The 115343-nt window shown below is 48.3% G+C and carries 106 protein-coding genes, 5 tRNA genes, 2 riboswitches and 1 other annotated feature (2 of these 114 cut by a window edge); of the genes, 76 read left to right on the top strand and 35 right to left on the bottom strand.

The features are described from left to right. From ACI3EW_RS15170 to ACI3EW_RS15125, 10 genes are all read left to right on the top strand, one after another. Positions 1-844: the 3' portion of a Bug family tripartite tricarboxylate transporter substrate binding protein gene (locus tag ACI3EW_RS15170; protein ID WP_118297316.1), read on the top strand. The gene continues 293 nt to the left of window position 1, outside the view; the window shows 844 of its 1137 coding nt (coding positions 294-1137); its start codon lies beyond the left edge, outside the window; its stop codon occupies positions 842-844. 3 nt (positions 845-847) lie between these two features. After that, positions 848-1375: a tripartite tricarboxylate transporter TctB family protein gene (locus ACI3EW_RS15165; protein ID WP_405578142.1), complete on the top strand. Its 528-nt coding sequence runs from the start codon at positions 848-850 to the stop codon at positions 1373-1375. 16 nt (positions 1376-1391) lie between these two features. Then, complete coding sequence (locus ACI3EW_RS15160; RefSeq protein ID WP_405578144.1) at positions 1392-2894, top strand: tripartite tricarboxylate transporter permease; 1503 nt, start codon at positions 1392-1394, stop codon at positions 2892-2894. A 240-nt stretch (positions 2895-3134) separates the two neighbouring features. Then, positions 3135-3422 (top strand): 30S ribosomal protein S6, encoded by a 288-nt coding sequence (rpsF, locus tag ACI3EW_RS15155; protein WP_015552973.1) that lies wholly within the window; start codon positions 3135-3137, stop codon positions 3420-3422. A gap of 18 nt (positions 3423-3440) precedes the next feature. Continuing rightward, complete coding sequence (locus ACI3EW_RS15150; RefSeq protein ID WP_142410617.1) at positions 3441-3935, top strand: single-stranded DNA-binding protein; 495 nt, start codon at positions 3441-3443, stop codon at positions 3933-3935. Positions 3936-4022: 87 nt separating this feature from the next. Further along, on the top strand, positions 4023-4289 hold the full coding sequence (gene rpsR / locus ACI3EW_RS15145) for a 30S ribosomal protein S18 (RefSeq protein ID WP_015552975.1): 267 nt from the start codon (positions 4023-4025) through the stop codon (positions 4287-4289). A 465-nt stretch (positions 4290-4754) separates the two neighbouring features. Beyond that, positions 4755-5054, top strand: coding sequence for a hypothetical protein (locus ACI3EW_RS15140; protein ID WP_485663208.1), 300 nt, complete (start codon positions 4755-4757; stop codon positions 5052-5054). A gap of 225 nt (positions 5055-5279) precedes the next feature. Then, entirely contained in the window at positions 5280-5720 is a 441-nt protein-coding gene (gene tnpA / locus ACI3EW_RS15135; RefSeq protein WP_485663206.1) for an IS200/IS605 family transposase, read from the top strand. Continuing rightward, a complete protein-coding gene (locus ACI3EW_RS15130) occupies positions 5683-6801 on the top strand; it encodes an RNA-guided endonuclease TnpB family protein (protein ID WP_485663204.1) in 1119 nt (372 codons plus the stop codon). The genes tnpA (ACI3EW_RS15135) and ACI3EW_RS15130 overlap by 38 nt, the downstream gene beginning before the upstream one ends. Before the next feature lie 116 nt (positions 6802-6917). Continuing rightward, positions 6918-7163: a hypothetical protein gene (locus ACI3EW_RS15125; protein WP_147352751.1), complete on the top strand. Its 246-nt coding sequence runs from the start codon at positions 6918-6920 to the stop codon at positions 7161-7163. Positions 7164-7386: 223 nt separating this feature from the next. On the opposite strand, the gene ACI3EW_RS15120 is transcribed toward ACI3EW_RS15125, so the two are convergent. Further along, the gene (locus tag ACI3EW_RS15120) at positions 7387-8199 is read right to left on the bottom strand and encodes an MBL fold metallo-hydrolase (RefSeq protein WP_118533389.1); all 813 of its coding nucleotides are present in this window, start codon (positions 8197-8199) and stop codon (positions 7387-7389) included. A gap of 421 nt (positions 8200-8620) precedes the next feature. Between ACI3EW_RS15120 and ACI3EW_RS15115 the strand changes: the two genes are divergently transcribed. The 4 genes from ACI3EW_RS15115 (at position 8621) to ACI3EW_RS15100 (ending at position 13377) form a co-directional block, all read left to right on the top strand. Then, on the top strand, positions 8621-10660 hold the full coding sequence (locus ACI3EW_RS15115; protein ID WP_118533391.1) for a DHH family phosphoesterase: 2040 nt from the start codon (positions 8621-8623) through the stop codon (positions 10658-10660). Between the two features lies 1 nt (position 10661). Continuing rightward, positions 10662-11108, top strand: coding sequence for a 50S ribosomal protein L9 (rplI, locus tag ACI3EW_RS15110; protein WP_015552983.1), 447 nt, complete (start codon positions 10662-10664; stop codon positions 11106-11108). Between the two features lie 6 nt (positions 11109-11114). Next, complete coding sequence (gene dnaB, locus ACI3EW_RS15105) at positions 11115-12455, top strand: replicative DNA helicase (RefSeq protein WP_118297308.1); 1341 nt, start codon at positions 11115-11117, stop codon at positions 12453-12455. A gap of 256 nt (positions 12456-12711) precedes the next feature. Beyond that, entirely contained in the window at positions 12712-13377 is a 666-nt protein-coding gene (locus ACI3EW_RS15100; protein ID WP_118297307.1) for a helix-turn-helix domain-containing protein, read from the top strand. A gap of 79 nt (positions 13378-13456) precedes the next feature. Here the strand turns inward: ACI3EW_RS15100 and ACI3EW_RS15095 are convergent, their stop codons facing one another. Then, entirely contained in the window at positions 13457-13627 is a 171-nt protein-coding gene (locus ACI3EW_RS15095; RefSeq protein WP_021905155.1) for a DUF362 domain-containing protein, read from the bottom strand. A 283-nt stretch (positions 13628-13910) separates the two neighbouring features. On the opposite strand from ACI3EW_RS15095, the gene ACI3EW_RS15090 reads away from it, so the two are divergent. Then, a complete protein-coding gene (locus tag ACI3EW_RS15090) occupies positions 13911-14117 on the top strand; it encodes a DUF1858 domain-containing protein (RefSeq protein ID WP_015552988.1) in 207 nt (68 codons plus the stop codon). Positions 14118-14326: 209 nt separating this feature from the next. Here the strand turns inward: ACI3EW_RS15090 and ACI3EW_RS15085 are convergent, their stop codons facing one another. After that, positions 14327-15091 carry an adaptor protein MecA gene (locus tag ACI3EW_RS15085; protein WP_118533393.1) on the bottom strand — a complete coding sequence of 255 codons (765 nt, stop codon included), beginning with the start codon at positions 15089-15091 and terminating at the stop codon, positions 14327-14329. 273 nt (positions 15092-15364) lie between these two features. On the opposite strand from ACI3EW_RS15085, the gene ACI3EW_RS15080 reads away from it, so the two are divergent. From ACI3EW_RS15080 to ACI3EW_RS15065, 4 genes are all read left to right on the top strand, one after another. Further along, positions 15365-16717, top strand: coding sequence for a protein kinase domain-containing protein (locus ACI3EW_RS15080; RefSeq protein ID WP_346011281.1), 1353 nt, complete (start codon positions 15365-15367; stop codon positions 16715-16717). Next, the gene (locus ACI3EW_RS15075; RefSeq protein ID WP_485663201.1) at positions 16666-17268 is read left to right on the top strand and encodes a hypothetical protein; all 603 of its coding nucleotides are present in this window, start codon (positions 16666-16668) and stop codon (positions 17266-17268) included. Before ACI3EW_RS15080 ends, ACI3EW_RS15075 begins: the two co-directional genes overlap by 52 nt. A gap of 349 nt (positions 17269-17617) precedes the next feature. Further along, the gene (locus ACI3EW_RS15070; protein ID WP_346011282.1) at positions 17618-17929 is read left to right on the top strand and encodes a hypothetical protein; all 312 of its coding nucleotides are present in this window, start codon (positions 17618-17620) and stop codon (positions 17927-17929) included. 330 nt (positions 17930-18259) lie between these two features. Continuing rightward, positions 18260-19909, top strand: coding sequence for a glycosyl hydrolase family 18 protein (locus ACI3EW_RS15065; RefSeq protein ID WP_485663199.1), 1650 nt, complete (start codon positions 18260-18262; stop codon positions 19907-19909). Positions 19910-19935: 26 nt separating this feature from the next. Here the strand turns inward: ACI3EW_RS15065 and ACI3EW_RS15060 are convergent, their stop codons facing one another. The 4 genes from ACI3EW_RS15060 to ACI3EW_RS15045 all read right to left on the bottom strand — a co-directional run bounded on the left by ACI3EW_RS15060 (position 19936) and on the right by ACI3EW_RS15045 (position 24613). After that, positions 19936-20727: a tyrosine-type recombinase/integrase gene (locus tag ACI3EW_RS15060; RefSeq protein WP_485663198.1), complete on the bottom strand. Its 792-nt coding sequence runs from the start codon at positions 20725-20727 to the stop codon at positions 19936-19938. 97 nt (positions 20728-20824) lie between these two features. Continuing rightward, positions 20825-21679 carry a tyrosine-type recombinase/integrase gene (locus ACI3EW_RS15055; protein WP_118533403.1) on the bottom strand — a complete coding sequence of 285 codons (855 nt, stop codon included), beginning with the start codon at positions 21677-21679 and terminating at the stop codon, positions 20825-20827. A gap of 346 nt (positions 21680-22025) precedes the next feature. Beyond that, positions 22026-23411: an amidohydrolase gene (locus ACI3EW_RS15050; RefSeq protein WP_118606282.1), complete on the bottom strand. Its 1386-nt coding sequence runs from the start codon at positions 23409-23411 to the stop codon at positions 22026-22028. A gap of 149 nt (positions 23412-23560) precedes the next feature. Next, complete coding sequence (locus tag ACI3EW_RS15045) at positions 23561-24613, bottom strand: threonine aldolase family protein (RefSeq protein ID WP_485663197.1); 1053 nt, start codon at positions 24611-24613, stop codon at positions 23561-23563. A gap of 143 nt (positions 24614-24756) precedes the next feature. Between ACI3EW_RS15045 and ACI3EW_RS15040 the strand changes: the two genes are divergently transcribed. Next, positions 24757-25485, top strand: a complete 729-nt coding sequence (locus ACI3EW_RS15040) for an N-acetylmuramoyl-L-alanine amidase (RefSeq protein WP_485663195.1) — start codon at positions 24757-24759, stop codon at positions 25483-25485. 138 nt (positions 25486-25623) lie between these two features. Here ACI3EW_RS15040 and ACI3EW_RS15035 read toward each other — a convergent pair whose 3' ends face one another. Then, positions 25624-26934 (bottom strand): M18 family aminopeptidase, encoded by a 1311-nt coding sequence (locus ACI3EW_RS15035; RefSeq protein ID WP_118297297.1) that lies wholly within the window; start codon positions 26932-26934, stop codon positions 25624-25626. Between the two features lie 332 nt (positions 26935-27266). On the opposite strand from ACI3EW_RS15035, the gene ACI3EW_RS15030 reads away from it, so the two are divergent. The 13 genes from ACI3EW_RS15030 to ACI3EW_RS14970 all read left to right on the top strand — a co-directional run bounded on the left by ACI3EW_RS15030 (position 27267) and on the right by ACI3EW_RS14970 (position 41310). Further along, the gene (locus ACI3EW_RS15030; RefSeq protein ID WP_215703451.1) at positions 27267-28430 is read left to right on the top strand and encodes a polysaccharide deacetylase family protein; all 1164 of its coding nucleotides are present in this window, start codon (positions 27267-27269) and stop codon (positions 28428-28430) included. A gap of 74 nt (positions 28431-28504) precedes the next feature. After that, a riboswitch (FMN riboswitch) is annotated at positions 28505-28623 on the top strand. Positions 28624-28808: 185 nt separating this feature from the next. Further along, the gene (locus ACI3EW_RS15025; RefSeq protein ID WP_118533411.1) at positions 28809-29444 is read left to right on the top strand and encodes an ECF transporter S component; all 636 of its coding nucleotides are present in this window, start codon (positions 28809-28811) and stop codon (positions 29442-29444) included. Positions 29445-29511: 67 nt separating this feature from the next. Continuing rightward, a complete protein-coding gene (locus ACI3EW_RS15020) occupies positions 29512-30306 on the top strand; it encodes a creatininase family protein (protein ID WP_118514197.1) in 795 nt (264 codons plus the stop codon). Between the two features lie 234 nt (positions 30307-30540). Next, positions 30541-31611 carry an L-threonylcarbamoyladenylate synthase gene (locus ACI3EW_RS15015; protein WP_118533413.1) on the top strand — a complete coding sequence of 357 codons (1071 nt, stop codon included), beginning with the start codon at positions 30541-30543 and terminating at the stop codon, positions 31609-31611. Positions 31612-31674: 63 nt separating this feature from the next. After that, positions 31675-32163: a deoxycytidylate deaminase gene (locus ACI3EW_RS15010; RefSeq protein ID WP_118297292.1), complete on the top strand. Its 489-nt coding sequence runs from the start codon at positions 31675-31677 to the stop codon at positions 32161-32163. Between the two features lie 11 nt (positions 32164-32174). Next, complete coding sequence (locus ACI3EW_RS15005; protein WP_118533415.1) at positions 32175-34088, top strand: B12-binding domain-containing radical SAM protein; 1914 nt, start codon at positions 32175-32177, stop codon at positions 34086-34088. Beyond that, a complete protein-coding gene (locus tag ACI3EW_RS15000) occupies positions 34073-34816 on the top strand; it encodes an exonuclease domain-containing protein (RefSeq protein ID WP_346011284.1) in 744 nt (247 codons plus the stop codon). Before ACI3EW_RS15005 ends, ACI3EW_RS15000 begins: the two co-directional genes overlap by 16 nt. 276 nt (positions 34817-35092) lie before the next feature. Beyond that, positions 35093-36613, top strand: coding sequence for a VanW family protein (locus tag ACI3EW_RS14995; protein WP_118533433.1), 1521 nt, complete (start codon positions 35093-35095; stop codon positions 36611-36613). 25 nt (positions 36614-36638) lie between these two features. Continuing rightward, positions 36639-37220, top strand: coding sequence for an AIR synthase-related protein (locus ACI3EW_RS14990; RefSeq protein WP_118297290.1), 582 nt, complete (start codon positions 36639-36641; stop codon positions 37218-37220). Between the two features lie 169 nt (positions 37221-37389). Continuing rightward, positions 37390-37872, top strand: coding sequence for an Lrp/AsnC family transcriptional regulator (locus ACI3EW_RS14985; protein ID WP_118533419.1), 483 nt, complete (start codon positions 37390-37392; stop codon positions 37870-37872). Further along, positions 37869-39041, top strand: coding sequence for an aminotransferase class I/II-fold pyridoxal phosphate-dependent enzyme (locus ACI3EW_RS14980; protein WP_118533421.1), 1173 nt, complete (start codon positions 37869-37871; stop codon positions 39039-39041). The genes ACI3EW_RS14985 and ACI3EW_RS14980 overlap by 4 nt, the downstream gene beginning before the upstream one ends. Positions 39042-39190: 149 nt before the next feature. Further along, positions 39191-39685, top strand: coding sequence for a tRNA (uridine(34)/cytosine(34)/5-carboxymethylaminomethyluridine(34)-2'-O)-methyltransferase TrmL (trmL, locus tag ACI3EW_RS14975; protein ID WP_118297287.1), 495 nt, complete (start codon positions 39191-39193; stop codon positions 39683-39685). Between the two features lie 86 nt (positions 39686-39771). Beyond that, positions 39772-41310, top strand: coding sequence for a nitrite/sulfite reductase (locus ACI3EW_RS14970; protein ID WP_118533423.1), 1539 nt, complete (start codon positions 39772-39774; stop codon positions 41308-41310). Positions 41311-41459: 149 nt separating this feature from the next. Here the strand turns inward: ACI3EW_RS14970 and ACI3EW_RS14965 are convergent, their stop codons facing one another. From ACI3EW_RS14965 to asnS, 3 genes are all read right to left on the bottom strand, one after another. Next, the gene (locus ACI3EW_RS14965) at positions 41460-43304 is read right to left on the bottom strand and encodes an ATP-binding protein (protein WP_485663193.1); all 1845 of its coding nucleotides are present in this window, start codon (positions 43302-43304) and stop codon (positions 41460-41462) included. Further along, positions 43301-44377, bottom strand: a complete 1077-nt coding sequence (locus ACI3EW_RS14960; RefSeq protein ID WP_118533427.1) for a metallophosphoesterase family protein — start codon at positions 44375-44377, stop codon at positions 43301-43303. Before ACI3EW_RS14960 ends, ACI3EW_RS14965 begins: the two co-directional genes overlap by 4 nt. Before the next feature lie 216 nt (positions 44378-44593). After that, a complete protein-coding gene (asnS, locus tag ACI3EW_RS14955; RefSeq protein ID WP_118533429.1) occupies positions 44594-45985 on the bottom strand; it encodes an asparagine--tRNA ligase in 1392 nt (463 codons plus the stop codon). 293 nt (positions 45986-46278) lie between these two features. Between asnS and ACI3EW_RS14950 the strand changes: the two genes are divergently transcribed. Beyond that, positions 46279-47589, top strand: coding sequence for an amidohydrolase (locus ACI3EW_RS14950; RefSeq protein ID WP_021905182.1), 1311 nt, complete (start codon positions 46279-46281; stop codon positions 47587-47589). Between the two features lie 90 nt (positions 47590-47679). On the opposite strand, the gene fucO is transcribed toward ACI3EW_RS14950, so the two are convergent. Continuing rightward, positions 47680-48813 carry a lactaldehyde reductase gene (gene fucO / locus ACI3EW_RS14945; protein WP_485663189.1) on the bottom strand — a complete coding sequence of 378 codons (1134 nt, stop codon included), beginning with the start codon at positions 48811-48813 and terminating at the stop codon, positions 47680-47682. A 304-nt stretch (positions 48814-49117) separates the two neighbouring features. Here fucO and tnpA (ACI3EW_RS14940) point away from each other — a divergent pair, with 304 nt between their 5' ends. After that, positions 49118-49558, top strand: coding sequence for an IS200/IS605 family transposase (gene tnpA, locus ACI3EW_RS14940; RefSeq protein ID WP_485663188.1), 441 nt, complete (start codon positions 49118-49120; stop codon positions 49556-49558). Beyond that, on the top strand, positions 49521-50639 hold the full coding sequence (locus tag ACI3EW_RS14935) for an RNA-guided endonuclease TnpB family protein (protein ID WP_405579534.1): 1119 nt from the start codon (positions 49521-49523) through the stop codon (positions 50637-50639). Before tnpA (ACI3EW_RS14940) ends, ACI3EW_RS14935 begins: the two co-directional genes overlap by 38 nt. A 318-nt stretch (positions 50640-50957) precedes the next feature. On the opposite strand, the gene ACI3EW_RS14930 is transcribed toward ACI3EW_RS14935, so the two are convergent. Then, positions 50958-51539 carry a TetR/AcrR family transcriptional regulator gene (locus ACI3EW_RS14930; protein WP_118531148.1) on the bottom strand — a complete coding sequence of 194 codons (582 nt, stop codon included), beginning with the start codon at positions 51537-51539 and terminating at the stop codon, positions 50958-50960. A gap of 274 nt (positions 51540-51813) precedes the next feature. Continuing rightward, positions 51814-53325 (bottom strand): putative basic amino acid antiporter YfcC, encoded by a 1512-nt coding sequence (yfcC, locus tag ACI3EW_RS14925; protein ID WP_118531146.1) that lies wholly within the window; start codon positions 53323-53325, stop codon positions 51814-51816. A gap of 348 nt (positions 53326-53673) precedes the next feature. Between yfcC and ACI3EW_RS14920 the strand changes: the two genes are divergently transcribed. From ACI3EW_RS14920 to spoVG, 3 genes are all read left to right on the top strand, one after another. Beyond that, complete coding sequence (locus ACI3EW_RS14920) at positions 53674-54948, top strand: glucose-1-phosphate adenylyltransferase (protein ID WP_118531144.1); 1275 nt, start codon at positions 53674-53676, stop codon at positions 54946-54948. Further along, positions 54945-56066, top strand: a complete 1122-nt coding sequence (glgD, locus tag ACI3EW_RS14915; protein ID WP_118531142.1) for a glucose-1-phosphate adenylyltransferase subunit GlgD — start codon at positions 54945-54947, stop codon at positions 56064-56066. Before ACI3EW_RS14920 ends, glgD begins: the two co-directional genes overlap by 4 nt. Positions 56067-56195: 129 nt before the next feature. Further along, positions 56196-56471, top strand: a complete 276-nt coding sequence (gene spoVG, locus ACI3EW_RS14910) for a septation regulator SpoVG (protein WP_015553023.1) — start codon at positions 56196-56198, stop codon at positions 56469-56471. A gap of 266 nt (positions 56472-56737) precedes the next feature. Here spoVG and ACI3EW_RS14905 read toward each other — a convergent pair whose 3' ends face one another. From ACI3EW_RS14905 to ACI3EW_RS14895, 3 genes are all read right to left on the bottom strand, one after another. Continuing rightward, positions 56738-57997, bottom strand: a complete 1260-nt coding sequence (locus ACI3EW_RS14905; RefSeq protein WP_405579382.1) for a TRAP transporter large permease — start codon at positions 57995-57997, stop codon at positions 56738-56740. 1 nt (position 57998) lies between these two features. Next, positions 57999-58487, bottom strand: coding sequence for a TRAP transporter small permease (locus tag ACI3EW_RS14900; RefSeq protein WP_405579385.1), 489 nt, complete (start codon positions 58485-58487; stop codon positions 57999-58001). Positions 58488-58752: 265 nt separating this feature from the next. Then, positions 58753-59832: a TRAP transporter substrate-binding protein gene (locus ACI3EW_RS14895; RefSeq protein ID WP_405579388.1), complete on the bottom strand. Its 1080-nt coding sequence runs from the start codon at positions 59830-59832 to the stop codon at positions 58753-58755. 295 nt (positions 59833-60127) lie between these two features. Then, positions 60128-60382: a binding site (T-box leader), on the bottom strand. 163 nt (positions 60383-60545) lie between these two features. Between ACI3EW_RS14895 and ACI3EW_RS14890 the strand changes: the two genes are divergently transcribed. Together ACI3EW_RS14890 and ACI3EW_RS14885 are read left to right on the top strand one after the other, a co-directional pair. Next, entirely contained in the window at positions 60546-61871 is a 1326-nt protein-coding gene (locus ACI3EW_RS14890; RefSeq protein ID WP_015553026.1) for a glycosyltransferase, read from the top strand. A gap of 94 nt (positions 61872-61965) precedes the next feature. Beyond that, positions 61966-62781, top strand: a complete 816-nt coding sequence (locus tag ACI3EW_RS14885) for a Cof-type HAD-IIB family hydrolase (RefSeq protein WP_405579391.1) — start codon at positions 61966-61968, stop codon at positions 62779-62781. Between the two features lie 279 nt (positions 62782-63060). On the opposite strand, the gene ACI3EW_RS14880 is transcribed toward ACI3EW_RS14885, so the two are convergent. The 5 genes from ACI3EW_RS14880 to ACI3EW_RS14860 all read right to left on the bottom strand — a co-directional run bounded on the left by ACI3EW_RS14880 (position 63061) and on the right by ACI3EW_RS14860 (position 69377). Beyond that, a complete protein-coding gene (locus tag ACI3EW_RS14880; RefSeq protein ID WP_405579394.1) occupies positions 63061-64461 on the bottom strand; it encodes an ADP-ribosylglycohydrolase family protein in 1401 nt (466 codons plus the stop codon). A 61-nt stretch (positions 64462-64522) separates the two neighbouring features. Next, entirely contained in the window at positions 64523-65437 is a 915-nt protein-coding gene (locus ACI3EW_RS14875; RefSeq protein ID WP_405579396.1) for an ABC transporter permease, read from the bottom strand. After that, a complete protein-coding gene (locus ACI3EW_RS14870) occupies positions 65434-66522 on the bottom strand; it encodes an ABC transporter permease (RefSeq protein WP_405579399.1) in 1089 nt (362 codons plus the stop codon). The genes ACI3EW_RS14875 and ACI3EW_RS14870 overlap by 4 nt, the downstream gene beginning before the upstream one ends. Next, complete coding sequence (locus tag ACI3EW_RS14865) at positions 66519-68054, bottom strand: ABC transporter ATP-binding protein (RefSeq protein WP_405579402.1); 1536 nt, start codon at positions 68052-68054, stop codon at positions 66519-66521. Before ACI3EW_RS14865 ends, ACI3EW_RS14870 begins: the two co-directional genes overlap by 4 nt. 153 nt (positions 68055-68207) lie before the next feature. Further along, a complete protein-coding gene (locus tag ACI3EW_RS14860) occupies positions 68208-69377 on the bottom strand; it encodes a BMP family ABC transporter substrate-binding protein (protein ID WP_178592376.1) in 1170 nt (389 codons plus the stop codon). A 248-nt stretch (positions 69378-69625) separates the two neighbouring features. Between ACI3EW_RS14860 and ACI3EW_RS14855 the strand changes: the two genes are divergently transcribed. Continuing rightward, positions 69626-70234, top strand: coding sequence for a sortase (locus ACI3EW_RS14855; RefSeq protein WP_405579405.1), 609 nt, complete (start codon positions 69626-69628; stop codon positions 70232-70234). Between the two features lie 150 nt (positions 70235-70384). Here ACI3EW_RS14855 and ACI3EW_RS14850 read toward each other — a convergent pair whose 3' ends face one another. Beyond that, a complete protein-coding gene (locus ACI3EW_RS14850; protein WP_405579408.1) occupies positions 70385-71386 on the bottom strand; it encodes an SH3 domain-containing protein in 1002 nt (333 codons plus the stop codon). A 230-nt stretch (positions 71387-71616) separates the two neighbouring features. Further along, positions 71617-72534, bottom strand: a complete 918-nt coding sequence (locus ACI3EW_RS14845) for a LysR family transcriptional regulator (protein WP_405579411.1) — start codon at positions 72532-72534, stop codon at positions 71617-71619. Positions 72535-72691: 157 nt separating this feature from the next. On the opposite strand from ACI3EW_RS14845, the gene ACI3EW_RS14840 reads away from it, so the two are divergent. Together ACI3EW_RS14840 and ACI3EW_RS14835 are read left to right on the top strand one after the other, a co-directional pair. Next, complete coding sequence (locus ACI3EW_RS14840) at positions 72692-73642, top strand: serine hydrolase domain-containing protein (RefSeq protein WP_118650393.1); 951 nt, start codon at positions 72692-72694, stop codon at positions 73640-73642. Positions 73643-73697: 55 nt separating this feature from the next. Continuing rightward, positions 73698-75092, top strand: a complete 1395-nt coding sequence (locus ACI3EW_RS14835; protein WP_118321904.1) for a YfcC family protein — start codon at positions 73698-73700, stop codon at positions 75090-75092. Positions 75093-75255: 163 nt separating this feature from the next. On the opposite strand, the gene ACI3EW_RS14830 is transcribed toward ACI3EW_RS14835, so the two are convergent. The 4 genes from ACI3EW_RS14830 to ACI3EW_RS14815 form a co-directional block, all read right to left on the bottom strand. Next, positions 75256-75570, bottom strand: a complete 315-nt coding sequence (locus ACI3EW_RS14830; RefSeq protein ID WP_118650392.1) for an MGMT family protein — start codon at positions 75568-75570, stop codon at positions 75256-75258. A gap of 1 nt (position 75571) precedes the next feature. Further along, a complete protein-coding gene (locus ACI3EW_RS14825; RefSeq protein WP_405579415.1) occupies positions 75572-76717 on the bottom strand; it encodes a DUF4317 domain-containing protein in 1146 nt (381 codons plus the stop codon). 194 nt (positions 76718-76911) lie between these two features. Continuing rightward, positions 76912-77460, bottom strand: a complete 549-nt coding sequence (locus ACI3EW_RS14820) for an NUDIX hydrolase (protein ID WP_118321907.1) — start codon at positions 77458-77460, stop codon at positions 76912-76914. A 148-nt stretch (positions 77461-77608) separates the two neighbouring features. After that, positions 77609-78418, bottom strand: a complete 810-nt coding sequence (locus ACI3EW_RS14815; RefSeq protein ID WP_118297270.1) for an MBL fold metallo-hydrolase — start codon at positions 78416-78418, stop codon at positions 77609-77611. A 398-nt stretch (positions 78419-78816) separates the two neighbouring features. Here ACI3EW_RS14815 and ACI3EW_RS14810 point away from each other — a divergent pair, with 398 nt between their 5' ends. The 3 genes from ACI3EW_RS14810 to ACI3EW_RS14800 all read left to right on the top strand — a co-directional run bounded on the left by ACI3EW_RS14810 (position 78817) and on the right by ACI3EW_RS14800 (position 82327). Further along, complete coding sequence (locus ACI3EW_RS14810) at positions 78817-80754, top strand: fructose-1,6-bisphosphatase (RefSeq protein ID WP_118531114.1); 1938 nt, start codon at positions 78817-78819, stop codon at positions 80752-80754. 6 nt (positions 80755-80760) lie between these two features. Continuing rightward, positions 80761-81255: a DUF1700 domain-containing protein gene (locus tag ACI3EW_RS14805; protein WP_405579420.1), complete on the top strand. Its 495-nt coding sequence runs from the start codon at positions 80761-80763 to the stop codon at positions 81253-81255. Positions 81256-81622: 367 nt separating this feature from the next. Beyond that, entirely contained in the window at positions 81623-82327 is a 705-nt protein-coding gene (locus tag ACI3EW_RS14800) for a C40 family peptidase (protein WP_118531110.1), read from the top strand. 103 nt (positions 82328-82430) lie between these two features. Here the strand turns inward: ACI3EW_RS14800 and ACI3EW_RS14795 are convergent, their stop codons facing one another. Next, complete coding sequence (locus ACI3EW_RS14795; protein WP_118531108.1) at positions 82431-83012, bottom strand: folate family ECF transporter S component; 582 nt, start codon at positions 83010-83012, stop codon at positions 82431-82433. Positions 83013-83103: 91 nt separating this feature from the next. Next, positions 83104-83201: riboswitch (THF riboswitch) on the bottom strand. Positions 83202-83401: 200 nt separating this feature from the next. Next, on the bottom strand, positions 83402-84655 hold the full coding sequence (locus ACI3EW_RS14790) for an enolase C-terminal domain-like protein (protein WP_405579424.1): 1254 nt from the start codon (positions 84653-84655) through the stop codon (positions 83402-83404). Positions 84656-84905: 250 nt separating this feature from the next. Between ACI3EW_RS14790 and ACI3EW_RS14785 the strand changes: the two genes are divergently transcribed. The 15 genes from ACI3EW_RS14785 (at position 84906) to ACI3EW_RS14715 (ending at position 96515) form a co-directional block, all read left to right on the top strand. Continuing rightward, positions 84906-86012 (top strand): TRAP transporter substrate-binding protein, encoded by a 1107-nt coding sequence (locus ACI3EW_RS14785; RefSeq protein ID WP_182432919.1) that lies wholly within the window; start codon positions 84906-84908, stop codon positions 86010-86012. Between the two features lie 112 nt (positions 86013-86124). Then, a complete protein-coding gene (locus tag ACI3EW_RS14780) occupies positions 86125-86631 on the top strand; it encodes a TRAP transporter small permease (protein WP_118735686.1) in 507 nt (168 codons plus the stop codon). 2 nt (positions 86632-86633) lie between these two features. Beyond that, positions 86634-87914, top strand: coding sequence for a TRAP transporter large permease (locus ACI3EW_RS14775; protein ID WP_118735687.1), 1281 nt, complete (start codon positions 86634-86636; stop codon positions 87912-87914). An 88-nt stretch (positions 87915-88002) separates the two neighbouring features. Next, the gene (locus ACI3EW_RS14770; RefSeq protein ID WP_118735688.1) at positions 88003-88695 is read left to right on the top strand and encodes a FadR/GntR family transcriptional regulator; all 693 of its coding nucleotides are present in this window, start codon (positions 88003-88005) and stop codon (positions 88693-88695) included. 212 nt (positions 88696-88907) lie between these two features. After that, positions 88908-90266, top strand: coding sequence for an MATE family efflux transporter (locus ACI3EW_RS14765; RefSeq protein ID WP_405579429.1), 1359 nt, complete (start codon positions 88908-88910; stop codon positions 90264-90266). A gap of 160 nt (positions 90267-90426) precedes the next feature. Continuing rightward, positions 90427-90603 (top strand): hypothetical protein, encoded by a 177-nt coding sequence (locus ACI3EW_RS14760; RefSeq protein WP_182426430.1) that lies wholly within the window; start codon positions 90427-90429, stop codon positions 90601-90603. Positions 90604-90879: 276 nt separating this feature from the next. Next, entirely contained in the window at positions 90880-91194 is a 315-nt protein-coding gene (locus ACI3EW_RS14755; RefSeq protein ID WP_118531104.1) for a rhodanese-like domain-containing protein, read from the top strand. A 401-nt stretch (positions 91195-91595) separates the two neighbouring features. Next, positions 91596-92765 carry a THUMP domain-containing class I SAM-dependent RNA methyltransferase gene (locus tag ACI3EW_RS14750; RefSeq protein WP_118297262.1) on the top strand — a complete coding sequence of 390 codons (1170 nt, stop codon included), beginning with the start codon at positions 91596-91598 and terminating at the stop codon, positions 92763-92765. Between the two features lie 169 nt (positions 92766-92934). Further along, positions 92935-94443, top strand: a complete 1509-nt coding sequence (locus ACI3EW_RS14745) for a lectin like domain-containing protein (protein ID WP_405579434.1) — start codon at positions 92935-92937, stop codon at positions 94441-94443. A gap of 7 nt (positions 94444-94450) precedes the next feature. Further along, positions 94451-95053: an XTP/dITP diphosphatase gene (locus ACI3EW_RS14740; RefSeq protein ID WP_118297378.1), complete on the top strand. Its 603-nt coding sequence runs from the start codon at positions 94451-94453 to the stop codon at positions 95051-95053. 3 nt (positions 95054-95056) lie between these two features. Then, positions 95057-95581 (top strand): metallophosphoesterase family protein, encoded by a 525-nt coding sequence (locus tag ACI3EW_RS14735; protein ID WP_405579437.1) that lies wholly within the window; start codon positions 95057-95059, stop codon positions 95579-95581. Positions 95582-96070: 489 nt separating this feature from the next. Further along, positions 96071-96145, top strand: a tRNA-Pro gene (locus tag ACI3EW_RS14730). A 92-nt stretch (positions 96146-96237) separates the two neighbouring features. Next, positions 96238-96308, top strand: a tRNA-Gly gene (locus ACI3EW_RS14725). 23 nt (positions 96309-96331) lie between these two features. After that, a tRNA-Arg gene (locus ACI3EW_RS14720) sits at positions 96332-96405 on the top strand. Between the two features lie 36 nt (positions 96406-96441). Continuing rightward, positions 96442-96515, top strand: a tRNA-His gene (locus ACI3EW_RS14715). Between the two features lie 254 nt (positions 96516-96769). Here the strand turns inward: ACI3EW_RS14715 and ACI3EW_RS14710 are convergent. Beyond that, positions 96770-96842 (bottom strand) — tRNA-Gln (locus tag ACI3EW_RS14710). Positions 96843-97122: 280 nt separating this feature from the next. Here ACI3EW_RS14710 and ACI3EW_RS14705 point away from each other — a divergent pair. Then, entirely contained in the window at positions 97123-97647 is a 525-nt protein-coding gene (locus ACI3EW_RS14705) for a C-GCAxxG-C-C family protein (RefSeq protein ID WP_483880000.1), read from the top strand. A 214-nt stretch (positions 97648-97861) separates the two neighbouring features. Here ACI3EW_RS14705 and ACI3EW_RS14700 read toward each other — a convergent pair whose 3' ends face one another. Further along, positions 97862-99400: an AbgT family transporter gene (locus tag ACI3EW_RS14700; RefSeq protein WP_405579439.1), complete on the bottom strand. Its 1539-nt coding sequence runs from the start codon at positions 99398-99400 to the stop codon at positions 97862-97864. 382 nt (positions 99401-99782) lie between these two features. Between ACI3EW_RS14700 and ACI3EW_RS14695 the strand changes: the two genes are divergently transcribed. Then, a complete protein-coding gene (locus ACI3EW_RS14695; protein WP_329751309.1) occupies positions 99783-100409 on the top strand; it encodes a nuclease-related domain-containing protein in 627 nt (208 codons plus the stop codon). A 325-nt stretch (positions 100410-100734) separates the two neighbouring features. Here the strand turns inward: ACI3EW_RS14695 and ACI3EW_RS14690 are convergent, their stop codons facing one another. Beyond that, a complete protein-coding gene (locus ACI3EW_RS14690) occupies positions 100735-102279 on the bottom strand; it encodes an AbgT family transporter (protein ID WP_405579442.1) in 1545 nt (514 codons plus the stop codon). Between the two features lie 464 nt (positions 102280-102743). Between ACI3EW_RS14690 and ACI3EW_RS14685 the strand changes: the two genes are divergently transcribed. The 12 genes from ACI3EW_RS14685 (at position 102744) to atpC (ending at position 113059) form a co-directional block, all read left to right on the top strand. Next, positions 102744-103850, top strand: coding sequence for a M20/M25/M40 family metallo-hydrolase (locus ACI3EW_RS14685; protein WP_118531094.1), 1107 nt, complete (start codon positions 102744-102746; stop codon positions 103848-103850). Between the two features lie 725 nt (positions 103851-104575). Beyond that, positions 104576-105184 (top strand): hypothetical protein, encoded by a 609-nt coding sequence (locus ACI3EW_RS14680; protein WP_405579445.1) that lies wholly within the window; start codon positions 104576-104578, stop codon positions 105182-105184. A 330-nt stretch (positions 105185-105514) separates the two neighbouring features. Continuing rightward, on the top strand, positions 105515-105823 hold the full coding sequence (locus ACI3EW_RS14675; protein ID WP_021904588.1) for an AtpZ/AtpI family protein: 309 nt from the start codon (positions 105515-105517) through the stop codon (positions 105821-105823). A gap of 116 nt (positions 105824-105939) precedes the next feature. Further along, positions 105940-106326, top strand: coding sequence for a hypothetical protein (locus ACI3EW_RS14670; RefSeq protein ID WP_021904589.1), 387 nt, complete (start codon positions 105940-105942; stop codon positions 106324-106326). Between the two features lie 89 nt (positions 106327-106415). Further along, the gene (atpB, locus tag ACI3EW_RS14665; protein WP_015553053.1) at positions 106416-107108 is read left to right on the top strand and encodes a F0F1 ATP synthase subunit A; all 693 of its coding nucleotides are present in this window, start codon (positions 106416-106418) and stop codon (positions 107106-107108) included. A gap of 113 nt (positions 107109-107221) precedes the next feature. After that, positions 107222-107476, top strand: a complete 255-nt coding sequence (gene atpE / locus ACI3EW_RS14660; RefSeq protein ID WP_015553054.1) for an ATP synthase F0 subunit C — start codon at positions 107222-107224, stop codon at positions 107474-107476. A gap of 69 nt (positions 107477-107545) precedes the next feature. Further along, entirely contained in the window at positions 107546-108061 is a 516-nt protein-coding gene (atpF, locus tag ACI3EW_RS14655) for a F0F1 ATP synthase subunit B (RefSeq protein ID WP_021904590.1), read from the top strand. Next, positions 108049-108597: an ATP synthase F1 subunit delta gene (gene atpH, locus ACI3EW_RS14650; protein WP_405579450.1), complete on the top strand. Its 549-nt coding sequence runs from the start codon at positions 108049-108051 to the stop codon at positions 108595-108597. The genes atpF and atpH overlap by 13 nt, the downstream gene beginning before the upstream one ends. A gap of 98 nt (positions 108598-108695) precedes the next feature. Then, positions 108696-110198, top strand: a complete 1503-nt coding sequence (gene atpA, locus ACI3EW_RS14645) for a F0F1 ATP synthase subunit alpha (protein ID WP_021904592.1) — start codon at positions 108696-108698, stop codon at positions 110196-110198. Between the two features lie 15 nt (positions 110199-110213). Beyond that, a complete protein-coding gene (atpG, locus tag ACI3EW_RS14640; protein WP_329751307.1) occupies positions 110214-111089 on the top strand; it encodes an ATP synthase F1 subunit gamma in 876 nt (291 codons plus the stop codon). A 162-nt stretch (positions 111090-111251) separates the two neighbouring features. Further along, on the top strand, positions 111252-112643 hold the full coding sequence (gene atpD, locus ACI3EW_RS14635) for a F0F1 ATP synthase subunit beta (RefSeq protein WP_021904594.1): 1392 nt from the start codon (positions 111252-111254) through the stop codon (positions 112641-112643). An 11-nt stretch (positions 112644-112654) separates the two neighbouring features. Next, positions 112655-113059, top strand: a complete 405-nt coding sequence (gene atpC / locus ACI3EW_RS14630; RefSeq protein WP_015553059.1) for an ATP synthase F1 subunit epsilon — start codon at positions 112655-112657, stop codon at positions 113057-113059. Between the two features lie 136 nt (positions 113060-113195). Here atpC and ACI3EW_RS14625 read toward each other — a convergent pair whose 3' ends face one another. After that, positions 113196-114458: a M20/M25/M40 family metallo-hydrolase gene (locus ACI3EW_RS14625; protein ID WP_405579457.1), complete on the bottom strand. Its 1263-nt coding sequence runs from the start codon at positions 114456-114458 to the stop codon at positions 113196-113198. Positions 114459-114785: 327 nt separating this feature from the next. Then, positions 114786-115343, bottom strand: partial view of a uracil permease gene (gene uraA, locus ACI3EW_RS14620; protein ID WP_405579459.1) — the end only. 696 nt of this gene lie beyond the right edge of the window; only the last 558 of its 1254 coding nucleotides appear in the window; the start codon falls outside the window, past its right edge; its stop codon occupies positions 114786-114788.

The raw sequence follows: 115343 nt of genomic DNA, 5'->3' as shown, positions 1-115343 counted from the left end.
AGGACAGCCGATCACGGTTACCAACCAGGGCGGTGCATCCGGATCCATCGGCAGCCAGTTCGTAAAAGAGCAGCCGTCCGACGGTTACACACTTCTTGTTTGTGCAGAGACAATGGGAACCTACAGAACCATGAACATCTGCGACCTTGGATATGATGACTTCACCGTTATCTCCCCGTTAGTCGGCGATCCGAAGGTTCTCGTAGTTGGCAAAGATTCCAAGTACAACACACTGGAAGAGCTTCTTGACGATATCAAGGCAAACCCGGGCAAGATCACAATGTCCCACTCCGGTCCTGGAGGAAGCGGACACAACCAGGGTCTCGTATTAAAGGAGCTCGGCTATGAAGTAGCAATGACAAGCTTTGATTCCGGTAATGACGCACTTCTCGGAGTTATCGGCGGACAGGTTGACTTTACAAACCCGAACATCTCCACACTTGGCGGCTATATCGAGAGCGGCGACGTAAAACCGTTAGCAGTATTCTCTGACAAGAGAATGGACGCTTACCCGGATATCCCGGCATTCACAGAGACAGTTCCGGAAGCTGAGAAGTACTTAAATATCCCGTACACACTTCTTTCCTTCGTTGTAAACAACGATACTCCGCAGGAGGTTGTCGACGTATTAAAGGCAGCATCCCAGAAAGTATTTGCTGATCCGGAGTGGACAGAGTTCGTAGAGCAGAATGCAGCTGATCCGGTATATAAAGAGTATACAGATGACGCTTCCATCCAGGCATTCTACGACAACTGGAAATCTGTTATCTGCTGGTTACAGTATGACAACGGTGTTGCTGAAAAGAGTCCGGAAGAGTTCGGCATCAAGAGAATTGGAGAATAATCAATGAAGAATAAAATTCATTCGCTGATCGTCGAAGGAATTGTATTTTGCGGGAGCGGCCTTGTGCTGCTCTCGTATTCTCTTTCATCCTACGCAAAGGGATTTAACAAGAGCTGGGCGCAGTCCCCGTATCTGTTTCCGCTCATCGTGGCGCTTGCCATGATCGGTCTGTCCTTATGGATCGTCGGAGAGGGAGTTACGGCAATGAAAAAAGAAGCCGCGGTTCCGAATGACAAGAAGGTGTCAAAAGCAGAAAAAACAGAAAAGCGGCGCTGGGTCGTGATCGCGCTGATCCTCTGTGTGCTCTACTATGCAGCACTTGCTTTTATAAAAGTTCCGTATGTGACCATCGGAATTTTATCTTTTGCGTACACATTTTCAACATTTGAAGTTGTGACCATCGTGTTCCTGATCGCCATGATGATCTTCATGGGCGTCAGAAAGATCCCGGTCCTCGTATTTGTACCGATCGGAACTACATTATTTTTAAGCCTTGCATTCCGCACATTCTTACATGTGCTTCTGCCATAGAAAGGAGAAAGGGAAAATGTTACAAATGTTATCCGTGGTCGATCCGCGGTTTATCCTCATGGTTCTCCTTGGTTCTGTGGCTGGTCTGTTCGTAGGCGCGATCCCGGGACTTTCCGTGTCCATGGCGACAGCGCTTCTTGTATCCATTACTTATACCTGGGAACATTCAGACGCCCTTGCGATGATCATGGGCGTATATGTAGTCGGAGTATTCTCCGGCGCGGTATCGGCGATCCTGATCAACATTCCGGGCGCTCCGTCCTCTGTTGTAACAACGCTTGACGGATATCCGATGTCGAAAAAGGGACAGTCCTACAAAGCGCTGTTTACCGCAACGATCTATTCCTTCATCGGAAGCTTATTTGGACTTCTGGCACTCGGACTTCTCGCAGAGCCGGTCTCTAGAGTTGCGATCAAATTTACAAAAATGGACTATTTCCTGTTAGCTCTGTTCGGACTTGCGACGGTCGGATCCGTCAGCACGAAGAACTATGCGAAGGGCCTGATCAGTGTTATGATCGGTCTCGTGATCAGCATGATCGGACTTGACCCGTTAATGGGAACAAAGCGCCTGACCTTCGGAATCCAGAACCTCGCGGGCGGTGTCAGCACAGTTCCGGCACTTGTCGGCTTCTTCGGTTTCGCAGAAGTGCTCTCTGTTGTATACAACATGAAGCAGGAGCAGAATGTCCTTGCGATGGAAAAGGCGAAGGTCAGCCTGAAAGAGATCTTAAAAAGCTGGAAGCTTTCCTTATATACATCCACAATCGGTCTTTTAGTCGGCGCTCTTCCGGGAGCAGGCGGACCGGTGGCATCCTTTATCGCATATAATGAGGCGAAGCGTCTCGTAAAGAAGCCGGAGATTCCCTTCGGTGAGGGCGCAGTGGAAGGAATCGTGGCCAGTGAGTCCTCCAACAACGCATGTATCGGCGGTGCACTGATCCCGATGCTGACGTTGGCGGTTCCGGGCGACGCAGTTACCGCGATCATCCTTTCCGTATTCTATGTCCATGGCTTACAGCCGGGTCCGTTATTTATCACCCAGAACAAAGAATCTTTCTACTCGATCGTAGTAGCGGGAATCATCGCGTGCTTTGCGCTTTTACTGTTAGGACTGATTGTTGCCCCGAGGATCTGTAAGGTCATTACGATCCCGAAGAACATCATGATCCCGGTGGTAACGAGTCTCTGTGTGATCGGTTCCTTCGCGTGCAACAACCGTCTGTTTGATGTGGGACTCATGTTCTTCTTCGGACTGATGGGATTCATGATGCGCCGGTTCGATTATCCGGTTGCCCCGCTGATCCTTGCGATGGTACTCGGAAAGATGATGGATTCCAACTTCCGTCAGGCAGTGTCCCTGGCATCGTCCTCCGACAACCCGTTTATGGCGATGTTCGGACATCCGATCACGATCGTTCTTTCGATCTGTACATTATTCGTCCTTCTTGGAAATATTCCGTGGACGAAGCCGTATATCGATAAAGTAAAAGGGATCTTTTCGAGAAAAACGGCGTAATTTCAGATAAAACTTCTGAAAAACAGGCTGGATCACCAAATTTCGACCGGCGCAGGATCTCTCACCGGTGTGAAAGACGGTAAGGAATGAAAAAAGTATAAAAAGTGCAGGAAATCAGGCAAAAAGTGCTTGCATTTCCTGCTCTTTTTTGCTAAGATTATTACCTGTGACATGTAAAAAATCCTTGCTCCTGATACTGAAAATCGGGGGCCGGAAGACCAGAAGGAGGTTTATGAAACTATGAACAAATACGAGTTAGCAGTTGTTCTTAGCGCAAAACTTGAAGATGACGAGAGAGCAGCCGCACTTGAGAAAGTGAAAGGCTATATCACACGTTTCGGCGGCAATATCGTTGATGTGGACGAATGGGGCAAGAAGAGACTTGCATACGAGATCCAGAAGAGCAAAGAGGGATTCTACTACTTCATCCACTTCGAGGGTGAGGCAAACTGCCCGAACGAGGTAGAGGCTCATATCCGTATTATGGAGCCGGTTGTCCGTTATCTTTGCGTAAGACAGGACGCTTAATAAAGAAAGAGTGAGAATATGAACAGAGTTATCCTTATGGGTAGATTAACCAGAGATCCGGAAGTACGCTATTCCCAGGGCGAGCGCTCCATGGCAATCGCAAGATATACGCTTGCAGTTGACAGAAGAGGCAGAAGAAGCCAGGACGGCGATCAGGGTCAGACGGCCGATTTTATCAACATCGTAGCTTTTGATCGTGCCGGTGAATTTGCGGAGAAATATTTCCGTCAGGGCATGCGTGTACTGGTTTCCGGAAGAATCCAGACCGGAAGCTATGTAAATAAGGATGGCCAGAAGGTCTATACAACAGATATTATTGTAGATGACCAGGAATTCGCTGACAGCAAGGGTCAGGGCGGCGATAACAGCGGCTTTGGTGGCGGCAACAGCTACGGCGGCGGAAACCGCGGCGGCTACCAGCAGGCAACAAGACCTGCTCCGTCCAGTGCGATCGGCGATGGATTTATGAATATTCCGGATGGAGTCGAGGACGAAGGACTTCCATTCAACTAAACGAATCAGTCTTCGGAAAAGCGGTGCCTTACTCCTAAGGTGTTGTGAGTGGACTGGTATAACGAAACTAACAGGAGGTAATTTAAAATGGCATTCAATAAAGGTGACAAGTCCGATTCTTCCAGAGTAAGAAGAGGCGGCATGCATAGAAGAAAAAAAGTTTGCGTATTCTGCGGCGATAAGAACGGCGAGATCGATTACAAGGACGTAAACAAGTTAAAGAGATACGTATCTGAGAGAGGAAAAATCCTTCCGAGAAGAATCACTGGCAACTGCGCAAAGCACCAGAGAGCTTTAACAGTAGCTATCAAGAGAGCACGTCATATCGCTCTTATGCCGTACACATGTGAATAATTCCTTAGAATAAGGATTTTCACTGATAAAGTAAGGTTTTATCTAATTAATTTGAAGCATCATTCGAGGATTCCATATGAGAGATCATGTGGGATCCTTTTTTGCGCAGCAGGGAATTTTCTGTTACACAAAAAGGCGCTAAATGCCAATGATGCACGTTCGCGTGAAGATCAGGTTCACCAGATGGAGCTATGATTGATATTGACATTAAATCGAAACAAGAAAAAGAAATTTGTTTTTTCTGAAAGCAGGGAAAATATAAGGAACTGCATGAAACTTGCTTTTAAGGATAATTAAGGATATTTATGTCTGAAAATTGACTTTTTTGCTGACGCTATTTCTACTACGTAGAGGAAAAGCCAAAAAAAGAAACAGCAATGTGGAAGGGCAGTACACTATTCGAGAAGTCATTGAAAGGTCCAGGACATTATTCTGGACCCTTTTTTAGCTTTCTGAGGAAGTCTTATGGAGAAACAGTACACGGCTATGCTGTTCCCACATTGGTTTGCGGTTCATGAAAAGGTATCGAAAGGGGTGACTATAAACTCTCTTGACTTAAGCCACAATTTGAAGCTGAAGAACTTATCAATTACTTCAACACCGAATTTAAAGCATCTTGATGTGAGTATGCTTACTGAATTGAACGCGGGTGGGATGTCGATTAATCTTTTTGAGTATTTAACAAGAATCAGCAAGAATTCTCCCACCTCTATAGGTGGTGAGATGAATTGCCATCTCTTGCATAGTGCCATAGTTGGCATGTAAATATCAGATTATTGCACATAGCTGTGCTGTGTATTGTAAACTTCTCATATATTGATTTTTGCAGTCGTGCTATATCATCAATTCTGCATACAATGAATAAGCCTGAAGCCTGAAGGGAAAATAGATTGCAGATTGAACAGAACAAATGTTCTGAAATGTAATAGACAAATAATCTCATTTGTGATATAATTAAATCAGTCGAAATAAAAAGAAGGGCTGATAAATATGAGAGAACTTGACAATAATGCACATTCAGTATTTTTACTCTATTATCATCTGATCCTGGTCGTAAAGTACCGGAAAAAGGTCCTGAATGATCCGATCTCGGGTCGCGCACGAGAAATCTTTGAATACATTGCGCCCAAATATCATATCACCCTGGAAGAGTGGAATCACGATGAGGACCATGTCCATATCATGTTCCGTGCCCATCCGAAGTCGGAACTCAGTAAATTTATCAATGCCTATAAAAGTGCCAGCAGCCGTCTGATCAAAAAAGAGTATCCGGAGATCCGGCAGAAGCTCTGGAAGGAAATGTTCTGGAGTCAGAGCTTCTGCCTCCTGAGTGCCGGCGGAGCTCCGATCGAAGTGATCCGTCAGTACATCGAGACACGGGGGGAGAAAAAACATGAACGTAGTATACCGGTTTCGGATCTATCCCAATAAAATACAACAGGAACTGTTTGCAAAAACATTTGGATGTGTCAGGTTTGTATATAACCGGATGCTGTCAGAAAAGAAGGAATGCTATGAAAAGACCGGAAAAAATCTAAAGGTCACTCCGGCAAAATATAAGGAAGAATTTCCATGGCTAAAAGAAGTGGACAGCCTTGCTCTGTGCAATGCCCAGCTGCACCTACAGACTGCTTATAAAAACTTTTTCAGGGATCCATCGTTTGGTTTTCCGAGATTCAAGTCAAAAAAGAATCCTGTTAAAAGCTATACCACAAACAGCGTCAATGGAAATATCCTGTTAAAAGATGGGAAGCTGAAGCTCCCAAAGGCAGGCTGGATCCGGATCCGGCAGCATCGTAAGATCCGGAAAGATGCCTGCCTGAAAGGTGCATCCGTCTGTCTGGAAGCTGATGGGCGGTATTATGTTTCTCTTCTGTATTTTTGTGAAGAAAAGCCAGTGGAAATAAGGAACATAAGGCAGGTCGTCGGACTCGATTTTTCCATGAAAGAACTATATGTAGATTCCAATGGAAAACATGCAGGTTATCCGCACTATTTCAGAAACAGCGAGGAAAAACTGGCGAAAGCGCAGAGAAAACTGAGTCATTGCCGGAAGGGGAGCAATCGTTACAAAAAACAACAGAAAAAAGTGGCGCGGATCCATACACATATCGCTCACCAGAGAAAAGATTACTTGCATAAAGAATCAAGAAAGATAACCAATTTCTATGATATCGTATGTATCGAAGATCTGGATCTGAAGACGATGAGCGGGGAACATCATTTTGGAAAAAGTGTCCATGATAACGGCTGGAGAATGTTCACAGATTTTTTGCAGTATAAACTGGAACGGGAAGGGAAGAAACTTGTCCGCATCGACCGCTGGTATCCCAGTTCCAGAACATGCAGCTGTTGTGGAAAAATAAAACATGATCTGAAACTGGAAGATCGGGTATATCTTTGCAGCGGCGGAAACCGGATGGACCGTGATGAAAATGCGGCAGTCAACATCTGCAGGGAAGGTCTGAGAATGTCCGGGATCATATTAGAAAAGAGCGAAAAAGCATCATAAAAAGATATCAGTCCAAAAGAACCGTGGGACACACGGGGATCGCTCGTGAATGCTTTGCCCAACGGGGCAATCGAACGAGAAGCCCCCACTTCAAGCGTGAGCTAAGTGGTGGGAGTATGTCACCAACATTTGTAGGTAATGGACTCGTATTTCCAAGCGGTATTTGGTATGAGGATCCGGAGAAAAGAATAGAAGTTAGTGAATGTAAAAAAGGTCAGACGATATATAGTTACCATTATAAAGCTGAGACCGATGGTGCAAAAAAAGTGATGCGCAGAGCACCGGTGAATCCGGAAACCGCATCCAATGCGTTGAGAAAAACGGATGTTGTTTCAGAAACCGAGGAGCAATGTTTGTCGTAGGCCGGATAAAAATGTGGGCAGAGTCTTTCCTCGCAGTGTAAATAGGCGAGAAATCAAACCACACGAAAGTTTGGCTGAAAACGTCTGGCTTATAACAAAATAAGCAAAAACGGCACTGGTTAGAACGGTGCCGTTTTTGTTTGCAAATTCTTCAGTTAGATTTTCTTGTTCAATTCGCGATCACAAGGTTAGCGCTTGCATTGCGTTTGCAGACCGGTACATACTAAAACTCCATCACAAGCCCCGCATGTAGCTTGTGAACGGATTCTCCTAACGTCTCTTTCAGGAGATCAAAGGCATGATCTCCGGTACAGTGGCCGGTGTAGATTTCAGAAATACCGGTGGAGCGAATCCCTTCGGCGAGGGCAAGGATCTCTGCGTCGGTCTTATTGTAGAGGTGGAAGCCGCCGATCAGGGCTTTTACTTTTTTATCCGGGAAAGTCGCGGTGACCTCACGGATAATGGTATCGGCGCCGCCGTGGGAACAGCTGTTGAAGATCACAAGGCCGTCCGGTGTGTCGAAGACGAGACTCTGTTCGTGGGAGAAGGAATCCGGCTTCCAACGCCGTTTTTCCTTCAGGTACATGTGCTCCCGGATGCCTTTTTTCTCCAGTCCCGGAGTTTTATGCGGGATCAGATAAACCCCGTCACATGGGGAAAAGTCCCCGGAGACGAGTTTGATCCGGTCCGGATACTTTTTTAACATGCCCTTTGGAATACCGATGTATTTCTTGTAATTCCAGACACCTTTGCAGCAGTTTTCTCCGGTAGTTTCCTTAAAATAGAACGGTGCGGACGAATTTACCCTGAAAAATTCCGGAATTCCGTCTGCATGGTCGTAGTGCGCGTGGGAGAGAACTCCGAAATCTACGTCTTTCATGTTCAGTCCAAGCACATCAGCATTCTTCAGAAAAAGTCCGGATGCCCCGGCATCTAGAAGGATATGTTTCCCATGATATTCAATAAAAATTGATAATCCCCATTCACAGCCGAGATTTTCGGCGGGGATGTTGTCGCTGAGTACGGTTGCTTTCATAAACATATGTCCTTTCATACACAAAATTTTGGAATTGGTGACTTGTGCTCATACGATCTATCTGTATTTAAGCCATTATATCATACTTTTTAATTTCTCAGTAAACAAAAGCGAAAAGACACAGGATATTTTGTATACAGTATAAATATGATAAACACTCAGCAGCCAGCCATGTCCGCCCCAAGCGGATCATGGACAAATGCCTGTATCTATGGTATACTATCCCCAAAGTCGGTTCTGATACATGGAGAAATTCTGCCTGAATTTCTCCATGCATAAAAAGGCACTAACGTGCCAAATGCACACTCGCGCAAGAGGAGTCTATCGCAAGCGACTGCGCTCGGCGCGAGAATGTGCCAAGGCACATTCTTTTTATGGTCTTGCTATGCCCATTTTACCGGGCGGCGGATAGGAGATAAGAATGAAAGATGATAAAAAGGTCAGCCATATTCTGCAGCTTTACCTTCAGTGGCCGGTATTTTTAACGGCACTGGTAATTCTTGCGGGAGCTGCGGTCAACCTGATCTCACGCAAGGCGGGACTCGTGATGCTTGCATTTACGGTGATCTACGCGGCGTGTGCCGGAACCCTGTATATGTACGGAAAGAAGCGGGCTCTCGGCAGTCTGGTGTCCTTTGCGTCGGCGTACAGCTGGAGTCAGAAACAGCTTATGGCGTCCCTGGAGCTGCCCTACGCGATCGCGGACACGGATGGTAAGATCCTTTGGATGAACCGCGCCTTTGAGGCGGTGACCAAAGAAGAGAAGAGCGCAGGGAAAAGCCTGACAATGCTCTTCAAGGAGATCACAGTGGAATCCCTCGAGAAGATGGAAAATGCGATGGAAGTCCATGTGATCTATGGGGAATCGAAATACCGCGTGAGTATGAAACGCGTGACGATCCGCCCGGATGAGCTTGCCTCCGGAATCCCGGAGAAGCAGACGGAGCAGCAGATTCTTGCGGTGTATCTCTATGATGAGACAGAGCTCTATAACTACAAGCAGGCGATCACAGACCAGAAGATGGTCGCGGGCCTGATCTATCTGGACAACTATGATGAGGCGTTAGAGAGTGTCGAGGAAGTCCGCAGATCGCTCTTAACGGCCCTGATCGACCGAAAGATCAACAAGTACATTTCAGCGGTCAATGGTATCGTAAAGAAACTGGAGAAGGACAAATATTTCTTTGCGATCAAGCAGTGCTATATGCCGCGCCTGGAAAAAGAGCGGTTTGGACTGCTTGAGGAGGTAAAGACCGTCAATATCGGAAACGAGATGGCGGTGACCTTAAGTATCGGTATCGGAATGAACGGCGATACCTACAGCCAGAACTATGATTATGCCCGTACAGCAATCGATATGGCCCTCGGCCGTGGCGGTGATCAGGCGGTAGTAAAATGCGGCCAGAAGATCCAGTATTACGGCGGAAAGGCCCAGCAGTTAGAGAAGACGACCCGTGTCAAGGCCCGCGTCAAAGCCCATGCCCTCAGGGAGCTTCTTGAGACAAAGGACTGCCTTCTGATTATGGGACATAAGATCGGAGATATCGACTGCTTCGGTGCGGCGATCGGTATGTACCGGATCGCATCGGCGCTGAATAAAAAAGCCCACATCGTGATCAATGAGGTGACATCTTCGGTGCGCCCGATGATGGAACGCTTTGAGACGGGTGACTATCCGAAAGATCTGTTCCTGACCGGAAGTGAAGCCGCAGATATCGTGGATAACAACACAGCGCTTGTCGTTGTGGACGTCAACCGCCCGAGTATCACGGAAGAGCCGGATCTCTTAAAACTTGTGAAAACGATCGTCGTCATCGACCATCACCGTCAGTCCAGCGAGATCATCACGAACGCGACGCTGTCCTATGTGGAGCCGTATGCATCGTCTGCCTGTGAGCTGGTTGCGGAGATCTTACAGTACGTCGCGGACAGCATCCGGATCAAATCCCCGGAGGCGGACGCTATGTACGCGGGAATCGTGATCGATACGAACAACTTTACAAATCAGGCGGGCGTCCGCACCTTTGAGGCGGCGGCGTTCCTTAGAAGAAACGGAGCGGACGTGACGAGAGTCCGGAAGCTGTTCCGTGACAGTATGGAGGACTACAAGGCGAGAGCCGAGGCAGTCCGTCAGGCAGAGGTCTATAAGAAATACTTTGCCATCAGCGTGTGCCCGGCAGAGGGCGTAGAGAGCCCGACAGTAGTAGGCGCACAGGCTGCAAACGAGCTTCTTGACATTGTGGGAATGAAGGCATCTGTCGTTCTTACCCCATATGAAGGCAAGATTTATATCAGTGCGAGATCGATCGACGAAGTCAATGTCCAGGTCATGATGGAAAAGCTGGGCGGCGGCGGACACAGAACGATCGCAGGCGCGCAGCTCCCGGGCGCTACCGTTGAGGAGGCCAAGGAGAAGGTAAAAGGCGTCATCGATATGATGCTGGAGAAAGGAGAAATTTAAGATGGAAGTTGTATTATTAGAGGATGTGAAGGCACTTGGCAAAAAAGGCCAGGTTGTAAAGGTAAATGACGGATATGCGAGAAACTTTATCCTTCCGAAAAAACTTGGTGTTGAGGCTACATCCAAGAATTTAAATGACTTAAAACTCCAGAAAGCAAACGCGGAAAAGGTTGCGGCAGAGCAGCTTGCGGAGGCTAAGAAGCTTGCGGAGGAGATCGACAAGATGTCCGTTACCGTATCGATCAAAGCCGGTGAAGGCGGACGTGCGTTTGGCTCTGTTTCCACGAAAGAAATCGCTAAAGCGGCGAAAGATCAGTTAAAGCTCGATATCGACAAGAAGAAGATGGTACTTCCGGAGCCGATCAAGAGCATCGGAAGCTTTGAGGTCCCGATCAAACTTCACAAAGAAGTAACAGCGAGACTCAGCGTGAAAGTCGTTGAAGCGTAAAAAAAGATGGAAGAAGCGTTAGTAAAGAGAGTCCTGCCGCACAGTATTGAGGCGGAACAGTCGGTGATCGGTTCAATGTTAATGGACCGGGATGCGATCATCGCGGCGTCGGAGATCGTGGTTGCGGATGATTTTTATCAGAAACAGTACGGGATCATGTTCGATACCATGGTGGAGCTGTTCAATGAAGGAAAACCGGTAGACCTGGTCACACTTCAGGACAGACTGAAGGAGAAGGATGTTCCGCCGGAGGTATGCAGTCTGGACTTTGTCCGCGATATTCTTGCGACTGTTCCGACCTCGGTAAATGTCCGGTCCTATGCGACGATCGTTCATGAAAAAGCAGTTCTCCGCCGTCTGATCAGGATCAACGAGGAGATTGCGAACAACTGCTATGCAGGAAAGGACAGCCTGGAGACGATCCTGGCCGACACGGAAAAACAGATCTTTAATCTTCTGGAGAGCCGTGCGTCCGGAGATTTTGTGCCGATCCGCCAGGTTGCGTTAAATGTTCTCGACAAGATCGAGCAGGCAACCCGGTCAAAATCCACGGTAACGGGTCTTCCGACCGGATTTATCGATCTGGATTACCGGATGTCCGGACTTCAGCCGTCGGATCTGATCCTGATTGCGGCCCGACCGTCTATGGGTAAGACTGCATTCGTGTTAAACATTACGGATTATATCGCGGTCCGCAGACAGAAGACCTGCCTGATCTTCAGCCTGGAGATGTCGAAGGAACAGCTGGTAAACCGTATGCTTTCCATGGAGTCCAATGTGGATTCCCAGAAACTCCGTACCGGTACTCTGACGGATGCTGACTGGGATGCTGTCGTGGAGGGAATCGGGACGATCGGAAGTTCCAAACTTGTCATTGATGATACACCTGGTATCTCCATCATGGAGCTGCGTTCCAAATGCCGGAAGGTCAAACTGGAACATGGTCTCGATCTTGTCATGATCGACTATCTGCAGTTAATGTCGGGAAGCGGAAAGAACGGTGACAACCGCCAGCAGGAGATCTCCGAGATTTCCAGATCCCTGAAGGCGATCGCCAGGGAGCTGAGTGTTCCGGTCATCGCCCTGTCCCAGCTGTCGCGTGCCTGTGAGACGAGAACAGACCATCGTCCGATGCTTTCGGACCTTCGAGAGTCCGGAGCTATTGAGCAGGATGCCGATGTAGTCATGTTCCTGTACCGTGATGATTACTATAATAAAGATACGGATAATCCGAATACGGCGGAAGTCATTATCGCTAAACAGCGTAACGGCCCGATCGGAACGGTATATCTTGGATGGAAACCGGAGCTGACCCGGTTTGTGAATATTGCAAAAGAGCAGCAGTAACAGATTGCTGTTTGAGCGCCCGTTTTCAACTGATCTTCAGATGAAAACGGGCGCTTTTGTCATATTGGGACATGCCTTCACATATATTATTAACGATCTGGTAACTGGTTTGCGTGCAGAGGGCGGTCTGAGATATGCTGCAGAATCAGAAGGAACAGAGTTGAGAAATCGTTACAGTTTGCGGACAGAAATCTGATCAGCAGAAAATTCTGTATGATGCTGTAATGGGAAATCATGTGAAAGGAAGAGAACAGCCATGTCAGAAACACATTATCTGATCTCTGATGCCTCGAAAAAGGTTGACGTGGAATCTCATGTACTTCGCTACTGGGAGGAAGAACTGGAGATGAATATCCCGCGCAACGAGATGGGACATCGGTATTATACGGATTTTCATATTCGTCTTTTTAAGCAGATCAAGGAATTGAAGGAAAAAGGGTATCAGCTCAAGGCGATCAAGGCGGCACTTGCGAAAACCCTGGATGCGGAGGGAGAATCGGTGGCACCTACAGATATTTTAGAGGAGGATGTTGCGTCGGCATTGAGAGAATGTGCGGAACAGGAGAAGAAGAATCTGGAGAAGATGGATCCCGGGGAGATCACGGAGCTCATGAACCGGGAGAAGGCGGAACAGTTTAAGGATTTCCTCACCCAGATGATTGGACAGGCCATCGAAGAGAACAATGAAAAGCTGAGTCAGGATATCAGCAGGATGGTGAATGATAAGGTGCTGAAGGAGATCGATTATCTGATGAGGGTAGCGGATGAGCGGGACGAAGAGCGGTTTCGCCAGCTGGACGAGACGATAAGACTCTACCAGAAGGAGAGCAGGGGGCGGGCGGAAGCTGCGGCGGCAAAGGCGCCGTTTCTGCCATCACTCTTCAGAAAGAAAAAGTTTGGACGCAATGCAAATAAATTGTGATGAGGAAGATCTGCATAGATCAAAAAAGCCGCTGCTCCTTTGGGAACAACGGCTTTTATGTATTGGTTTGCGTTTGTGATCAACCCTCGTTGATTGCGCCTGTCGGACAGACACCAGCACAAGTACCGCAGCTGATGCAAGTATCAGCGTCGATTACGTACTGTCCATCTCCCTGAGAAATAGCGTTTACCGGACATTCACCAGCACAAGTACCGCAGCTAACGCAGCTATCGCTAATTACATATGCCATGACAAAATACCTCCTTTGTTTATTTCTTTCATTCTATAATAAACAGTCAAATTATTCAAGGGGTAAATCATGAAAAAAATGTACCTAATGAGGAACAAAAAACCAGTAAATATGCGGTTAGACAGAGATAACTGCGGTTAGTTTTGCAAAACCTCCTTGCCAAGAAACGAAAAAAGTATTATACTCTCGATATGCTGGCATATATGGCGGTACGCTTGTTATGCCGGAAACAATCGTAGAAAATTGCCCTCGGCAGATTTCGAAGGTGAAAGGAGGATTTATCATGCAGATTTCAAAAGAAATGCTCATCGGTGAGCTTCTTCAGGTTGATGAAAATATGGCTCAGATCTTAATGGGCGCTGGAATGCACTGCATCGGATGCCCGTCTTCTCAGATGGAGTCTCTGGAAGAGGCTTGCATGGTTCACGGAATTCCGGTAGAGAAACTTGTAAGTGTGATCAACGAATATCTGGCTCAGAAGCAGCAGTAATGTGTAACTGATCGAAAACGATCGGTCTGCTGACTTTGGAAAATATCAGAGAAATGAAAAAAGACTGTGACACCGGGGAGATCTTCCCGGTGTCACAGCCTTTTTTTGATCAACAGGAAATTCCGATGGAACTTCCTGTTAATCAAAAAGGCATTGAGTGCCTAAGATGCGCACTCGCGCGGAGATATACATAAAATATTTCACGGAGATCATAAGTTCTGAAGTACCTTCAGTGCATCTTTTTTTACGATCACATCGTAATGCTCCGCATAGTAGGCGCCGGATGCTGCCGCATCGCCTTTTAATCTTGTTCCGTATTCGGAGAGGGTATTGCAGACCCGGCTGAAGGACAGCTCATCGTCATCTTCCTTCCTGAGGATCAGATAAAAAACGCCATTTTCCGGATTCTTGTAGAGAACACTGCTTCCGTTAAAAACAGCACCGGTCTGTCTTGCTGCCTCGCAGACTAGGTCAAGGGAAGAGAACTGGTAGATCCTCGTAAACTGTGCCGGATTTGCCGGTTCCGGGTTTTTCTGCGGATCAGTTGCAGATGCAGAGGATGGTGCCGGAGTGTTCGCGTCTTTCGGTTTCAGGATCCCGCTCTGGGTCAGGATATTGATCAGACCGTCAGCGCCTTCCAGTACCTCCGCAGTGAGATTTCCCCATCCATTCTCATCCTCATCGTCTGCCGGTGAGAACTTGGAAAAACGGGTGTCGAGTTCTTCGGGATCTTCCATTTTCGTGATGATCAGCATAACACTTTCGTTCGCCATAGGGATCGCTTCGACCATAAGTGGGATATCTTCCGCTTCAAAGCCGACCTCGTTTGCTGCGCGCTGGATCATTTCGCGGAAAAGGCTGCGCGCCTTTTCGCTTCCATAAGCCAGTTCACCGAGGTTCATATTGCGGACGCTCAGATCAAAGTTGCTGAGTGTGCAGCGGATCTGGTTTTCGTTGATACGTTCTATTTTCATAGGATCACTTCCTGTCTTATTACTAATCAAAGATCATTGCGGTCGATCGGTTTCTGGTAAAAGGGCAAAAGACCGCATTTTTACATCTATAATATACTATATCCTATTCGGCTTTTGCAATCATATGAGGAGAATTTATTAAAATTTAATCAGTTTTGACATCTACAAGATGATTTAAAATGGGAGTATCTATATTAGAATAGTCACAAGAGGTTGTATTGCCGAAAGGAGGTGTGAAGATTTATCGAACGCGTTCTGTTTGGCAAATATCGGTTGTGCGGAGAATTGGGAAATGGACGGTCCGGTACCGTGTATCTGGCGTACCACGTAGAGCTGGAAGAGTATCGGGCAGTAAAAGTCGTTCCCAAGTCCATAGCGGATTATGATACTTTTAGAAAAGAAGCACTTTTTCTGAAAACATTGAGACATCCGGGAATCCCAATCGTCTATGATGTGGAAGAAGATACCGGATACAGTTATCTGATCGAAGAATATCTGGAAGGCGAATCTTTATATGCTCTGGTGAAACGCCTGGGCAGCTTGTCGGTTAAGACGGCAGTGAATCTTGGAATACAGATCTGCCGTATCATTCAGTTCATGAATTCAGCAGAAAACCCTATTTTATATTTAGACTTGCAGCCAAAAAATCTGCTGGTATGCAACGGAATTCTTCGGCTAACGGATTTTGATCACGCACAATACGCGTCAGATGCCGCCGCATTTGGAGAACGGTATGGGACAATTGGTTTTGCTGCACCGGAACAGTATAAAGGAGAACCTTTAGACTGCAGAACGGATGTATACGCGATCGGTGCGCTGCTTTACTTTATGAGTCATGGAGACGTTCCCGGGAGTACTTTGGAAGTTATAAACGAACCGGAATACAGAAAACTTGACCGGATCATCCGCGGGTGCATGAAAGCGGAGAAAGAGGAGCGGTACCAGAGCGCGGAAGAACTGCAGAGGACGCTGCAGGAACTGCAAAACCAGATAAAAGAGCAGGCAATAGAATCTCGAATCGTTGTTTTTACCGGAGCTGGGGCGGGGATCGGAACGACCCATGCAGCTCTCGGAATGTCTTACTTTCTGACCCGAAACGGGTGTCCGGCTTTATATCAGGAAGAATACGATACGGATACGGTCCGCACCCTTGCGAAAAATATGGGGCTCAAGGCGGACCGGAACGGCGTATATCAAATCGGATGCGGAAACATCCGGCCTTATTATGGCGAAGCTGTGAAGCTGCCATATCTTTATTTTCCAGTAATCATAAAGGACGCGGGAGTGATCCGGTCAGGACGGGAACTTCCGGGAGCAGATTTTTATGTTCTTGTATGCGGGGGAAAATGGTGGGAGATCGACAGGGCTGTAAATGCGGCAAAAATGCTGAAAAGCCGTGGAAAGGTGATCCTGCTCTTCAACCATATGGAGAAAAAAGCACGTCTGAAACTTCCAAAAGTTTTATCTGATATTCATTATTTCTTTCTTCCGTTCTTTTCGAATCCATTTAAAGAAGATAAAGCTGCCAACACCTGTTACCGGGAATTGTGGAATGATGGTACAGGGGGGACCAGATGGAAAAGAAAAAAATTATTGGCGGGATACAGGAGAAACGATGCAGGATGATTGGGATCGCGGGCAGCAATGTCGGAGTGGGATGCACACATTTTTCAATCATGCTGGCAAACTATCTCACGGGTTATCTCAGGAGAAAAGCAATATTGCTGGAATTTAATGAGTCAGGAGACTTTGAAAGACTCGAGCAGGTCTGTACGGGACAGACGGGACGGAAAAATCCATACAGGATCCTGGATGCGGATTATTATAAACATGCAGGGCCGGAGAATATAAAGGAGGTGCTGTTGGAAGGATATGACGATATCCTGATCGATTTTGGATCGGTCAAAGACGGTGAACATGAATCATACTGGAGATGTGATAAGAAATTTCTGGTGGGTTCCCTTACAGAGTGGCAGCAGAAAAGTTTCCGGGAATTCGAGATGGAGAAAAGAGCGAAGCAGAAAAAGAGCTGGCAGAGTCTCGCGGTATTTGGGAGCGAGGAGACCAGAAGAGAATTCTCAAGAAGATATCGGATCAATGCAGAACGGATTCCGTTTTCAGCGGATGCTTTCTCGGTCACGGAGGAATGCGGAGAATTTTTTAAACGGATCCTGTGATGGGAAGATGGAAATAAACAGGCTTGCTGAATGCTTACAAAGCAACATGATAAATGAGATCTGATCAGTCAATGACGCAGTATTGGGGAGAAACATGTCACAGAAAATACCTTCTTCTGCCGGGCGCAGATCTGACCTGAATTCAGATGCATTTAACGTAATTATTTAGTAGGTCTGCGCATCTACTGCGCTGACCGTAAGAAAACATTGGCTTGAAAGCAAAAATGGCAGAAATTTACTGACAGTGGATTGAACAGACGAAGAGCGACAACAGGGGGAAGATCGATGCGGGATGACGGAAAGACCATGCGCAGGATCAATGCGCGATATGAAAAAGGGAAAGGTATATATGAGTATGGAAACAGTAAATGGAACGTATGGATCAGAAGAGCAGAAGACCGAGGAGATGACTCGCTACCTGAACGGACTTAAGAGGTACACGGAAAAAGGGATCCCGATCTACATGGATGGAAAGCTTTCCGGTCAGAGAGAGTGGGAAAAGCTGTTTGAAGTGCGTGAGGACGGAATGTTCTACATGGGGGATTATGTGCAGGCAGAAGGAGGTGGATTAAAGGAGATCCGGTTTGATAAAGTATATCTGAGCGAAGCAGATATTTCAGAGACGAGAAATTCCGGACGGAGAAGAAGAACGAGAAGATAGAAAAAGTGTTGCCGCTCGCAGATGGAAAAACTGCCGGTTCCGGGTGAGGATCCTGGACAGACGCGAATAACGGAATACAGATTCAAAAAACAGGGGATCGTTCTGCCGGATGGTCCGTAAGATTGCTGACGGTAATTCGTTACAAAAAGTTAACAGACAGACATTTCGCGTTGTGGTATACTAAAACTATCCTTAAGATCCGGCAAAGTATACGTCCGTGTGTATTTTGCCGGATCATCCGTAATAAAATAACGATTCAGCATGTATACGTAGAGAGGCAGAAACAGATGCGGATCTTTGAAGAATAGCATGCGGAAAGAGTGATGACAAATGAAAAAAATAGTTCCTGTATTGACCGCTGTCAGTCTGATCATCCTGATCGCAGCCGGCTTTGTCGGATTCCGGGTACTGGAGCGGTATATGCCGACGAAAGAGCGGGCAGATCTTGCGGAAGTTTATCATGTATCCGGGGATGAGACGGCGATCATTTATAATTATGAACAGCAGGAGCAGACAGGAATCTATGAAAACGGTCAGACTTACCTGCCTATCTCGTGGGTAAATGACCATATCAATGAGCGTTTTTACTGGGACAGTATAGAAGATCTTCTTGTATATGCATTGCCGGATCAGATTGTCTATGCCGATGCGGAGACAAAGGGCTCCAATGGTGCGCCGCTGCTTCTTGTGAAGGATGAAGAAGTCTACCTGACTCTCGGTCTGATCGCGAACTACACGGATGTGCAGATCCAGGCCTTTGATTCCGGTGATGGAAAACGAGTCCTGATCAATGACTGGGGGGCGAGAAACGTAGCCCGCGTGAAGAAAAATACCAGTCTGAGGATAAAAGGCGGGGTCAAGAGCAAGATCGTAACGGATCTTGGCAGGGATGATACAGTGACGGTCATCGATACGATGGAAAAATGGTCGCGGGTCGCATCCACGGACGGAAATGTCGGGTATGTAGAGAATAAGAGACTGTCTGATGTGGAAAGTCAGAAATTTTCCGGGAATTTTGAAGCACCTGTATACAAGAGTACCAGTATGAGTGGGAAGATCGTTCTCGGATGGCATCAGGTGACGACCCAGGATGGAAATAATAGCTTTGACAGCGTTGTGACAAAGACAAAAGGAATGAACGTGATCTCCCCGACATGGTTTTCCCTGACGGATAATAATGGAAATTACAAGTCGCTTGCGAGCAAAGATTATGTGGCGAAAGCCCATGCAAAAGGACTTCAGGTGTGGGCACTGATTGATAATTTCAGCGCAGATGTTCAGACAGAGACGCTGCTGGCGTCGACTTCCACACGGCGAAAACTGATCGACAGCCTGATCGCGGATGTAGAAAAATATGATCTGGACGGTCTGAATCTTGACTTCGAAAGCCTGAAAAAAGAAGCAGGTGTCCATTATATTGAATTTATCCGTGAATTGTCGATCCCGTGCAGACAGAAAGGGATCATCCTGTCGGTGGATAACTATGTTCCGGCCGGATATAACAGTTTTTATGATCTGAAAGAACAGGGGATCGTGGCAGATTATGTGATCATGATGGGATATGATGAGCACTTTGCAGGAGGTGAGGCGGGTTCTGTATCTTCTATCAATTATGTGAGGAACGGGATTGCCGGAATGCTGGAGAATGTTCCGAGAGAAAAACTGATAGGCGGAGTTCCGTTTTATACGAGACTTTGGACGGAAGCCGGAGATGGAACGATCACGTCCAAAGCGATGGGGATCGCAGAGGAAAAAAGATGGGTGGATAATAATCAGGTGGAGCTCACCTGGCAGGCAGATACTGCCCAGTATTATGGCGAGGTGCAGACAAGTGATGGCGCTCAGTTCCTCTGGATGGAAGAGGAGCGGTCTCTGAAAGAGAAGATGAACGTGATCCGACAGAATGATCTGGCAGGAGTCGCATGCTGGAAACTTGGATTTGAAGATTCCGCTGCATGGGATTCAATCCAGTGGAACTGAGAAACTTTCGGAGGATCACACGGATCCTACCAGGTTACCATCTCATCCAGTAGAAGTTTTTGTTCTTTACTGGAACGTGTGAGGTAGATACGGGTGGTCTCAATGCTTTCATGTCCGAGAAGATCTGCCAACAGAGAAATATCGCCGCTTCTGGATAAAAAGTTTTTCGCGAAGCGATGGCGGAAAGAATGTGGGTACATGGTAGTGGGATCGATCCCGTACCGGATTGCATAATGTTTTAACTGGGAATGGATGCCTCTGGTCGTCACGGGGCGTCCATTTTTTCCAACAAAAAGAAAGCCGGAGGCAATGCCGCGGCGTTCGCACCATGTTTTTGCTTCCTGGCAGAGCAAATCTGGAATGTAGATGCGGCGGATTTTTCCGCCCTTGGAATAAAGATCAAGATACCCGCAGGCCAGATGCTCCACTTTGATCTGTACCAGTTCACTGACTCGGGCGCCGGTGGTTACCAGAAAACGGACAACAAAGTACCAGAAGTCATGATGCTTTGCCTTCAGCTTCGTCTGGAGAGCTTCACAGTCCTCGTTTGTGATGATAGAGTCCTGAAAGGTATCTCTGGGGGCTTTCACTGAATGAAGACGAAATCCGGCAAGTGCCGGATCAAGTGCAGGACACTCCTTTTCCAGAAACAGAAGAAACTGATTGATGGCAAAGATCCTTTGATTGATCGTGGCGGGACTATAATTGGAAATTAAAAAACTCCGGTATTTCCGGAGCTGGTCTTCGGATATGTACGATTCGATAGAGAAAAACTGACGGATCGCCCGCCCATACGCATTTTCGGTATTTTCCGACATGTTCTTTTTTCTTAAATATGATCTGAACGATTCTGCCAGGGTTTCCTGGTCTTTAGAAAGTTTTTTCATGCTTTTATCCTTTGAATTTGATGGTGGATTACCAGGTTACGATCTGATTGAAGAGATTTTGCTGTTCAATGCTGCTTTTGTGAAGATAGATGCGGGTGGTCTCGATACTTTCGTGACCCAGAATATCGGAGAGAAGTGCAATATCATTGCATCGTTCCACAAAATTTTTTGCGAACAGATGGCGGAAGGAATGCGGGTGAACAACGGATGGATCAAGATGATAGCGCAGAGCGAAAACTTTCAGCTGATCACGGATCCCGTTAGTACTGATAGGACGGCCAAAGCGGTTCAGGAACAGACTGCCTTTGGACCTGTTTTCGTTTTGCAGCCACATCAGACAGGTCTCCCGTACACTGTGGGGGAAATAAATACGTCGGATCTTGTTGCCTTTTGAATAAAGGTCGAGCTGACCACGCCGGATATCCTCTATCTGGATCTGAACAAGTTCACTGATCCGGACCCCGGTGGCAGCCATGATCCGCACTGCAAGGTAATAATTGGTCTTTCCGTCGCGGATCAGGCATTTTTTCAGATATTCATAATCAGCCTGACTGATCACATTCTCGAGAAATGGTCGCTGTTGGAGCCGTACCATGAGGAGTTTTGAAGCGGGGATCCCGAGAAATTCCATAAAACAGTTGATCGCCCGGATCCTCAGATTTACGGTGCGCGGTTTGTAACGCTCGATCAGATAACACTTATAGAGAAGCAGATTATCGTGGGTAACATCAGGATACAAAGAGAGAAACTGGCGAGCAGCATAGAGATAGGATCGGATCGTCTGATAAGCTTTTCCGCTTCGAAGAAGCCAGGGCTCAAAATCGGAGATTTTCTGACGGGATCCTTCTGAAAGAAGATTTACGGGAAGTGCGATCGTTCTCATAATATTATCATGCCTTTCTGTGAAAAATGATTTAGTTGTTATATAGTGTGCTGGCGGGAAAAGTTGTGTATTGCAGAGAAAAAAAGGATAAGAGAGAAAATGAGCAGGGAGTGGAAAGTGTTAATGAAAAAATCCGCCGGAGTCATCGAAAAATGCCTCCGACGGATTTTTATTTACGCGAACAACGAACCAAAGTCTGCGCTTGTGCGAGACCCTGGCGACTGCCACGATAACAAGGGAAAACCCGCGAAGTGTGTTTTCTCTTGTTTCATTTGCGGAAAGAAGATTATCGCAAGTGATCGTACACGGTGCAGGAATGTGCACTGGCACTGAGGTCAGGAATGATCTAATTCTGGAAATCTATGGTCACGTTCCCTTTTTCATCATATTTGACTGCGTCCTTATCAAGAGTCAGTGCGTCGATCGCATCGAGGTATGCCTTGATGGATGGATACTGCGGTTTATAGTTTGCGATGATTTCCTTTGCTGCCTTTGCGTCATCGGAGAGCAGGGCATCTGCGAGGAAGAGTTCAACTTTTGCGGCATTCACGCACATCCGGTTCGGATCTGCGATCTGGAAATCGATGCCGTGAAGAGTACCGGTTCCTCCGCCTGCGGAAATCTGAACACCCGGCATTACACATGTGATATCGCCGAAATCGGAGGAGCCTGTGCTCCAGCCGTCATAGTCGAAGACAACCTTCTTTCTTCCGCAGAGTGCCACGCAGCAGTCTTCAGCCAGTTTCATAAATGCCGGATCATGATACTCCGGTGCATATCCCGGGCGGTCACTCAGCTCGACGCCTGCGCCCATAGCTAATGCGGCACCTGTCAGTGCACGGTTCATCTTGATATTTTCACGTTTGATCGCTTCCAGGGATTTTCCGCGAACATAGCTTTCGATCTTCATCTCATCCGGGATGATGTTTACAGCACAGTTTGCACCCATTAAGATCGGATGAAAACGGATGGTATCTTTTTCCTGGAAGGTTTCGCGCAGGTCATTGCAGGCCTGCAGACCGAGCATAGCGGCATATTCTGCATTGACTCCCATATGAGGAGCTCCGCCGGCATGAGCGGATTTTCCCTTGTAACGGATATTTTTCGCCATGCAGCCGTTCATTCCGAGCTGTGCGTGGAAGTCGAGATCCGTGTCTCCGTCCTCATTGACACCGGTTCCCTTTGTCATTCCGTGGACCATCATTGCCATATCGACACCGTCCAGGAGACCGCGGTACATGAACTCGGTCTTGCCGCCGTTGTATTTTATGATCCCTTTCTGGCGGAGCTCCTCGCGGAAGGCCAGCTGGATCATTTCCTCGGCCGGTACAGCGACGAGACGGATCGATCCGCATAAACCGTCCAGCGCGTGCGGCTGCTTTAATGCGGCAGCGATACCTAAAAGGGCAGCAGACTGTGCATTGTGTCCGCAGCAGTGTGTCATGCCGTTTACGGACTCCGGATGATTGGCGATGTCGAGTGCATCAAGTTCGCCAAAGATCGCAACCTTCGGACCAGGTTTCCCGGTCTCCACATCGGTGTAGAATCCCGGAATATTCCCGGCTTTTACAAGTGTGTATCCAAGTGCCTCATATTTTTCTACAAGATAGTCATGGGCCTGCCATTCGGTGTAACCGGTCTGCGGATGTGCCCAGATCCAGCGCTCTGCGTCGAGAATGAGCTGTCTTACAGTGTCTACGTTGTTTACGATCAGTTGTTGTCTGTCTGTCATGGGAAATACCTCCTGAGTATGTAATATTGAAGGAAAACGGTCACAGATCGGGATGCGAAACCGTTCCTGAATGTAAAATATCGGAAAAACCCGGTCATAGTGCGCGGTGGGAAATATCCGGGTATTGGAACGCCGGAAGATGCCTCCTGCTAAGCACGTGTCTGTTTTAAAAGTGTGATCAGTGCATCGGTGTGTTCCTTTGTGGTTGCCCAGCTTGTGGCGATCCGGATCACTGTGTGCGTATCATCGTATTTTTCCCAGAAACTGAATTCTGCGGATCCTTCAAGGTCGTGGAGGATTTTGTCCTCCAGAATGATAAAGATCTGGTTTGTCGGAGTCTCAAGGAAAAACTGATAACCATTTTCTTTTAATACGTTTTTGATTGAGTCTGCATAGTTGAGAGCAGATTCACCGATATGAAGATAGAGATCATCGGTAAACAGGACATCAAACTGGATCCCCAGGATACGGCCTTTTGCGAACAGGGCACCGTGCTGTTTAACGATCGTAAAAAAATGCGGGATCAGTGCCGGATCGGGGATCACGACAGCTTCGCCAAAGAGAGCACCGCATTTTGTCCCACCGATGTAGAAGACATCGCAGAGTCTTGCGAGATCTTTTAATGAAACGGTATTTTCCGGAGCAGCCAGTGCATATGCCAGTCTTGCACCGTCCACATAAAGCGGAAGATGGTATCTGCGGCAGGCCTCGCTGAGAGCAGTCAGTTCTTCCAGGGAATACAGCGTCCCGTATTCAGTCGGCTGTGAGATATAGACCATGCCGGGCATGACCATGTGCTCATGGTTTTCATCGGATAAGAAGGTATCCATATAAGAGGAGATCTGTGTGGCTGAGATCTTTCCGTATGTATGGGGCAGCGGGAGAACCTTATGTCCGCCAAACTCGATAGCGCCGGCCTCATGGACCGCAATATGTCCGGTCTCCGCACAAAGGACTCCCTGATAGGAACGTAGAAGTGCATCGATTACCGTGGCATTTGTCTGGGTACCGCCGACGAGAAAGTAGACACCTGCATCCGGCGCATCGCAGGCTTTGCGGATCTTATCTCTCGCGGAGGCGGAAAACTCATCGAGACCGTATCCGGAGGTCTGCATCATATTTGTGGAGAGAAGTGCATCCATGATCAAAGGATGAGCCCCCTCCATGTAGTCACAGGTAAATTTTAGTTTTTCATTTGCCATGTCATAAACCTGACCTTTCGTGTTGTCTGACTCTATTATACAGATGACATATTGATGTGTCAATGCAGGAAAGTAAGGGAAAGAATCTGAAAACAGGGACCTCTGGATCACACATAATTCGATGAGGGAGAAAATAGAGTGTTATGAAAAACAAAACTTTGGGAGAACAGTGCATGAAGCGGAATCTGATAGAGCCGGTTCTTGGTTTCTGCCTGCTTGGAATAGTGATCCTGGCAGTAAAATATGGGAGCATTCATGTGACAGGGAGCACCGATGCCTACATAAAAGAGATGCCGGTGGTAGTGATTGATGCCGGACATGGAGGAACAGATCCGGGGAAAGTCGGTGTTGACGGAAGCCTGGAGAAGGACATCAACCTGGCTGTTGCAAAACGGTTAAAAACATATCTGGAGCAGGATGATATCAGGGTTATCATGACAAGGGAAACGGATACAGGACTTTATTCAGATACGGATAGCCGGAAAAAAATGGCAGATATGAAAAAAAGGTGCGAGATCATTGAAGAGAGCGGCGCGGATCTTGTGGTCAGCATCCATCAGAACAGTTATCATGAAGAATCCGTGTCCGGCGGCCAGGTATTTTATTACCGGGATTCAGCAAAAGGCAAAGCGCTGGCGGAAATCCTGCAGAAAAGGTTCAGCTATGTCCTTGGAGAACAGAACAGGAGACTTCCGAAGGCAAATGGCAATTATTATCTTCTTCTGCATGTGAAATGTCCGATCGTGATCGTGGAGTGCGGGTTTCTGAGCAACCGAAAGGAAGCAGGACTTTTGAACAGCGGGGAATATCAGGATAAGCTGGCATATACGATCCATATGGGAGTGGCGGAGTATCTGAATTGCAGAAAATGATCATGGGAAACTGCACAAATAGTGAAATACTGATCAGGACGAAAATATGAAAAGGAACATTTCCGGCGTGCCTCTGCATTGGAAGGATAAAAAACCGCCGGAAATGCGAGAATTTCCGGCGGAGCATTTTTATAAAAATTATTCGAGTACGAGTGTACCGTCACCCTCGGCGCGGATCGCAGATTTGAAGAACTCTTCAAATGCCTTTTCCATGTAAGCCATATCCTTGGAACCGGCAGTCTCATACGGAGAGTGCATCGCTAACTGCGGAAGTCCGATATCCACTGTGTTTAAGGAAACCTGTGCATTGGAGATGTTTCCGAGAGTGGAACCGCCGAGAATATCGGAACGATTTAAGAACTCCTGATACGGAACACCTGCGCGCTCGCAGAGGCAGCGCATAACTGCAGCGGAAACAGCGTCTGTTGTGTATTTCTGGTTTGCACTGTGTTTGATCACAAGACCGCCGTTTAAGTATGTGCGGTTTGTCGGGTCTGTCTTATCCGCGTAGTTCGGATGTACAGCATGTCCGTTATCCGCAGATACCATGAAGCTGGAAGCAAGGGAAGTGAGATACTCTTCTTCTGTTCTTCCAAGGCTGCGGTTAATGCGGCGAAGGATGTCATAAAGGAATGTGGAGCCGGCGCCCTGTTTTGTGCCGCTTCCAACTTCCTCATTATCAAATACGGCAACGACCGGAATGCAGCGGTCGCTCTCACTGTTTAACAGAGCCATCGTGGATGTGAATGCACACTGAAGGTCGTCAAGACGCGGAGCGGAGATGAACTCGCCGTCGCAGCCCCAGATCGTACCTTCCATGCGGTTGTAGAGGAAAAGATCCATTCCCTTGATCTGATCAACGGAAACACCGGCTTCCTCGGCGATCATTTCTTTAAATGCCTTGCCGGAATTGCTCATACGGTATAACGGGAGCATGTCCTTCTGGATGTTGTATTTATAACCGTCGTTTACTTCCCTGTTCATGTGGATCGCGAGGTTCGGGATCATGAGAAGATCGCGGTCAACATTGATCAGCTTTGTTGTGAGACGATTACCATCTTTTACGATGATACGGCCTGCAACGGAGAGTGGTCTGTCAAACCACGGAGCGCAGAGCATTCCGCCGTATTTTTCAACATTTAATTTTACATACTGGTTTTCAACATTCATCTCGGAGGACTCTTTGATCTTTAAAGTCGGGGAGTCGCTGTGGCTTGCCGCGATATGGAAGCCTGAATAATCTTTGCGGGATACCTTGAATGCGATGATCGCGGACTGGTTGCGGGTTACAAAATATTTGCCGCCCTCAGCAAGGTTCCAGGTATTTCCCTCAGCGAGGCACTCAAAGCCTGCTTCAGTCAGGTAGTTTGCCAGCTCATGAACAGCATGGAAACCAGTCGGACTCTTTTTGATAAAAGAAAATAATTCTTCGTTCAGATTCTGAATCATGTTTTTGTTACTCCTTTCGATAATAACCCCTGTAAGTCATACTATCTTATTATACAGGAAAAATACGGGATAGGCAAGTTTGCGCTATGCTGTGCGCAAGTGATGAAACAGGCGGGTACCGTTTTACAGCAGCTGACAGCCGTGTTCGCTATATCGAAAAACCAATTCGAAATAGCCCCGTTCCTGTAACTGTGACGGTGTGAATAGTTAAATTCTGACGATTTTATGAAGATTGAGAAAAAACGCGGAAAAGATACCTTTATTTGTATTTTCATGTTAGAATATGGAAACAGGAAATATGGTGAAAAGCACCAGAGAAAAGAGGGGAACAAATGGATTGGAAAAAAATCAGACGGGCAATCTGTGGGGCAGCTGCGGCCGTCGCTGTATGCTTTACGGCAGCAGGAATGAACACAAAACCGGTATATGCGGCAGATATGGGAGCTGTGTACGGAATATTTGAGCATGGAGTCGGCTGGAGCGCATACCACGGAGACCAGACGGCGGAACGTGCCGGAAACGGGACTTATGTGACGGCGATCCGGGCGAGTCTTTCCGGACAGCCGGAGGGAATGAGCGGAACACTTTCTTATCAGGTAAATTTAAGCGGTTCCGGCTGGCTTTCCTGGCAGGAAAATATGGCGGAGACCGGAACGATCGAGACGGGGATGCCGCTCGAGGCGATCCGGATGGAGCTCACAGGGCAGTTAAAAGATCATTATGATGTTTATTACTCAGTATTCCAGAATGGGTCATGGACAGCTCCGGTAAAAAATGGTGAGACGGCCGGAACAGAAGGACAGGGACTTCGCGTGGACGGAATCTGGGTTACTGTGACAGAAAAAGATGCAGCAGCTCCGGAGGGACCGAAGAATGGAGGAATTGATCCAACAAGACCGATGGTGGCGCTGACTTTCGATGACGGACCATCCAAATATACAGAGCGTATTCTGAATTCGCTGGAGGCGAATGGCGGAAGAGCAACGTTCTTTATGGTTGGAAATCGTGTGGCTTCTTATGCATCCACGGTAAAGCGCATGGCGGATCTCGGATGTGAGACGAACAGCCATACCTGGGCGCATACATATCTCACAAATATGTCCGAAGGTCAGATCTTGCAGAGCTTAAACCAGACCCGTGATGCGATCGTTGCAGCAGGCGGAAATGCACCGAAAGGAGTTCGCCCGCCGGGAGGAAAGATCAATGATGCGAGCAAAGCAGTTCTTGCGAAGGCAGGAATGCCGTCGATCGTATGGTCGGTAGATACTCTGGACTGGAAGACGAGAAATGCCCAGAAGACGATCGATACCGTTTTAAGCCAGGTCAAAGACGGGGATATCGTTTTGATGCATGATCTCTATGAGCAGAGCGCGATCGCAGCAGAGACGCTGATCCCGGAGCTTACAAAGAGAGGTTACCAGCTTGTGACTGTCAGCGAGATGGCGGAGCTTCGCGGCGGAATGGCAGCAGGACATTCCTATGGACATTTCCGCTAAGGGGGAACTTGCACGGATAAAAAATGATTGCATAGCAAATAAAAATGTGATATTCTGTTATCGAACAAATAAATATCGTTCTTCGGGGCGGGGTGAAATTCCCCACCGGCGGTATAGTCCGCGACCTGCGCTGAGCAGCTGATTTGGTGAAATTCCAAAACCGACAGTATAGTCTGGATGAGAGAAGAAATTGTATGACAGGAATAGTAGATACAGGTCCCGGACTTTTTTAATTGTCCGGGATCTTTTTTGTATAACAACGAGAACGTGCCGGGGCACATTCCGATGAATTTTTTCCTGCACAGCAATTCCTTGTTACGATACCGTGTCCCTATCCGGTATTTCTGCAGAAGAACAACACGTACAAGGAGGATCATTATGAACCAGAACAAAGTATTAAGTGTCAGAAACATCGTGCTGATCGCCATGTTCAGCGCACTCGCAGCCGTATTGGAGACGATCCAGGTGGCAGTTCCGTTTGCACCGCCGTTTTATAAACTGGATTTCGCAGAGCTCCCGGTACTGATCGGTGGTTTCGCCATGGGACCGGCACAGGCGGCACTCATTGCGATCGTGAAGAATCTTTTAAAACTGCTCTTAAACGGAACAAGCACTTACTATGTCGGTGAGCTTGGAAACATCATCGGAAGCTGTATGTTCTCCGTGCCGGCAGCTCTGATCTACCGCAGACATAAGACGAAAAAGACAGCGATGATCGCTCTTGTTGTCGGTGTATTCTGTGCAGTTATCGGTGCAGTATTTGTAAACTGTGCGATCACTCTTCCGTTCTACGCAAAAGTTGCTTTCGGCGGAATCGAGAATATCATCGCGATGGGAACAAAGATCAACCCGGCGATCACAAACCTTTACACATTCGCTCTTTTCGCAATCATCCCGTTTAACATTGTAAAATGCGGACTGAATGCGATCGTGACGGCGCTTGTATACAAGCATGTCAGTGCGATCATTCATTCCGGGATCCACAGAGAGAAGAAAACTGAAACGATTCAGTAGGTCTGCGCATTTACTGCGCTGACTGTAAGAAAACATTGGTTTGAAGGCACTGAATGGAGAAAAAACAATGGTAAGGTACTATAATGAACTGACAAGACTGGAAATGGAACAGGTCGATAAAGATGAGACGGTAGTCATGATCCCGGTAGGGGCATTGGAGCAGCATGGAAACCAGTGTCCGCTTGGCACGGACGAGATCATTGCAGAGGGAACAGCGAGACGGATCAAGGAAGCGCTGGACCGGGAGATCCCGGACTATCCGATGCTCATTTTCCCGCTGATTCCGGTGGGACTCAGCACGGAACACATCAATTTCTGCGGCTCCGTGACATTGAAACCGGACACATTCTACCACGTTTTGTATGACATCTGCAAAGGGCTGGCTCATCATGGTTTTAAAAAGATCGCGATCTTAAACTGCCACGGCGGAAATTCTCCGATCATCCAGGTGCTGAGCAGAGAACTTCGAAGTGAGCTTGGAATTGCCGTATTTATCATCAACTGCGGTGCATTTTTTGGCAATCAGGCGGTGAAAGATACTGTGACACCTGGAAATGTCTGGGATTTCCATGGAGGAGAGATGGAGACATCGATGGTCCTCGCGGAACGGCCGGAGACGGTAAAACTGGAGACCTCTGAGGCGGGGATCCCGAAGAAATTTATGGGAAACAAGACGTTCACTGTTTACGGACCGATCACACTCGGCTGGGTATCGGAAGAGTGGGAAACCGAGGATGGAAAGCCGATCGGGATCGGCGGAGACCCGAGCGGGGCAACGGCAGAGAAAGGCAATCAGATCTACGACAGTTTTGTGGAGTCGATCCTTTCCGGACTGAAAGAGATAAGAAGATGGAAGGATTGACGGAGAGCCAGTAAATCCGCCGGAAATCTGTTGCAACCATAACATCCATGTGCTAAACTGAATACGCAATTAAACAAAGTAAGGTGCTGCGTTTTGTGCAGCACCTTTATCATTAGAAAAAACTGGGATCATGCAGAAATACTGCGAATTTCAAGGCGCAGGGCAGTTCTGAGAGCGTGGGGAAAGAGACTCCGGCTCCAAACATTATTGATAAGAGAATCGAGAGTGCATAATATGAATACAAAAGTAGTTCGCATCAGAGAAGAAGAAAAGACAAGAGAAGCACTGGAAAAAAATCCGGGGCTTCTGGAGGCGGCAGAGATCTTAAGAAACGGCGGCCTTGTGGCATTTCCGACCGAGACTGTTTACGGTCTCGGCGCGAATGCGTTAAATGAGGAAGCGGCAAAGAAAATCTATGCGGCAAAAGGACGTCCATCCGACAATCCGCTGATCGCCCATATTTCCTGTATGGAGGAACTCCCGGCGATCGTAAAGGAAATTCCGGAAGCCGGGCGGAAATTGGCGGAAAAATACTGGCCGGGCCCGCTGACCATGATCTTTCCGAAAAAAGACATTGTGCCTTACGGAACGACCGGTGGTCTTGACACCGTTGCGGTCCGCATGCCGTCTGACCCGGTGGCAAACTGCCTGATCCATCTGGCGGGAGTTCCGGTCGCGGCGCCGAGTGCCAATACATCCGGAAGACCGAGCCCGACAAAGGCGGAACATGTCATCGAAGATATGGACGGAAAGATCGAGATGGTGATCGACGGCGGTGCCGTTGGGATCGGCGTGGAGTCCACGATCGTGGATGTGTCGAGTGAGGTTCCGACACTTTTAAGACCGGGGGCGATCACGATCGAGATGCTCCGTGAGACACTGGGGCAGGTTGATATCGATCCGGTGATCCTGGGACCGGTGAGCGGAGATATTAAGCCGAAAGCGCCGGGAATGAAGTATCGCCATTATGCCCCGAAGGCGGACATGACGCTGGTTGAGGGCGATATGGACAAGGTCGTGGCTTATATCAATGAGCAGACAAAGAAGGCGGAGGCCGAGGGAAAGAAAGTCGGCATCATCTGCACCGAGGAGAGCCGGGATCTGTATCCGGATGGAAATCTTGAGGTGATCGGAAGCAGAGAACATGAGGAGACAGTTGCCCACAACCTGTTTGCGGTGCTGCGTGACTTTGATGCGCGCAAGGTAGACTGCATCTTCTCAGAGAGCTTTTCCAAGGACCAGCTTGGCCAGGCGATCATGAACCGCCTGTGCAAGGCAGCGGGATATCATATTATAAATGTGTAAAAATCCATGGAACAGTTACATCGTGATACAATAACAGATCATCACAGAGATGGAGGAGAAACCATGTCAGAGAAGAGAGACGGATATATTACCTGGGACGAATATTTCATGGGAGTTGCGAAGCTTTCCGCAATGCGATCCAAAGATCCGAATACGCAGGTAGGTGCCTGCATCGTGAGTCAGGACAATAAGATCCTGTCCATGGGCTACAACGGATTTCCGAAAGGCTGTTCCGATGATGAATTCCCGTGGGATAAGATGGATGAGGACCCGTACAATAGAAAGTATTTCTATGTGACACACAGTGAGCTGAACGCGATCTTAAATTACCGCGGCGGCAGTCTGGAAGGAAGCAAACTCTATGTGACCCTGTTCCCGTGCAATGAGTGTGCGAAAGCGATCATCCAGGCCGGTATCCAGACGATCGTTTACGAGAGCGACAAGTACGCGAACGATGCGTCCACACGGGCGTCCAAGAGAATGTTAAATGCGGCTGGCGTGCGGTATTATCAGTATAACCCGACAGGACGCAAGATTGAGTACCGGGTATAACGGAGGAATCAATGAAATTTTTGCTGGCGGCGATCAACGCCAAATATATCCACTCAAATCCTGGTGTATACAGTCTGCGCGCGTTTGCGCGGACAAAGATCCCGGGAGCGGATATCGAGATCGGAGAATATACCATCAACCATCAGATGGATTTAATTTTACAGGATATCTACAGGAGAAAGCCGGATTTTATCGGCTTTTCCTGCTATATATGGAACATTTCCTATATCATGGAGATCGTCCGGGACGTAAAGAAAGTGCTGCCGGAGGCGGAGATCTGGCTTGGCGGTCCGGAGGTGTCCTATGATGCGAAAAAAGTGCTGACGCGTGAGCCGGATGTTCGCGGTATTATGCGCGGGGAAGGCGAGCTGACGTTCACAGAGCTTGTGCGTGCTTATCTTCAGAGAGAAAAAACGTCCGTACCGGACGGATATACAGGTGAAAGCTTTAGGGGACAGGCAAAGGAGGAAACTTCCGGCTGTGCGAAAAATACCCGGATGCCGGAGAATGCAGAAGGAGAAAATGCGCATTCAGATCGTCTGGACTTAAGTCAGATTCCGGGAATTACTTATCGCGCAGCAAACGGCGAGATCGAGGAACATGGTCCGCAGCGTCTTCTCAGTCTCGATGAGATCCCATTTTACTATGATGATATGGCAGGATTCGAGAACAGGATCGTCTACTATGAGAGCAGCCGCGGGTGTCCGTTTTCCTGCAGTTACTGCCTTTCTTCCATCGATAAGACGGTGCGCTTCCGGAGTCTCGATCTGGTACTCCCGGAACTGCAGTTTTTCCTGGACCACAAGGTCCCACAGGTCAAATTTGTGGACCGCACCTTCAACTGCAAAAGAGAACACACACTGGGGATCTGGCGGTACCTTGTGGAGCATGATAACGGGATCACGAACTTCCACTTCGAGGTTTCCGCGGATATCTTTGACGAGGAGGAGCTGGAACTGATCGGAAAGATGCGCCCGGGTCTGATCCAGCTGGAGATCGGTGTCCAGTCTACAAATCCGGACACGATCCGGGAGATCCACAGGCACATGGATCTGGTAAAACTGAAACGGGCGGTGGACCGTGTTTACGATTACCGGAATACCCACCAGCACCTTGATCTGATCGCGGGACTTCCCTATGAGAACTATGAATCATTTATGCGTTCGTTGGATGACGTTTACCGGATGCGTCCGGATCAGCTCCAGATGGGGTTCTTAAAGGTGTTAAAAGGATCCTACATGGAGGAGCAGGTTGCGGCATATGATCTGAAATACCGGGGAATCCCGCCATATGAAGTGCTTTCCACAAAGTGGCTTCCTTACAGCGATGTGATCCGTCTGAAAGGCGTGGAGGACATGGTCGAGGTCTACTATAACAGCGGCCAGTTCCCGACGACGATGAAGCTGCTGGAGAAAAGATTCCAGAGACCATCGGAGATTTTTGTGAATCTGGCGGAATACTATGAGAAGAACGGCCTTACCGGGATCAGCCACAGCAGACTGGCCAGGTATGAGATCCTGTACCGGTTCCTGGAAGAGGATATGAGGGAAGAAGAGCGGGATCATGTTACGGCTGCAAAGGTCCCGGAAACCGGACAGCCGTCCTTAGCGGACTTCCGTGACAGTTTAATGTATGACCTCTATGTCCGCGAAAACATCAAGAGCCGTCCGTCCTTTGCCAGCGACCAGTCTCCGTACAAAAAGGAAGTCCGCGAATTCTTCATGGCGGAGGAAGAAAATCCAAAATGGCTCACGGATTACGCTGGCTTTGATTCGAGGCAGATGGCGAAAATGGCTCATCTGGAACATATGGAAGATGGGACGTTTGTACTGTTTGATTATAAAAAGCGGGATCCGCTGTCTGGGAATGCGGGAGCGGTGCGTTTTGTATACAAGGATGGAGAAGAGACATGGCAGATGAAATGATAAATTCTTATGTCGCACTGGATCTTGAGACGACAGGGATCGGTGCACGCCATGAAAAGATCACGGAGATCGGTATGGTGAAGGTGATAGATGGCGAGGCAGTGGACACCTATCATACGATGGTAAACCCGCACCGGGAGATCCCGGAGAGGATCGTGGAGCTGACGGGGATCACGGATGATATGGTGAAGGATGCACCGGGGATCGATGAGATCCTGGATGAGGTCTTAAACTTCACGGAAGATCTCCCGCTCCTTGGACATCAGATCATTTTCGACTACGGTTTCCTTGTTCAGGCTGCGGTAAACCAGAAGCGGAAATTCGAGAAATATGGGGTTGATACGCTGAAGCTCTGCCGCTATCTGATGCCGGGAGCGGAAAAGAAAAATCTGGGTGCTGCCTGCGCATATTTTGGCGTTCATCAGGACACGGCACACCGTGCGCTTTCCGACGCTTATGCCGCCCATGATCTCTACCAGGAATTAAAAAGAAGGTTCGGAAAAGAGCGCCCGGAACTCTTCACCGCAAAAATGCTGCAATATAAGGCAAAAAAGGAACGGACGGCGTCTAAAAGGCAAAAAGAACACTTGCAGGATTTACTAAAATATCATAGAATAGACATAACTGTCGAGATCGATCACATGTCCGGAAATGAAATCTCCCGGATGATCGACAAGATCATTTTCCAGTATGGAAGAATACCGGAAAATGCGAAAAAACAGGGATAGATTTCGGGAACGCTGGAAGAATGACTATTAAACGGCATGACAGCTGATGAGAGCTGTGAGATGCGGACCGGAATGGAAAGCAAGAAGAGGTGAATGGTTTGTTTAACATGAATAATAAAAAAACAAGAAAGATTTTCTCTACCATCGTGATCGTGCTGGTCGTACTTGCAATGGTAGTGCCTATGATTCTCGGTTCCCTTCTTTCTATCTTTTAATATGATGAGAGAAGACCTGGGATATATCAGGCAGCAGAAAGATATCAGCGAGGAAAAAAGAATGAAAAAAAATGTGTGGATCGCAGGTGTGACGGCGTTACTGAGCGCCGGACTTGTCTGGATCGCCCCGGTTTCCACACTGGCAGATGAGCGGATCCCGGATGGGGTCTCCGTTGGAGCCGTCAGCCTTTCCGGACTTACGGAAGCGGAAGCCGAAAAGCAGATCGAAAGCTATGTAAATGAAAAACTAAATCAGGATATCACACTTGTGGTAAATGGCGCGGAGGCGAAATCCGATGCGAAGACGCTTGGCGTTGCCTGGGATAATCAGGATGAGGTGGCGAAAGCGATCCAGGGGACAGAGCTGAAGGGAAATCTTGTAAAAAGGTATATGAAAAAGAAAGATCTTGAGGTAAATCCGCTGAAGATCGAGCTGGATCTCTCTGTGGATCAGGATAAGATCTCTTCTTTCGTATCCGCGAACTGTGATTCTGCGGTGGCGGATGCTGTCGACGCAGCGATCACGAGAAAGAACGGAAAGTTTGAGATCACACCTTCAAAAGAAGGTGTGACAGTAGATATGGACGCAACGAAAGCGGCCCTTAATGAGGCGCTGAACAGTGAGGACACAGGCGCGATCCGTGTGGAGGCGTCCGTTACTGTGGATAAGCCGAAGGTGACGGAGGAAGATCTTGCAACGATCAAGGATGTTCTCGGAACTTTTTCCACGAGCTTTGCGACCAGCGGTGCTTCCCGATCCACAAACCTTGCAGTAGGTTCGGGAAAGATCAACGGACATGTGCTGATGCCGGGAGAGGTTCTTTCCGGGTATGAGTGTATGCATCCGTTCACACTGGAAAACGGATATAAGACGGCGACTGCTTATGAGAATGGCCGGTCTGTTGACAGTATCGGCGGCGGTGTCTGCCAGATCTCTACAACTCTCTACAACGCGGCTTTATACGCGGAGCTGGAGATCATTCAGCGCCAGAATCATTCCATGTCGGTCAGCTATGTAAAACCGTCTATGGATGCGGCGATTGCCGGAACTTACAAAGACCTGAAGGTGAAGAATCCTTATGATACCCCGATCTATATCGAGGGATACACACAGGGAAAGACACTGACGTTCACGATCTACGGAAAAGAGACGAGACCGTCGAACCGCACTCTGGCATTTGAGTCAGAGACACTTCAGACTGTGCCGTCACCAACCCAGGAGATCCAGGATCCGAGCCTTCCGGCCGGAAAGCGCGTGAAAGTGGAATCCGGGCATACGGGATTAAAGTCGAAATTATATAAGTGCGTATATGTGGATGGACAGCTGCAGGAACGTACCCTGTTGAACTCTGACACATACAATGCGTCAAAAACAGTTTACCGTGTAGGAACGGGAGCTGCTGAGACAGCAGCACCGGCACCGACCGAGACGGCAGCGCCAACTGAGACGGCAGCGCCGACCGAGACAGAGGCGCCGACACCGGTTGAGACAGAGGCGCCGGAAACACAGGCACCTGCTGAAACTGCCGGACTGCAGCCGGGCGAAAATTATGGCCCTGGAATGGGTGAGAACGCGGCTTAGGCCGCATAGAAGAGAGACCGGAATCATGAGAAAAATTGAGCGCGAACCCAACGGAGCGGGGATCTTCAGACCGGGACAGGATCTGGTAGTCGCAGGGACGATCGGAAAAAACGGTGTGAAGGCGGCTCTGTCGGCAAAAGAAAAAGAGATATCGGCCCGATTCCCGGAATGGTTTGTCAAGCGGATCCGGGAGCAGGCAGATAAAAAGTTAGAACTGACTCCGGAGATGTTCGATGCCTGCGGCGCAGGAGAATGGGAAGAAATTTCGGAGGGCGGCATACTGGCCGCCCTTTGGACTATCTCAGGAGCGTATGAGCAGGGAATTTCCTTTGAACTGAGGAAAATCCCGGTCGCACAGGAAACAATCGAGATCTGTGAACTTTTTGACCTGAATCCATACCGGCTCGCATCGGGAGAATGCCTTCTGATGGCGGTGGAAAACGGTGGGGATGCCGTGAGGATCTTAAGCGAGGCGGGGATCCCGTCCGCAGTGATCGGAAAAGTGGAAAAAGGTATCGCGAGAAAGATGACCGGGATCGGAACAACAGGATTTCTGGAACGCCCGGCACAGGATGAAATCTATAAGATCACAGGAGAATGTGTATGACAGTGATCTGACTGGGAGAAAGCTTTCCTGCCTGGACAGCCGGTCGGAATATGGATTTACCTGTAATCGCTGCTATGACTTTGTAAGAAACTGCTGCCCATAAGAGAATGCCGGCGGCAGATTTCTCAGGTGAAAGTACTGAACAGATATGTAACAAGGAGGATTTATCATGCGTGAAAAAATTTTGGCGATCATTGAAAAGAACAGCCGAATTGATCTGAAAGATCTGGCCGCCCTTTTGGGCGAGAGTGAAGCAGCCGTCGCGAATGAGATCGCGGACATGGAAAAAGAAAATATTATCTGTGGATATCACACCATGATCAACTGGGATAACACCGGAAACGAGAAAGTGATCGCATTGATCGAAGTGAAAGTAACTCCGCAGAGAGGAATGGGATTTGACAAGATCGCGGAGCGTATTTACCAGTACAGCGAAGTGAATTCCGTATATCTGATGTCCGGTGCGTTTGATTTCACCGTGATCATCGAAGGAAAGACCATGCGTGAGGTCGCTCAGTTTGTATCTGAAAAACTGTCCCCGATGGATTCCGTCCTCAGCACAGCGACCCATTTTGTACTCAAGAAATATAAGGACCACGGCACGATCATGTATGAGAAGCCGGGGGATGAAAGGATGATGATTACACCGTGAGAAACCCGTTATCTGATAAAATCGTAACGATCCCGCCGTCCGGGATCCGTAAATTCTTTGATATTGTAAGTGAGATGAAAGATGCAATCTCTTTAGGCGTCGGCGAGCCGGATTTTGATACTCCGTGGCATATCCGTGAAGAGGGCATTTATTCTCTGGAAAAAGGACGTACCTTCTATACATCCAACGCAGGCTTAAAAGATCTGAAGATCGAGATCTGCAACTATTTAAAGAGACGTTTTGACGTGGAATATGACTATAACAAAGAGGTCATGGTAACCGTCGGCGGAAGTGAAGCAATCGATATCGCGCTTCGCGCGATGTTAAATCCGGGAGATGAAGTTCTGATCCCGCAGCCGAGCTATGTGTCCTACACTCCGTGTACGATCCTGGCGGACGGTGTTCCGGTTACGATCCAGCTTGAGGAGAAGGACAAGTTCCGCCTGACAAAAGAAAAACTCCTGGAAAAGATCACACCGAAGACGAAAGTCCTGGTGCTTCCGTTCCCGAACAACCCGACCGGTTCCATTATGGAGGCGGAAGATCTGGCGGAGATCGCGAAGGTCTGCGTGGAGAAAGACCTGTTTGTTATCTCCGATGAGATCTACTCCGAGCTTACCTACAAGGGACAGCACTGCACGATCGCCGCATTCCCGGGAATGAAGGAGCGTACCGTTCTGATCAACGGTTTCTCGAAATCCTTCGCGATGACCGGATGGCGTCTCGGCTATGCATGTGCGCCGGAGATCATCCTGAAACAGATGTTAAAGATCCACCAGTTTGCGATCATGTGTGCGCCGACAACAAGCCAGTATGCTGCGGTTGAGGCGCTGAGAAACGGTGACCATGATGTGATCGAGATGCGTGAGGCATATGACCAGAGAAGACGTTACCTTGTAAAGGCACTTCGCGATATGGGATTTGACTGCTATGAGCCGCAGGGCGCGTTCTATGTATTCCCGAGCATCAAGAAATTCGGTATGACTTCCGATGAGTTTGCTTTAAAGCTTCTTGAGGAGGAGAAGGTTGCCGTTGTTCCGGGTACTGCGTTCGGCGACTGCGGAGAGGGATATCTGAGAATCTCCTATGCGTACTCCTTAAATGATCTGAAACGTGCGCTTGAGAGAATGGAGCGTTTCGTGAAGAGACACCTGAACGAAGAGAAATAAAAAGAATTGTGACTGTGCGGATACCGGACAGTCATGGAAAACGGAGCTTCCCCGGCTTGATCATGAAGGTGGTCGGGCCGGGAAATTTCTTGTTTACGCGAATAACGAGCCGAAGAACATTCTTTTTATATGACAGGAGAGACCACAACATGAACATCGTATTATACGAGCCGGAAATGCCGGCCAACACAGGAAATATCGGGCGAACCTGCGTGGCAACGAACACGAAGCTGCACCTGATCGAGCCGCTGGGATTTAAGCTCAGCGAAAAACATCTGGTCCGTGCTGGACTGGACTACTGGGACAAGCTGGATGTGACGGTGTACAGTGATTATCAGGATTTCTTAAAGAAGAATCCGGGAGCAAAGATCTACATGGCGACCACCAAAGGCGAACATGTATACACGGATGTTCCGTATGATCCGGACGCCTATATCATGTTCGGACCGGAGAGCCGCGGGATCCCGGAGGAGATCCTTGTGGAGAACCGTGAAAACTGTATCCGGATCCCGATGTGGGGAGATATCAGGTCCTTAAATCTTTCAAATTCCGTGGCGATCGTGCTCTATGAGGCGCTCAGACAGAACGGGTTTGAGAAGATGACGATGGAAGGACATCTGCATCATCTGCACTGGAAAGAGTAGAAATTCTGCGGATTCCTCCGGAAGGTGAGACACCGGAAGGATCCGTACAGCCTGGAAAAGGAAAAAGGGGAAAGAGGAAAACAATCATGATGAATGAAAAATGGGAAGAACAGTTTCGCGAACAGATCCATGATTTCGTGGAGACAATTGAAAAATTTGACAAAGGCGAGATCGACCGGAAGGCATACAAGGGAATCTCCGGAGGATTCGGAAGCTATGCGCAGCGGGATCCTTCCAAACATATGCTGCGTCTCAGAATGGCAGGCGGAAACCTGACGGAAAAGCGCCTGGAATTCCTTACAGAGGCGGTAAAGGATTACGGTGTGGAGCTCATGAAGCTTACGACATGTGAGACTGTCCAGCTTCACAATTTAAAGGCGGAGCAGATTCCGGTCCTCATGGAAAAAGCAATCGATGCCGAGATCTACAGCCGGGGCGGCGGCGGAGACAATCCGAGAAATATCATGATGAGCCCGCTCTCCGGAGTACAGAAAGGGGAAGCATTCGATGTAAAGCCGTATGCGGAGGCAGCGGCAGAGTATCTGCTCTCCATCGCTGGTGAAATCCATATGCCGAGAAAGCTGAAAGTGGCGTTCTGCAACGGAGCTGACGATTCTGTACACAGTGCATTCCGTGATATGGGATTCATGGCAAATCCGGACGGAACATTCACACTCCGGATCGCCGGCGGACTCGGCGGCGGCTATAAGATGGGAGTCCTCGTAGATGAACATGTCCAGGCGACAGAGATCCTTTACTATATCCGCGCCATGATCGAGACATTCTGCCAGCACGGCAATTATGAGAACCGCGCGAAAGCCCGCACCCGTTTCATGCAGGAGACACTGGGAGTTGACGGATTAAAGACGGCGTTTCTTGAGAACGTGCAGAAAATGAAAGAAAAAGGCGGTCTGGACTTCCATGTGGAAGAAAAAACGGTTACGAAAAAAGGTTCCGGAGAAATCTCTGATAAGCGCGTCATTGCCCAGAAACAGCCGGGACTCTACGCAGTCGCTTATCATCCGATCGGAGGATGTCTCCCGGCTGGAAAACCGGCAGAGCTTCTCGCACTTTTAAAGGAGATCCCGGATGCAGAGTGCCGGATCGCACCGCATGAGACGATCTATATCATCAACCTGACTGCAGACGAGGCAAAGAAGGTTCTCGCAGCAACGGCTGACGGAGCCCAGACAGCCTTTGAGAACAGTGTTGCATGTATCGGCGCATCAATCTGCCAGCAGGGCGTCAGAGACAGCCAGGCGGCGCTCAGCGCGGCTGTAGCGGCTGTCAGAGAGGCAGGAATCCCGGACGGCGCTCTTCCGAAGATCTGTATTTCCGGATGTCCGTCCAGCTGTTCCGCGCATCAGGCGGCGGCGCTCGGTTTCCAGGGCGCAGCAAAGGCCGTAGACGGAAAGCCGGAGTCTGCGTTTAAGATGTTCGTCGGTGGAAGCGATAAACTCGGTGCGGCAAAATTCGGCGAGGCCGGAGCCGTGATCCTGGAGCGTGATCTTCCGAAGCTTCTCGTGGAGCTTGGAAAAGCAGCGGCAGCATCTAACATGAACTGGGAGACCTGGATCGCTGGTCATGGGGATGAATTCCGGGCGATTGTGGAAAAGTACGCGTAAAAGACTGCGTGCTGTGGAAAGACGGAATCCTTATAAATATAAAAATGTCGGCAGTTTTAATCTACTGCCGACATTTTTTGCAGAAAACGTGGATTTTTGTTCGCAGCCGGGAAGGCGCTGAACAATTATGGATCGGTCAGGACAGGATCTTACATCTCGATCAACTGAAACGGCACCTGTCTTGCGCGCAGCATCTGCGCTTCGCGGCGATGGCAGGTGAAGATGATGATCTGACCGCCGTAGGCGGAGGCAAGCCATTCGAGAGCTGTTTTCAGGCGATCATCATCGTACTGGGTAAAGCTGTCGTCGAAGATCAGCGGAAAACCTCCGGATTCGGAGCCGGACCCCGTGAGAAGCTTTGCGGCGGCAAGGCGCAGGGCGAGATAGACCTGGTCCATGGTTCCGCTGCTGACGTTTTCGAGCGGGACGAGCTTTGTCTTCGTGTTCAGGAAGACGTTCAGATTCTCGTCGATGCTCATGCTGTCGTAGATCCCGCCGGTGATGCCGGTGATGTACTGGGAGGCCTCTTTATTCAGATAAAGTCCGAAGGAATCACGGATCGTGGAAGAGAGATCTGCCATAGTCTCCTGGGCGAGGTCGATGGCGACGATCTCATCGTGGATCCGGTCATTCTCTGCAAGTGTCCGTTTTAATGCTTTTGCTTTATTCTTGCAGTTGCTTAAATGCTCCAGCTTCTTTTCCAGTTCCCACTGGGTCCGCTGCTGCTTTTCGATCATCTCGCTGCAGCCGGCCTGTCTTGTCTGGAGATTGCTCAGATCTTCCAGGAATTTCCGGATTTCCGCCTCGGACTGGGCGACCATATCACAGAGCTTCGAAAATTCGCCCATCCGCGCGCGGAATGCGTTCATGGCATCTTCGGACACTGCGGAATCTCCGAGATGTCTCGCAAGAAGAGCGCCAAGTTCCGCCGAGGTGCTGTCGCACATTTTGTGATATTCTTTATCTTTCTGACGGAAGATCAGGGAGATGATAAAAAAGATCACAGCCGCCGCCACAGAAGCTCCGCAGACAGGGAGATATGCGGTGAGATTGAAATATCCAAGAGCCGCCGCTGCCCCGAGTCCTGCGATCCCGAGAACGGCCGTAAGCGCGGACAGGACTTTTCTGGACTTCTTGCTGCACTCCATATTCAGCATATTGTATTCACTGTATAATTTTTCTGCATTGGAGGATATCGCATCCACGGAAGCCTGGTCTGTAAAACCATTGTCTGCCAGGACTTTCTTTCCGTTTGCGAGTTTCTCGTCCAGATCCTTTTTCTGTGTCTGGGTATTTTCGATCAGTCCATTGACCTGGGTCCGCATATTCTGGTAGGAGGCGAGCTGGTTCTCGTATTCCGGGCCGGCGATCTCAGATTCAATATTCCGGATCTCAGCGAGAAGAGAGGTGAATTCCCGGCTTGCCTCCGGGATCAGCCCGGCTTCGAGCGAACGTTTCTGGTTGCGCAGGAATGCGGTGGCTTTTGTGATATTTAAGGAAATATTGCCGGTGGTATTCATGTTGGCAATGTAATTCTTAAGTTCCGTCACCATTCCGTCCTCGGTGGCGCTCTTCAGCTGGCCGATGCTGATCGTGTTATTGTACATGGTCTCAGTGAGCCCGTTTAAGAGCCTGGAGATAAACTCCGGACTTGCGTTCTCCTCAAGACCTTTTGTCTCATTGATGATCTTTAAAGACTTATTTTCTTTCCGGAACCGCCGCTCGATGCGGTAGATGGTCCCATCTTTTTCCAGTCTCAGCCAGCCTTCGTAGGTCCCGCTGTTTTCCCACGGTTCGTACTTTGTATACAGGTCATTTTTTGCCGCCCGTCCCCGCCCGCGCTCGATCCCGAAGAGCATGCCGCGGATAAAGGTGTGGAGCGTGGATTTTCCGGCTTCGTTCTTTCCGTAGATAATGTTGATCCCGTCGTTGAAGGAGAGGGTCCGGTCATGAAATTTTCCGAACCCGTCGATATGTAATTCGAGTAATCTCATGGCTGACTCCTTTCGTCTTTTGTCATAAGCAGGGCGTGGATCCCGTAATAAAGCGCTTTTTTCTCCACAGGACTCATATCTTCCTTCATGAGCGCCTGGATATAAAAGCCGATCATGTCGCTCGGATGTTCCGCGAACAATGCGTGGAAATCATACTGCGGTTCCGATTCATCCAGGATCTCGATGATATTCCACTGACCGGAGAGAAGATCCAGGTCAAAACTGATATCAGGATCCCGCATGCCGCGGATGCGGAAACGATAGATATTGCCTGCGCCGCGCTTGCGGATCTCATCGGCAATGATCTGGGAGAGCTCGGTGTTGGTCGTCTGAGGAGTTACATTGACCACTAACGGGATATACTGGGCCTGGCAGACTTCCTTAAACTGCAGGGAGGTCACATGACCGCTCGCGTTGTCGATTTCCCCGACAAAATATCCGTGCGGTCCGGTCTCCGTCATGTCGAGCGGTTCCGGGGAACCTGCGTAGGCCATGCGGTTTTCCAGGAGAACCTCCGGCTTGTGGATATGCCCAAGGGCGATATAGGAGAACGGGGATGCAGCCAGTGCATTCCGGTCAAAAGGAACATGCTTTGCATCACCGCCATGGAGCATGAGGATCCGGGTACGTCGGGATGCCGGAAGAGAGATGTTGTCGGCCTTTGCCTCGGTGATCTCGGCAGTGTGATAGCTGAATCCGTAAACTTCTGTGTTCAGCTCCTCAAAATAGACGGAAGAGAGGTCCTCGTCCATCAGAAATGTCACGTTCGGCGCCCAGGTAAAGCTGAGGAGTGCGGAACTCTTCCGGATCCGGTCATGGTTTCCGGCAATGATGACAACTCTGGTCCCGGGGATCGTGGAGAACAGATAGTTGACTTCCTTCAAGTCGCGGGCCAGCGGCTGGCGGTGGAACAGATCGCCGGAGATCAGAAGGAGATCGGCGCGGGAGTCTCTCGCGTCCTCAATGATTCCCTGGAATGTCAGTCGGATCGCCTGTTCCCGCTTTTTGCCCCAGGGCTTATCACTGTCCGGGATCATGCCCCAGTGGATATCGGCGGTGTGGATAAATTTCATACATTCCTCCATGGTGTATGGATTGCAGATACACTGCGCTCCAGTATCAAGGTAGTGGACTATGAAAGTCCGCAAAACGTGTTTTTCAAGTTACCGCGGCAGTTCGGTCATCAGGGGATCGCCGTCGCGTAAATGTGAAAAGGAGCGCAACAGATCATCTGTGCGCTCCCTGCGGCTGCCATGCATCGAAAGGACGCGGCGGGCTGCTGTTTTTCCTTATAACTCGCAGTTATTAACGGTACGCGGGAACGGGATCACGTCACGGATATTGCCCATTCCTGTGAGGTACATCACGCAGCGCTCAAAGCCGAGACCGAAACCGGAGTGGCGGACACTGCCGTATTTTCTGAGGTCGAGATAGAAGCCGTAGTCTTCCGGTTTTAATCCGAGCTCATTCATGCGGGCGAGAAGCTTGTCGTAATCGTCCTCACGCTGGCTTCCGCCGATGATCTCGCCGATACCCGGAACGAGGCAGTCCACAGCGGCAACTGTCTTTCCGTCCGGATTTAACTTCATGTAGAACGCCTTGATCTCCTTCGGGTAGTCGGTAACGAATACCGGTTTCTTGAAGATCTTCTCAGTCAGATAGCGCTCATGCTCTGTCTGGAGATCGCAGCCCCAGAATACCTTGTAATCGAACTCGTCGTTGTGCTCTTCGAGGAGCTTGACAGCCTCTGTGTAGGTAACACGGCCGAATTCGGAATTTAATACGTTGTTTAAACGGTCGAGAAGTCCCTTGTCGACGAACTGGTTGAAGAAGTTCATCTCAGACGGAGCGTTCTCAAGAACGTAGCGGATGACATATTTTAACATGCCCTCTGCGACAGTCATATTGTCGTCAAGATCAGCAAATGCCATCTCCGGCTCGATCATCCAGAACTCGGCAGCATGACGGGTCGTGTTGGAATTCTCAGCACGGAAGGTCGGTCCGAAGGTATAAACATTGCGGAATGCCATTGCGTAGGTCTCAGCGTTTAACTGTCCGCTTACGGTAAGGCTTGTATGCTTTCCAAAAAAGTCCTCGCTGTAATCAACTGCGCCGTCCTCAGTCTTCGGGACGTTATCGAGATCGAGAGTTGTTACCTGGAACATCTCGCCTGCGCCTTCACAGTCACTGGATGTGATCAGAGGTGTGTGGACATAGACGAAGCCCTGCTCCTGGAAGTACTGGTGGATCGCGTAGGCGATCAGGGAACGCACACGGAATACAGCCTGGAAGGTGTTGGTACGCGCACGAAGGTGCGGGATCGTACGAAGGTATTCGAAGGTGTGACGCTTTTTCTGGAGCGGGTAATCCGCGCTGGAAGCGCCTTCAACAGCAACCTCTGTCGCCTGGATCTCGAACGGCTGCTTTGCCTCCGGTGTTGCAACGAGAGTACCTTTTACGATGATGGAAGCGCCGACGTTTAACTTGGAAACTTCAGCGAAGTTTGCCATTGTATCATGGTAAACGATCTGTAAGGTATCGAAGCTTGTACCATCGTTTAATACGATAAAGCCGAATGCCTTGGAGTCACGGATGCTGCGGATCCAGCCACCGACGGTGATCTCCTTGTCTAAATATTTCTCACGCTCTTTAAAGAGCTCTTTGACTGTTGTCAACTGCATGATTGTTTCTCCTTCTAAATACATCTCCTGTAACAGTGTGTTACATAGTCTCTTCTTTTTAAATGCAATCTGCTACTAGTATAGCGTATTTTGTGTGTGGATTCAAGGAAAAATGGGCATAAGACGGGGCTTTTCGCACTTTTCCCGCACATTTTTCTGCGCATGGGAAACAGATAAAATCAGATAAAAAGACAAAAAGTAAGTAAAGTATCCGGATAAATAAAATATTTTTGTAGAATTTACAGTGAATATCCATTATAATAGAGAAAAACATCACACGGGAGGGCAAACGAATGAATATTTACGATCGGATCAAGACCATGAGCGATGAGATGGCGGGTGACCTTACAGCGCAGAGACGTGACTTTCATAAGTACGCGGAGCCGGGCTGGTTTGAGATGAGGACATCGTCCATTATTGCACGGAAACTGACAGAGCTCGGATATGAAGTTCTTGTCGGAGATCAGGTCTGCAAAAAGGATTCCAGAATGGGCGTTCCGTCTGAGGAAAAGTTAGAGGAACAGTATGAGCGTGCCGTTGCCCAGGGAGCGGATCCGGAGTTTGTTAAGTACACAAAGGGAGGAATGACCGGTGTGATCGGAATCCTGCGCTGCGGCGAGGGCCCGACGGTTGCCATGCGGTTTGATATCGATGCCCTCGGCGTATTCGAGGAGCATGATCCGAGCCACAGACCGGCGAAAGAGGGATTTAACTCCGTAAATGAAGGCTTCATGCATGCCTGCGGACATGATGGACATGCCACCATTGGTCTTGGTGTGGCGAAAGTCCTGATGTCTATTAAGGATCAGCTCCATGGAACCGTGAAACTGATCTTCCAGCCGGCAGAAGAGGGTGTCCGCGGTGCGAAATCCATCGTTGATAACGGGCATCTTGACGGTGTGGATTACCTGATCGGCTCTCATGTGACAAATAAGAAAGAGGACGATCCGGCAGTGGTAATTCCGGGAAGCTATGGCTCTCTCGCAACGACAAAATATGATGTGATCTTCCACGGAAAATCTGCCCATGCGGGCGGATCACCGGAGGTTGGGCGGAATGTCATGCTGGCAGTCGGGACGGCGATCTTAAACCTTTATGCGATTCCGCGTCACTCCGGCGGCGTGTCCAGAGTAAATGTGGGAACTGTTGTTGCCGGAAGCGGACGGAATGTTATCGCGGACGAGGCGAAGATGGAGATCGAGGTTCGCGGTGAGACCACCGAGATCAACGAGTACATGAAAAATTACGCAGTGAACATTATCGAGAGCGCGGCAAAAATGCACGGATGCACCTGCGAGATGAAGCTTATGGGCGCGGCAAACTCCCTGACGAGCAGTGAGGCGCTGATGGAGCGGGTGAAGAGAGTCTGCGAGGAAGATCTCCATCTGCCAGTTGCGAAGGAAATGAGCAGCAAAAACGGCGGCAGCGAGGATGTCTCCTATATGATGAACCGTGTTCAGGAACAGGGCGGACAGGCGACCTTCATGCGAGTCCTCACCCACGAAGCCGGCCCGGGTCACAGCCGTATCTTCGATATCGACGAGCAGGTTCTTCCGAATGCGGTGAAGATCTTCTGCGGTGTGGTTTATGACATTATGCACTAATGGATGAGAAGTGCATGCGATAAAAAGCCAGATAAAAAGAGCTCCGGCCAGTTTTGCCGGAGCTCTTTTCATAAATGCGAGAAGGCATTTTTACGCCATGATTTTGCGGAACAGGTCTTTCAGGTCCTCTACGCTGGCATCCTTCGGGTTGCCCGGCGCGCAGGCATCTGCATGTGCGGACTCTGCAAGGAACGGAAGGTCTTCCTCTTTGATCGCCTCAAGGACAGACGGAATTCCGACATCCGCGGAAAGCTTCTTTACAGCGTCAACAGCTGCTTTCCGGTATTCGTCCTGAGTCATGGAATCAACATTTGCAACGCCCATTGCGCGCGCGATCTCACGGTATTTCTCGCCGGTGCATTCCTGATTATATTCCATGACGATCGGAAGCATCATCGCGCAGGCAACACCGTGCGGGGTATCATAGACAGCACCAAGGGTGTGTGCCATGGAGTGGGCGATACCAAGACCAACGTTGGAGAAGCCCATACCGGCAATGTACTGACCGAGAGCCATTCCCTCGCGTCCCTCTTTTGTGTTTGCTACAGCACCGCGCAGAGATTTTGAGATGATCTCGATGGCTTTCAGATGGAACATATCGGTCATTTCCCAGGCAGCTTTTGTTGTGTAGCCTTCGATGGCATGGGTCAGGGCATCCATACCGGTGGAAGCGGTAAGTCCCTTCGGCATGGAGGACATCATATCAGGGTCAACGATCGCAATGATCGGCATGTCATGCGGGTCAACGCATACAAATTTACGTTTTCTCTCGATATCGGTGATAACATAGTTGATCGTAACCTCGGCAGCGGTACCGGCTGTTGTCGGAACGGCGATGATCGGAACACACGGTTTTTTCGTCGGTGCAACACCCTCAAGACTTCTTACATCCTCAAATTCCGGGTTTGCGATGATGATGCCGATCGCTTTGGAGGTATCCATGGAGGAGCCGCCGCCGATGGCGATCAGGTAGTCAGCGCCGGATGCCTTAAATGCTTCAACACCGTGTTGGACAATCTGGATCGTCGGGTTTGCTTTAATATCGGAGTAGAGCTCGTAGTCAAGACCGTTTGAGGTCAGAATGTCGGTTACTTTGGCGGTAACCTTGAATTTTACGAGATCCGGGTCGGAACATACGAACGCCTTTTTAAAGCCGTGGGCTTTCGCCTCGTTCGCGATCTCCTGAATCGCGCCTGCTCCGTGATAAGATGTCTGATTTAACAAGAATCAGCAAGAATTCTCCCACCTCTATAGGTGGTGAGATGAATTGCCATCTCTTGCATAGTGCGATAGTTGGTATGTAGATATCAGATTATTGCACATAGTTGTGCTGTGTATTGTAAACTTCTCATATATTGATTTTTGCAGTCGTGCTATATCATCAATTCTGCATACAATGAATAAGCCTGAAGCTTGAAGGGAAAATAGATTGCAGATTGAGCAGAACAAATGTTCTGAATGTAATAGACAAATGATCTCATTTGTGATATAATTAAATCAGTCGAAATAGAAAGAAAGGCTGATAAATATGAGAGAACTCGACAATAATGCGCATTCAGTATTTTTACTCTATTATCATCTGATCCTGGTCGTAAAGTACCGGAAAAAGGTCCTGAATGATCCGATCTCGGGTCGCGCACGAGAAATCTTTGAATACATTGCGCCCAAATATCATATCACCCTGGAAGAGTGGAATCACGATGAGGACCATGTCCATATCATGTTCCGTGCCCATCCGAAGTCGGAACTCAGTAAATTTATCAATGCCTATAAAAGTGCCAGCAGCCGTCTGATCAAAAAAGAGTATCCGGAGATCCGGCAGAAGCTCTGGAAGGAAATGTTCTGGAGTCAGAGCTTCTGCCTCCTGAGTGCCGGCGGAGCTCCGATCGAAGTGATCCGTCAGTACATCGAGACACAGGGGGAGAAAAAACATGAACGTAGTATACCGGTTTCGGATCTATCCCAATAAAATACAACAGGAACTGTTTGCAAAAACATTTGGATGTGTCAGGTTTGTATATAACCGGATGCTGTCAGAAAAGAAGGAATGCTATGAAAAGACCGGAAAAAATCTAAAGGTCACTCCGGCAAAATATAAGGCAGAATTTCCATGGCTAAAAGAAGTGGACAGCCTTGCTCTGTGCAATGCCCAGCTGCACCTACAGACTGCTTATAAAAACTTTTTCAGGGATCCATCGTTTGGTTTTCCGAGATTCAAGTCAAAAAAGAATCCTGTTAAAAGCTATACCACAAACAGCGTCAATGGAAATATCCTGTTAAAAGATGGGAAGCTGAAGCTCCCAAAGGCAGGCTGGATCCGGATCCGGCAGCATCGTAAGATCCGGAAAGATGCCTGCCTGAAAGGTGCATCCGTCTGTCTGGAAGCTGATGGGCGGTATTATGTTTCTCTTCTGTATTTTTGTGAAGAAAAGCCAGTGGAAATAAGGAACATAAGGCAGGTCGTCGGACTCGATTTTTCCATGAAAGAACTATATGTAGATTCCAATGGAAAACATGCAGGTTATCCGCACTATTTCAGAAACAGCGAGGAAAAACTGGCGAAAGCGCAGAGAAAACTGAGTCATTGCCGGAAGGGGAGCAATCGTTACAAAAAACAACAGAAAAAAGTGGCGCGGATCCATACACATATCGCTCACCAGAGAAAAGATTACTTGCATAAAGAATCAAGAAAGATAACCAATTTCTATGATATCGTATGTATCGAAGATCTGGATCTGAAGACGATGAGCGGGGAACATCATTTTGGAAAAAGTGTCCATGATAACGGCTGGAGAATGTTCACAGATTTTTTGCAGTATAAACTGGAACGGGAAGGGAAGAAACTTGTCCGCATCGACCGCTGGTATCCCAGTTCCAGAACATGCAGCTGTTGTGGAAAAATAAAACATGATCTGAAACTGGAAGATCGGGTATATCTTTGCAGCTGCGGAAACCGGATGGACCGTGATGAAAATGCGGCAGTCAACATCTGCAGGGAAGGTCTGAGAATGTCCGGGATCATATTAGAAAAGAGCGAAAAAGCATCATAAAAAGATATCAGTCCAAAAGAACCGTGGGACACACGGGGATCGCTCGTGAATGCTTTGCCCAACGGGGCAATCGAACGAGAAGCCCCCACTTCAAGCGTGAGCTAAGTGGTGGGAGTATGTAACCATAATACGATTTGCCATGATAAAAAACTCCTTCCATGAATACTTGCTCTCAAAAGCTTTCTGTGCCTTTGTTATTATATTAACAAATTTGAAGGGCAAAAAGAAAGTTACAGAAAAGGTCAAGTGTAACACTTTAAGGAAAATCGACATATTGCAAAAGAAAGATATGGAAAAATTGTGCAAAATAACAATAGATCAGGATAGCAGATGAAGCTCAAGAAACAGATCCCGCAGCGCTGCCGGCATCGCGCGGACGAGAAGCCCGGCAAACTGGGACGGGGTCAGGTCCATGCCGCCGAGAACCCACTTTACGGTCATGGTGATCGAGCCCTGACAGTACATTTCCAGAAGAAAATGGATCTCAGGGGTGGCCGGTCTACCGCTTTTTTCCCGGATCAGATTTTCATAAAAGGCGAGGATCAGCTTAAAATCATGCTCCCGCAGGGAATTCTGCCTGTCATAGCGGAAGGCGGCGGCAAAAAACGTCTTTTCCTCCTGAATATATGTAAATTTTTTCTCCAGACTGTCAAGGACCGTGGTCCCGCGCCCCATATGTTCAAAGGAGCGGGCGAGGAGCTTGTCGAAATACCAGTTGATCAGGTCAGATTTATCAAGAAAATTCCGGTAAAAGGTCTGGCGGGTGACGCCGCAGCGCTCTGTGATCTGGCGGACAGTGATCGCATCGACCGGAGTTGTCTTCATGCATTCCTTCATGGCTGCGGCGAGACGGTATTTTGTTTTTTCCCCCTTCATGGCAGGCGTACTGGATTCGATCATTAAAAGCTCCTTTCTCCGGTATCGCGGCCGGTTCTTATGTAACAGGAAATTCCCCGTTACATAAAAAGGCACATTCTTTTTTTATTCAGTAAATTTTATCATAATTTTTCCAATGAAGAAAGTCTTTTTGAGGCGGTTAGGTCCTTCATCTGATCTCATCGGGAAGCGTTCAAAAAAACTCCGTATTATCCGCGATCGAGTCACGCGGATGATACGGAGTTTGTGTTACGTCTGAATGAGCTTCAGATGGCTGATACCGAAGGCAGACCGATTTTTATGAGAGACCGATCAAAACGGCAAGGATCACAGCGATGGATCCGAAAGTAAACAGGACAGCCTGGAATTTGATCTGGAATTTTGCCCATTTGCCCCAGTCGAGCTTTGCTGCGGCCAGCGCGCCTAAGAGGCAGCCGGAGGTCGGAACGATGAAGTTTGTGAAGGCGTCACCAAGCTGGTACGCAACAACAGCAACCTGTCTCTCGACACCGACAAGATCGGCGAGAGGAGCCATGATCGGCATGGTAAGGGCAGCCTGTCCGGAACCGGATACAACGAAGAAGTTGAATACGGACTGGAAGATATACATAAACCATGCGGAGATCACCGGCGGGAAATTCTGCATGCCCTCGCTGATGCTGTGAAGGAGCGTGTTGAGGACGGTTCCGTCGGTAGCGCTTGTTCCGCCGAGGATAATAATGATACCCTGTGCCATACCAACGCACATCGCAGCGCCTAAAAGGTCAGCCGCACCGTGGTCGAAGGATTTTGCGATATCATTTACTTTCATATCATTCAGCTTGAAGACAACGCCGATGATGCCGGAAACAAGACCCATCACGAAGAACTGGGAAGCGATCTCCGGGATATAGTAGCCCTCGCTTACAACGCCCCAGATCGTCCATACCATGCAGGCAGCGACCGTGAGGAGAACAAGCTTGTGGCCGAGAGTGAACGGCGGCATCTCTTTGCCGTTCTTTGCGAATTCTTTTCTGTATTCTTCGTCAGATTCATACGCAACGGAGAGCTGCGGATCTTTCTTGATCTTTACTGCGTAGCGCATTGTGAAGACGATCGTAAGTCCTGTGAAGAAGATCCATAACGGGATACGGAACCATGCACCGGACATGACCGGAATACCGGCAACACCCTGGGCAACAGCCAGTCCGAACGGATTCTGCCAGGAAGAACCGAAGCCGATCTGTGTAGATACGTAGGAGCACATAATTCCGACAACTGCGTCATATCCCATTGCGATAAACATCGGTACGAGGATCATAACGAACGGGATTGCCTCCTCACCCATACCGAAGACTGCGCCTCCGAGGGAGAACAGGACTACGAGGATCGGGATCAGAAGGATCTCTCGTCCGTTTGTCAAAGCGATGACCCGCATAATGCCGCTTTCTATCGCTCCTGTCCGGAGAACGATACCGAAGGCACCGCCTACGACCAGAATGAAGGCGATGATCCCGACAGCGGTACCATTCTTATCGCCGACGGTCATACCCTCGAATACATAGTTTAAAATTCCCTGACCGCCAAAGTCTTCGGTTCCGAAGATCGGAGCTGCTTTGGTCACCTTATTTCCGTTTTCATCCAGAATATACTGGAAGCTTTCTGGATCCAGAACGGTTCTTGTTTTTTCCACGCCGTTCTGCATATACGTGATTTCTTTTGTGTCGTATTTACCCAACGGGATAAATACGGTGAGCAGAGCCGCGAACAGAATGACACCAAAAATGATGATGTAAGTGTGCGGCATCTGGAAGCCCTTTTTTTTCTCCATGGCTTATCCCCCCATAATTGTATTCTCTACCTGTGAAATCCCCCGCACAGGTAGTGTATCTACTATATTAACATAGATTCTGTGATACGTCATCACTCTTTTCCTTTAATCCTGCATATTAATAGGTTTATACAATTTTGAATCGGCATTTTTGGTACTTATGTAACCAAGCAGAAACATAGGTATTGTATTGCTTATTGTACAAAAAGAAAAAAATGTCAGAATATACACAAAATTGGGATTGAAAGGATGAAAAGTTTGTTCACATCTTCTAAAAAGTATGCTATAATAGAGTCACCATCTAAGAAACTAGTGTATGGGACAAAAAGAGCAGCAAGAGGTGATATCATGGTAAAAAAAGAGATGATAGCGATGCTGTTGGCAGGAGGACAGGGAAGCCGTCTCGGTGTGTTAACACAGAAAGTGGCAAAACCGGCCGTCTCCTTCGGCGGAAAGTACAGAATTATTGATTTCCCGCTCAGCAACTGCATCAACTCTGGTGTTGATACTGTGGGAGTATTGACCCAGTACCAGCCCTTACGTTTAAACGCGCACATTGGAATTGGTATTCCGTGGGATTTAGACCGCAACGTCGGCGGCGTTACGGTTCTTCCGCCTTACGAGAGAAGCAAAGGCAGCGACTGGTATACTGGAACCGCAAACGCGATCTACCAGAATCTGGAGTACATGGAGTCCTACAATCCGGAATACGTTCTGATCCTTTCCGGCGACCACATCTATAAAATGGATTATGAGGTCATGCTGGAATATCACAAAGCGAATAATGCGGATGTCACGATTGCCGCTATGCCGGTACCGATCGAGGAAGCAAGCCGTTTCGGAATCCTGATCACGGATGACAACAACCGGATCACGGAATTTGAGGAAAAACCGAAGAATCCGAGAAGCAACCTTGCTTCCATGGGTATTTATATCTTCAGCTGGAAGGCATTAAAGGAAGCTCTTATCAAGCTTTCTGAAGAGCCGGGCTGTGACTTTGGAAAACATGTGATTCCGTACTGCTTCGAGCAGGGTAAACGGATCTTTGCATATGAGTACAATGGCTACTGGAAAGATGTCGGAACCCTCGGTTCCTACTGGGAAGCAAATATGGAGCTCATCGATATTATTCCGGAGTTCAACCTGTATGAGGAATACTGGAAGATCTACACAAAGAGCGACCGTATCCCGCCGCAGTATATCTCTTCTGACGCAAAGATCACAAAATGTATCATCGGAGAGGGTTCTGAGATCTACGGAGAGGTGACGAATTCCGTTATCGGTTCCGGAGTTGTGATTGAGGAGGGCGCCGTGGTCAAGGATTCGATCATCATGCAGGACAGCGTGATCGGAAAAGGTGCTATGGTCGAAAAGTCCATCATTGCCGAGGACGTAAAGGTCGGAGCTGGGGCACACCTTGGCGTCGGAGAATACGCACCGAGCAAATACGACCAGAAGGTTTACCAGTTTGATCTTGTTACGGTCGGCGAACATTCCGTAATTCCGGAAAACGTAAAGATCGGCAAGAATACAGCAATTTCAGGCGCGACGGCTGCGGAAGATTATCCGAATGGCGAGCTTGAGAGTGGCGGCTACATTATAAAGGCAGGTGGAATCGTATGAGAGCAATCGGTATTGTTTTAGCAGGCGGAAACAGCAAGCGGATGCGCGAACTTTCCAATAAGAGAGCGATCGCGGCGATGCCGATCGCGGGCAGTTTCCGAAGCGTGGATTTTGCGTTAAGCAATATGAGCAACTCTCATATCCAGAGCGTTGCCGTACTGACACAGTATAACTCCCGCTCCTTAAATGAACATTTAAGCTCTTCCAAATGGTGGGATTTCGGAAGAAAACAGGGCGGAATGTATGTATTTACCCCGACGATCACGGCGGAGCACAGTGACTGGTACCGCGGTACCGCAGATGCGTTGTACCAGAATCTGGACTTTTTAAAGAAGAGCCATGAGCCTTACGTTGTGATCGCTTCCGGAGACGGTGTTTATAAGCTGGACTATAACAAAGTCCTGGAATATCATATCGAAAAGAAAGCAGATATCACGGTTGTCTGCAAGGACATGCCGGGCGATGTGGATGTGACCCGTTTCGGTATGATAAAGACGAACGCAGACGGACGGATCGTTGAGTTTGAGGAGAAGCCGATGGTGGCTGATTCCCACACGATCTCTTGCGGTATCTATGTTGTCCGCCGCCGCCAGCTGATCGAGCTTATTGAGCGCTGCGCGAACGAGGACAGATACGACTTCGTACAGGACATTCTGGTGCGCTATAAAGGTCTCAAGCGGATCTACGCGTACAAGTTAAATACATACTGGAGCAATATCGCATCCGTCGATGCTTACTACCAGACAAATATGGATTTCTTAAAACCGGAAGTCCGCAATTACTTCTTCAAGGAGTATCCGGATATCTACTCCAAGGTGGATGATCTTCCGCCGGCAAAATACAATCCGGGCGCGTCCGTGAAGAACAGCCTGGTATCCAGCGGCTGTATCTTAAACGGAACCGTTGAGAACTCTGTTCTCTTCAAGAAAGTCTATATCGGAAACAACTGTATCATCAAGAACTCGGTGATCTTAAATGACGTGTATATTGGGGATAATACCGTTATTGAGAACTGCATCGTTGAGAGCCGCGACACGATCCGTGCCAACACAACGTATATCGGCAAACCGGACGATGTGAAGATCGTCATCGAGAAGAACGAGAGATACACCCTGTAAAAAGGGAGCCGCAGGCCGGAAGCGGGATATTCCGGATGGCGCGGCAAAAGGCAGAAAAACAGGCATTCAAATATTGACTGGCCGGTGATTACATAAAATCTGCGGAGAGCGCAGATGGGGGAGGTTATTATGCAGGTAACAGATGTACGTGTGAGAAGAATTGAGAAAGAGGGAAAGATGAAGGCAATTGTGTCCATCACACTGGACAATGAGTTCGTGATCCACGATATTAAGGTCATTGAAGGGGAGAAAGGCCTGTTTATCGCGATGCCGAGCAGAAAAGCTGCTGATGGCGAATACCGCGATATCGCCCATCCGATCAATTCCGGAACACGGGACATGATCCAGAGAGTGATCCTCGACAAGTACGAGACGACCACACTGGAGGAAGCGCAGGCAGTTTAGTTCTCCGGGAAACTTGTCCGGAGTGATTTCCTGACGCAGGTCCTGCAAAAAAATATAGCCGCAGAGAGCGGCTTGTGAATGGGGAAATAGAAAGTCCGCCGAATCGAAAGGTTTGGCGGACTTTTTTTGCGAATTAGAATCGACAAAGTGTATGCAGGAACCGGTGTCGAGCTGCATTTGAGTTGAGCAGAATGATAAAAAAGACCTCCAGAAACCGGTATGATTCCGGAACTGGAGGTCGTAGATTTTTATGATTTCTTATATGATTACATAAGTCCCGGGATCAGAAGCGGAACATATACGATCATGAAGAATACGATGATCAGTCCGATCAGGTACGGGATAACAGATTTGGAGATCCGTTCGATCGGAAGTCCCGTGATACCGGAAGCAACGAACAGGTTGATGGCAACCGGCGGTGTGATCATGCCGATGGCGATACCAACTACGAAGAGGATTCCGAAATGTACGGTGCTGATGCCCATGGCCTTGACAAGCGGCAGGAACACCGGGGAAAGAATAATGATCGCGGAGGAGGTCTCCATGAAGACTCCGGCGAGCAGGATGATCAGGGAGATCAGGAACATGATCACATACTTGTTTGTGGAGATTCCCAATACTCCGCTTGCGATGGCTTCCGGGATCTTGTAGTTTGCGAGAACCCAGCCAAACGGACCGCTGCATGCGATGATGATCATGATGACAGCGGATGTCTTCGCACTTCCCTTCATGATCTCAATGAGACCCTTGAAGTCAAGGTCGCGGTAGATAAAGAAGGAAACAAAGATCGCGTAGATAACCGCTACGGCAGCCGCCTCAGACGGTGTGAAGTAACCGGAGAAGATTCCGCCGAGGATGATCAGCGGCATTAAGATTCCCCAGATCGCTTCCTTGAAGGTGTGGAGCACGTTTCCTACAGAGAACGCTTTTCCCTTCGGGTAGTTGAACTTGCGTGCCTGATAGAGGGAGATCGCAACGAGGATCACACCCATTAAAATTCCCGGGATAAATCCGTTTTTGAAAAGAGTGTTTACGCTGTCCTCAGAGATAACGGCGTATAATACCATTGGAACGGACGGCGGGATAACGACACCGATGGTTCCGGCAGCTGCGATCAGGGCAGCGGCGGAATCTTCACGGTATCCACGTTTCTTTAACTCCGGGATCAGTGTTGCACCGACAGCGGCTGTTGTGGCGGCACCGGAACCGGAGATCGCCGCGAAGAACATGCCTGCGAGGACGGATACGATGGAAAGACCACCCTTTAACATACCAAGTAAGGACTCGGCGAACTCAACGAGTACCTTGGAAACTTTTCCCTTTGCGAGAAGGTCGCCGGCAAAGATGAAGAACGGGACCGCGATCAGGGAGAAAGAGTCGGTGCTGGCGAACATACGCTGCACGAGGATCAGGAGCTTTACATCGCCTTTTAAGAGGACGAGGAGAGCTGCCGCCGCGATCGCGAATGCGACCGGAACGCCGATCAGAAGCAGAACGATAAAGGAAATGAATAATAATGCTGCCATGTTATGCCTCCTCCTTTCCAAATAAAAGTCCAAGAACCGCGTCAACCGCGTGTACGAGCATGAATCCGCATCCTACCGGAATGCAGAGGTAAATATATTTCATGGGAAGACGCATCGCTGCGGACAGCTGGTTTCCCTGTTTTCCGAAGTATTTCATACCATAGATGATCACGACAACAAAAAGAACTGTGCAGACCACATGGACGAGAAGTTTTAAGACTTTGCTTAATGCGGACGGAACCATATCCTGAACGAATGTGATGGAGATATGGCCGCTGTGCTTGTATACACAGCTTGCGCCTAAAAATGATGACCAGACTAAAAGGTAACGGGTCGCTTCCTCACTCCAGGAGAGTGCGGTGAATGCCATACGGCAGACGATCTGTGCGCCGGTGATGATGACCATGGCGCCGAGCATGACAACGATGATGTAGGAACATAAGGTGTCCAGGACATCGCTGAGTTTATGAAAACCTTTAACGAAAGCCAATGGTGTTTCCTCCTTTTTAAATCCTGAGCGGTTACTGCTCACGACAGGCGTTTTCCGCAGCCATGCGTCTGTAAGGGGACGCCGGCGGCAGGTCCTGCAGGTGTGGAAAATGCTTATCGTGAACAGTAACCATGAAATGTGTTTAAGATGGGACCGGCTGCACAGGAGATCCTGGGCAGCCGGGTCAGATCACATGCTGAAATTCCGACTGCGAAAGCAGTGCCAGCGGATATCAGCACAAAAAGTTACGATCCAGAAACCGGGATTACTTTAAAGCATCCTGGATTCTTGTGATGTAGTCAGCGTAATCCGGATATGCATCGTATACGCTCTGAACAGCAGCACGGAAGCTGTCAACATCCGGGTTTTCTACGACTTCCATACCATGATCCTTGATCTCCTGGAGCTGGTCAGCTTCCTGATCAGCAACCCACTGACGCTCGTACTCAGCAGCTTCCTGAGCGGATTCCTCGAAGATCGTCTGAACATCTTCCGGTAAGGATTTGAAGAGGTCATTGCTCATTGTGATGATCGCTGTGGAGTAGGAATGACGGTCAAGTGTTACATATTTCTGGGACTCCCAGAGTTTGTAGGAGTAGATAACGTTGATCGGGTTCTCCTCGCCGTCGATGGTGCCCTGCTGAAGAGCTGTTAAAGCGTCGGACCATGCCATCGGAACTGCGTTTACACCAAGAGCTTTGAATGTTGCTGTGTAAACATCGTTCTCCATGACACGGAGCTTTAAGCCTGCAACGTCTGCTGCGTTTGTGATCGGTTTCTTGCTGTTTGTGATGTTACGGAAACCACGCTCTGCGTAAGCAAGTCCCTTTAAGTCAGCATCCTCAAGTGTTCCAAGGAGCTCTTTACCGATCTCACCGTCGAGGATCTTGTAAGCTTCTTCGTTGTTTGCGAACAGGAACGGCATATCGAGAACACCCATAGCGCTGGAGAAGTTTACGAACGGACCGCTTGTGATGATACCCATATCAAGAGTACCCATCTGCATGCTCTCAAGCATGGTACGCTCATCGCCGAGAGCTCCGTTCGGATGGATCTCGATCTCGTAGGCGCCGTTTGTGCGCTCTTTTACGAGCTCAGCGAATTTCTCAGCACATACCTGGAAACTGTCCTGCTCGTTTACGGTCGTACCAAGCTTTATTACGGTTGCGTCTGTGTTTGAAGTCGCTTCCTTGCTTTCAGCAGCGGAAGAATCAGCAGCAGCGGCTGTTGTCTCAGCGGCAGCAGCAGTTGTCTCTGCAGAATTGCTGGAAGAGCCGCAGCCTGCCATGGAAAGAACCATAGCGCCTGCCATAACGGCGGATAATAATTTTGCACTTTTTTTCATAATGACCTCCTGAAATCTTTTAAGAATAGATGGATTATAAGTATATATCTTAACTGCCCCTCGCAGATAAGAAACTAAGGAATTGATGGTGGTGTTGGCAAAGTGCGCGAAAGGAAATTGCTCCGCACTGCGTGCTCCCGCAATCTCCGCAGGCATTCGTAATCTGGGCTTTCGCCCTGCTTACTCATGCCGGCTTGGTTGTCAAATGTCTGAACATCCTTGCGTGCGAGCACGCAGTCTGTTCATCCGTTTGACAACGCTTTCGGGGCAAAAAAAAACTCCTGTCTCTTATTTTTTAAGAGACAGAAGCGAAACTTCTGCGGTACCACTCTTATTGCTGTCAAAAAAACAGCCTCTCGATCCCGTCGTTTTTCAAATATGAAAAATTAACAGGCAACACGTTAACGGGTGTAAACCGAACCAGCCTACTTGGAACTCTTTCAGTGGTTAGCTCCGGGAGGATTGTCTGTAACGCGGTGTCTGCAGCTTTTCACCAGCCAGCTGCTCTCTGAAAGGCCTTCGTTAAGAGCGTTCCCATCATCGCAGGAAATATTTGAAACTGACCTTTATTATAGTCACAGATTTTCAAAAGTCAAGAGAATTAAAAAAAATAAATCGCGTATTGTGAGAAAAATATGATATGATAGATCGTATAGTAAATTTATTTCATAGGAGATATTCCAACAGGTTATTATAGAGAATGGAGGAGGAGAATGAAACCGACCGTCAGTATAATTGTTCCTGTCTACAATGCGGAAAAATTCCTGAACCGCTGTGTGGACAGTATTCTCGGACAGGAATATAGAGATTTTGAACTGATTCTCGTAGATGATGGGAGCAGAGATATGTCAGGCTCGATCTGTGATGCGTATGCGAAGACGGATGAGCGTGTGGTGGTGATCCACAAAGAAAATTCCGGGGTTTCAGACACGAGAAATCAGGGAATTGAAAGGGCAAAGGGAACATATCTCCAGTTTGTGGACAGTGATGACTGGCTGACGCCGGATGCGACAAAGCTTATGGTCCGGGCGGCAGAGGAACATGGCTGTGATATGGTGATCTCCGATTTTTACCGCGTCGTTGGGGATATGGTATCCAGAAAAGGGGACATCGAGTCAGACTGCGTGATCGACCGGGAAGAATTCGCGTCCTTTATGATGGAGAATCCGGCGGATTATTACTATGGAGTGCTGTGGAATAAGCTATACCGGCGCGATCTCGTAAACCGCTTCGGGATCCGGATGGATGCGGAGATCAGCTGGTGTGAGGATTTCATGTTCAATCTGGAATATGTCCGCTATGCAGAGACATTCTATGCGCTGAGGACACCGGTGTATTATTATGTAAAGACAAAAGGTTCGCTGGTGAACCAGAAGATCAGCATCACGAAGACTGTGAAGATGAAGCTTATGATGTTTGAGTACTACAACAACTTTTATAAGCATGTGCTGGACGAAGAGGATTATGAGAAAAACCGGCTTCAGGTGTACCATTTTCTGGTGGACGCAGCGAAGGACGGCTTTGTTTTTCCGGCATCGATCCCCGGAAACCGGAAGCTCGGAGAGGAGCGGAGCAGTGCGCTGCAGGAGGTGATCTCCGATGATGGGATCATTGTGGATAAATACCGGGACCGGAAACTTCTGGAGAGATATCTGGAGTCGGCGGCATTGAAGCATGATATGACAATGGAGGAACTTTCCCTGCTTTTATATCTGAAGGATGCAAGCCATGAACTGAGCAGAAAGAATCTTGCGGATCTTATGGATCTTAGCCGCGGAGACCTCGCGGTGGCGGTCCAGCGGTTGTCCGCGAAAAAGATGGTGGAGGTAACGGAGCTTCCGAGAAGGCGGGGAACAGAACGAAAGATCCGACTGGAACTTCTTCCGGCATCAGAAGTTGTGATCCCGGATCTTGAGGCGGCGGAGAACGATTACTATCAGGCGAAGTTTGGGAATTTTACAGAGGAAGAGATCAGACAGTATACGCTGCTGGCACGGAAAGTGCGGGAGAACGAGAGGAGTATTTTGCAGCGGGGATAGGAGAAGGCGCATTCGCGAGAAGCTGCGGACTGCGTCAGGCGGTCGTACTGGTGTGGAAATACAACGGATAAACATCAAAAATATGGAGATAAAGATGGAAAAAGATAAAACTTGCAAAATCGTATTCAGTGACATCGACGGCACGCTGCTGACGTCGGACGGACAGATCACGGAGGGGACGAAGGAGATGATCCTGAATCTTGAGAATAAGGGGATCCCGTTTATCCTGACTTCCGCGCGGTCACCGGAAGGCGTGCGGGTCATTAAGAGAATGCTGGGGAATCATGCACCGATCATTGCGTTCTGCGGCGGGTTGATCCTTGATGATGATGGAAATGAGATCTACAGTAAGAGGATCCCGCTTAAGCGGGCACTAGAACTGAAGGCGATACTGGATAAGGATTTTCCGGCTGTTGCCTGCAATACCTTCGGTGGCGAGAAGTGGATTGTGGATGACCGGGACGACTGGAGAGAGCAGCGGGAAGAGAAGATCGTGGGATTTCCGGCTGAAATTGGATCTATTAAAGATACATTTGAAACAGAAGGCGGAATTCATAAATTTCTCCTCATGGGAGATCCGGACGTGATGACAAAGCTGGCGGCGGTTCTGGCAAGAGATTTCTCTGATCTTCAGTCCGCGGCATCCAACCCGGAATATCTGGAGATCACGGCAGCGGGCGTGGAAAAGTCGGAAGGTTTGAAGACGCTCTGTGGAAAACTCGGAATTTCACCGGAAGAGGCAGCGGCCTTCGGTGACGGCGAGAGCGATCTTTCCATGATGCGTGCGGCAGGGTTCGGCGCGGCAATGGGAAATGCGCCGGAGAATGTGCGGAGACGGGCACCGATGGTGATCGGGAAGAATGATGAGGAAGGGCTGCTGAAGAGGCTGAAGGAGATATTTAAGGACTGAGAAAAATTGAAGAAATAATTAAAAAAACAGACCCATTTGATACAAATCCAGAAATCAAATGAGCCTGTTTTTTAACCGAATCAAGTAAGTCCCCTGCTTCAATTGCGAAAAGCAATAAGCAGTGGGTGGGGACTTGCTTGTATCAGGAGGAGTGCAAGCTCCTTCTGATAAACTGCGGAGCAGTTATTCGGTTATGAGCAAGTAGCGAAGCGGATTGCGAATATCTGCTTGACTTACCAATATCCGAGCGACAGAAGATGTTTCAAAAACTCAACCGTATTACTTCTGTTTCTTCACCGCATTCCTCACCGCATCCGTTGTCCACTGACAAAGCTCAGCGATCTTGAAATCCTGATACCGTCTCATAGTCGTGAGGATCCTATCCCCGATGGGCTTGATATAGCTGTCATCGATGACCTCCAGACCGATCATGATCGCCAGTGCGTTCAGTACCGGGGCTGCAGTACAGTCCGCATCCTGACCTTCCATGGCGATGATGTGGCAGGTCTCCTTAAAGTCCATATTTCCGAACCAGAGGGCAATAACTTCGGCGGCTGCGTTCGGATAGGCGTGGATCCAGTTGTACTCTTTGTAGCGCTCCTCGCAGGCCGTCCATACCGGCTCCCAGGAAGAATTTTCCTTGCAGAGATCCAGCGCATGCTTTACGACTGCGTAGTATTCGCTCTTATGCGGGATCATGTCCACCGCTTTCTCAACAACGGTCCGGATATGGTCCTCCGTGAAAGCGAGGGAGGTGAGCAGGGCGTTGAAGATCCCGCCCAGCATGCCATTGTTGGAGTGGGAGACGATCGAATCGTCCGCGGCGAGTCTCGCTGCGAGTTTCGGGTTTCCGGGTGCTAACATTCCGTGAAGCGGGGTGCGCATCTGCGCTCCGATCCAGTCATAAAAGTAGTTGTTTGTTGTGCCGCTCTCCGGCGGAAGAAGCCCGCGGCGGAGATTTTCGATGGCCGTCTTCTCGGCGGAATATCCGTCGGAGATCAGCTCCAGCCATTTGTAGGCAACGTCGGCAGGCGTGATGTCATAGCCTTTTTCGATGAATCCGTCGAGATAGGCGATCTCGTAGGTGATATCATCATTGTATGTCTCCGGACGGCGGAGATATCCGTAGACCTCGCCGAAGCGTCTGCGGATCTGTTCTGTCGTATAACCTTCGATTTGGGTTCCAAGGCAGCCGCCGATGAGCTGTCCCATCCATCCTGCGGTGACTTTCTTTGCAAAGTCATCGGAAAAGACGTCATAGGGCGCTGCAGGGCCGAAATCAGCTTCTTTTTCTACATCCGCGAAGGTGCGGTAGGTGTTGTAGCTCCAGTAAGGGGAGGCGGGATCCTTCGGCGCTTCATTCAGTGCGTGGAAGATCTTCGCGGTAGCCACCTGAATCGCGGCTCCGTCCTTTTCCTCGGACGCCTTCAGGCCTTCCTCCATGAATTTCTCAGCTTCCGTCACATCATATCCACGGTTGTGCATGCTCTGCACCGCGGCGATCACCACGTCGCAGGGCGCTTTGGATCCCGGAACTTTATTGTCCCAGTCGTGGAAAAGCTGTTTGTCGGAGGCGCGGCCGGCTTCCGTGTAGGCCATCCAGTCCGCCTCATTGTCGTCGTGAAGCTCCGGCGGAACGGCGTCCGCCGTCAGCTTATGTTCAAATTCCCATGCTTTCATAAAGAATCTCCCTCATTTCAGCTGTAAATGTTCCTTCTCGGTTCTGTCGCAGATAAAACCATCAACTTTTCTTTTTCCCCGACATACTTCTCTTCGAATAAATTCCGATCGCGATCATCGTAACCACGTAAGGAATCGTCTGAATAAGCTGGGATGGAAGATTTAACATCTGAAGTCGTACGGCCAGTGAATCTGCCATACCGAAGATCAGTACCGAGCAGGCGATCTTCCATGGAATACCGAGACCCATGGATTCCGCCGCCATTCCGATCCATCCGCGTCCGGCGATCATGTCTCTTGAGAAGAAGGAAACATAACCCATGGACATGTATGCTCCGCCGATCCCGGCGAGACAGCCGGCGATGAGAAGGGCGATGTACTTATATTTCATGACGTTTAAGCCTACGGATTTTGCGGCACTCTCATTCTCACCGACAGCGCGGATCCGCAGCCCGACGGTAGTCTTCCAGAAAAAGACTGTGAGGACGACCACGAGGATCAGCCCGAGATAAGTCAGGACATTATGTCCGGAGATAATGGCACCGAGAACCGGGATGTCTTTGATAAGCGGAATCTTGATCTCCGGCATCACCGGACTCTTTAAACTCTGGGTGGAACCTTTATTTCCGGTCAGATAATAGGTCGTAAAGACTGTGAGACCGCCGGACAAAGTATTTAACGCAATTCCGGCGAGCACCGGGTTTGTATTCAGGATCAGTGTAAAGTAACCAAACACGAAAGCCAGCACCACGCCGACTGCCATTGCGAATATCACGCCGCCCAGAGCGCTGTGGGTAAAGTAACCGCCGACAGGTCCCGCAAGGGCACAGCTTAACATGATTCCCTCAGTTCCGATGGGATCGATGCCGCCTTTCACGAAGACCATGCAGGCCATGGCCGCGAACAGGATCGGAGTCATCACACGGATCGAGGTAAAGAGGAAGTCAGGGGAAAGAATCACACTCCAGATATTCATGCCTGTACCTCCTTTTTCGCTGCAGCTTCGAATTCTTTTGTCTCTTTGATGATGAGTTTCTTCTTATATCCGCTGAGGATCGCGGTGGCGGAGATCAGAAGGACCATGACTGCCTGAATGATGTTTACGATCTCAAACGGGATATCGGAATTTCTGGACATGATATCCGCGCCGATCCGCAGGTAAGATAAAAACAGTGCTGCGAACGGGACATACTGTACCTTCCGTCTGGCGACGATGGCGATCAGAACACCGTCCCAGCCATAGCCCGGGAGTGCGGAATACTGGAAGCGCTGGTACATGCCGAAAAGCTCCGCAGCGCCGCCGAGTCCCGCCAGCATACCACCCAGAATCTGGGTCAGGATGATTATGAGGCCGGAGTTGATGCCCGCGTAGTTTGCCATATTGAAGTTTTCGCCCACAAGGTTTGCCTTAAAGCCGAAGGGTGTCCGGTTTACGATGATCCAGATCACAAGGACAGTCACAAGGGCGATGATCGTACCGGAGTTGATACGCGTGCCGGTGATGATCTTGCTTAAAGCGCATCCTTCCGGAAATTTGTAGGAATAGTTGGAGTTCTGGGTCGGATCATAGAAGAAGGTGGTGATGATCCAGAGCCCGACGTACAGGCAGGTGTAATTGAGCATCAGGGAAGTTACAAGCTCATTGGAGCCGGTCTTTACTTTCATGATGCCCGGGATGAAGCAGATAAATCCGCCTGCGACCGCCGCAGCCGCCATGGCCACGATCAGTGCCGTTTTTCCGGAAAGTCCAAGTCCCAGGGAAGCCGCACAGGCAGCAACGGCGCCGATAAAGAACGCGCCTTCCATGGACAGATTGAAAAGCCCCGGTTTGAAGAGGATGATGACCGCAAGTCCTGTAAACATTAACGGTGTCATACCTTCGATGACGTTTCCGAAACGGCGGACGGAGGTCAGCGGTCCGAAAATAAAGTCTCCGAGAGCGGAGAGGGGCTGGCTGCTGATCAGGAGAATGATCGCGAAGACGATGATCAGGGAGATCAGGATGGCGATCATGGTCCGCAGCATTTCTACATAAGATGAGAGAGGTTTTTTCTGTTTCATGATTCCGATACCTCCTGATGTTTCAGCCCGAGCATGTAGTTTCCGAGCTCGAACTCATCTACTTTTTTCGCGTCCTCGAAGTAGGCGGCAGCCTGTCCGCCGCACATGACGAGAATGCTGTCGGAGAGCTCCATGATCTCGTTTAAGTCCGCGGAGATCAGGATAACGCCCTTTCCGGCATCGCGCTGTTCAATGATCTTTTTCCAGATAAACTCGTTGGCACCCACATCGATGCCCCGGGTCGGCTGGTTGGCGATCAGAAGCTTCGGGTCAGAGGAAAATTCCCTTGCGACTACGACCTTCTGCATATTTCCGCCGGACAGCATACCGATCGGCTGATCGTCATTCTGGCAGAGGACGCCGAAGTCGCTGATAAGTTTATCTGTCCGTTCATGGATATTTTTATAATTGAGAAGTCCGTGTTTTTTTAACAGCGGGCTGTCGATGATGTCTGCGATCATGTTGCCCCAGAGGCTGATGTTTCCGGCCGCTCCGGTTTTGATACGGTCCTCGGGGATATAGGAAATTCCGTCATCGCGGATCGCGCGGATGGATTTTCCAAGGATTTCTTTCCCATCAAAGAGGATACTGCCTTTGACACCGGAGTAGAAACCGAAGATCGCCTCGGCGAGTTCATTCTGTCCGTTTCCCTCAACTCCTGCGATACCTAAGATCTGGCCCTTTTTCAGTGAAAAGGAGACATGGTCCAGGAGCTTTCGTCCTTCTTTATTTTCATAGGTCAGATCAGTGACTTTTAAGAGCGTGTCACCGAATTCTGCCGGCTTTTTATTCATTTTCAGGATGACATCGCGGCCCACCATGAAGCGGGAGATATCTTCTTCTGTCGCGTTGGCGACCGGGATCGATCCCACTGTCCGTCCGGCACGGAGGACTGTGATATTGTCGCAGATCTGCATGACTTCGCGGATCTTGTGGGAGATGAAGATGATCGTGTGATCATTTTTCTTTAGTAAAAGAAGCTGTTCAAAGAGTTCGTCTGTCTCCTGTGGCGTCAAAACTGCGGTCGGCTCATCTAAGATCAGGAGCTTCGCCCCGCGGAGCAGGACTTTTAAGATCTCAACCTTCTGTTTCTGGCTGACGGAGAGCTCTCCAACGACAGCCATCGGATCGATCTTTAAGTTGTACTTTTTGGCGGTTTCTTCCACCGCCTGGATCGCTTTTTCCTTGTCGATCATGATCCCGTTTTTCGGTTCCATGCCGAGGATCACGTTCTCATATACCCGCAGAGAATCCACGAGCATAAAGTGCTGATGCACCATTCCGATTCCGAGACGGATCGTGTCAGCGGCACTTTTTGGCTGGATCTTGTTTCCCTCGAAGATGATATCGCCCTCAGTGGCGTCCTCGTCACCGAACAGGATCTTCATCAGGGTACTTTTTCCGGCACCGTTCTCACCCATCAGGGCATGGATCTCACCTTCCCGGACAGAAAAGCTGACATCCCTGTTGGCCATGACACCGTTGGGGTAGATCTTTGTGATATGTTCCATTTTCAGGATCTCTTTGCCCATACGGATCCTCCTTTCTTATAAAAGCCAAGGGGACTTGTTGACAAGTCCCCTGATGTACTCGATATTCTGGGAAAATCAATGGCCTTGGAAAGATTCCCCAGATGGTTTACATAAAATATCGCAGCAGGTTTTGAGTGGATCTGCCGGATAAAATTACGGAGCTACAGAGTCGATGAGAGCCTGAACTTCGTTCTGGTCAGCATCGCCGAGAGCAGTCGGGATCTCGATTTTTCCGTCGAGAACTTCCTGTTTCTTCTCCTCGATCGTCTTTTTGATCTCGTCCGGAACGTTCTTCTGGAAGTACTCGTTGTCAGCAAGACCCGCACCGTTTTCCTTTAAACCAAGGAATTCACATTTGCCGTAAGGAACCGTTCCCTCTTCTTCCATTTCAGCCATTCTCACGAGGGAATCGCCGACATTCTTTAATACGGAAGAAAGGATCACGTTTGCCTTTGCCTCATCGGAACCGGAGAACAGCATTGCCTGATCAGAGTCAACGCCGATGATGTATTTGCCCATCTCAGCAGCAGCCTCTACGCAGCCAAGTCCGGCCTGCTCAGCAGCCGGGAAGATAATATCAACGCCCTGATTGTACTGGGCGATAGCTGTCTCTTTACCCTTTGCGGTATCATCCCAGGAACCGATGTAGGAAACGTATACCTTGATATCCGGGTCAACAGATTTTGCGCCTGCGATGTATCCAACAAGGAAGTCAGTAATGATCGGGTGCTCGGAACCGCCGACGAAACCGATCTTCTTGTCTTCATTTGCGTTTGGCATGTCTTTGGATTCTGTTACAAGTGCTGCGAGAACGCCGGCAAGGTAGCTGCCCTCGTTCTGTTTGTAGCTGATCGCGTAAAGGTTCGGCCACTTGCCCTCTTCCATATCAGAGTCGAACATAACGAATTTCTGATCCGGGAATTCTTCCGCAACCTGCTCGATGACCTCAGCGGAGGAAGATCCGTTGGAAATGATAACATCGTATTTTCCTTCCTCAGCGAGATCCTGGAATGTCGGCTCCCACTTTGTCTGGTCACGGCCGATCTCGATAACCTTTATCTCGCAGCCAAGATCGGAAGCAATCTTTTCCATACCTGCGTTTGCAGAATCGTTGAAGGATTTATCACCTAACTGTCCTGTACATACGAATACAAAGGACGGCTTCTTTGCGTCTGTCTCAGCAGCGGCAGCAGTTGTCTCGGCATCAGCTTTTGCGCTTTCAGCGGCAGCAGTTGTAGCTGCAGTATCAGTTTTTCCTCCGCACGCGGTGAGCAGCAGTCCGGCTGCCAAGAATAATGCGGTAGCTTTCATGGTCTTTTTCATGTTTTCCTCCTGTTTTTCGGCTTGTTCTCCGGGAAATATGATCACCGGAGAACAGATTTGATTTTTTTCATGGGTATACTATACCAAATTTGTGCAAATTAGACAATGAATATAGTGAAAAAAGCGAAAGATCGTTAAGAAAATAACAATGACGACAGTTGTGCCTCATAAAGGCCGATGATATAATGAAAATGTGTGAAAAGGAACACAGACAGCATATGCAATATGGAAGACAGGATGGTAAGGCTATGAAAGGGAAGATTTTAACAGGCGCGGGGCTGCTGCTGATCGCGGCGGCTCTTCTTCTTACTGTTTATAATATAAGAGAATCAGACCGGGCCGGAGCAGAGTCAGAGGAGATGGTGGTCCGGATGGAGTCACTGACAGCAGCTCTGCCGGAGCGGCTGGAGACGGAGAAAAAGGAACCGGTGCCGGAATATAAGAAGAATCCGGAGATGGAAATGCCGACAGTGGAGGTAAACGGACAGGAATGTGTGGGGATGATCGAGATTCCGGCGCTGGGGCTCAAGCTTCCGGTCATTAGCGAGTGGAGCGACGCGAAGCTCAAGAAAGCCCCGTGCCGCTACAGTGGTTCCGCGTACTTAAAGAATATGATCATCGCCGGACATAATTACCGCACTCATTTTTCCGGCATCAAGCGCCTGAATCCGGGCGATTCCGTAGTATTCACAGATGCGGACGGAAATATATTTTCCTATGAAGTGGCGGAGATCGAGACGGTTGGCGGCTATGACATCGAAAAGATGGAAGCCGGGGACTGGGATCTGACACTGTTTACCTGCACGAATAAGGGGAAGGCGCGGGCTGCGGTGAGATGCAGGGAGATTGAGAAATAGAGAGGAGTATTTTTACTTGAAATGCTCTCAGGGAAACAAAGGGTCTGTGTACGGAAACAGGGAAAGTGCCTTCGGAGAGGGTGTACTTTCCCTGTTTTTTGCTGTTACATCTGGAAGAGATGACCGGCGGCAGATTTCGCAGATCAAATATTATTTTTTATAAAAACAGTTTCCGCCAACAATTTTATAGGAAGAATAACTGCCGGTTGAGGCGCGTTTGGCGGCTTTGAAGAAGAGGTAGTCGCCGATATTGTTGGAGCCGGCCAGAGCATCTTTGGTGGCCTTTATGCAGGACTTGGACGGGCCTTTTGCCAGGTATTTGTCCAACAGGCCGGAGGTCGCGCCGGGGAACTGGCCGTCGGCGTAGATCACGTCGGAGATCGTTTTGCCCCACTTTTTGGATTTTACACGGTTTACGATGCAGCTTGCCACGGCGAGCTGGTCCTCATAGCGGTCATCGCCAGTCTCCATCGCGACGCAGGCTGCCATCAGGTAGATCTCATCTGCGGTGGCGGAGATCACATAGGACGGTGCCGCAGAGGTTCCGTTTCCGGATGCGCTCAGCGCTGCGGACTCTTCCTTTGCGTCGACAGCGGCAGCAGGAACCGGGCCAATGGAGGCATATTTACTGGAAATATAGCCGTTTGTGTCGGCGGAGAGCTGAACCTTTGCCCAGCCGTCAGATTCACTTAAGACAGGGAAGGAATCGCCTTCAGCCGCCTGTTTTAAGATTGCGGAATCTGTGGTTGGGGTCTCGCGGACATTTAAGGTCGTTGCGGTGATCTTTGCGGATAAGAGACCGAGCTCTTTTGCTAACGGCTCGATATCTGCTCCAAAGAGCAGATACTTGTCGCTCATCCATCCTTCAATTTTTCCGGAACGGACCTTCGTCCAGCCATCTTTCTTCTCTAATACGGTTCCGCCCGCTCCACGGTAACACTTTCCGACGATCTCTCCGTCCGTGGACGGTTTCGTCCGCATATTTAACGGTTCACTTGTCACATTTGCCACGGCAAGATTGTCGTAGGCGGATGCGGCGAGAGATGGAAAAGCCGGGAATGCGGTGGAAAGGAACAGGACAGATGCGGCGGCAGCCGCTTTTAAAAGAAGCTTCTTTGAAAAGTCAGGAATCAGATTCTGTAATTTTCTCATGCAAAATTTCCTCATATCAGTTGAATATCCCGCTTGTATTACGGGAATTGTTTCAAATATTACAAAATTATTACAAAAACAATATATCAAAAATGAAGAAAATTGTCAAGTTAGTGTAGCAAACAGAGAACGGAAGCTGATTGTTGTTTAAAGCGGGCTGGAGTTTGAATAATCTAACCAAAACTTTTAACACCAATAAGGTGTGAATCGCATTTTAGGTATGGGAAGTCTTAGCAGTCTGAAAATACAGATTTACAAAGAGAGACAAATTCATTCATAGCGCTTGTAAGATACATTCCTTTTCGAAATGAGATGTATAAAGGGCAAATAACTCTATGCAAAGGCCTCAGGTACGTTATATTGAAAGAAGAACTTAAAGCTGCGATATTGGTGGATGTAAGTACGGAGCATCCCATTTCAGCTTGAATTAATTGAAGTATAGTATAATAGTCAAATACCTCAAAATATTTGCTTGGAAAAAAATTTTCACTTTGAAAAACAAGCTCACTAAGCTTTCTGCCGCCTTGAGAAGCATAATGGAGAATAAAGGTATCATTAGAAAAAGCGTGAAGTGAAACAGCAGGTGCTTCTCGCCAACTTTTCCCGGCAAATTTTTTTGCATAAGGATGAGAAGGAGGAAGTGCAAGTAATTCTTCGCCGGTACATAACTTGATTTGCTGAAGAGAAGGATAAAAGACACTGTTGATCATAAAATCAGCGGAACCATCAAGTACAAGTTGATACAGCTCTTCCCGATTGCTGCCATGAACCAGTTTAAAATCAACATTAGGAAGACGCTGCTTCATTTGAAGCATTAAAGGGACTAAAAATAGCTGGGTGCGCATGGGTGACATTGCAAGAGTAATACGTCCGGTATTATTTTGCTTAAGTTCGTATAGTTGATTTTTGAAATCTTTATCCATCAGAACAAATTTTTTCAGTTTGTCATAGTATAATTCTCCCTCAAAAGTTATTTTTAAAGGGGTGACATCACGATTGAATACAGGACAACCTATATTGGCCTCTATAGATGATAGCCGTTGACTGAGTGCAGGCTGCGATATAAATAAGGTTTTACAAGCAGCAGTAATATTACCTGTTTTTTTGATTGCGGATAGAGTTATATATTCCATGTGATAATCATTCATACTCGGTCCTCATTTCTATATAAGCATTTTCTTATCGGATATATAATATATATTTGATTTGTATTATACACTGTATTGCCGTATAATTCAATCATACAAATATATTTGTAAAAAAATAAACAGATAACTATCCAATAGAAAGAGATGGTGAAAAATAATGACATTAAATCTGCAAAAATACGTGGAAAGTATTATAAAAAAGAAAATTGAAACATATCATATTGTAGTGCGTCAACATAATCAGGAAATAGGGAGATTTGATTGGAGAGATAATCGTAGAGACAATATACATTCAGTCAGTAAAAGTTTTTTAAGCGTTGCAATCGGCATGGCTGTAGAAGAGGGAATTTTGTCTCTGGATGAAAAACCTGCTGTTATTTTTAAAGATAAACTTCCAGATCATCCATCAGACAATCTAATGAATATTACAATTAGAGATATGATAATGATGGCAACAGGGCATGATTATTTTGTACTTCAGGGATATTCAGGAGATCCTAAATATCCAGGACGTGATGAGCTTAGAGGAGAAGACTGGGTAAAATACGCATTGTCATTTGATGTGCCATATGCTCCAGGAACACATTGGAAGTATAATAATTTTGGACCATATCTTTGCTCGGTTATCATCCAGGATCGAACAGGTCAAAATTTGAGAGATTATCTTGTGCCTCGATTATTTGATCCGTTGGATATTATTAATCCGCAATGGTTTCAGTCTACCGCAGGATATACTCTTGGTTGTGGAGGACTTCATTTAAATACATATGAGCTTTCAAAATTTGGTCAGTTGCTTTTAAACAAGGGTAATTGGAATGGTAAACAACTTGTATCAGAAGCGTGGATCAATACAGCAACTTCTAATTTGATATCAAATGATATTCCGGGAGAAAAGCTTGGCGTGGATGAAAAAGCCGGATATGGATATTTTTTCTGGAGATGTGCTCGTGATAATGCATTTCGTGGCTATGGATGGGGAGGACAATACCTCATAGTAATTCCTGATCTTGACGCCTGCATTGCAATCATGTCTCATGATTTTAATAATCAGGCACTTTTAGACAGTGTATGGGATCATGTCATTCCTCTTTTGAAAGAGAGTATTTAATATTTGAACACAATTGATAACAAGTTTTATATACAGTTTGTTTGGGGGAAAATATATGAATAGTGAATCAAGAAAAAAAATTCAATTTCCGCATTCGTACGTTATTATCATCTGTGTATTGTTATTTGCATGTATTATGACTTATGTGATTCCCGCAGGAGAATATGCCCGCTATGAGAACTCTGCTGGCTTGACGGTAGTAGATCCAGATACATTTAAGTTTGTACCCAATACTCCGGTAGCTTTATGGCGTGTACCCGAACAGATTATGAACTCTGCGGCTAAAAATGCTACGGTTGTTTTTTCGATCTTTATAATCGGAGGGGCATTTGGCGTAATCTTGGCGACAGGAGCGTTTGAGGCTTTAACAGCCAAAATGGCAAAACGCTTTGCAGGCAAAGAAACCTGGCTGATTCCTGCATTTAGTTTGATTTTTGCATTGGCGACAACAACTATGGCTAATAACCAATTTATTGGTTTTGCACCGATAGGAGTAATGGTTGCACTTGCGTTTGGGTTTGATGCAGTTGTTGGATGCGGGATGATCTGCTTGGGAGGAGCAATTGGATTTTCTACGGGTACTTTTAATGTAAATACTACTGGAATCGCGCAGGAAATAGCGGAGCTTCCACTGTTCTCAGGTCTTTGGCTTCGCTGTATAAGCTTTGTGATCTTTCTGGTCGTTACAGACATTTATCTTATTTCCTATGCAAAAAAAATTAAGGCAGATCCCAGAAAAAGTGTTATGTATGGTTTACAGACAAACAATACAGATGAGGCAAAAACAATAGATGATTTTCAAAAAATGAATAAAAAACATGTAATTGTGTTGTTGACGATCCTTGCATTCTTTATTGTATTGATTTATGGCTGTGCGAACTATAAATGGGGGCTTGCAAAAGTTTCGGTTGTATTTATGTATATGTCAGTGGCTTCTGGGCTGTTGTATGGTTTTGGACCAAGCCGCATTGCTAAAGAGTACATAAAAGGAATGAAGGACATGACAGAGCCTGCAATTATTATTGCAATGGGATGTGCGACAACTTTGATTCTGTCAGAAGGTCATGTTCTGGATACCGTTGTACGTTCATTGGCACAGGGAATTGGATATCTTCCATATATTCTGCGTGCTCCGGGAATGTATATTCTTCAGACTGTCACCAATTTTTTTATTGTCGCGGGAAATGCACAGGCAGCCGTTGCCATGCCGATTATGGTTCCGGTTGCGGATATGGTAGGAGTCAGCAGACAGACAGCTGTTCTTGCATTTAACTTTGGAGATGGATTGAGCAACTATATTCTACCGCATTCATCAGCACTTATGGGATTTATTGGAATGGCCAATATACCATATGATCGTTGGATGAGATTTATGCTTAAACTATTTGCTATTTGGGCAGTAGTAGCAATGATAATTGTAGCTTTTGCGTCTGTGATTCAATATAGTTAGAAGCAGAATGGATCATGAACTATTAGCAGTAGGATCTTGTGAAGTCTATGACACATTCATTACATATAAACTTAGCAAGAACGTTGCCGATAAAGTTTTAAGCTTGCTGGTATTGCTGCTCGAAATACTAGAAACGAAAAATGGGAATGCTGACAGTCAAAAATCAGCATTCCCATTGATATTTTTTGAGGTCCACGTGCATCGCGTCCTTCAGCTCCACGCCTTCCTGTCGCAGCAGAAATGCCTGTTCCGGCCAGCCGGGGACGAGGCGGCCGGCGTGGTTTACGACGCGGTGGCAGGGAAAATCTCCGTAGTTTGAGGCGTGGGAGAGGACCCGGGCCACGAGGCGGGAGTTTTTGTCCCTGCCGATGAGACGGGCGATCTGGCCGTAGGTGGCGACGGTTCCCTCGGGAATCTCCGCGACTACGGACAGGACTTCGTATGCGAAATCTTCAGTGAAACGGGCGGATGCTGCCATATTACTGCGTCTCCTTCTGCTCTTCCCACATTTTCACCGGCATGCCGTTGACTTCCACGTTGTCCTCGACCGCTATCACAAGGCAGCGGCGGCCGCCGATGAACTTCGTTTCTACAAGATCTAACCGATCCGGATTGACCTTGATGTCTACGTCCGGTGTCTTCACGGCAAACTTTCCGGTTCCTGTGATGGCCGGGACGAGGATCGCGGTATTTTCTCCGGCAGCTTCCTCGTAGACTTTATCAAAGTGCTCCAGACGTTCCGGCTCCACACCACTCTTTTCGAGAAGATCTTTTACTTCCGGCTTTGTGAGAGTCAGCGGAACTTCGTCTTCCTTATGCTCCTCCGCAAGCTCCGTAAGGTTTTCGTGGATCTGGCGGACAGTCTCATAGTTGCATTCCTCTCCCAGCGTATCGGTCAGGATCTCCTGAAACGCTTCTTTCTGGGACTTAAAGGAGATCGGTGTCGGCGCACCGAGGCAGGCATCAATAAATTCAGAGTGGAGCTCCTCCGGGTTTTTTGAGAAATACAGGACGCTGTGAATATCGCTGCTGCGGTCATTAAATGCAGGGAACAGGAATCCGGTCATCGGGGTCTGTACCCACCAGTCCCGCGGGCGCTCCTCAATTGCATTGGTCGTTTCATTATAAGAAAGACCGGGCTCGGAGAGCTTTACCGGGCAGATGCAGCAGAGGATATGGTTGTAGACCTCCTCGGATGCGTCGAACATTTCCTCGTTGTCGGACGCTTTCCCCGGAACATCGTAGGCGCTGTGGATCAGGATGATATAGTAATTTTCTCCGTACTCATAATTTTCGATCACCTTATTATAGAAGCTATCCACAGTCTCGTCGTCCGCGAGTTTTTCATCACGGAGTTTCATGAGAAGCTCGTGGGCGCTGTCCGGACCTTCGTCGTGGATCGAGTACTCCAGATTATGGAGATTTTTTCCGATTCCCCCGGACAGGGATTTCTTGAAGATCTCGTAGTATTTAAAGATCTCCTCCTCGGACAGGGCGAAGAACGCCTCCTTTAAGGTCGTTTTGATCTGCTTTTCGGCATCAACGTAGCATCCGCAGATGCGGGTGATGGCGTTGTTGTCCTTCTTGAATTGCTTCTTTATTTCTGAAATTTCACGTTTATTCATAATATGTATCCTTTTCAAACAAATTCCAGTCATAAAGGATCTTACGTTTTGCTGTAAATGCAATGGAAGATGAAAGTATGGCTGGAGAAAAAATCATTGATGATCGATAAATCCTGATTGACAGCGATGTGCAGCTGTTGTGCCGAGCACAGGAGAATGAAAGGCAGCTGGCAAATAAATAGCTGTGAAGACATCTACTTATTTAATAGCTTCTCCGCATAATACATTGCAGCCACATGAACCGCCTGTACAAGCCCGCCGTTTGTCATCAGCTTTTTCGTTTCCTCGGCGGACATCACGACGATCTCCAGATCCTCGGTGGCATCGAGATGCTGTCCGCTGACCCTCTTACAGTCTGTGATCAGATAACAGTGGGCGAAATTGCTGATACACGCCGCGTTTGGCGCGACCTTGCAGAGAAATACCGGCTCGCTTCCGGCATAGCCGGTCTCCTCGAAGAGTTCCCTCGCAGCCCCGGCTGCGGGATCCGCATCTGTCGGCTCCATGCATCCGGCAGGAAGCTCCAAAAGGATCTGTCGCGTTCCATGGCGGTACTGGCGCACGAAGATAAAGTCCCCGTCAACGGTGACAGCGACCACGACAACAAAGTCCGGCACATCATTTACATAAAATGGAGAGATCTTCGTGCCGTCCGGCAGCGCACAGTCGTCGGCGTGAAGATCGATCCAGCGGTCCTTTATGATCGTTTTGGATCCGTTGCAGATCCACGGTTTAATCGACATAACCTTTTCCTCCTAAATCAGGACAAATATAACCTAAAATCCAGTCTGCGCAAGGGGACAGAACAATTTAACGAATTGCCGAACCGGCAAAATGTTCAGGCAGACAAAAGATGACGGAGAGCAGAATGCCATACTGCGATCAGCCTCACTATAATGCGATTAAGCTCTCATCATCCGGTACATAAATATTTCCGCTGTAATAGCGTTTTCCCTCACTCTTATAAAGACGTTCCCTTCCGGCAACATTGCTGTCCTCCGTGTGCCAGAGAACGAGGTTCGGGATCCCGAGAGACTCCGCAAGTTCACAGGCGTCCTTCACGGTGCTGTGATGCTTTTCATACGGCTTCCAGATATCGCGCTCCGCATAGAGGCAGAACGCCTCGTGGAGCAGCCAGTCACTGCCGCGCACATACTGTTCACAGTCCGGATTGTACGGCTCATCTCCGACACAGGTGAGTTTTCTTCCATTATTTAATGTCAGCGTAAAGCCGAACTGTTTTAATTTCGTGGAGTGGATATCGAAGAACGTCACATCATAGCTTAAAATATGGCGCGTCTCCCCGTCCTTCACTTCCTCCAGATGGATCCGGTCACCGATCATGTTGTAAAACTTATCCTGGATCGTCAGGCGGCAGAGTGTTTTGATCGTCTCGATCAACTCTGCGTGGCAGTAAATGTGGGCGTCCCCGATATACTGGTCCTTTTTCATCTTTGTTGCGATCATGCGGATCATCCAGACGATGCCGAGTACATGGTCTGTGTGGGCGTGGGTCACGAAAATGTGGTGGATCCGCTCTAAGGGAACCTGCATGTTGTCCAGGATCTTTAAGATCCCGTTTCCGCCGCCGGCATCCACCATAAAATATTCGTCCCCGTCGCGGAGCGCAAAGCATGTATTATAAAGGTTGGTAACCGTGGCATTTCCGGTACCAAAAACGTAGAGAAGCTCGCTGTCCATGAAAATCTCCTTTTCTTCCTGCTCATAAGTGCCGTGCCGTCCAGATCGGCGATCATCACTGTCTGCATCGGCCGGACACCAGATTCTTTGGTTGAGTTTTGAATATGAATATGTTACTATAAAATAAATGGAAAAGCAATTCCCGGGCGGTTAAATTTTTAACCTGTAAGGTGGAAGAAGAGCATGAAAAGCTCCGCAAAAACCAGAAAAAAGCTGTTGTTTTTCATGGCCGAAAGTTTCTAAAATGAAAATTCTCTACCATACAGTAATTAGTGCAGAGTTGGCCGATTTGGAATGCGAATCATCGGCAAAATTCCGCTGCGGAGCACAGACGGAGGTGCTGTGTACTGTAACAGGATTTAAATATCCGGGAAATCGCAGGGAGGAAAACAGAGACAATGAGAGATTTGGACTATCTGAAGCTGCTTGCAAAAGAGTATCCGACTGTGAAAGCGGCCTCCAGTGAGATCATCAACCTGATGGCGATCCGCGGACTTCCGAAAGGAACCGAGTATTTCTTCAGCGACCTGCACGGGGAATACGAAGCGTTTATTCACCTGCTCCGCAGTGCGTCCGGTATTATCCGCGAGAAGATCTCGGAGACCTTCGGGTATGTGATCTCGGACGAAGAGGAGATCGCTCTTGCAAACCTGATCTACTATCCGGAGCGGAATATCCGGAAGATCCAGAAAGCGGGAAAATTTACAGAAGACTGGCAGAGAATTACGATCTACCGTCTGGTGCGCATCTGTAAAGAGGTTTCCTCGAAATTTACGAGATCGAAAGTTCGTAAAAAAATGCCGCCGGCATTCGCTTATATCATCGATGAGCTCCTTCATGTGGACTACAATGATGATAATAAGAAAGTTTACTATGACGAGATCATCCACTCCATCATCGACATCGAGATGGGTGACCAGTTCATCATGGCACTCTGCAACCTGATCCAGAACCTGACAGTGGACAGCCTTCACATTATCGGTGATATCTTTGACCGTGGACCGCGCGCGGACATTATCATGAATGAGCTCATGCACTTCCACGACGTGGATATTCAGTGGGGCAACCATGATATCTCCTGGATGGGTGCGGCGACCGGCAACCTGGCGTGCATCTGCAACGTGCTCCGGATTGCGATCCGTTACAATGGATTCGATGTCCTGGAGGATGGATATGGGATCAACCTTCGCCCCTTATCCATGTTTGCGGCGAAAGTTTATAAGGATGATCCGTGTGAGCGGTTCATGCCGAAGATCCTGGATGAAAATATCTACGACGCAGTAGATCCGGGTCTTGCTGCGAAGATGCACAAAGCGATCACAGTGATCCAGTTCAAGGTGGAAGGTCAGATCACGAAACGCCATCCGGACTATCAGATCAATGACCGGATCCATCTGGAACATATCAACTTTGAAAAAGGAACAGTAAATATCCACGGAAAAGATTACAAGATGCTGGATATGAACTTCCCGACGATCGATCCGAAGGATCCGTTAAAATTCACAAAGGAAGAGCAGGAGCTGATCTACAATCTGGCGCTCTCGTTCCACCACAGTGAGACACTTCACCGTCATATCCGTTTCGTATATTCCCACGGCGCAATGTACAAGAGGTGCAACGGAAACCTGCTGTACCATGGCTGCATCCCGATGAAAGAGGACGGTACCTTCGAGGAGCTGAAGCTGAAAGGGATCATCTATTCCGGAAAACGTCTGCTCGACTATATCGAGGACGCGGTGAAGATGGCATATTTCCTGCCAGAGGATGACCCGACGAAAGACTGGTACCGTGACTTTATGTGGTATTTATGGTGCGGTCCGAAGTCCCCGGTATACGGAAAGGACAATATGGCAACCTTTGAGAACTACTTTGTCGCTGACAAGGCAGCTGCGAAGGAAAATATGAACCCGTATTATAAACTGAGTGAAAAAGAGGAATTCTGTAATAAGATTCTCAAGGAGTTCGGACTTCCGGTGGAAGGTTCCCACATTATCAATGGACATGTACCGGTAAAATTAAAGGATGGTGAGAGCCCGATCAAGGGAAACGGAAAACTCTTCGTCATCGACGGCGGACTTTCCAAGTCCTACCAGCCAAAGACGGGGATCGCAGGTTATACCCTGATCTTCAATTCCCATCATCTGGCGCTTGCGGAGCACAAACCGTTTGACAGGGATCATGAAAATACACCGAAGGTCACGATCGTAGAGAAAATGAAAAAACGTGTGATGGTCGCGGATACCGATACCGGAAAAGAACTTGCGGCAAAGATCGCGGACCTGAAGGAACTTGTGGCAGCATACAGAGGCGGCATCATTAAAGAAAAACTGGAGTAGAATTGCATGAACAAGGACGAATTTTTAAGACGCTTAGAGGACGCGCTTTCGGGTGAAGTCCCGGCGTCCGTGATCCGCGAGAACCTAAATTATTACGCGGATTATCTTTCCCAGGAACTCGGGAAAGGACGTACCATGGACGAGATCATAGAGGAGATCGGCGAGCCGAATATCGTGGCGCGCACGATCATCAATTCCGCGGAGGCTGCGGGAGAGACCGGAGATGGTCATGGAAGCTTTGAGGATGCGTCCTCGCGGGACGACGACAGAAGAAGCACTTACAGCCAGGGAAGTTATCAGAACGGCTCCGCGCCGAATATCCATTATTTCGATCTGAATAAGTGGTACTGGAAATTGGCCCTTGTTGTGATCCTGTTTCTTGTGATCTCCGTAGTGTTCAGCATTATGGGCGGCGTGTTCTATCTCCTGATCCGGTTTTCAGGACCGATCCTGATGTGCCTGATCATTTACTGGATCGTTAAGAATTTCCGGGGAAGATAGCAAAGTAAATATAATGAACAGGCAGTCGGAGCTGTGAGCTGCAGATGCAGGCACGGAAAACGGTGGACCGATTCATGAATTTAAAGCCGGAAATGTCTGAAAAGCCTTGATTTTACTGAAAGAATCAACAGATTACAGGATGTTACAATTGAAATAAGTTATGTAAACAGGTGCGGCGTTCTCTGTTGGGAGCGCCGCATTTTTGCCACAAAACTGGTGATTTTCGCCTAAATTATTAAGAGTTTATGAATTCCTTTGTTTTTATTGACAAAAGAGGCCATAGGAAATATAATTTGTTTGTAACAAAACGTAACATATTTGTAACAAACCTTACAAACTATGAAAGCTTTAAAATAAGAGGATTTCAATGACAAATAAACTTTTCAGAACTTTAAAGATCACCTGTTTATGTATGGCTTTAACCGCAGCGCTTCCGATCGTTTCCTTCGCGGATGAGCAGACTGCAGTGAATGAAAATAAAAAAGTAGTAACGATCATCCACCTCGATGAAAACGGAAATCCGTTAGAAAAGGACAAGCAGACAGAGACAACGACAGAGAGTTCTGAAGAGAATACCGATACAGCTTCCGAAGAGAAAAACACAGACGATACTGCAGCTGACAGTGCGGAGGCAGAAGAGGCAGACGCAGATGAGGAAAATGCGGATGACGAGGAAGTATTAGAGGCAGAGGTCGATGTTGAGGATGACCTCCGCTCCGAGATTGTTACATATGCACTTCAGTTTGTAGGAAACCGTTACAAATACGGTGGAACAAATCCGAATACCGGTGTTGACTGTTCCGGATTTACTTCCTATGTAATGCGTCACGCAGCAGGCGTAGAGCTCCCGCATTCTTCCGGCGGACAGTCCCGTATGGGTCGTGTGGTAAGCAGCTCCGAGATGCGCCCGGGTGATATTATCAGCTATGGTTCCGGAAAGAGGATCAACCACGTTGCCCTCTATATCGGAAATGGACAGATCGTACATGCCTCCACAGAGAAGACCGGAATTAAGGTTTCCAGATGGAACTACCGTACACCAGTGAGGATCGTGAATGTACTTGGTGACTAACCTGAAAATTGGATAAAGGATAAAAGGATAAAAAAACCTCCCTGACGAATAGAAAACGTCAGGGAGGTTTTTGCATCTATGGCGGTAAAACGGTGAAAGAAAGCTATTTTTTTCGGTACCCCGCGTGCAGGATCAGACGAAATACTCCGGCCCGTTCCAGCGTTTTCGCCACAAGGAAGAAGATCAGGGAATCCACCGGCCATTGGATCAGATTTTTGATCGCGCGGGCAGGCAGAAGTGCGAGAAAACCTTTTCCATTTAGAAGCGTCAGCCAGTAGGTCGCGAGGATGATGTTGCAGATGATGATCACAACGAGTTTGGCTGTGAGGATCCTCGGAAGCGAGAGCTTCTTTTTATAGAAGAACAATCCGTAGAGGAATGCGGCCAGCATGGCATCAAAGGTAAAACCGGGCATGAAGCCGCCGTCCGGTTTCAGCATGAATTTGATCACGTCCATCGCGCCTCCGAAGAGACAGCCGACGACCGGGCCGAAGAGGTAGTCCACGAGCATGTTCGGGATCGAGCCGAAGCCGATCTTTAAGTTGGGTGTGATCTTTAAGGAATAGTAGCCGAGAACAACGGCGAGGGCACCGAACATGGCGCAGGTGGTGATGGTTGTGACCTTTTTAAATTCGCGGGATGATTCATAGATCCTGGAAAAGAGGTCGTTCGAGCTGTTTTGCATAAAAAAATACCTCCTTTGCAGATTTTCGGACCACAACAGGAGATAATCGAACGGTCACAGACACAAAAGGTATCTGCAAACTATCTTCTGATGCAGCGGGATGCGATATGTGCACCGCGGGAAATTCCCTTCGTCCTGCCAGCAACTCCCTGTCTGGCGGGCACTTGACGCGCACACGTCTACTCTGCATGTTTGTTTGATTTTCAGGGCGGTTGGCGCTCTGATGCCATTACAGTATCATGAAATGGGAAGATTGTAAAGAAGAACTTTGACGGGTCGGGGAAAATGGGATAAGTCACCAGAAATGACGATTGTAATGGAGAGACTGTGAGTGCGGATATGAAAAAGAGGTGAGAAATGGGGATTTTTCTCACCTCTAAAAACTTAAACTACGGTGTCTGGAGGGAACCGTCAAAGTTTCTTGTCTGTGTCCATGTGGTTACCGGATGTGCCGGCGGGTATTTCTTAGCGGCTTCTTCGTCGATCTCTACGCCGAGACCCGGAAGATCATTTCCGTATACAAAGCCGTCATTTCCGTACTCCGGCATGTTTTTAAATACTTCATGCAGCGCTTCATCCGCGTCGTGGCCTTTACTCTGCTGAAGGAAGTCATATGTCCGGACTCCGCTCCACTCCTGAAGACCAAAGTTCGGGATCGCAAGATCAATATTGATAAGCGCGGAAGCTGCAACCGGAGACAGATCCGGCGGGCAGTGCCAGCAGGTACGAACGCCGAACTCTGCGGCGAACGCGGCCATGCGGAGCGCAGGAGTGATTCCTCCAATATCGGAAATGTGAGCGCGGAGGTAATCGACGCTTCGATCGATCACGGCATTGTGCCATTCATTGTTATTCACATACAGTTCGCCGTGGCTTAAAGGCGTTGTACAGTAGTTGTGGATCTCTCTCAGCCAGCTGATATTTTCCGGTGAAACGACATCTTCTAAGAAGAATAGTCGGAACTGATCCATTTCTTTACAAAAACGTCGTGCCTCGATCGGATTGATGCGTTCGTGGACATCATGGATGAACTCCAGAGAATCACCGAAGTGGGAACGAAGCTTTTCGAACATTTTAATTGTGTTCTGCATGTATTCCGGAGAATCAATGTAGGTGCCGATCTGAGCGCCTTTTGCTGCCTGCTTCGGAGGCTCGCCGAATGGAGTTCCACCGTAGATTCCGTTCTGGCATCGCACGTAGCGAAGCCCGATCTCCTGATACTTTTCAACATTATCAATCAGTTCTTCGATGGTTCCACCGTCAGCATGCTGGTATACCGGGATACCGTCTCGGAGTTTCCCGCCCAATAGCTGATAGACGGGCATATTTGCCATTTTTCCCTTGATGTCCCAGAGCGCCATGTCAACACCGGAGATCGCATTGTTTTCAATTGGACCAGATCTCCAGTATGCATTCTGATGCATAAGCTGCCAGAGATCGGAGATACGGTCTACATCACGACCGATCAGTAATGGTTCAATATACTGTTCAATCAGATTTTTAATAGTAGCTGTACGATATGAAAAGGTAGCACAGCCAAGACCGTATAAGCCTTGTTCGGTTGTTTCTACTTTTACAACGAGAAGATTGATACCGCCGGGAGCAGTTTCGATGACCTGGACGGAACGGATTTTTGGAAGCATAATATTTCCTCCTTATGAAGTCAAATGCAATATAGGTAATACAAGTTCACTATAAATGATTTTCGAATAAAAGACAAGCAAAAAACAAAAAAAGATAAAAATAGTGCATAATGTCCAAAAAAATGGGAGAATAATGCACTATATGCATAAAAATGCGCAGAGCGACGTTGGAATATTGACACACAACATGAGACGTGGTACTATTAACTTGTATTACAAATAAATGCAAAAACTCAATGGAGGGAATGTTATGAAAAGAAAATTGGCAATCGTTTTAGCAGCGGCAATGGCGGCAATGTCCATGACAGGATGTCTAAACAATGCGTCAACTACGACGACATCCCAGACAACTGTGGCAACTGCGGAAATCTCATCAGAAGCAGAAACCAATGAGACAAAGAAAACATCGGAGGGAGAAGACTACACATATCAGTTTGATGCATCAAATGTTGAAAAACATACATTTTCTTTATCAACAACAGCACCTAGCGGAAGCGCACTGGCAGATGTGACTCACCATTTTGCTGATAAAGTAGAAGAGCTTTCTGATGGAAGGATGAAAGTAGATGTATTTGAGGGCTCTGCACTGGGAACTGAGGCGCAGAATCTGGAGGCATTAACGGCCGGTACACTGGATATGGCAGTAATTGCAGTTGAATTCTATGTAAACTCTATTCCTCAGTTAGGCGCACTGATTCTTCCGTATATGTATGATGATTATGATCAGGTACAAAAAGTGCTTGAAAGCGAGGCGGGCGAATACGCGTCTGAACAGCTTCGCAACGTTGCGAAAGTACAGAACCTTGGATATTATGTAATGGCATTTCGTAATATGTACACAACAAAACCAATCAATAGTGTTGATGATTTAAAGGGATTCAAGATGAGAGTTCCGGAATCTTCCCTGTATGTAGATACATTCCGTATGTTAGGGGCAGCTCCAACTCCGTTAGCAACTGGTGAGATTTACACAGCAATAGATACTGGCGTCGTAGATGGCGTTGAGAATACTCCGGATGGCTGTTTACATTTGTCGTGGTTTGAGGTTGCACCATACTTCAATAAGACAAACCATCTGAACGCTCCTACAACATTCTCAATGTCGGCATCTGTTTTCGATAAATTAAACGATGATGAAAAGAACTTATTATTGCAGGCGGGTCTGGACGCCTCCCATTATGGTTTGGAATCTACCAAGACTTCTGATGCTGAAAACCGTAAGGCATTGGAAGAAAAGATGACATTCGTTGATTCTGATGTTGAATCCATGCGCGCGATGATTGATTACAACGCATATGATTTTATGCAGTCCGACGAGGCAAAGAAATTATTTGAGCTGGTACAGAAGAATAAGTGATTTTGGATAAAACTTGTGAATATTGATTCGCATGTACAGGTGGGCGGTGTCAAGTCTGCCCACCTGATTTTTTTAGGGATATTCTGTTTGATGTCAGTGGAGGAATTTCGCGATGGAAGTGTTGAAGAGGGTAAAGAAAGTCATAGATGAATTATTGTTATGGGTAATTATTTTTTTGTTTTTGATGATGTTTGGAATAACCAATCTGAATGTTATTATGCGTTATTTCTTTAATAGCCCGATTGTCTTTTCTGTGGAAATGGGACGTTATTGTTTCGTATCGATTATATTCTTGGGAGCAATCTTTACAACGAGGGAGGATCGTCATATTCATGTGGATTTTTTCACAGGCATGTTCCCTGAAAAGATACAGGAAATAATTGCACAATTTGGACGTTTTTTAATGGTGGTGTTTTTTGGAATCACCACAATATATACGTGTCGTATGGCAATACTGAATATTTCGGTTTCTTCATCGGCAATGAAAATTCCAATGGCGATTCCATACGGAATTATGGCATTTGGATGTGCGGGTATTGTATTAGAATCTGCTATTAACATAATAGAATTTCATTTGGGATTGAAAAAACATAAGAAAAATATTGAGGAGGAAATGTAAATATGTCAGTATTGTTGATATCTTTTTTTGCACTCCTTCTGATTGGAGTTCCGGTTGCAGCTGTTATGGGAATTTCTTCCATGCTGTATCTGCTAACGAGAGGAACTGATATCCTCACAATTCCGCAACGCATGTTTGCTGGCGCTGATTCTTTTACTTTGATGGCGATTCCGTTATATATTTTCGCAGGAGAAATTATGAACCGCTGTGGAATTACAAGAAGAATTTTTAAATTCGCCTCAGAAATTGTAGGATTCTTGCCAGGCGGTCTTGCTTTGGTAAATGTCCTCGCATCAACTATGTTTGCGGGAATTTCGGGTTCAACTTCTGCAGACGTTGCTTCTTTAGGCGTCATGGAGATTGGGGGGATGACGGAGGCAGGATACAGCAAATCATATTCGACAGCTATTACATGTGCGTCAGCGACGATTGGTTCCATTATCCCTCCGTCCATTCTAATGGTACTTTATTCTTCTATTACGGGGATTTCTTGTGGTAAATTGTTTGTGGCTGGAATGATTCCTGGAATTATGGTATCCGTATCACAAATGATATATTGTCTTTATAAAGCAAAGACTGATCCGGAGAACTGCGATGGTAACTATCGGCCAAAGTTTAATTCCCATAATCTTCTTGTTGCAGCGAAGGATGCCATTCCGGCTATGATTATGCCAGTGATTATTATTGGCGGTACATTATCAGGTGTGTTTACCGCAACAGAGGCTGGTGCTGTCGCTGGTCTGTATGGCGTTATTATTGGTGTATTTTATTACAGAGAATTTCATTTTCATGATATGATCGAAACAATTAAATCTACAGCGTTTACAGTTGGACAGAGTTCTCTAATTTTTGCAGCAACAAGTGCTTTCAGCTATTGTATTGCGATTTTACAGCTTCCGAATAAGTTAAGCATATGGATTTCTGGACTTACAACAAACGTTTATATTATTATGTTCCTAATGATCCTCGCTATGATGATCATCGGCTGCTTTATGGATACGACTCCGGCGGCAATCATTATGGTACCAATCTTCCAGCCATTGGCGGCGAGCTTCGGATTTGACCCGATTCATTTTGGAATGGTTATGGTTCTGACATTTATTTTCGGTGGAATTACTCCGCCTGTCGGTGCGACTCTCTTTATTGCAAGTTCGGTTGGTCAGATCTCCTTGGCGAAGCTCGTAAAAGAAATGTGGCCGTTGATTCTTCTTTTCTTCATTGTAATGATGCTTGTGGCATATATTCCGGCAATATCAACATTTCTTCCAACGCTGGTAGCATAAGATAAGCATTTTTTCGTAAGGACTTGCGTTTTAGAATCTATACATTTAGAATAGAGACATAAAAACTCATTTAAAAGGAGTTATATATATGGACAAACCTGAAAATGTGATAGATCATATTATGCAATACATGAAGAGTAAAATTGATGATGGAAGTTGGGCGATTGGAGAAAAAATACCATCGGAAAATGAATTGTGTAGAGAATTGGGATATAGCCGTACCAGTATTCGCAGTGCAATTCAAAGATACAATGTTTTGGGAATACTTAAAAGTGAGCGGGGAAAAGGAACATTTGTATGCTTAGATCAGGTATATCTTCCGGATCAACGAATACTCAATGCAAGTGGGTCGGTAGAAAAAATTGAAATGAAAAATTATCTGACCTGGCTACAAGCGAGAAAACTCATAGAACCGGAGATTGCATATGCGGTAGCTCAAAATGCGACACCGGAGCTGGTTAAGAAACTTCGTCAGATTAACTATGAACAACATAACGCAATTGGGAACTCTTTGTTATATAATCAGAAGGAAATGGAATTTCATATAACGATTGCCGAGGCATATGGAAATCCGATTATTTCAAATATAATACATCAAATATTGGGAAATCCTAATATGCTGACATATGGAAATGATAAATTTGGATTTCTTGGTGGAATTTATTATCATTTTCTTATCACAGACGCAATTGCGCGACATGATGCAAAAGAGGCAAAGAAACTTATGGATGAACATGATGATGTTAAAAAAAGAGTAGAGAACTTTGTACAAACGGAATAGTGGATAATATAAAGGATGTTAAATCATTGTATGGTCTAACATCCTTTATGTTTAAAAGCGCTTTTGACGAATCTAAAAGTAAAATCGTACACTTTTTTGGTGCTTTGATGCATATACATTTTGTTATCACTGATTTATAATACATCAAAGTTTGACAAAATATGAAATTTTGATGCAGGATATTTCAAATTTGAGACACAGGAGAATTACATATGCAGAAAAGTGAGGTAAAGGATCTGACAGTCGGATCGCCAATGAAGCTGATCTTAAGTTTCGCGGTTCCGATGCTGCTGGGATTTCTTTTTCAGCAATTTTATAACATGGTAGACACGATCATTGTCGGAAAATGTCTGGGAGTATCGTCTCTGGCGGCGGTTGGATCGACGGGGTCGATCAACTTTATGATCATCGGTTTCTGTACCGGTGCCTGCAGCGGATTTGCAATCCCGGTGGCGCAGAAGTTCGGTGCGGGAGATTACAAGGGAATGAGAAAGTTCGTGGCGAACGCCGGATGGCTTTCGGCGGTGTTCGCGGTGGTCATGACGACGGTCGTGGGCGCATTCTGCATGAATATTTTACAGTGGATGAATACGCCGGAGGATATTATACAGGGTGCATATGATTATATTTTTGTGATCTTCCTTGGAATCCCGGTCACCTACCTTTATAATATGCTGGCGGGAATTATCCGAAGCCTTGGCGACAGCAAGACCCCGGTCTACTTTTTGCTGTTATCGTCCCTCCTGAACATCGGTCTTGATTTCTTTACGATCCTGGGACTCGGCATGGGTGTGGGCGGACCGGCTCTGGCTACGGTAATCTCGCAGGGAATTTCGGCAGTGCTCTGTCTGATCTACATGATCCGGCACTATCCGATCCTTCATATGAAAGACGAAGAGTGGAAGCCGGACGGACGCATGCTCGGCACACTCTGCAGCATGGGGATTCCTATGGGACTTCAGTATTCCATCACGGCCATCGGCAGCGTTGTGCTCCAGACTGCGGTAAATTCTCTGGGTTCTATGGCGGTTGCGGCCGTTTCTACGGGAAGCAAGGTCAGTATGTTCTTCTGCTGTCCGTTTGATGCTCTGGGTGGAACCATGGCGACTTACGCGGGACAGAACGTGGGTGCGAAGAAGCTTGACCGTGTGAAAGAGGGACTGAAGGCGGCAAGCCTGATCGGTATCGTCTACTCCCTGATCGCGTTTGTGATCCTGTTCTTTGGCGGAAAGTATATCGCGCTTCTCTTTATGGACGCGGATCAGACGGAGATCATCGGTCGTGTGGCGATGTTCCTGATCGGAAACAGTATGTTCTACATTCCACTGACGTTTGTGAATGTGGTCCGCTTTACGATCCAGGGAATGGGATTTTCGACGTTTGCGATCCTGGCCGGTGTCTGCGAGATGGCTGCACGGTCTCTCGTTGGCTTCTGCCTTGTTCCGGTGTTCGGATTCCTTCCGGCATGTTTTGCGAGTCCGCTTGCATGGATCTTTGCGGATGCGTTCCTGATCCCGGCTTTCTTTCATTGTATGAAAAAATTAAAAGTGCTTTTTGGGGAAACGGCATAAAAGATGTTGCCTGAAAAGATCATGGACAGCGGTGCATAAAAGTTCAGGTTCGGACCATACTAGAGAATGCAGGTGCGGCAGAGGATGCCGCAGCAAAATATTTCCGCCGGTGCGTCTTACAGGCGGCCGTGGAACAACAACTCCAGGAGGTACGAAAAAAATGGCAAGAAACAGCTATGATATGGACGACAACATGAAAAACAGTGGGTCTGAGACTTACGACAAGACAAAGAACCAGAGCAGAAACAGCCAGAACCGTTCGGAGAATAACAGTCAGAACCGTTCGAAGAACAGTTCTAAGGACTCTACGGACAATGGGAGAAACTGCAAAAGATAAAAAAGATGCGGCGGTCTGACTGTGCAGGAAGCTGTGTGGAAAGATTGCGTGGTCGAACAGTCAGATCTGATAAGAATGGCGGTGGGGTGATCCTGCCGCCATTTTTGCGGTTATTGCAGACGAAAGGTATATGATTTCAGACGTTATGCGGACACAGAACGGTTCACGGCAGCTGCATAAAGCATTGAAATGTGCTGGAATTGACTGTGCAGAAAGGAACCATGTCCGGGCCGCCCGGCATATTTTAAATTAAGGATATGTTTCAGGAGAAGGAATATGTTTCGGACGATCTCGATGCAGCAGCTGGAACAACTTCTGGACGGGGAGCGGACATTCACGTTGCTGGATGTGCGGGAACAGAAGGAATATGAGGCAGGGCATCTCCTGGGGGCTGTGAACCTGCCTTATGAACAGCTGGATGAAGTGGAGGCAGAGATCACAAAAGACCGTCCTGTGGTCATCTACTGCGCCTACGGAGGGCAGAGTCTGCTCGCGGCGAGAGAACTCGCGGGACGCGGGTATGATGCGGTGAATGCACTGGGAGGACTGCATTATTACAGGGGAAAATATTATGTGGGATGCCGGGAGTAAAAGTTCCGGAAGAAAAGAAAGTGATGATTTGGCAGGGTAGGACTGTCGATTATCGAAAAAAATTCCGTATGGAATGCTTGGCATGATATGGTCACGGTCACGGGTGCTTTGCATGGTCAGAAAACTCCTGTACCGTGGACAGGAAGCCTGGATTGTAGTTTTACAGGGATTGACAGGGTGACTGCGAACCCTTAAAATTAAATGGAATACAGCCATCCGGCGAACGATACGGATGGAATGAAACTATGAAAATAAAGTGGCTGCGAATTTAAAATGGATTTTTGCTCGTAAGTTGCCATGCATCCGAAGGGAAGCTCCGGGGGAGGTTGTTCCTGTAGGTGTGAGGGTACTGAACAGTTACGTGAGCAGCTGCGCGATACATCAGAACGGAGAAAATCAGATTGAATACATTTGAATTGATCGTCCCATGCCATTTCGGCCTGGAGGCAGTGATGAAAAAAGAAATCCTGGACCTTGGATATGAGGTCAGCCAGGTGGAAGACGGGCGTGTGACATTTATCGGCGACGCGGAGGCGATCTGCCGTGCCAATATTTTCCTCAGAACAACGGAGCGCGTACTTTTAAAGGTCGGCAGTTTCCATGCAGAGACTTTCGAGGAACTGTTCCAGGGGACCCGCGCGATCCCGTGGGAGGAATATCTCCCGAAGGATGCGAAATTCTGGGTCGCGAAAGCTTCCTCCATTAAGAGCAAGCTCTTCAGCCCGTCTGATATCCAGTCCATCATGAAAAAAGCCATGGTCGAGAGGATGAAAAAGGCATATGGGATCGAATGGTTCCCGGAGAGCGGTGCAAGCTTCCCGCTGCGCGTATTCCTTCACAAGGACACGGTGACGGTAGCGCTTGACACGACCGGAGAATCCCTGCATAAGCGCGGTTACAGGACCCTGACAAGTAAGGCGCCGATCACGGAGACGCTGGCGGCGGCACTCATCATGCTGACTCCGTGGAAGAGCGACCGGATCCTCGTGGATCCGTTCTGCGGAAGCGGAACCTTCCCGATCGAGGCGGCGATGATCGCAGCGAATATGGCGCCGGGCATGAACCGGGAATTCCTCTCCGAGGACTGGAAACATCTGATCCCGAGAAAATGCTGGTATGATGCGATGGACGAGGCGAACGATCTTGTGGATCTTTCTGTCCAGACGGATATCCAGGGCTACGACATTGACGGGGACATCATCCGTGCAGCGAGAGCGAACGCGAAGGCAGCAGGCGTGGACGAACTGATCCATTTCCAGCAGCGTCCGGTGAGTGGGCTCAGCCATCCGAAAAAATACGGATTCCTGATCACAAACCCGCCGTATGGGGAGCGAATCGAGGAGAAGAAGAACCTGCCGGAGTTATATAAGACGATCGGAGAGCGTTTCGCGGCGCTTGATTCCTGGTCAGCTTATATCATCACGGCGTATGAAGATACCGAGCGCTATTTCGGACGCAAGGCGGATAAGAACCGGAAGATCTATAATGGTATGATGAAGACGTATTTCTACCAGTTCCTGGGACCGAAGCCACCGGCAAGGAAACGTGAGGAGAGAAAAGAAGAGCAGTGATAACTGCTCAGCAGGTCTGCGCACTTGTTGCGCTGACCGTAATAAAGCACAGGCTTGAAGGTGAAAATCCCATCGGCGCAGCCGACCAGGAATGGATTTTTGATCGTAACCTGCCATGCAGGACAGGGAAAATGCCGATTGCAGGCGGAATGTGGGTAAGACGGAGAAGATGAGAAGCCGAAGAAGGAAAAGACGTGGGAGCGGTCTGTGGCCCGGAGCGGTCGCAGTGTTGGCAGCAGGCATGGTTTTTGCTGCGAGGACAGAAATCCTGGATCTGGCAAAGACAGGGATCGACCTCGTAGTGGACGATGACCATCAGGAAAACAGCGCAGAGAAGCCTGATCTGAGCGTCACGGAGAATTCTGACGCTGCAGCTGATGGGGAAGAAACACTGACGGATGCCGGAGCGAACAGTACAGATGAAACGGGAGCTGACCGGAAATACATGGATGCGGACAGTGAAATTTCCGCAGATGGATCCGGGGAGCAGGAGTTTATAGAACTCCCGTCATCCTACGATCTGAGGGAACACCGGGCGATCCGTGTTTCCGACCAGGGAGATCTCGGTACGTGCTGGGCATTCGCGGCATTAAAGGCGGTGGAGACGTCCATGCCGGAATCCATGGCAGTGCCGCTCTCGGCGGACCATATGTCGATCCACAACAGCTTCGGAATCAGTCAGAATTCCGGCGGGGATTACAGTATGGCGATGGCCTACCTTCTCGCCTGGCAGGGACCTGTCTCGGAGGCGGACGATCCATATGGGGACAGCACCTCACCGGACGGTCTTGCACCGGTCTGTCATGTCCAGGAGATCAGGATCCTGCAAGCGAAGGATTATGGCGCGGTAAAACGGGCGGTATTTTTATACGGAGGCGTCCAGACATCGCTCTATCTTCCGGCGGAAAACCGTGGGGGCGACGGAAATGTCTGTTATAAAGGCAGCGAGGAGCCGAACCATGACACCGTGATCATCGGCTGGGATGACGATTATCCGAAGGAAAAGTTCGCATCAGCTCCGGAGTCGGACGGGGCGTTTCTCTGCATCAACAGCTGGGGAGAAACCTTTGGGGATGGTGGATTTTTTCATGTCTCCTACGAGGACAGCCGGATCGCGGAGAGCAGTATCTCCTATCGCGGGATCGAGCCGTCGGATAATTATGACAGGAATTACCAGAGTGATCTCTGCGGATGGACCGGTCAGATGGGCTATGGAGAGCCGGACGCATGGATGGCGAACGTGTATACAGCAGAGTCGGAGGAGACGCTGGAGGCAGTGGGATTTTATGCCACGGCGCCGGACACGGAATACGAAGTGTATGTGTTTGACGGGGACAGTTTCCGTGAACATGTGGAAAACGGTGTGAAATTTCAGGTGGACAGTGGAAAAGTCCTGGCATTCGGCATGGTCACGGATGCAGGATTTTATACGGTCCGCCTGGCAAAACCGCAGACGGTGAATGCAGGAGAGCCGTTCGCTGTGGCAGTTAAGATCCACACGCCGGGGACAACGCAGCCGGTGGCGGTGGAGTATGCAGGCAGCGGGCGGACAGGAAATGTTGACATAAGTGACGGTGAGGGGTATATTAGTTTTGATGGCGGCACATGGGAGCGGACCGAAGAGTCAAAGGGATGCAACGTGTGCCTGAAAGCCTACAGCAGGATCATTGGAAAGTGAGAAGAACATGGAACATAAGATTGTTTTTGCAACATCAAATGCCGGAAAGATGCGGGAGATCCGTGAGATCTTAAAGGACCTCGGAGCGGAGATCCTGTCGATGAAGGAGGCAGGCGTGGATGTTGATATTGTGGAAGATGGAGATACATTCGCGGCAAATGCGTTAATTAAGGCAAAAGCTGTTTGGGAGAAGACCGGTGGGATCGTTCTCGCGGATGATTCCGGGCTTGTGATCGATGCCTTAAACGGGGAGCCGGGCGTCTACTCCGCGCGGTATATGGGGGAGAAGACTTCCTATGAGATCAAGAACTGGAATCTGATCCATCGTCTGGACGGTGTCCCGGAGGAGAAGCGCACGGCGCGCTTCGTCTGTGTGATCGCAGCGGTCCTTCCGGATGGAAGAACCTTGACAGCGGAGGGAACGATGGAAGGCGTGATTGCGCATGAACCGGCTGGTGCCGGCGGATTCGGCTATGATCCGATCCTGATGCTTCCGGAATACGGGAAGACATCGGCGGAGATCACTATGGATGAGAAGAATGCCATCAGCCACCGCGGTAAAGCGCTTCGGGCGATGAAAAAATGTCTTGCAGAAGAAATCGGAGAGTAAGGTATGAAAATTCTGATCGTGAGCGATACCCACAGAAGAGATGGAAATCTCAGGGCAATTATTGAAAAACAGTCCCCGTTCGATATGCTGATCCATCTGGGGGATACCGAGGGCAGCGAGATCTATTTTAAGGAATGGGTGAATAATGATAACTGCGTGATCCATGTTGTGCGCGGAAATAATGATTTTTTTTCCCAGACAGACAAGGAGAAGGAGATCTCCATCGGGAAATACCGGGCATTTCTGACTCACGGTCACATGTACGGCGTATCGTTTGAGCTGGAGACGATCAAGGAAGAGGCGAGAGCCAGAAAGGTGGATATTGTCATGTTTGGCCATACCCACAAGCCGCATCTGGAGTACTGTGAGGATGGGCTTGTGGTGCTGAATCCGGGAAGTCTTTCTTATCCGAGACAGGACGGGAGAAAACCATCGTATATGCTGATGGAGATCGACCGGAATGGGGAGGCGCATTATACGGTCTGTTATGTGGATCAGGATCGGGATGTTCCGTCGGGGTTGTATTAAGTGGATTCATATTGGCGAGGGGGACGCGGTGAGCTTCCGCCTAGGAGCGCCCAGGGATGCGGGGATGGTTCCGCTAAGCTCCCGGGAGACTGCTAAGGGCGGGACACAGATACCGCAAACTCGCTTCGCTCAGACAGTGCGGTCTCTGCGTCCCAACGCAGTCACCCGCGAGCTAAGAGGAACCAGATCCCCGGATCAAGGCACTCCTGGGCGGAAGCTCACCGCTGGTAGTGTCGAGAATACAGTCACCCTTTGCTGAAACAGTTATACCTGCGAGTTAAGAAAAAGTAGATGCCTGGATCGAGGTCCTTAGTCAGAAGCTTCCCGCTGACTGCAGTGACGGTCGCGGGTTTTAATGGCTTGGAGGGTAACGTGGACTGCAATTTTATTGGAAGATTTCAAAAAAATGGTTGACAATCTATCGCGTTCACGGTATAATTTTAAACGCATTTAGTGAACTTTTGCTTTTCAAATGCTTCGCAGAAATTCCGGGGTGTGGCTCAGCTTGGCTAGAGCACCTGGTTTGGGACCAGGGGGTCGCAGGTTCGAATCCTGTCACCCCGATTTTTATCGAAAAAAAGATAAAAAAGTTGTTGACAGATGAACGGATATGAGATATAATATTCAAGTCAGCGAAAATAAAACAAAGTTTTCCTGCGGGTGTAGTTCAATGGTAGAACACCAGCCTTCCAAGCTGGATACGTGGGTTCGATTCCCATCACCCGCTTTGCTTTTGCGAAAAAGCATAATGAGTCTGTAGCTCAGCTGGATAGAGCAACGGCCTTCTAAGCCGTGGGTCGGGGGTTCGAATCCCTTCAGGCTCATTTGAAATCAAGTGCGATTTCGAATTTTATATTATGGTGGGTATAGCGCAGCTGGTTAGCGCGCCAGATTGTGGCTCTGGAGGCCCAGGGTTCGAATCCCTGTATCCACCCGTATTTCCCTGGGAAGCAGTTCCCGGGGCTTTTTGTTTTGTTGGGGAAGCTGCTGTGTTAATAGGTTCTATGTCAATGGATGGGGCGGAGTTCATAAGAACTCTGCCCCATCGTTGGTTCTGGAATGGTTTGTGATAGCTATTAAAAACTTCCGGGAGCTTTAACCGCGTTCAGAGGTTAGATTTCCTGTTGCAAACAGATAAAAAAAGTGCTTATAATAAAAATTACAAGCACTGGATTTGCGAATCATTTCCTGGGCCAACGGGATTCGAACCCGTGGAATGCAGGAGTCAAAGTCCTGTGCCTTACCGCTTGGCGATGGCCCAGGAAATGATTCGCTGTCATATGAATGTGGCTGAATCTTTGATACAACCATAACGATATTATTTTACCATAAGACATGGAAAAATACAAGCAAAGGTTCTTCGGAACAGTGACAAAGAGAAAAGCGAGTTATTTTTCGCGAGTAGGGATTTTACGAACTGAAAATTCCGTATGATACCGCTGCGATCGAGGATTTTGCCGATTCGGAATGCGAAGCATTGGAAAATTTTGTTACACAGTATATGCTATGGTAACGGGAAAGATACGAAAGGGGTAGAAGGAATGGCAGAGAATAAGCCGATGGATATTGTGGAAAAACCAACAAAAAATGAAACAGTCTGTGAAAAAAGCCGCGGGGACCGCGCGCGGGAACTGTTCCGGGAAGGTTACAATTGCTCCCAGGCGGTGACGCTGGCATTTGCTGAGGAGCTGGAAGCACGGGGGATCAGCAGAGAGATGGCGGCAGGCCTGGCGTCCTCGTTTGGCGGCGGCCTCGGAAGACTTCGGGAGGTATGTGGCTGTGTCAGCGGAATGGCACTGGTCTGTGGGGCTCTGGAAGGCTATACAGACCCGAAGGCGGCAGCGGCGAAGCAGGATCACTATAAGAAAATTCAGGAGCTTGTAACGACGTTCAAGAACGAGAACGGAAGCTACATCTGCCGGGAGCTGCTGGCCGGGATTAATACGGATACGAATCCGGTGCCGGAGGCGAGAACGGAGAGCTACTATAAAAAGCGCCCGTGTGCAGAGCTCGCAGCCTGTGCAGCGGATATTCTGGAGAGACATCTGAAAGAGAACCAGAAATAATAAAATCAACTTCGGCGTGCTGCGGTGAACTGCTTGCAGCGGCAGTTCGGGCGAAGAATTGAATTTCCGGTTTTGAGAAGAAAAGAACTCATCTCTGAGGTATCAAGATGCCATGGAGGTGAGTTTTAAGCAAAAAACGACCCGCCGCAAAAGCGACGGGTCGTCCTGCCTTTATATTTTACACAATAAGCTTTGCAAGCTGCTATACTCTGAATTAGAGGATTCCAGCCGGAAGAGCAACGCCTACGCCCGGTCCGAACGGAAGTCCGATGGACATCCAGATAACAACTACGATGATCCATGCGATCTGAAGAACGATGGACATCGGGATCATGTTGGAGATCAGAGTACCGATCTTGAGATCCGGAACGTACTTTGTCTGAGCAACACTTAAGATCATCCAGATATATGCGGACATCGGTGTCCAGCAGTTGAACGGGGAGTCACCGATTCTGTAAAGTAACTGTGTGAAGCCCGGATGATAACCGAGGAGCATGAACATTGGAACGAAGATCGGAGCGAAAATAGCCCACTTCGCGGAACCGGAGGATACGAAGATGTTGACGAAGGAGCAGAGAAGGATGAAAGCTACACAGAGCGGAATGCCTGTGAAACCTGCAGCCTCGAGTCCGTCAGCACCTGCGATCGCAAGGAGTGTACCAAGCTTTGTCCAGTTGAATAAGCCCTGGAACTGTCCGCAGAAGAAGCAGAACAGAACGTAGGAACCCATGCCGGCCATCTGCTTTGACATTGCCTTGTTGACATCAACAGCGTTCTTGAAGGTACCTGCAGTGAAACCGTATGCAAGACCGCAGAGACAGAACAGAACGAAGAGGATCGGGATCAGGCCCTTTAAGAGCGGGGATCCGATAAACGCACCGTTCTCGCCGGAAAGAAGACCGGTGAAGAATCCGATTGCAATGATGATGATGTAGATGATCGCGGTAAGACCTGCAGCATTAAGACCTTTCTTCTGCTGCGGAGTAACTTCTTCAAGTTTTGCTTCTCCGGCACCCTCGTATTTTCCGAAACGCGGCTCGATCATATGTACGGAACAGAATCCGATAACTGCTGCGCAGAGCAAGGTGGAGAAGATCATGAAGAACCAGTTACAGGTCGGGTCAACCTGGAATGTTGTATCCGGGATGAATGCCTTGATCGCATCGTTTGTAAGACCCTGTAACAGAGTATCAGTACCGGCAACCATCAGGTTTGCTGTGAAACCGGCCTGAGCACCTGCGTAACCAACCATCATACCAACTACCGGGTGTTTGCCAACGCCCATGTAAACGATGGCAGCCATCGGCGGGATAACGACCATAGCTGTATCGGAAGCGATGTTTCCGACTGTACCGACGAATGCGATTACATACGGGATCATAGCTGCCGGAACGTTCTTTAAGGAACTGTTCAGCATGGAGATCAGCATTCCGGACTCCTCACAGAGACCGATACCGAGTGTCATTGTGATAACCAGACCTAACGGAGCGAAACCGGTAAAGTTCTTTACCATGTTGCCTAAGATCCAGTCAACGCCGTCTTTGGAGAACAGGTTCGCAGATGTTACGACCTCTCCGGAAGCCGGGTTTGTAAGGGCAACGCCCATTACACTGAAGATGCAGCCGATGATGGCTGTGATAAGGAAAAGCCAGCAGAACAGAATCGCTGGCGGCGGCAATTTGTTACAAACTTTTTCGATACCATCAATCAGTTTGTCCACGCCGGTTTTCTTAGCGGTAGTGTTTTCACTCATTTGAAAAACCTCCTGTAAACTTAATTTACGGGATCTAAACCCCCGAGATCCCGCTTACATGGATATTATACTATAAAGGGTTCGAAAAAGCTATATGTTTTTTATAAAGTGTTTATAATTTTTATTTTTAAATTAGAAAACTGGAAAAAAAGCCGGAGATTTCGCTAAATGGAATGATAAATATTTGGTAAAAATGCACAAATCAGGAAATGGCGAATATGAGAAGATTATTGCGTTTATAGTGGTTTCGTGTTAAGATAAAGTATCGTGCATGAAACGTGATGACAGATAATAAAGGAATCCTGCCTGACGGATTCAAAAAAGACTGTCAGTGGCAGCAAGTGCCAATGTGCGGTTAATTGAATACCTGGGAGGATAAAATATGTTTGGTGGAAACTTTCAGACATGGAAACTTCATTCGGCGCAGGACTATTTTATGTTCTTTGCCTACATTTTGGCCGGTGTGATGGTGTTTTGGCTGATCGCGAAACACATGAACAAACAGCGGAATCACGAAAAGGCTGTAGAAAAGGTCTCCGCGCGGCTGAAAAAGATCTGTGGAAAGCCCGGTGAGGTTTTAAAGAACGCGACTTTAAATCTGCCGGAAGGAAAAATGACGTTTGACGCGGTCCTTATGGATAAGAGAGGCGTTTACCTTGTAAGAACTTATGGCTGGGGAATTAAGATATACGGAACTCCGGACGGAGCAATGTGGCGGCGAGAGGACGCAAAAAGAAAAGAAGAATTTGAAAATCCGCTTCTTAATTTAAAGAAAGGTGCGGAGGAGATCGGAAAGATCATGGAAGAAAACGGAGTCCATAATTTAAAGGTTATGCCGATGGTCGTTTTTGCAGATAACTACCAGACTCCGGAACTGTATCTCGGATATGGTTCTTATTCCACGACTTATCAGGAACTGAAAAGCTGGTATAAAAAACAGTCCGGCGTGAAAGAAGTCCAGTATGACTATGATAAGGTTTCTTCTATTATAAAAGGACTTGTAAAGTAGGAGAGGACCGGAAAACAGAATAAAGGGTATGAGACAGGCGGTCTGGCAAGCGGATCACCTGTTTTTTATTTAACAGGAAACTCCGATGGAACTTCCTGTTAAATAAAAAGGCACTGCGTGCCTAACTCGCGCGAAGATGAAGGTTGTCGCAAGCGACCGCGCGAGATGCCGAATGTGCCGAGGCACCTTCTTTTTATGCATAGGGACATTCGGTGTTCCGGGGTGGCCGGAGACCGACATAGATGAGACAAAAAACGCCAGGGCACTTCACATGCCCTGGCGAAATAAACGTATTCAGTTATGTAATTCTGCAGGATCGGATAATTTACATGATTCCTGCCGGAAGAACGGAACCGACACCCGGACCGATCGGAAGACCGATGAGGTACCAGATGATAAAGAAGACAACCCAGATCACTTCGAGGATCACTGCGATCGGAAGAAGGTTGGAGATCAGGGTACCGATCTTTAAGTCCTTCATGTACTTGGTCTGAGCAGTTGCGAGAACCATCCAGATATACGGGGACATCGGAGTAACCGCGTTTGTCGGGGAATCACCGAGTCTGTAAAGTAACTGTGTAAAGCCCGGATGATAACCGAGGAGCATGAACATCGGAACGAAGATTGGAGCGAAGATCGCCCATTTTGCGGAACCGGATGACATGAAGATGTTTACACATGTTACAACGAGGATGAAGCATACAAATAACGGGATACCTGTGAATCCTGCGGACTGAAGAATGTCAGCGCCGCCGATTGCGAGGAGTGTACCGAGTTTTGTCCAGTTGAATAAGCCCTGGAACTGTCCGCAGAAGAAACAGAAGGAAATATAGGAGCCCATTGCTGCCATCTGTTTGTTCATAGCTTTACTGATGTCGCCGGATTTCTTAAAGGAACCGGAACCAAAACCAAATGCGATCGCACAGATCGAGAAGAATACGAACAGGATCGGGATCAGGCCTTTTAAGAGCGGAGAACCAACGAAGGCACCATTCTCACCTGCTAACGGACCAGTAAAGAATCCAACAATGAGGATGATAATGTAGATGATCGCTGTAATTCCTGCACAGCGGAGACCTTTACTCTCAGAAGCACTCAGTTTTTCGATCTTTTCATCGGAGGAACCTTCGTATTTTCCGAAACGCGGCTCTACAACCTTTGTACAAACAGCACCGATCACGATAGAGCAGAGGATTGTGGAGGCGATCATGAAGAACCAGTTACAGGTAACATCTACCTGGAAGGTAGTCTCCGGAAGGAAACCTTTGATTGCGTCATTTGTGAGACCCTGAAGCAGGGAGTCTGTACCTGCAACCATCAGGTTTGCAGTGAAGCCTGCATTTGCACCTGCATATCCGCAGATCATACCTACAACCGGATGCTTTCCGGCACCGATATAGAGAAGAGCGGCGATCGGAGGAACGATGATGTTCGCAGTATCAGAAGCGATATTTCCGATCGTGCCGACAAATGCGATAAGGTACGGAACGAGTGCCGGAGGAACATCGCTTAAGCAGCTCTTTAAGAGGGACATTACGAGACCGGACTCCTCGCAGAGACCGATGCCGAGGGTCATGGAGATTACCAGACCGAGCGGTGCGAAACCGGTAAAGTTCTTTACCATATTGTCAAGGAACCAGTGGAGTCCGTCTACCGAGAAGAAGTTCTGGGAAACAACGGCTTCATTTGTTGCCGGGTTGATCAGGCTCACACCAGCTACCGTTGCGATCGTACCGATGATCGCCGTGAAAAGGAAGAGCCAGCAGAACAGGATTACCGGGTCGGGAAGTTTGTTGCATACGTTTTCAACGACTGTTAACGCCTTGTCGAGCCAGGTTTGCTTAGTGGTACTAGTGGTGTTTTCGCTCATACAGAAACCTCCTGCAATAGTAAAAGTACGAAATAACTGAAAAAACAGGGAGATTTCCAGCAATTCCGCCGATTGAGAAAAAGTTAATTCTTTGTTAAGAATAAAGAATATAAACTTTTTATGAATTGATTATATATCTTTTGTAAACATCTGTCCACACCTTTTTTTATTTAGTGAAAAAGTTGTTACAGTTTATATTGTTAATAAAGAATAAATAATTCAGATAATTCAGACAATAATAAAGAGGTGAGTTCCGGCGCGCTGAAGGAGCGGATGAGGAAAAATCATGGATCTTCGGGGAATCGCGGAGAAAATATGAAGCGTGCCGGCATGGAAAAGCGCTGTATCAGGGCAGTGTGGATTCTTGCGGAGACAGCAGATCCATGTTAGAATAAAAACACAAAATTGTGATGCAAAAGAACGAAATGCCGGTATTTTGCATGTAAAACAGGAGGGGTAATGCCATGATAAATGAGAAGAGACTGCTCGACACATTCTTTGATTATGTTATGATCGACAGTGAGACAAAGAATGAAAAAGCGATGGGGGAAAAGCTGGTTGAGGATCTTAAAGTACTTGGACTGGAAGTAAAGACCGACAAAGCCGGGGAAGGTTTTGGCTCCAATGGATTTAATGTATGCGCATATCTTCCGGGAACGATCCCGGGTGATCCGACGATCATGTGTGCACATATGGATACGGTGACTCCGGGCAATGGCATCAGACCGCTTGTCGATGACGGGATCATCCATACAGACGGCTCCACGATCCTTGCGGGCGATGACAAATCCGGAATCGCAGCGATCATGGAAGCAATCAAGGTGATCAAAGAACAGAATATTCCGTGCCGCAATACAGAGATCTTATTTACGATCGGCGAAGAAGGTGGTATGAACGGTGTCAAGAATATGGATCTGTCCATGATTAAAGGAAAAGAAGCGATGGTATTTGACGCCAGCGGTGATATTGGAAAGATCTTAACCTGTGGACCGGGGCAGATCAAGATCTTCGCGACGATCATTGGAAAATCTTCCCATGCGGGTCTTGCACCGGAAGAGGGAATCAGTGCGATCCAGGTCGCAGCGAAGGGAATCGCAAAGATGAACCTGCTCAGAATCGATGAGGAGACTACCTGCAATATCGGAACCCTGAAGGCGGAATATGCGACCAATATCGTTCCGGAGAAGGCAGAATTTGTGGCAGAAGTCAGAAGCCGCAACCTCGATAAATTAAATGCCCAGGCTGCGCATATGCAGAAGTGCCTGCAGGATGCCTGCGACGAGATGGGAGCAAAGCTTGAGATCGAGCTGAAGACAAATTATGTAAGCTTTAACGTGGAAAATGATGATCCGATCGTGCAGAGAGTCTTTGAGTCTTGCAAACGTCTTGGATATCAGGCAGTGACCGCAAAAGGCGGCGGCGGAAGCGACGCGAATGTGATGGCACTTCACGGGATCAAGCCGATCGTACTCTCCACAGGTATGACAAAGGTACATACGACTGGAGAAACATTGAAGATCGATGATCTGAACAAGTGCGCAGAGCTGGTACTGGATCTTTTAACACACTAAATTTTAAGAAGAAATGATAAAAACGGGGCGGCCGGATTCAAAGGCTGTCCCGTTTTTTCACTTGTTACTCAGGAGAAAATCTCAATGAACTTTCTGCTGCACAACAGGCACGAAATACTGAATGATATACGCATGTGTGAAGATACAGAATGCTGCAAGTGAACGTGCGGGATGAGCGAACGGGTCAAGAGACATTTAATTGCAGACATGAAAAAACTCCGGTTCTGGCATACCGGAGTTTTTTCACACAAATACTAAAAAAGGGGGATGTATGAGTATCGAATATATGTCAATCCTGGATCACAGGGATCCGAGAATTATGTTTAGTCGAGTCCGGCATAAATGTGCGCGCATTTCATTTGCCTGCCGGCCCCATTTTTTATATATACCTGATCAGGCGCTACACGCCTCGTCTTTCGTCTTTTAAAAACGCTTCGTGATGTCTTTAACTGATTGGTATCTTTTATGATACAAAGTATACAGGAAGAATGTGACGGAAGTATGGAGAAACTCTAAAAGGAAAATAAAATAAATGGAGATTTTCTAACGAAAAAATAACCATTTCTTTAGAAATTGTTTATTGTCAGGAAAAAGAGGGCGTGGTATAGTTCTGATACAGTGAGACAGGTACATTTATGAATAGAAGGAAGCCCGGGTACCCGGTAAAAATCTGCCGGACACGGATCCGGATGGACCGGATAAGATCAGAGGAGGAATATTGTATTATGAAAAAACATGTATTGTTAGCAGTGGCACTCTGCGTGACAGCAGTGATGGCGACAGCATGCGGCTCAAAAAACACTCAGGAGACAACAGCGGCTGTGGAGGCTTCCGCAGCGGAGACATCCGCCGTTGATACAACAAAACCGGATCTCTCCAATGTAGACCCAAAGATGGCGGAAGGACCGGGAGCTTTTGAGACGGACGAGAGTTCTGAGGGCGTGCAGGTTGCAGAGATCTCTGATGAGGAGATGGCGAAGCTTCAGAGCCAGGCGGCTGCCCAGCTCGAGAAGACAGACTATAAGTCCTACGCAAAAGAGATCATCGCGATTGTAAAGAATAAAGATATGGAGGGGCTTGCGGACCACATCGATTTCCCAACCTTTGTCTCCTGTGTGAAGACGAACGGAGGCATGGTCGATACGAAGGAAGACTTTATGAAACTGGATCCGGCAGAGATCTTCTCCGATGAGATGGAGGCTGCGATCGAAAAGGTGGATGTCGATTCCCTGGAGCCGGTTATGGCCGGGATCGTCCTCGGTGACGGTGCTCCGAACATCATTCTTGGTGTCACTGCGGATGGAGAGCTCGCAATCACCGGAATGAACTACTAAAACAGAGACGGACTGTAAGGGAAAACATCTGACGGGTCCGTGAAACTGATACATAAGAAAATAAAGTAATAGGAAAAAATGAAGGGACATGGAAGTATCTGTGTCCCTTTTTCCTATATACAAATATAGGAGAAACATGAATCCTGTTGACTTTTATCCAGAAATACACCTGGTGATTTTTGGACAATTATCCATATGTGTCCAAATATACCATGTTATTGACAAAAGAATTTACGAAATATCTGTAAAGTCGATGCGTAGAAATGGACAAATCCGCAAATATTTAGTATAATGGCGGTATGCGTTACGCGGTAAGTGAGGTGGGAGAAAATGCGTCAGAAAAAAAACGGACTCGAAAACCTGGTGCTGATCACCCAGCTCGGACTCAATGTTGTGACACCGGTCCTTATCTGTGTGCTTTTCGGAAGCTGGATCGATAAAAAGACCGGACTTCATACCGTTCTGATCTTCCTGATCCTGGGTGTCCTCTCGGGCGGTCTGAGTGCATATAAGATGGCGAAGCATATCGTAGACAGAGAGAAAGAAGACGAAGACAGGGAAAAGAAAGAGCAGGTAAAGCAGTGGGAGAGCCGTTTCGGAACCGGAGACGGTGCTGACCGTCCCAAAAGATGGCGGTGACAGCCGAAGGGACGGCAAAGAAGATGGTACCCGTAAACGAAAGCGGAATATGAAGCAGCAGGGAACTGTCCGGCAGAAGACAGCCTCGGCAGGGTAATTGAAAGGGTGGAACAATCGTGAGTGATAAGACAAAGAGACAGGTAGTGGGAATGAGCATCGGGATTCTGATCCATAATATGATCTTGCTTCTCATCTGCCTTATTTTTTTCCGAACCGTTCCGGTGATCGCCGGAGTGCTGATCGGAGCCGCGGCGGCGGAGGTACTGCTCATCAGTATTGCGAGATCCACGGAACTCTGTGTGGAATCGGCTGATGGGGCGTACAGCAGCAAAAAGATGGTGATCCATTCGCTGATCCGCAGCTTGTGCGCGGTAATACTGGTGTGCCTTTTATGGAAATTTACGACGATCAACCTTTTAGCAGTCGTTCTCGGCGCACTGGGCTTGAAGACCGGAGCTTATGTGTATCCGGTACTTCAGAAACGAACCGACCGTATGGCCTGATCTTCAGGCTTGACGGATAGAGTCTTATACGCTGCTGTTGTGGAACAGACAGCAGTCTTTCAGGAGTTTTAAGGAAAGGAGGAAAAAGAATGAGTGGTGGCAGTGGTGCTGATTTCATGATTCACGGGATCGTGAAATACCATCTCTTCGGTCATGAACTCTGGCTGACGACAACAACGGTCGGAATGACGATCGTTACGATCGTTCTGCTGATTCTGGTGATAGCCGCGAACCGTGCATTAAAACATGCGACGGATGTACCTGGAACATTCCAGAATATCATCGAATTCGGTATGGAAATGCTGGAAAATATGACCACAGGGATTCTTGGCAGTTCAGCGAACCGGTTTGCGAACTATATCGGAACGATTTTTCTGTTTATTTTGTTCTGCAACCTGAGCGGTCTGTTCGGCCTGAGAACGGTTACTGCCGACTTTGGTGTTACGTTCCTTCTTGGTCTGGTCACGTTTGCGATCGTACAGTACCAGGGAATCAAAAATCATGGTGTCGGACACTTTACGGGACTGTTTCAACCTCTCCCGGTGCTGTTCCCGATCAATCTGATCGGTGAATTTGCGAATCCGATCTCGATCTCCCTTCGTCTGTTCGCGAACATGCTGTCCGGAGTTATTATCATGGGTCTCTGGTACGGAATGATGCCGGTCTTATTAAAAATCGGTATTCCGGCCGCACTTCATGTGTATTGCGACCTGTTTTCCGGGTGTATCCAGACATACGTATTCTGCATGCTGACTATGGTCTATGTAAATGATAAACTGTAGGAACGCAGGGCGGAACAGGGAAGGCAGGACCCCATCGACGCAGTCGATCGGAAAGGATTTTGCCTGTAGCTGTGAATGACAGCTATAAAATTTTTTTACAGGAGGTTTTATCTATGAATATTACAGGACAGGATTTGATCCATGCTTGCTCAGCAATCGGCGCCGGTATCGCGATGATCGCCGGTATCGGACCTGGTGTTGGACAGGGTATCGCCGCTGGTTTCGGCGCATCTGCAGTCGGCCGCAACCCGGGCGCGAAATCTGATATTACATCGACCATGCTTCTTGGACAGGCCGTTGCCGAGACGACCGGTCTTTATGGTCTTGTTGTTGCCATTATCCTTATGTTCGTTAAGCCGTTCGGTTGATCCGGATATGGGAACAGGAAAAAACTTCCGGGTATGCGCGGAAGTTTGTAAAGGAGGCGAGATGAGACCTTGGAACGGTTAATAAATTTTGACCCTCAATGGATCAACGACATTGTGATCACGGGAATCAATATTTTTATCCTGTTCTTTGTAATGTCGTATTTCCTCTTTAATCCGGCGCGTGAAGTACTGGAAAAAAGAAGAAAACGGATCGCGGGTGATCTGGAAACGGCAAAGACAAGCCGCGAAGATGCGCTCGCGCTGAAAGCAGAGTATGAGGATAAAATAAAGTCCATCGACAAAGAGGCGCAGGAAATTCTCGATGCAGCGAGGAAAAAAGCGAAAAAGCAGGAAGCTGATATCTTAGCGGAAGCGAGAGAGGAAGCAAACCGCATCGTTGACCGGGCAAACCGGGAGATCGAGCTGGAGAAGAAGAAAGCGCTTGAGGACATGAAGACGGAGATCGTTTCCATTGCGTCCCTGATGGCAGAGAAGGCGGTTGCCGCTTCCATGGATGTAAAGATCCAGGATTCCCTGATCGAGGAGACTTTAAAGGAAATGGGTGAGAGCACATGGCAAAGTTAGTGTCAAAGGTCTACGGCGACGCGCTGTTTGAAGCTGCCATGGAGCGGGATATGCTGTCGCCCGTATATGAGGAAGTACAGTCACTGCAGACGATCCTCATGGAGAATGCAGACCTTGTACAATTTTTGAACCATCCGCAGATCATAAAAGAAGAGAAGTTAAAGGTCGTGGAAAATATCTTTAAAGGAAGAGCTTCCGATGACCTGATGGGATTTCTTGAGACCGTGATCGAAAAGGGACGGCAGAAGGAGCTCCCAAAGATCCTCGACTATTTTGTGAATCGTGTAAAGGAATATAAAAAGATCGGTATCGTAACTGTCACAAGCGCGGTAGAACTTTCTGCGGAGCAGAAAGCCCATACGGAGGCGAAGCTTTTGGAGACCACAGCTTTTGTGAGTCTGGAAGTTACCTATAGCGTCGATCCTGCGATCCTCGGCGGACTCGTGATCAGGATCGGTGACCGCGTGGTGGACAGCAGCATCAGGACAAGACTCGGGGAGATCCGGAGAGACTTAATGAAGCTGCAGCTGGCGTGATCCCGGCGGATCCGGGACCGGAAACAGCAGTCCGGCAGCAGAAATTATACTGAACAGTTACGTGATGAAATGGAAAAGAAAGAAGGTGCAGACCTCAAATGAATTTAAAACCAGAAGAGATCAGCTCGGTCATCAAAGAGCAGATCGAAAGATATTCGACGAAGCTGGAAGTCTCTGACGTGGGTACTGTCATCCAGGTAGCGGACGGCATTACACGAATCCACGGTCTTGAGAATGCCATGCAGGGAGAACTTCTGGAATTTCCGGGAGAGGTTTACGGCATGGTGTTAAACCTTGAGGAGGACAACGTCGGAGCGGTTCTGCTCGGTGATTCCTCAAGCATCAGTGAGGGAGACACCGTAAAGACGACAGGACGTGTCGTTGAGGTTCCTGTGGGCGATGCCATGACAGGACGTGTCGTGAATGCCTTAGGACAGCCTATCGATGGAAAAGGTCCGATCCTTACGGATAAATTCAGAAAGATCGAGCGTGTTGCCCACGGTGTTATCGAGAGAAAATCCGTAGATACCCCGCTTCAGACAGGTATCAAGGCGATCGATGCCATGGTTCCGATCGGACGCGGACAGCGTGAGCTTATTATCGGCGACCGTCAGACTGGTAAGACGGCGATCGCGATCGATACGATTATTAACCAGAAGGGACAGGGAGTTCACTGTATTTATGTTGCAATTGGACAGAAAGCATCAACAGTTGCGACAATCGTGAAAACTCTTGAGGAGTTCGGCGCGATGGATTACACGACACTTGTCGTATCCACAGCTTCTGACCTTGCCCCGTTACAGTATATTGCCCCGTATTCCGGCTGCGCAATCGGTGAAGAGTGGATGGAGAACGGCGAGGATGTGCTTGTCGTTTACGATGACTTAAGTAAGCATGCGGCGGCGTACCGTACCCTGTCCCTGCTTCTTAAGAGACCGCCGGGACGTGAGGCATATCCGGGCGATGTTTTCTATCTGCATTCCAGACTGTTGGAGCGCGCGTCCAGACTTTCCGATGACCTTGGCGGCGGTTCCCTTACCGCACTTCCGATCATTGAGACGCAGGCGGGTGACGTATCGGCCTACATTCCGACAAACGTCATCTCCATCACAGACGGACAGATCTACTTGGAGACCGAGATGTTCAACTCCGGTTTCCGTCCGGCGATCAACGCGGGTCTTTCTGTATCCCGAGTTGGCGGCGCGGCACAGATCAAGGCGATGAAGAAGATCGCTGCCCCGATCCGTGTGGAGCTTGCCCAGTACCGCGAGCTCGCTTCCTTCGCCCAGTTCGGTTCCGAGCTTGACGCCAGCACAAAGGAACAGCTTGCCCAGGGCGAACGCATCCGTGAAGTTTTAAAGCAGCCGCAGTATCAGCCGATGCCGGTCGAGTATCAGGTCATCATTATCTACGCGGCGACAAAGAAATATCTCCTCGATATTCCGACAAATCAGGTTCTTGATTTTGAGAAGGAGCTGTTTAAGTTTATCGATACAAAGTATCCGGAGATCCCGGCAAGCATCCGCGAGGCGAAGCAGATGACACCGGAGACTGAAGAATTGCTGAAAAAAGCTATTGAAGAGTGCAAGGCAGCAAGATAAGGCAGGTGATGTATCATGGCAACCATGAGAGATATTAAACGAAGGAAATCCAGTATTGAGAGTACCGAGCAGATTACCAAAGCCATGAAACTTGTTGCCACTGTAAAACTCCAGAAATCCAGAACGAAGGCGGAAAATTCGAGATTGTACTTCAATCTGATGTACCAGACGATCCAGGAGATGCTGAAGAAATCCACCGGGATCCGGCACCGCTATTTAAAGAGCGGGGATTCGAAGAAAAAGGCAGTTATCGTCGTTTCTTCCAATCGCGGACTTGCCGGCGGATATAACTCCAACATCATCCGTCTCGTGACGGAGAGCGGGATCCCGAAAGAGGACGCCCTCATCTTCGCGATCGGACGGAAAGGACGCGACGGACTCGCAAGGAAAGGCTATGAGATCAAAGCGGATTACTCCGATGTGATCGACGAGCCGCTCTACTCCGACGCGCAGCAGATCTCAAAAAAGCTTTTAGCCATGTTTGAGAAGAATGAGATCGGAGAGATCTATCTGGCGTACACGGCGTTCAAAAATACCGTAAGCCAGATCCCAACGTTCTTAAAGCTTCTTCCGGTGGATCTTGCGGCAGCAGGGCCAAAGGGCGAAGTAAAAGAAGAAAAGCCGGATCTTCTCATTATGAACTATGAGCCGGACGAGGACGAAGTTCTGGATGCAATTATTCCGAAGTATGTGAGCAGCCTGATCTATGGGGCATTCTTGGAGGCCGTTGCCAGTGAGAACGGCGCGCGAATGACCGCAATGGATTCGGCGACGAACAACGCGGAAGAGATGATCGGAAAACTGTCGCTGCAGTACAACCGTGCGCGTCAGGGATCTATCACTCAGGAGTTGACAGAGATCATCGCGGGCGCGAATGCCATCGATGGTTAAAAAGAAATATGAGTAATTATTTGGCAGACTTGCGTACTTGCGGTGCTGGAGGTAAAAGACAGCATACATGAGACAGAAATCAGTCGGCATGATGTGCTGGAATGGATTTTTACCGCTGGCCTGAGTGGCTGAATAGTTATGATAGAGACAAGGAGAAGTGAGATGGCAGAGAAAAACATTGGTAAAATTACTCAGGTCATCAGTGCCGTTCTGGATATCAAATTTCCCCAGGGCGGGCTGCCTGAGATCAATGACGCCATTGAGATCACCACAAAGGATGGCGGGGTCCTCACGGTTGAGGTTGCCCAGCATCTCGGTGATGATACGGTAAGATGCATCGCTCTCGGTCCCACCGACGGTCTTGTCCGCGGCATGGATGCCGTAGCGACCGGCGGACCGATCATGGTGCCGGTCGGTGAGCAGACACTTGGAAGAATTTTCAATGTTCTGGGACAGCCGATCGACAATAAAGAGGCTCCGAAGACGGAGAAAAAGCTCCCGATCCACCGCAAAGCCCCGAGCTTTGAGGAACAGTCCACAGAGACAGAGATCCTTGAGACAGGTATCAAGGTCGTTGACCTCCTCTGCCCGTACCAGAAAGGTGGAAAGATTGGTCTGTTCGGCGGTGCCGGTGTAGGTAAGACAGTCCTGATTCAGGAGCTGATCCGAAATATTGCGACAGAGCACGGCGGATATTCCGTATTTACAGGCGTTGGTGAGCGTACCCGTGAGGGAAATGACCTTTACTATGAAATGTCCGATTCGGGCGTTATCAATAAGACAACCATGGTGTTCGGCCAGATGAACGAACCGCCGGGATCCCGTATGCGTGTGGGACTTACCGGTCTTACCATGGCAGAGTATTTCCGTGACGAAGGCGGAAAGGATGTGTTGTTATTCATCGACAATATCTTCCGTTTCAGTCAGGCTGGTTCCGAGGTATCAGCGCTGCTCGGACGTATGCCGTCAGCCGTAGGTTACCAGCCGACCTTACAGACAGAGATGGGTGCCCTCCAGGAGCGGATCACTTCCACAAAGAACGGTTCCATCACATCTGTACAGGCAGTTTACGTTCCGGCCGATGACTTAACAGACCCGGCTCCGGCAAATACCTTTACCCATCTGGACGCGACGACCGTACTCAGCCGTTCTATCGTAGAGCTTGGTATTTACCCGGCTGTAGATCCGCTTGAGTCTACGTCCCGTATCCTTGATCCGCGTATTGTTGGTGAGGAGCATTATAAGGTTGCCCGCGGCGTACAGGAAGTGCTGCAGAGATATAAGGAGCTTCAGGATATTATCGCAATGCTCGGTATGGATGAGCTTTCCGAGGAAGATAAGCTTACCGTATCCCGTGCGAGAAAGATCCAGAGATTCTTATCCCAGCCGTTCTTCGTAGCTGGACAGTTTACCGGTCTGGAAGGCCGCTATGTTCCGCTTTCCGAGACGATCCAGGGCTTCAAGGAGATCCTCGAAGGCAAACATGACGATATACCGGAGAATCTGTTCCTCAACGCAGGAAATATTGATGATGTTCTCGCCCGCGTGAAATAGGGGGTGTGGACATGGCGGAAATGATGAGACTTCAGATCGTTACGCCGGATGAGGCGTTTTTCGACGGAGAGGTTTCGATGGTGGAGCTCAACACGGCAGACGGGGAAGCCGGAATCTATCCGAAGCATATCCCGATGGTCGTCGCGGTTGCACCGGGCGTTCTTAAGATCCACGGGGCAGACGGCGTGAAAAAAGCGGCGCTGCTTTCCGGATTTTTACAGATCCTGCCGGAGAAGGTAACGATCCTCGCGGAAGCCTGCGAGTGGCCGGAAAACATCGATGGCAAGAGAGCCAATGAAGCCAGGATCCGCGCAGAGAGACGTCTGGCGGAAAAGAATCCACAGACCGATATTGATCGCGCTGAAGCCGCTTTGAAGCGGGCGCTGGTGAGACTGTCGCTGGTGGATGGAAACTAAAGATAGAACTGTGAAACGCAGTGGAAAATAAAACAGCATGTCGGGAAGAACGCTTGTAAGCAGGACTTACAGGAGACTTTCCGGCATGCTGTTTTATATTATGATGTTGGAGACAAAAGGTATTTTGGCGCGGAGCTTATTTTTTCCGCCTGGAAAGCAGCGGCTCACTTACCCCATCGAGTCCCACAAGCGCGAAGATCGCCGCAAGGACTCTCTGAGATCCCTTATAGGCGTCTTTGCTGTCATACCACTCGTCAACAGAATGGCAGGCACCGCCTTTTCCGCCTCCGCCGACGCAGATCGCAGGGATTCCGAGGCTGATCGGGATATTTGCATCGGTACTTCCTGCGCTTTCGAATTCTACATCTTCGCCGCATGCCTGGAACGCAGAGGCTGTGGCGCTCACGATCTCACAGTCCTTCGGCTGGCTTCCTGCCGGACGGTTTCCGATCTGTTTTACTTCCACAGTGATACGTCCGTTGTGATCGAAGCTGTCCTTAGATTCTTCGTAGGAACGCTCGGTTTCCCAACGGTTATTTTCATCCTCAACTGCACGTTTGATGCACTCCTGAAGCTTTGCATCAAGCTCTTCAAGCTCCTTTAAGCCGTTGGAACGGATATCGACAAGCATGGAGCATTCATATGCGATGGCATTGATGGAGGTTCCGCCGTTTACGACACCGACGGAGAAGGTAGTCTTCGGTTCTCTCGGGGTGCGGAGCTCAGAGATATAGGAGATGGCGCGGCCCATGGCAAAGATCGGATTGACAAGGCCGAAGGCGCCGAAGGAATGTCCCCCCGGTCCGCGGAAGGTTACCTCGTAGCGGTGGCTTCCGGTGCCGCCGTGGCAGATCAGGCAGCCTGCACCGTCAACGGAGATAAAACCGTCAACCTTGTCGGCGTTTTTCGAGAAGAAGTGGCGCATGCCGCGGAGGTCTCCGAGACCTTCCTCACCGACATTGCCGCCGATAATGATATCTCCGACCGGTTTTAAGCCGGATTCTTTGATGGTTCTTGCCAGCGTAAGGATCTCAGCCAGTCCACGGGTATCATCGCCGATTCCGGGCGAGTAGATCTTTGTTCCTTCGCGTTTCACCGGGAGCGGAGTTTCCGGCGGGAATACGGTGTCCAGATGAGCGGAGACATAGAGAGTCGGACCATTACCGGTTCCATGGATATGGGCGTATACGTTGTGGACCTCATCCATCACCGGATCGAGACCTGCCTCGGTCAGAAGCTCTTTAAAACGGATCGCGCGCTTCTCCTCAAATGGGCTGAAGGAGGAGATCTGAACAAGCTCGATCTGCTGGTCGATGGTGTGCGCTTCATCCTGTTTCAGGTATTCGAAGGCGTGAGCCATCTTGTCGGACGTTATAAGTGTCTGAATCGCTTCTTTCATGTGGGAACCATCCTTTCGATTTGTATATGATAGAAATATCATAGCGCGAAAAAGAAAATTTGTAAATAAAACAGAGAAAACTAATAATTCTGTAAGTATAGTTTATATAGGAAATATCGTCAGATAACAAAAGGGAAAAGAGGGCAGAAAAAAAGTATCGGTTTGAATGAGCCGGGAGTAAAAAATAAAAAGGACGGGGAAATGTGTGCGGGGCAGGCTGTAGAAAAAATAAAAAGCAGGTTCTGAAACGATAGCGGAGATGAACCGCATACCGGAGCAGAACCTGCAAGTTTACGTTTTATTCCAGATGGTTACACTTTGTTACTTTTACTGATCATTTGTAAGCTTCATCTTATCAAAGAGATAGAAGATCAGGCTTAAAATCATGCCGACAACACATGCAAGGACCATACCTGTGAGCTGCACATTGCCGAAATTCACCTTGATCCCGGAGAGGCCGGTTACAAAGATCACGGCAGTCAGTGCCTGGTTTCTGTTTTTGCCGTAGTCGACTTTTGAGTCGACCAGAATGCGGAGGCCGGAGGTTCCGATCATACCGTAGAGCAGGAAGGAGATTCCGCCGATGACCGGACCCGGGATCGTCTGGATCAGGGTCGATAATTTCCCGATAAAGGAGCAGATGATGGAGATCACGGCTGCTCCGGCGATGACCTGAACACTGTAAACCTTTGTGACAGCCATAACGCCGATGTTCTCACCGTAGGTGGTCGTCGGTACGGAGCCGATGAGACCGGATACCATGGTGGAGAAGTTGTCACCAAAGATGCTGCGGTGAAGTCCCGGATCCTTTAAGAGGTCGCGGCCGACGATCTTACTTGTTACGACCTGATGTCCGATATGTTCGGAGGTGATGACAAGGATGAC

It is taken from the genome of Pilosibacter rotomagensis, assembly GCF_045062245.2.
Lineage (GTDB): Bacteria > Bacillota > Clostridia > Lachnospirales > Lachnospiraceae > Pilosibacter.
Note: the sequence above shows the minus strand (reverse complement) of the source record. Positions and strands in the feature narration are given on the sequence as shown.

What these genes read in the sequence shown, in the direction of transcription:
- ACI3EW_RS15125 (WP_147352751.1), top strand. Translation starts at nt 6,918, where the DNA reads ATGTCACCAACATTTGTAGGTAATGGACTCGTATTTCCAAGCGGTATT.
- atpC (WP_015553059.1), top strand. Translation starts at nt 112,655, where the DNA reads ATGGCGGAAATGATGAGACTTCAGATCGTTACGCCGGATGAGGCGTTT.
- ACI3EW_RS14875 (WP_405579396.1), bottom strand. Translation starts at nt 65,437, where the DNA reads ATGAATATCTGGAGTGTGATTCTTTCCCCTGACTTCCTCTTTACCTCG.
- ACI3EW_RS15020 (WP_118514197.1), top strand. Translation starts at nt 29,512, where the DNA reads ATGGTAAGGTACTATAATGAACTGACAAGACTGGAAATGGAACAGGTC.
- ACI3EW_RS14995 (WP_118533433.1), top strand. Translation starts at nt 35,093, where the DNA reads ATGAAAAAAAATGTGTGGATCGCAGGTGTGACGGCGTTACTGAGCGCC.
- ACI3EW_RS14835 (WP_118321904.1), top strand. Translation starts at nt 73,698, where the DNA reads ATGAATAGTGAATCAAGAAAAAAAATTCAATTTCCGCATTCGTACGTT.
- ACI3EW_RS15120 (WP_118533389.1), bottom strand. Translation starts at nt 8,199, where the DNA reads ATGAAAGCAACCGTACTCAGCGACAACATCCCCGCCGAAAATCTCGGC.
- ACI3EW_RS14950 (WP_021905182.1), top strand. Translation starts at nt 46,279, where the DNA reads ATGAATATTTACGATCGGATCAAGACCATGAGCGATGAGATGGCGGGT.
- tnpA (WP_485663188.1), top strand. Translation starts at nt 49,118, where the DNA reads ATGAGAGAACTCGACAATAATGCGCATTCAGTATTTTTACTCTATTAT.
- ACI3EW_RS14705 (WP_483880000.1), top strand. Translation starts at nt 97,123, where the DNA reads ATGGCAGAGAATAAGCCGATGGATATTGTGGAAAAACCAACAAAAAAT.
- ACI3EW_RS14965 (WP_485663193.1), bottom strand. Translation starts at nt 43,304, where the DNA reads ATGAGATTACTCGAATTACATATCGACGGGTTCGGAAAATTTCATGAC.
- ACI3EW_RS14990 (WP_118297290.1), top strand. Translation starts at nt 36,639, where the DNA reads ATGAGAAAAATTGAGCGCGAACCCAACGGAGCGGGGATCTTCAGACCG.
- ACI3EW_RS15165 (WP_405578142.1), top strand. Translation starts at nt 848, where the DNA reads ATGAAGAATAAAATTCATTCGCTGATCGTCGAAGGAATTGTATTTTGC.
- ACI3EW_RS14780 (WP_118735686.1), top strand. Translation starts at nt 86,125, where the DNA reads ATGGAAGTGTTGAAGAGGGTAAAGAAAGTCATAGATGAATTATTGTTA.
- ACI3EW_RS14870 (WP_405579399.1), bottom strand. Translation starts at nt 66,522, where the DNA reads ATGAAACAGAAAAAACCTCTCTCATCTTATGTAGAAATGCTGCGGACC.
- ACI3EW_RS14805 (WP_405579420.1), top strand. Translation starts at nt 80,761, where the DNA reads ATGAACAAGGACGAATTTTTAAGACGCTTAGAGGACGCGCTTTCGGGT.
- ACI3EW_RS14960 (WP_118533427.1), bottom strand. Translation starts at nt 44,377, where the DNA reads ATGAAATTTATCCACACCGCCGATATCCACTGGGGCATGATCCCGGAC.
- ACI3EW_RS15065 (WP_485663199.1), top strand. Translation starts at nt 18,260, where the DNA reads ATGAAAAAAATAGTTCCTGTATTGACCGCTGTCAGTCTGATCATCCTG.
- atpA (WP_021904592.1), top strand. Translation starts at nt 108,696, where the DNA reads ATGAATTTAAAACCAGAAGAGATCAGCTCGGTCATCAAAGAGCAGATC.
- ACI3EW_RS14890 (WP_015553026.1), top strand. Translation starts at nt 60,546, where the DNA reads ATGAAACCGACCGTCAGTATAATTGTTCCTGTCTACAATGCGGAAAAA.
- ACI3EW_RS14695 (WP_329751309.1), top strand. Translation starts at nt 99,783, where the DNA reads ATGTTTGGTGGAAACTTTCAGACATGGAAACTTCATTCGGCGCAGGAC.
- atpE (WP_015553054.1), top strand. Translation starts at nt 107,222, where the DNA reads ATGAATATTACAGGACAGGATTTGATCCATGCTTGCTCAGCAATCGGC.
- ACI3EW_RS15100 (WP_118297307.1), top strand. Translation starts at nt 12,712, where the DNA reads ATGTCAGAAACACATTATCTGATCTCTGATGCCTCGAAAAAGGTTGAC.
- ACI3EW_RS14970 (WP_118533423.1), top strand. Translation starts at nt 39,772, where the DNA reads ATGATGAATGAAAAATGGGAAGAACAGTTTCGCGAACAGATCCATGAT.
- ACI3EW_RS15055 (WP_118533403.1), bottom strand. Translation starts at nt 21,679, where the DNA reads ATGAGAACGATCGCACTTCCCGTAAATCTTCTTTCAGAAGGATCCCGT.
- ACI3EW_RS14825 (WP_405579415.1), bottom strand. Translation starts at nt 76,717, where the DNA reads ATGAATAAACGTGAAATTTCAGAAATAAAGAAGCAATTCAAGAAGGAC.
- ACI3EW_RS15010 (WP_118297292.1), top strand. Translation starts at nt 31,675, where the DNA reads ATGTCAGAGAAGAGAGACGGATATATTACCTGGGACGAATATTTCATG.
- ACI3EW_RS15035 (WP_118297297.1), bottom strand. Translation starts at nt 26,934, where the DNA reads ATGATTCAGAATCTGAACGAAGAATTATTTTCTTTTATCAAAAAGAGT.
- ACI3EW_RS14935 (WP_405579534.1), top strand. Translation starts at nt 49,521, where the DNA reads ATGAACGTAGTATACCGGTTTCGGATCTATCCCAATAAAATACAACAG.
- ACI3EW_RS15045 (WP_485663197.1), bottom strand. Translation starts at nt 24,613, where the DNA reads ATGGCAAATGAAAAACTAAAATTTACCTGTGACTACATGGAGGGGGCT.
- ACI3EW_RS15115 (WP_118533391.1), top strand. Translation starts at nt 8,621, where the DNA reads ATGAAAGATGATAAAAAGGTCAGCCATATTCTGCAGCTTTACCTTCAG.
- rpsF (WP_015552973.1), top strand. Translation starts at nt 3,135, where the DNA reads ATGAACAAATACGAGTTAGCAGTTGTTCTTAGCGCAAAACTTGAAGAT.
- ACI3EW_RS14685 (WP_118531094.1), top strand. Translation starts at nt 102,744, where the DNA reads ATGATAAATGAGAAGAGACTGCTCGACACATTCTTTGATTATGTTATG.
- ACI3EW_RS14845 (WP_405579411.1), bottom strand. Translation starts at nt 72,534, where the DNA reads ATGAATGATTATCACATGGAATATATAACTCTATCCGCAATCAAAAAA.
- glgD (WP_118531142.1), top strand. Translation starts at nt 54,945, where the DNA reads ATGAGAGCAATCGGTATTGTTTTAGCAGGCGGAAACAGCAAGCGGATG.
- ACI3EW_RS14775 (WP_118735687.1), top strand. Translation starts at nt 86,634, where the DNA reads ATGTCAGTATTGTTGATATCTTTTTTTGCACTCCTTCTGATTGGAGTT.
- ACI3EW_RS14785 (WP_182432919.1), top strand. Translation starts at nt 84,906, where the DNA reads ATGAAAAGAAAATTGGCAATCGTTTTAGCAGCGGCAATGGCGGCAATG.
- ACI3EW_RS14815 (WP_118297270.1), bottom strand. Translation starts at nt 78,418, where the DNA reads ATGGACAGCGAGCTTCTCTACGTTTTTGGTACCGGAAATGCCACGGTT.
- dnaB (WP_118297308.1), top strand. Translation starts at nt 11,115, where the DNA reads ATGGAAGAAGCGTTAGTAAAGAGAGTCCTGCCGCACAGTATTGAGGCG.
- ACI3EW_RS14770 (WP_118735688.1), top strand. Translation starts at nt 88,003, where the DNA reads ATGGACAAACCTGAAAATGTGATAGATCATATTATGCAATACATGAAG.
- ACI3EW_RS14830 (WP_118650392.1), bottom strand. Translation starts at nt 75,570, where the DNA reads ATGGCAGCATCCGCCCGTTTCACTGAAGATTTCGCATACGAAGTCCTG.
- ACI3EW_RS14735 (WP_405579437.1), top strand. Translation starts at nt 95,057, where the DNA reads ATGAAAATTCTGATCGTGAGCGATACCCACAGAAGAGATGGAAATCTC.
- ACI3EW_RS15140 (WP_485663208.1), top strand. Translation starts at nt 4,755, where the DNA reads ATGGAGAAACAGTACACGGCTATGCTGTTCCCACATTGGTTTGCGGTT.
- ACI3EW_RS15025 (WP_118533411.1), top strand. Translation starts at nt 28,809, where the DNA reads ATGAACCAGAACAAAGTATTAAGTGTCAGAAACATCGTGCTGATCGCC.
- ACI3EW_RS14740 (WP_118297378.1), top strand. Translation starts at nt 94,451, where the DNA reads ATGGAACATAAGATTGTTTTTGCAACATCAAATGCCGGAAAGATGCGG.
- ACI3EW_RS15005 (WP_118533415.1), top strand. Translation starts at nt 32,175, where the DNA reads ATGAAATTTTTGCTGGCGGCGATCAACGCCAAATATATCCACTCAAAT.
- ACI3EW_RS14680 (WP_405579445.1), top strand. Translation starts at nt 104,576, where the DNA reads ATGAAAAAACATGTATTGTTAGCAGTGGCACTCTGCGTGACAGCAGTG.
- ACI3EW_RS15000 (WP_346011284.1), top strand. Translation starts at nt 34,073, where the DNA reads ATGGCAGATGAAATGATAAATTCTTATGTCGCACTGGATCTTGAGACG.
- ACI3EW_RS15040 (WP_485663195.1), top strand. Translation starts at nt 24,757, where the DNA reads ATGAAAAACAAAACTTTGGGAGAACAGTGCATGAAGCGGAATCTGATA.
- yfcC (WP_118531146.1), bottom strand. Translation starts at nt 53,325, where the DNA reads ATGGAGAAAAAAAAGGGCTTCCAGATGCCGCACACTTACATCATCATT.
- ACI3EW_RS15150 (WP_142410617.1), top strand. Translation starts at nt 3,441, where the DNA reads ATGAACAGAGTTATCCTTATGGGTAGATTAACCAGAGATCCGGAAGTA.
- ACI3EW_RS14930 (WP_118531148.1), bottom strand. Translation starts at nt 51,539, where the DNA reads ATGATCGAATCCAGTACGCCTGCCATGAAGGGGGAAAAAACAAAATAC.
- ACI3EW_RS15015 (WP_118533413.1), top strand. Translation starts at nt 30,541, where the DNA reads ATGAATACAAAAGTAGTTCGCATCAGAGAAGAAGAAAAGACAAGAGAA.
- ACI3EW_RS14885 (WP_405579391.1), top strand. Translation starts at nt 61,966, where the DNA reads ATGGAAAAAGATAAAACTTGCAAAATCGTATTCAGTGACATCGACGGC.
- ACI3EW_RS14905 (WP_405579382.1), bottom strand. Translation starts at nt 57,997, where the DNA reads ATGGCAGCATTATTATTCATTTCCTTTATCGTTCTGCTTCTGATCGGC.
- ACI3EW_RS14675 (WP_021904588.1), top strand. Translation starts at nt 105,515, where the DNA reads ATGCGTCAGAAAAAAAACGGACTCGAAAACCTGGTGCTGATCACCCAG.
- atpB (WP_015553053.1), top strand. Translation starts at nt 106,416, where the DNA reads ATGAGTGGTGGCAGTGGTGCTGATTTCATGATTCACGGGATCGTGAAA.
- ACI3EW_RS14795 (WP_118531108.1), bottom strand. Translation starts at nt 83,012, where the DNA reads ATGCAAAACAGCTCGAACGACCTCTTTTCCAGGATCTATGAATCATCC.
- ACI3EW_RS15130 (WP_485663204.1), top strand. Translation starts at nt 5,683, where the DNA reads ATGAACGTAGTATACCGGTTTCGGATCTATCCCAATAAAATACAACAG.
- atpG (WP_329751307.1), top strand. Translation starts at nt 110,214, where the DNA reads ATGGCAACCATGAGAGATATTAAACGAAGGAAATCCAGTATTGAGAGT.
- tnpA (WP_485663206.1), top strand. Translation starts at nt 5,280, where the DNA reads ATGAGAGAACTTGACAATAATGCACATTCAGTATTTTTACTCTATTAT.
- ACI3EW_RS15060 (WP_485663198.1), bottom strand. Translation starts at nt 20,727, where the DNA reads ATGTCGGAAAATACCGAAAATGCGTATGGGCGGGCGATCCGTCAGTTT.
- ACI3EW_RS14625 (WP_405579457.1), bottom strand. Translation starts at nt 114,458, where the DNA reads ATGAAAGAAGCGATTCAGACACTTATAACGTCCGACAAGATGGCTCAC.
- ACI3EW_RS14860 (WP_178592376.1), bottom strand. Translation starts at nt 69,377, where the DNA reads ATGAAAAAGACCATGAAAGCTACCGCATTATTCTTGGCAGCCGGACTG.
- ACI3EW_RS14880 (WP_405579394.1), bottom strand. Translation starts at nt 64,461, where the DNA reads ATGAAAGCATGGGAATTTGAACATAAGCTGACGGCGGACGCCGTTCCG.
- ACI3EW_RS15070 (WP_346011282.1), top strand. Translation starts at nt 17,618, where the DNA reads ATGAGTATGGAAACAGTAAATGGAACGTATGGATCAGAAGAGCAGAAG.
- trmL (WP_118297287.1), top strand. Translation starts at nt 39,191, where the DNA reads ATGAACATCGTATTATACGAGCCGGAAATGCCGGCCAACACAGGAAAT.
- ACI3EW_RS14850 (WP_405579408.1), bottom strand. Translation starts at nt 71,386, where the DNA reads ATGAGAAAATTACAGAATCTGATTCCTGACTTTTCAAAGAAGCTTCTT.
- ACI3EW_RS15090 (WP_015552988.1), top strand. Translation starts at nt 13,911, where the DNA reads ATGCAGATTTCAAAAGAAATGCTCATCGGTGAGCTTCTTCAGGTTGAT.
- ACI3EW_RS14700 (WP_405579439.1), bottom strand. Translation starts at nt 99,400, where the DNA reads ATGAGTGAAAACACTACCGCTAAGAAAACCGGCGTGGACAAACTGATT.
- asnS (WP_118533429.1), bottom strand. Translation starts at nt 45,985, where the DNA reads ATGCAGTTGACAACAGTCAAAGAGCTCTTTAAAGAGCGTGAGAAATAT.
- ACI3EW_RS14790 (WP_405579424.1), bottom strand. Translation starts at nt 84,655, where the DNA reads ATGCTTCCAAAAATCCGTTCCGTCCAGGTCATCGAAACTGCTCCCGGC.
- ACI3EW_RS14920 (WP_118531144.1), top strand. Translation starts at nt 53,674, where the DNA reads ATGGTAAAAAAAGAGATGATAGCGATGCTGTTGGCAGGAGGACAGGGA.
- ACI3EW_RS14765 (WP_405579429.1), top strand. Translation starts at nt 88,908, where the DNA reads ATGCAGAAAAGTGAGGTAAAGGATCTGACAGTCGGATCGCCAATGAAG.
- ACI3EW_RS14865 (WP_405579402.1), bottom strand. Translation starts at nt 68,054, where the DNA reads ATGGGCAAAGAGATCCTGAAAATGGAACATATCACAAAGATCTACCCC.
- spoVG (WP_015553023.1), top strand. Translation starts at nt 56,196, where the DNA reads ATGCAGGTAACAGATGTACGTGTGAGAAGAATTGAGAAAGAGGGAAAG.
- ACI3EW_RS14810 (WP_118531114.1), top strand. Translation starts at nt 78,817, where the DNA reads ATGAGAGATTTGGACTATCTGAAGCTGCTTGCAAAAGAGTATCCGACT.
- ACI3EW_RS14760 (WP_182426430.1), top strand. Translation starts at nt 90,427, where the DNA reads ATGGCAAGAAACAGCTATGATATGGACGACAACATGAAAAACAGTGGG.
- ACI3EW_RS14755 (WP_118531104.1), top strand. Translation starts at nt 90,880, where the DNA reads ATGTTTCGGACGATCTCGATGCAGCAGCTGGAACAACTTCTGGACGGG.
- ACI3EW_RS15160 (WP_405578144.1), top strand. Translation starts at nt 1,392, where the DNA reads ATGTTACAAATGTTATCCGTGGTCGATCCGCGGTTTATCCTCATGGTT.
- ACI3EW_RS14840 (WP_118650393.1), top strand. Translation starts at nt 72,692, where the DNA reads ATGACATTAAATCTGCAAAAATACGTGGAAAGTATTATAAAAAAGAAA.
- ACI3EW_RS14895 (WP_405579388.1), bottom strand. Translation starts at nt 59,832, where the DNA reads ATGAAAAAAAGTGCAAAATTATTATCCGCCGTTATGGCAGGCGCTATG.
- ACI3EW_RS15050 (WP_118606282.1), bottom strand. Translation starts at nt 23,411, where the DNA reads ATGACAGACAGACAACAACTGATCGTAAACAACGTAGACACTGTAAGA.
- ACI3EW_RS14985 (WP_118533419.1), top strand. Translation starts at nt 37,390, where the DNA reads ATGCGTGAAAAAATTTTGGCGATCATTGAAAAGAACAGCCGAATTGAT.
- rpsR (WP_015552975.1), top strand. Translation starts at nt 4,023, where the DNA reads ATGGCATTCAATAAAGGTGACAAGTCCGATTCTTCCAGAGTAAGAAGA.
- ACI3EW_RS14745 (WP_405579434.1), top strand. Translation starts at nt 92,935, where the DNA reads ATGAGAAGCCGAAGAAGGAAAAGACGTGGGAGCGGTCTGTGGCCCGGA.
- ACI3EW_RS14800 (WP_118531110.1), top strand. Translation starts at nt 81,623, where the DNA reads ATGACAAATAAACTTTTCAGAACTTTAAAGATCACCTGTTTATGTATG.
- rplI (WP_015552983.1), top strand. Translation starts at nt 10,662, where the DNA reads ATGGAAGTTGTATTATTAGAGGATGTGAAGGCACTTGGCAAAAAAGGC.
- ACI3EW_RS14855 (WP_405579405.1), top strand. Translation starts at nt 69,626, where the DNA reads ATGAAAGGGAAGATTTTAACAGGCGCGGGGCTGCTGCTGATCGCGGCG.
- ACI3EW_RS14690 (WP_405579442.1), bottom strand. Translation starts at nt 102,279, where the DNA reads ATGAGCGAAAACACCACTAGTACCACTAAGCAAACCTGGCTCGACAAG.
- atpH (WP_405579450.1), top strand. Translation starts at nt 108,049, where the DNA reads ATGGCAAAGTTAGTGTCAAAGGTCTACGGCGACGCGCTGTTTGAAGCT.
- ACI3EW_RS15030 (WP_215703451.1), top strand. Translation starts at nt 27,267, where the DNA reads ATGGATTGGAAAAAAATCAGACGGGCAATCTGTGGGGCAGCTGCGGCC.
- ACI3EW_RS14820 (WP_118321907.1), bottom strand. Translation starts at nt 77,460, where the DNA reads ATGTCGATTAAACCGTGGATCTGCAACGGATCCAAAACGATCATAAAG.
- atpD (WP_021904594.1), top strand. Translation starts at nt 111,252, where the DNA reads ATGGCAGAGAAAAACATTGGTAAAATTACTCAGGTCATCAGTGCCGTT.
- ACI3EW_RS15085 (WP_118533393.1), bottom strand. Translation starts at nt 15,091, where the DNA reads ATGAAAATAGAACGTATCAACGAAAACCAGATCCGCTGCACACTCAGC.
- ACI3EW_RS15075 (WP_485663201.1), top strand. Translation starts at nt 16,666, where the DNA reads ATGGAAAAGAAAAAAATTATTGGCGGGATACAGGAGAAACGATGCAGG.
- ACI3EW_RS15095 (WP_021905155.1), bottom strand. Translation starts at nt 13,627, where the DNA reads ATGGCATATGTAATTAGCGATAGCTGCGTTAGCTGCGGTACTTGTGCT.